The 115343-nt window shown below is 44.2% G+C and carries 61 protein-coding genes and 3 pseudogenes (1 of these 64 running past the window's edge); 46 read left to right on the top strand and 18 right to left on the bottom strand.

The window, feature by feature from the left end:
- From VF06_RS15275 to VF06_RS15285, 3 genes are all read left to right on the top strand, one after another.
- Positions 1-186 (top strand): hypothetical protein (locus VF06_RS15275; RefSeq protein ID WP_099084275.1); only part of this gene is annotated, 186 nt, incomplete at its 5' end.
- Positions 187-306: 120 nt separating this feature from the next.
- Positions 307-615 carry a DUF3181 family protein gene (locus tag VF06_RS15280; RefSeq protein ID WP_099073575.1) on the top strand — a complete coding sequence of 103 codons (309 nt, stop codon included), beginning with the start codon at positions 307-309 and terminating at the stop codon, positions 613-615.
- Between the two features lie 113 nt (positions 616-728).
- A complete protein-coding gene (locus tag VF06_RS15285; protein WP_099073576.1) occupies positions 729-944 on the top strand; it encodes an acetyltransferase in 216 nt (71 codons plus the stop codon).
- Between the two features lie 238 nt (positions 945-1182).
- On the opposite strand, the gene VF06_RS15290 is transcribed toward VF06_RS15285, so the two are convergent.
- Both VF06_RS15290 and VF06_RS15295 read right to left on the bottom strand, forming a co-directional pair.
- Positions 1183-4209, bottom strand: a complete 3027-nt coding sequence (locus VF06_RS15290) for an ABC transporter substrate-binding protein (protein WP_099066688.1) — start codon at positions 4207-4209, stop codon at positions 1183-1185.
- A gap of 22 nt (positions 4210-4231) precedes the next feature.
- The gene (locus VF06_RS15295; protein WP_099066687.1) at positions 4232-7240 is read right to left on the bottom strand and encodes an ABC transporter substrate-binding protein; all 3009 of its coding nucleotides are present in this window, start codon (positions 7238-7240) and stop codon (positions 4232-4234) included.
- Between the two features lie 418 nt (positions 7241-7658).
- Here VF06_RS15295 and VF06_RS15300 point away from each other — a divergent pair, with 418 nt between their 5' ends.
- The 8 genes from VF06_RS15300 (at position 7659) to VF06_RS15335 (ending at position 15486) form a co-directional block, all read left to right on the top strand.
- Positions 7659-8156 carry a hypothetical protein gene (locus tag VF06_RS15300; protein ID WP_099066686.1) on the top strand — a complete coding sequence of 166 codons (498 nt, stop codon included), beginning with the start codon at positions 7659-7661 and terminating at the stop codon, positions 8154-8156.
- Positions 8157-8404: 248 nt separating this feature from the next.
- Positions 8405-8731 (top strand): DUF6464 family protein, encoded by a 327-nt coding sequence (locus VF06_RS15305; RefSeq protein WP_099066685.1) that lies wholly within the window; start codon positions 8405-8407, stop codon positions 8729-8731.
- Between the two features lie 443 nt (positions 8732-9174).
- Positions 9175-10437, top strand: coding sequence for an ABC transporter substrate-binding protein (locus tag VF06_RS15310; RefSeq protein WP_099066684.1), 1263 nt, complete (start codon positions 9175-9177; stop codon positions 10435-10437).
- 7 nt (positions 10438-10444) lie between these two features.
- On the top strand, positions 10445-11395 hold the full coding sequence (locus VF06_RS15315) for a branched-chain amino acid ABC transporter permease (protein ID WP_099066683.1): 951 nt from the start codon (positions 10445-10447) through the stop codon (positions 11393-11395).
- A gap of 14 nt (positions 11396-11409) precedes the next feature.
- The gene (locus VF06_RS15320; protein WP_099066682.1) at positions 11410-12012 is read left to right on the top strand and encodes a Uma2 family endonuclease; all 603 of its coding nucleotides are present in this window, start codon (positions 11410-11412) and stop codon (positions 12010-12012) included.
- Between the two features lie 213 nt (positions 12013-12225).
- The gene (locus tag VF06_RS15325; RefSeq protein WP_099066681.1) at positions 12226-13188 is read left to right on the top strand and encodes a branched-chain amino acid ABC transporter permease; all 963 of its coding nucleotides are present in this window, start codon (positions 12226-12228) and stop codon (positions 13186-13188) included.
- Between the two features lie 4 nt (positions 13189-13192).
- A complete protein-coding gene (locus VF06_RS15330) occupies positions 13193-14719 on the top strand; it encodes a GMC family oxidoreductase (protein ID WP_099066680.1) in 1527 nt (508 codons plus the stop codon).
- Positions 14716-15486 carry an ABC transporter ATP-binding protein gene (locus VF06_RS15335; protein ID WP_099066679.1) on the top strand — a complete coding sequence of 257 codons (771 nt, stop codon included), beginning with the start codon at positions 14716-14718 and terminating at the stop codon, positions 15484-15486. The genes VF06_RS15330 and VF06_RS15335 overlap by 4 nt, the downstream gene beginning before the upstream one ends.
- A 9-nt stretch (positions 15487-15495) precedes the next feature.
- Here the strand turns inward: VF06_RS15335 and VF06_RS15340 are convergent, their stop codons facing one another.
- Positions 15496-16371 carry a DUF4351 domain-containing protein gene (locus tag VF06_RS15340; RefSeq protein ID WP_099066678.1) on the bottom strand — a complete coding sequence of 292 codons (876 nt, stop codon included), beginning with the start codon at positions 16369-16371 and terminating at the stop codon, positions 15496-15498.
- A gap of 282 nt (positions 16372-16653) precedes the next feature.
- On the opposite strand from VF06_RS15340, the gene VF06_RS15345 reads away from it, so the two are divergent.
- The gene (locus VF06_RS15345) at positions 16654-17385 is read left to right on the top strand and encodes an ABC transporter ATP-binding protein (protein WP_099066677.1); all 732 of its coding nucleotides are present in this window, start codon (positions 16654-16656) and stop codon (positions 17383-17385) included.
- 29 nt (positions 17386-17414) lie between these two features.
- Complete coding sequence (locus tag VF06_RS15350) at positions 17415-17978, top strand: Uma2 family endonuclease (protein WP_099066676.1); 564 nt, start codon at positions 17415-17417, stop codon at positions 17976-17978.
- A 147-nt stretch (positions 17979-18125) separates the two neighbouring features.
- On the opposite strand, the gene VF06_RS15355 is transcribed toward VF06_RS15350, so the two are convergent.
- The 3 genes from VF06_RS15355 to dcuC form a co-directional block, all read right to left on the bottom strand.
- Complete coding sequence (locus VF06_RS15355; RefSeq protein ID WP_099066675.1) at positions 18126-19064, bottom strand: DUF1822 family protein; 939 nt, start codon at positions 19062-19064, stop codon at positions 18126-18128.
- Complete coding sequence (locus VF06_RS15360; RefSeq protein WP_099066674.1) at positions 19061-19768, bottom strand: helix-turn-helix domain-containing protein; 708 nt, start codon at positions 19766-19768, stop codon at positions 19061-19063. The genes VF06_RS15355 and VF06_RS15360 overlap by 4 nt, the downstream gene beginning before the upstream one ends.
- Before the next feature lie 149 nt (positions 19769-19917).
- Entirely contained in the window at positions 19918-21198 is a 1281-nt protein-coding gene (gene dcuC / locus VF06_RS15365; protein WP_099066673.1) for a C4-dicarboxylate transporter DcuC, read from the bottom strand.
- A 506-nt stretch (positions 21199-21704) separates the two neighbouring features.
- Here dcuC and VF06_RS15370 point away from each other — a divergent pair.
- The 5 genes from VF06_RS15370 (at position 21705) to VF06_RS40805 (ending at position 25477) form a co-directional block, all read left to right on the top strand.
- Complete coding sequence (locus VF06_RS15370) at positions 21705-22352, top strand: histidine phosphatase family protein (RefSeq protein WP_099066672.1); 648 nt, start codon at positions 21705-21707, stop codon at positions 22350-22352.
- 84 nt (positions 22353-22436) lie between these two features.
- The gene (locus tag VF06_RS15375) at positions 22437-23462 is read left to right on the top strand and encodes a glucokinase (RefSeq protein WP_099066671.1); all 1026 of its coding nucleotides are present in this window, start codon (positions 22437-22439) and stop codon (positions 23460-23462) included.
- A 44-nt stretch (positions 23463-23506) separates the two neighbouring features.
- Positions 23507-24121 carry a hypothetical protein gene (locus VF06_RS15380; RefSeq protein ID WP_099066670.1) on the top strand — a complete coding sequence of 205 codons (615 nt, stop codon included), beginning with the start codon at positions 23507-23509 and terminating at the stop codon, positions 24119-24121.
- 501 nt (positions 24122-24622) lie between these two features.
- Complete coding sequence (locus VF06_RS15385) at positions 24623-25264, top strand: Uma2 family endonuclease (protein WP_099066669.1); 642 nt, start codon at positions 24623-24625, stop codon at positions 25262-25264.
- Positions 25265-25324: 60 nt separating this feature from the next.
- On the top strand, positions 25325-25477 hold the full coding sequence (locus VF06_RS40805) for a hypothetical protein (RefSeq protein ID WP_180267271.1): 153 nt from the start codon (positions 25325-25327) through the stop codon (positions 25475-25477).
- A 322-nt stretch (positions 25478-25799) separates the two neighbouring features.
- On the opposite strand, the gene VF06_RS42660 is transcribed toward VF06_RS40805, so the two are convergent.
- From VF06_RS42660 to VF06_RS15430, 6 genes and pseudogenes are all read right to left on the bottom strand, one after another.
- Positions 25800-29594, bottom strand: coding sequence for a cadherin-like domain-containing protein (locus VF06_RS42660; protein WP_180267272.1), 3795 nt, complete (start codon positions 29592-29594; stop codon positions 25800-25802).
- Between the two features lie 109 nt (positions 29595-29703).
- Complete coding sequence (locus VF06_RS15405) at positions 29704-30552, bottom strand: sulfotransferase family protein (RefSeq protein ID WP_099066667.1); 849 nt, start codon at positions 30550-30552, stop codon at positions 29704-29706.
- Between the two features lie 797 nt (positions 30553-31349).
- Positions 31350-31985, bottom strand: coding sequence for a CAP family protein (locus tag VF06_RS15415; protein ID WP_244918176.1), 636 nt, complete (start codon positions 31983-31985; stop codon positions 31350-31352).
- 615 nt (positions 31986-32600) lie between these two features.
- Positions 32601-32798, bottom strand: a complete 198-nt coding sequence (locus VF06_RS42665) for a hypothetical protein (protein ID WP_244918175.1) — start codon at positions 32796-32798, stop codon at positions 32601-32603.
- Positions 32799-32813: 15 nt separating this feature from the next.
- A pseudogene (locus tag VF06_RS43505) lies at positions 32814-32975 on the bottom strand (calcium-binding protein); the annotation flags it as partial.
- A gap of 58 nt (positions 32976-33033) precedes the next feature.
- On the bottom strand, positions 33034-33417 hold the full coding sequence (locus tag VF06_RS15430) for a hypothetical protein (protein WP_099066663.1): 384 nt from the start codon (positions 33415-33417) through the stop codon (positions 33034-33036).
- Between the two features lie 277 nt (positions 33418-33694).
- On the opposite strand from VF06_RS15430, the gene VF06_RS15435 reads away from it, so the two are divergent.
- Both VF06_RS15435 and VF06_RS15440 read left to right on the top strand, forming a co-directional pair.
- A complete protein-coding gene (locus VF06_RS15435; RefSeq protein ID WP_099066662.1) occupies positions 33695-34078 on the top strand; it encodes a DUF433 domain-containing protein in 384 nt (127 codons plus the stop codon).
- Positions 34071-34427: a DUF5615 family PIN-like protein gene (locus VF06_RS15440; RefSeq protein WP_099066661.1), complete on the top strand. Its 357-nt coding sequence runs from the start codon at positions 34071-34073 to the stop codon at positions 34425-34427. Before VF06_RS15435 ends, VF06_RS15440 begins: the two co-directional genes overlap by 8 nt.
- Positions 34428-34529: 102 nt before the next feature.
- Here the strand turns inward: VF06_RS15440 and VF06_RS15450 are convergent, their stop codons facing one another.
- Both VF06_RS15450 and VF06_RS15455 read right to left on the bottom strand, forming a co-directional pair.
- Positions 34530-34829 carry a helix-turn-helix domain-containing protein gene (locus tag VF06_RS15450; protein ID WP_099066660.1) on the bottom strand — a complete coding sequence of 100 codons (300 nt, stop codon included), beginning with the start codon at positions 34827-34829 and terminating at the stop codon, positions 34530-34532.
- 601 nt (positions 34830-35430) lie between these two features.
- A complete protein-coding gene (locus VF06_RS15455) occupies positions 35431-39330 on the bottom strand; it encodes a beta strand repeat-containing protein (RefSeq protein WP_099066659.1) in 3900 nt (1299 codons plus the stop codon).
- 122 nt (positions 39331-39452) lie between these two features.
- Between VF06_RS15455 and VF06_RS42675 the strand changes: the two genes are divergently transcribed.
- The gene (locus VF06_RS42675) at positions 39453-39578 is read left to right on the top strand and encodes a hypothetical protein (RefSeq protein ID WP_257207473.1); all 126 of its coding nucleotides are present in this window, start codon (positions 39453-39455) and stop codon (positions 39576-39578) included.
- 64 nt (positions 39579-39642) lie between these two features.
- On the opposite strand, the gene VF06_RS15460 is transcribed toward VF06_RS42675, so the two are convergent.
- Both VF06_RS15460 and VF06_RS15465 read right to left on the bottom strand, forming a co-directional pair.
- On the bottom strand, positions 39643-40182 hold the full coding sequence (locus VF06_RS15460) for a hypothetical protein (protein ID WP_099066658.1): 540 nt from the start codon (positions 40180-40182) through the stop codon (positions 39643-39645).
- 268 nt (positions 40183-40450) lie between these two features.
- Positions 40451-40819, bottom strand: coding sequence for a hypothetical protein (locus VF06_RS15465; RefSeq protein ID WP_099066657.1), 369 nt, complete (start codon positions 40817-40819; stop codon positions 40451-40453).
- Positions 40820-41312: 493 nt separating this feature from the next.
- Between VF06_RS15465 and VF06_RS15475 the strand changes: the two genes are divergently transcribed.
- From VF06_RS15475 to VF06_RS40815, 10 genes are all read left to right on the top strand, one after another.
- Complete coding sequence (locus VF06_RS15475; protein ID WP_099066655.1) at positions 41313-42692, top strand: sensor histidine kinase; 1380 nt, start codon at positions 41313-41315, stop codon at positions 42690-42692.
- Positions 42693-43117: 425 nt separating this feature from the next.
- Positions 43118-43765 carry a response regulator gene (locus VF06_RS15480; protein WP_218963791.1) on the top strand — a complete coding sequence of 216 codons (648 nt, stop codon included), beginning with the start codon at positions 43118-43120 and terminating at the stop codon, positions 43763-43765.
- 532 nt (positions 43766-44297) lie between these two features.
- The gene (locus VF06_RS15485) at positions 44298-45767 is read left to right on the top strand and encodes an efflux RND transporter periplasmic adaptor subunit (RefSeq protein ID WP_099066654.1); all 1470 of its coding nucleotides are present in this window, start codon (positions 44298-44300) and stop codon (positions 45765-45767) included.
- Positions 45768-45900: 133 nt separating this feature from the next.
- Positions 45901-47118, top strand: a complete 1218-nt coding sequence (locus tag VF06_RS15490) for an ABC transporter permease (RefSeq protein ID WP_099066653.1) — start codon at positions 45901-45903, stop codon at positions 47116-47118.
- A 317-nt stretch (positions 47119-47435) separates the two neighbouring features.
- Positions 47436-47900: a CYTH domain-containing protein gene (locus VF06_RS15495; protein ID WP_099066652.1), complete on the top strand. Its 465-nt coding sequence runs from the start codon at positions 47436-47438 to the stop codon at positions 47898-47900.
- A 905-nt stretch (positions 47901-48805) separates the two neighbouring features.
- On the top strand, positions 48806-50449 hold the full coding sequence (locus tag VF06_RS15500; protein ID WP_099066651.1) for an FAD-dependent oxidoreductase: 1644 nt from the start codon (positions 48806-48808) through the stop codon (positions 50447-50449).
- Complete coding sequence (locus tag VF06_RS15505) at positions 50446-50841, top strand: 4Fe-4S dicluster domain-containing protein (protein ID WP_099066650.1); 396 nt, start codon at positions 50446-50448, stop codon at positions 50839-50841. Before VF06_RS15500 ends, VF06_RS15505 begins: the two co-directional genes overlap by 4 nt.
- 955 nt (positions 50842-51796) lie before the next feature.
- A complete protein-coding gene (locus VF06_RS15510; protein ID WP_099066649.1) occupies positions 51797-52003 on the top strand; it encodes a hypothetical protein in 207 nt (68 codons plus the stop codon).
- 143 nt (positions 52004-52146) lie between these two features.
- Positions 52147-53214, top strand: coding sequence for an NADPH dehydrogenase NamA (gene namA / locus VF06_RS15515; protein ID WP_099066648.1), 1068 nt, complete (start codon positions 52147-52149; stop codon positions 53212-53214).
- Positions 53214-53369, top strand: a complete 156-nt coding sequence (locus VF06_RS40815) for a hypothetical protein (protein ID WP_180267273.1) — start codon at positions 53214-53216, stop codon at positions 53367-53369. Before namA ends, VF06_RS40815 begins: the two co-directional genes overlap by 1 nt.
- A 221-nt stretch (positions 53370-53590) precedes the next feature.
- Here VF06_RS40815 and VF06_RS40820 read toward each other — a convergent pair whose 3' ends face one another.
- The gene (locus VF06_RS40820) at positions 53591-53785 is read right to left on the bottom strand and encodes a hypothetical protein (protein ID WP_099066647.1); all 195 of its coding nucleotides are present in this window, start codon (positions 53783-53785) and stop codon (positions 53591-53593) included.
- On the opposite strand from VF06_RS40820, the pseudogene VF06_RS42680 reads away from it, so the two are divergent.
- From VF06_RS42680 to VF06_RS43380, 6 genes and pseudogenes are all read left to right on the top strand, one after another.
- A pseudogene (locus VF06_RS42680) lies at positions 53753-53845 on the top strand (Hsp20/alpha crystallin family protein); the annotation flags it as partial. The gene VF06_RS40820 and the pseudogene VF06_RS42680 overlap by 33 nt on opposite strands.
- A 177-nt stretch (positions 53846-54022) precedes the next feature.
- Entirely contained in the window at positions 54023-55105 is a 1083-nt protein-coding gene (gene psbA, locus VF06_RS15530; RefSeq protein WP_099066646.1) for a photosystem II q(b) protein, read from the top strand.
- A gap of 512 nt (positions 55106-55617) precedes the next feature.
- Positions 55618-71604, top strand: coding sequence for an SDR family NAD(P)-dependent oxidoreductase (locus tag VF06_RS15535; protein ID WP_099066645.1), 15987 nt, complete (start codon positions 55618-55620; stop codon positions 71602-71604).
- Between the two features lie 12 nt (positions 71605-71616).
- Positions 71617-72723 (top strand): MupA/Atu3671 family FMN-dependent luciferase-like monooxygenase, encoded by a 1107-nt coding sequence (locus VF06_RS15540; RefSeq protein ID WP_099066644.1) that lies wholly within the window; start codon positions 71617-71619, stop codon positions 72721-72723.
- 21 nt (positions 72724-72744) lie between these two features.
- Positions 72745-97593: a non-ribosomal peptide synthetase gene (locus VF06_RS15545; RefSeq protein ID WP_099066643.1), complete on the top strand. Its 24849-nt coding sequence runs from the start codon at positions 72745-72747 to the stop codon at positions 97591-97593.
- 4 nt (positions 97594-97597) lie between these two features.
- Positions 97598-104194 carry a type I polyketide synthase gene (locus VF06_RS43380; protein WP_099066642.1) on the top strand — a complete coding sequence of 2199 codons (6597 nt, stop codon included), beginning with the start codon at positions 97598-97600 and terminating at the stop codon, positions 104192-104194.
- A 21-nt stretch (positions 104195-104215) separates the two neighbouring features.
- Here the strand turns inward: VF06_RS43380 and VF06_RS15555 are convergent, their stop codons facing one another.
- Complete coding sequence (locus VF06_RS15555; RefSeq protein WP_099066641.1) at positions 104216-105640, bottom strand: MATE family efflux transporter; 1425 nt, start codon at positions 105638-105640, stop codon at positions 104216-104218.
- A 152-nt stretch (positions 105641-105792) separates the two neighbouring features.
- On the opposite strand from VF06_RS15555, the gene VF06_RS15560 reads away from it, so the two are divergent.
- From VF06_RS15560 to asnB, 9 genes and pseudogenes are all read left to right on the top strand, one after another.
- A complete protein-coding gene (locus VF06_RS15560) occupies positions 105793-106638 on the top strand; it encodes an SAM-dependent methyltransferase (RefSeq protein ID WP_218963790.1) in 846 nt (281 codons plus the stop codon).
- Between the two features lie 48 nt (positions 106639-106686).
- Complete coding sequence (locus VF06_RS15565; RefSeq protein ID WP_099066639.1) at positions 106687-106947, top strand: acyl carrier protein; 261 nt, start codon at positions 106687-106689, stop codon at positions 106945-106947.
- Positions 106925-108160, top strand: coding sequence for a beta-ketoacyl synthase N-terminal-like domain-containing protein (locus tag VF06_RS15570; protein WP_099066638.1), 1236 nt, complete (start codon positions 106925-106927; stop codon positions 108158-108160). The genes VF06_RS15565 and VF06_RS15570 overlap by 23 nt, the downstream gene beginning before the upstream one ends.
- A gap of 13 nt (positions 108161-108173) precedes the next feature.
- Positions 108174-109436: a hydroxymethylglutaryl-CoA synthase family protein gene (locus tag VF06_RS15575; RefSeq protein WP_099066637.1), complete on the top strand. Its 1263-nt coding sequence runs from the start codon at positions 108174-108176 to the stop codon at positions 109434-109436.
- Entirely contained in the window at positions 109424-110212 is a 789-nt protein-coding gene (locus VF06_RS15580) for an enoyl-CoA hydratase/isomerase (protein ID WP_099066636.1), read from the top strand. The genes VF06_RS15575 and VF06_RS15580 overlap by 13 nt, the downstream gene beginning before the upstream one ends.
- A 246-nt stretch (positions 110213-110458) precedes the next feature.
- On the top strand, positions 110459-111658 hold the full coding sequence (fabD, locus tag VF06_RS15585) for an ACP S-malonyltransferase (protein WP_099066635.1): 1200 nt from the start codon (positions 110459-110461) through the stop codon (positions 111656-111658).
- Between the two features lie 30 nt (positions 111659-111688).
- A pseudogene (locus tag VF06_RS15590) lies at positions 111689-112804 on the top strand (RNA-guided endonuclease InsQ/TnpB family protein); the annotation flags it as partial.
- A 192-nt stretch (positions 112805-112996) separates the two neighbouring features.
- On the top strand, positions 112997-114382 hold the full coding sequence (locus VF06_RS15595; RefSeq protein WP_099066634.1) for a cytochrome P450: 1386 nt from the start codon (positions 112997-112999) through the stop codon (positions 114380-114382).
- A gap of 696 nt (positions 114383-115078) precedes the next feature.
- Positions 115079-115343, top strand: partial view of an asparagine synthase (glutamine-hydrolyzing) gene (gene asnB, locus VF06_RS15605; RefSeq protein WP_099066632.1) — the 5' portion only. 1679 nt of this gene lie beyond the right edge of the window; only the first 265 of its 1944 coding nucleotides appear in the window; the start codon lies at positions 115079-115081; its stop codon lies beyond the right edge, outside the window.

A 115343-nucleotide genomic window follows, 5' to 3' on the forward strand; every position in this document is an offset into this window, starting at 1 on the left:
CGCTCGCTGCATGTCGCTATCGCTGCTACTATCAATTCTGGATTGTGGTTCTTCCACATCTTGAAAGATACCAGTTGGGAATGGCTGCCCTGGTTGACTGTCAGTTGGTTAGTAATATTGTTGGTGCATCTAATTTATATTAGTGCGATCGCCAACTACACTGAAACTCCACCCAAATCCACCTGAAGATGGACTGCTGATGCTAGGGCGATTGTAACTTGTGGCAGTAGAATCAGCCTCGTTAATTGAGCAATAATGTAAATAAGCCTGAAATTTTGCGCTCTTTCTCAATATTGGGTTATTTTTATGGCTAAGACTAATACCTCAGAATTACTAGAAGCCCTAGCAGCCGAAATTGGTGAAAATGTCTATATAGACGTTGCTAAATGGCATCTTTATTTATCTAATGCCAAACTGCATACAATCGTTGCTGAAAAACTATATCCTTTAATTACTTCTAACTCTGTAAGTGAAGACCAAGTTACACAAGTGTTGGAATCCATTTCAGTAAAAATTGGCGGTGGCAAACGGGAATTGCCTTTAATTGATTTGCTGCCGTTGCAATGCCAGGTGAATTTAGTAGATATTTTGGAAAAATATCAACGCGAAATTTAATAAAAAAGAATTCAGAATTCAGAATTCAGAAATCAGAATAAGTTCTGTGCCTTTGGCGAGTTTGTATTGAGACTTGCGGCAAATTTTCATGCAAATTTATTGAGGTTAGTTGTATGTTGTTACAAATAAAAGATAGTGGTGAGTTGGTAAAGATTCTGGAAATTGAAGAATTACTCGACCCTAACACTGATGTTGTTCATGCACGAGAGCAACAAGGTGAAGAAGAACAGGAACCTGATTCTTTTAAAAAAGAAAATCTCGTTTTTCCTTCTGGTGAAGGTTTACCGCGCTGTTGGTTAGATGCTGATTACCGAACTGCTAATAGTTAGGGACTTCCAGATAAAAAATATTCAATTATTTATTGTGGGGTGGGCATCTTGCCCGCCCAATTTATATGGCGGGCAAGATGCCCACCCCACAAGATTAGATAATTTATTTCTTGAAGTTACCTTATTAATTTAAAACCAGGAGATTGGGTTTTAGCTTGGTTTCTGTGAGATACAAAATCTCATCTTGTTATGTTAAATGAAGTGATAGAATTATTTATATTAAAAAGCTACCCGTCTTTTAAGGTGAACATTTATTCAAGCACGTAAACTTACCTGACTCAACCTTCACTAAGACAGCTTCACTCTGGCGTTCCCCCTTCTGAAACTTCAGTTCGTTTCCTGATGTTAGTTTGGCGTTAAGATCTATCTGTGTTAATTTTTGCAAAATTGTTTCTCTCGAAGGTTGGGGTGATAGAGAGTTAATAAAAGCTTGAGCAGCATCATAACTAGTAGCTGTGCGCCAACTAATATCTCCTCCCCATAGTCGCCTTGCAGCTTGGGAAAAGCTTTTAGCTTGTGGCGCATCCCTAAACCAAGGCACAGCAACAACTAAGCCTTCAACAGCATTTCCACCATCTTGTAAGGTTTTCTGATTATATAAAGTATCACCACCTAACAACTTTAGTCCTAACTTATTATCAGCATTTGCTTTAGCAATATCGAGTGTTGTGGCTGTATATTGTACACTTGGGAACAATACAATCCCCTGTACCTGTTTAGATGCACTATCTTTAAGTTCTTGCTCAATATTCAGTGTTTCATTGTTCAAATCTATCAAACTAATAATTTGACCTTTAAAGTTAGTTCTAAACTCTTCCCTCAAACTGTTGCTATAAAAATTGTCGGAATTATAAACAATTACAACTTTATTTAAACGAGAATCAATAGCATATTTCGCTAATTTTTCACCAAATGCGGCATCAGAAGGTGTTGTTCTGAAGAAATTTTTTCCCTCTAAAGCGTTAGAAGCGCTAGTAGGAGAGATGAAAGGTATATCTGCTTGTTCGTATATATAAGGTATATCTGCTTGTTCGTATATAATATTAAGAGCAGCTTTTGTAGTGTTGCTAGAACCATGTCCAATTACTCCCAACACAGATTTATCATTAGCTAGCCGTTGAGCTATTTGTTGGGCTTGCTTTGAGTCATCACCATCATTAGCAATCAGAATTTCCAGCGAACGACCATCCTGACCACCATTGGCATTAAATTGCTCTTGTGATTGTGCAACTCCACGCAAAATTTCTTGAGATCTATCTCGTCCATTTTCTGCGGGTACTACTACTGCTAAGGTGAATGGATTACCTCTTTGACGAGCTATTGCATTATTGTAGTAAATCCGCACTTCTGGATCGCTGCGATTAGCCGTTATAGCCTGTTGAAATAATTTAATGGCTTGTGAGTAATCACCTTGTTTAAATGCTTCAATACCTTGGTCGCGGTAAGTGTTGGGGATTGAGAAAAAGAGAGTGCGATCGCCACGACTAATATTATTCTGAATATTGTTAGGAATCAATGAATTCTGCTTGTAACCACAACTACCATCAACTTTTTGTTGACCTCCATCACAGGAAGTTGAAAATCGATAAACAACAATACTACCTATGGAAATCCCTAGTAAAATTAAACCCAAGATGACTGGGCGAATCAAAGCTTTTTGATTTTGCAATGATTCAATTGTTACTAACCCTCCTTTTAACTGTTGTTGATAAATTTGGGCTTGTTGTTTCTCTAGTCTTTCTTGTTGTTCAATTTCTGCTTCAATTTCGCGTAGTTTATATTTTGCCGATTCTCTATCAGCTTCAATTTTTAAAACTTTCTGAAATGGAGATTTTGCCTCGATAAACTTTCGTTGTTTTATCAAATTATTGCCATAAGCTTCTAATGCTAGTAAAAAACCTTCTTTATTACGTATATAATCTATTTGGTAAGCTCGCTCGTAGATTTCCAGAGATTTTTTAAAATTGTAAATCTCCAAGTATTTCTCTGCTAAAGCAACTAAAGTACTAAAGTGATTAGGATTGAGTTTTAAAATTTCCTCGTAAGCATCTATAACATTTTGATTTTTACCATCTTGATGCAGTTTGATTGCTTCTTCACTAATTCTATTAATTTCTTCTTCTCGAAATTTTTCTAATCTCCATATTGCTTTTTTTAATGGGTGATTTTCCACTAACCAGCGACGGACTAATTCAATTTTTACTCGGCGCTCTGTCTCATCTAAAAAACCACTTGCTGTTAGCTTTTTAGCAGCTTCTCTCAATTCAATTGTTACAATAACTCCATATTTATTCAGTAATATTAATGGATCTTCTGGAAACGATTTACTTTGCTCTATAGCTATTTTTTGACCTTCCGCTACTGCTGAAAATACTACTTTTTCATCTACAGATAGTCCATACCAAAACCCTACTAATCCGGGTTCTACACTTTCAATTGTTTTGTCTACAATACCTTCGACATCAGAACGAGTAACTTTCCATATCTTGGCAATTTTTGCTTGCAGAAAAAGATTAAAACAGATAGCTTGGGTAAAATAGGGATGCCCTGATGAAAGTTCAAAAATTGCTCTGATTGCATCTTCCTCGTACTCCAGCATACCTTGTGCTGGTTTAGTAATTAGTTGTTTAGTAGTTATTTCATCTAGTAAATCAACTTTTTGATATGGCGGAGTGTTGAATAAATCAACTAGATTTTGTAAATCATGTTGAGTTCGCCCAACTACAGGAATAATGAATAATTTTTCTTGCTGGTCTAGAAGTGATTGCAAATATCTGAAAAAATTATTACCATGATTTAATATGTTATCATCACTACTGATAACATCAAATTCATCCAGTAATATCACTAGATTTCTATCGCCTAATATCTGATAAACTCTTGGTAAAAAATTATTAGAAAATATATCTAGATGATTCTCCAATTCTTCTTGAGAAGGAAGTAAAATAATGTCTGAATTTAACTCTAAAGTTTCTGCGATCGCTTCAGATAATTTATGTAATATCTCACTTAGAGAAGATTGACTGTGACCTTGCAAATCAAAATTAATAAAAACAAATTTATTCTCAGCTAATTTGTGAGGAATTTGCTGAAGTACTGAAGATGTACCAATGCGTCGTTGACCGTGCAATAAAAGAATTCTTGTATTACTATTAAGACAATCTTCAATAAACTTGAATAAATTGTCCCGTCCGAAAAACTTTTCCGGTTCATAGATTGAACGACCGATGATGTAAGGATTTCTGCGAGCAGTAGAGTTATTCATATAAAAAAGCTACCCTGGTGTCTCAAGGTGAACATTGCTGCAAGCATTTAAACTGACCTTGCTCAATCGTTACAAGAATGGCTTTACTTTGGCGTTCTCCGTTCTTAAATTTCAGATCGTCTCCTGATGTTACTAGCTTATCTTCCGATGTTCCTTTGGGGGAAAGATTTAAGTTTTGTAGTCGTTGCAGAATTGTTGCTCTTGAAGGTCGGGAAGACAGAGATTTAATAAAAGCTTGAGTAGCGTCATAACTGGTGGCTGTGCGCCAACTAATATCTCCTAACCATTGTTGTTTTGCAGCTTGGGAAAAATATTTAGCTTGTGGTGCTTCCCTAAACCAAGGCACAGCAAGAGCTAAGCCTTCAACATTTTTACCATCATCTAATGTTTTTTTATTGTATAGGCTGTCACCACCTAACAACTTTAGTCCTAAATTTTTATCAAGATTGATTTTAGCTACCTCAAGTGCTGTGGCTGTATATTTTATGTCTGGGAATAGCATAACCGCTTGCACTTGTTGAGATGAACTTTCTTGAAGTTCTTTTTCTATATCTAGCGTCGGATCTGTAACATCTATCAGGCGAAAAATTTCACCTCTAAAATTATTTTTAAATTCTGCTTTAAGACTATTACTATAAAGGCTTTGAGGATTATAAAAAATAACAACTTTCTTTAAAGAGGAACTTGTAGCATATTTACCTAATTTTTCACCAAATGCAGCATCGGAAGGAGTTGTTCTAAAGAAGTTTTTTCCTTGTAAAGTGTTGGCACTGCTGGTAGGAGAAATAATAGGTATATCTTCTTGTTTGTATATATTCAGAACTGCTTGTGTGGTTTGGCTAGAGCCATGGCCAATTACCCCCAGTAAATAGTCTTTCTGAACTAATTTTTTAGCTATTTTTTTGGCTTGTTCTTCGTCATTAGCGTCATTGGCAATTAAAATTTCTAGCAATCGACCATTCTGACCGCCATTAACATTAAATTGTTCTTGTGATTGTGCAACTCCACGCAATATTTCTTGAGCTTTGGATTGGTCATTTCCAGGTACAACCACTGCTAAAGTTAAGGGACTATACTCTTCTCCCGTTTTAGCCTTGTCGTTAGCTTTGGCATTGTTATAGTAAATTCGTAATTCTGGATCGTTGCGATTGTTGCGATTATCCGTTATGGCATTTTCAAATAATTCAATGGCTTTAGAGTAATTAGCTTCTTTAAATGCTTTTATGGCTTGGTCAGGGCGAGTGTTATTATTAGTAGGAAATAAAATGCGATCGCCACGACTAATATTACTCTGAATATTATCATCTGCTTTTGGTGTAGTCGTTGGAGTTTGTGTTGGTGAAGGATTAGGAACTGAAGGAGATAGATTGACAGCAATATTACCACCTAGAAGGGCAATCAATCCTAGAATTATACCTAATATAACTCGCTGGCGAACAGGATTTTTTGAGTTATTTATATCAGGTTTAGTTAATTTTTCCTCAACTTGTTGTATTTGGAGAACTTCCTGTTTTTCGAGTTCAGTGTTAATTTCTGCAAGTTGTTCTTTTACTGATTCCTTCTCAGGCTCAATTTCTAAAGCTCTATCAAACTGAATTTTTGCCTTAGTTAATTTTCCTTGTTTCTTCAAATTTTTTCCATAGGCTTCTAGTGCTTGTAAAAGATTTTCTTTATTCTCGATACGGTTATAGTGATAAGCTCGTGTGTAGAGTTCCAAGGATTTATCAAAACTTTCAATATCCAAGTACTTTTTAGCTAAAAGAGGTATAGTCTCGAAATGATTTGGATTGAGTGCCAATATTCTTTCATAATGGTCTATCATATCTTGAATATTTTTATCGCGATACAATTCTAATTCTTGTTTTGAAATTCGATCTATTTCTTCTTCTTTAATTTTTTTCAATTCATTTCTTGCTTGATTGAATGGGTGAAATTTGACTAACCAGCGACGGACTAATTCAATTTTGACTCGTGCTTCTTTCTCTGTGTCTTCCAAATAACCTTTTTTAACTAATTGCTTTGCGGCTTCAATTATTTCTTCTGTCTGGATAATTCCATAGCTTTTCAAGAACGTAAATGGATCTTCTGGAGATTTTCCTGGGCTATTAACTATTTTTTTTACCTCTGCTACTGCTGCAAGAAATACTTTTTCATTAATAGATAATCCATCCCATAATCCTTCTAATCCAGATTTAAGACCCTCAATTGTTTCATCTACAATGTTGTCTACATCTTCCCGATTAACTTTATTTTTTGTCCCCGATCTTACTTGAAGAAAAATATGAAAACAGATACCTTGGATGAGATAAGGATGGCATGATGAAAGTTCAAAAATTGCATTTATGGCATCTTCTTCGTACTCGAACATACCCCTTGCTGGATTAGTAATTAGTAGTTTAGCACTTATCTCATAAAGTAAATCAATTTTTTGAGTTGGTGGACTGTCGAACAGCTGACATAGGTTTTGCAAATCATCATCAAACCGCCCTAAAACTGGAATAGCAAATAATTGTTTTTGTTTTATTAAAACTGTTTGTAAATATAGGAAGAAATGATTGCGATCGTTAATATTAATCGCAACATCAAATTCATCCAATAAAAGCACTAGTTTTTTATTACCTAATTCCTGACAAACTATTGGTAAAAAAACATCACAAAATATATCTAAATTATTATTAATTCCTGTAGTCGAATGGAATATACTAATATGTTGACATACATCTAATTGTTCGCATATTGTTTCAGCTAATTTATATATAATCTCGCCCGCAGACGAATTGCTGTAACTTTGCAAATCAAAAGAAATAAAGACAAATTTTTCCTGATTTTCCGGTTTAATTTTATGGGGAAGCAGTTTGAGTAGAGAAGATTTACCAATGCGCCGTTGACCGTGTAATAACTGAATTTGTATATTATTATTGAGATTATCTTCAATAAACGCAAATAAATCTTCGCGTCCGAAAAATTTTTCTGGTTTAATAATTGTCTGACCGATAATGTAAGGATTTCTCCAATGATTTCTATTCGTCACATTCTTTCTCTCCACAGGGTTACCTGATTAACTTGGTGTTTCCTATTTCCACCCCACAAAAAATTTTGACAAAACTATTTTTCTACGACAAAGGGATTGTTTGAGATATTGTGGTTAGATATTTAATTAGAAAATAGTAAAATTTTTTACTTAATTATAGTGTAAAAAAAATAATGACTGTGTGTATAAATTACATCAAATTTGTCTATTTTTCGTAAAATTTATGTAAAAACTATATTTTTTATAAGTATTTTCACGTCCCGTAAAATTTCCTTACACGATCGCCAACGACAAACAAACTAGTACAATCACTGATTTTGTTCTTCATATTAAACCTCATATACAAAAGTTTATAGTACATATGTACTTAATTGCTGTTAAAATGCCTTACAAGTCAGCTAGCCTTGTTTGAGGTAGTATGAAAAACATCCCAGACAGTCCAAAAGTTTCACTGTTGCAACCGACACCTGTGACCACTGCCATAGTGCCACTACAACCACAAGAGGAAAAAATCATCACTGACCAGGAGCGTTTAGTCGCGCAAGTTGAACGCATCAACCGTATGGCAGGGGAGCTAGAAGCAGCGATACTGGAGTTGAAAGCGATCGCTAACACACTCAATACTCAAAAAAGTTACCCACTGGTTAAGCCGAACCAATATAAAAATATTTGTCAGTATTTGGCAGTTAGCGTACCTTGGGTGAGAAAAAAATCAGACCAGTCTTTTATTTTGACAACACGAAGAGTTGATTTATTCCGAGCAGAAAGAGAAGCAGCACTACTAGCACAGCAACTACGCCAGCAAACCAAAAAAAGATTAGCGTCCCAGCGACATAGAAAAAACAAGGATGCAGGTGATACCAATTCAAAATTCAAAATCCACGTATTAGGCAAGTCAGATATTAGAAGGGTTTAGGAACGGTCAACAAATCTTAAAGCGATCGCCATTTAAAGGTAATCCACCTCTGAGGTTGTAAAAGTTATGCTGATTGAAGTGTGGTAGAAGCAAGATATTTTCTTTCATTGCCAAAGACCACAAGACAATTGCTAATTGCTAGCAATTATGTTAGCAATTAGCACATTTGCCCTCAAATTTGCACTTGTATAGAATCAGAGTGCAATGTTAGGGACGCTCGATCGGTGTTTAAAAGGGGTAAAAAGAAGGTGTTAAAGACACTTTTAGTGATTGCCGTTGGTTTTTTACCGTCCCTGTTTTCCCTGTGGGTAATCCGCAAAACACGATCGCGATCGCGTTTACGGATGAGGCAAGCAGCCATGAATTTTCCCAGGATGCGACCAGGGGAAAACTTCACATCGCCGGAAGGCGATCGCTATTATTTAGAAGGGGTGGGCTACCTGATTGGTGACATCAGCTGCAAGTTTAATGCCCGATCTGGCTACATTCGCTGTGCCGTGAATCCTGACGGGCCGTGTAACGGTTGTCGCCACTACGAGCCAAAAGAATTAACTGGTAATGAAAAAAAGGCGTAAACTGTTGAGTGCGGACGGTTGACGGTTAACTGTTAACTGGAAATTACATCTGGTTTTCGGGATGGAATGAGTTTAAGCCCTAGTTGACAATAAACTTCTTAGCATATTCCCAGGTTTTACTAGGGAATGATAAAATCATGGGCTACTACAATAATTTGTATTTACAAACACTTTGAATATTTGTCTTTGTATGCTCAAATAAAAATGAGTCAGAATTCAGTAGGCAGGAGTAAAAAATTACAATTTATCACTAGTCTAGTATGATTTGTGCATTCATTTATTTAATGTTGCTTTAATTTTTGAACTCTTATGACCTCTGTTAGCGTAGCCCATTCTCGCTTCTAGATTCTGACAAAAATGATTTAATATAATTCTTGCAAAAGATTCCAACTTTTTGTTTGAACTTTTGCAAATTTATCTGATAACTGCATGATTATTTAACCATGAAAAAAACTTGTTTTGGAATAACAGCATTATTATCAAGTTGTGCGTTTCTACTAACAGCCTGCGGTGGTGACACCACAACTGTGACCAATTCTCCAAATAATACTCCAAATAGTACTACGAATAACACTGCAACTAACGCCACAGCAACCACGGGTACATTATCAGGTGCAATTCCCATTGGCATTGCCGTTGCTCAAACAAGTAATGTGGCATTATTGGGTCAAGAACAAGTGGCTGGAGTTAAAATTGCCGAGAAGTATTTTAATGCTAAAGGTGGTGTCAACGGCACTCCAATTAAATTAGTATTTCAAGATACTAGCGGTGATGAACCAGGAGCAATTAACGCAATTCAAACTTTAATTAATAAAGATAAAGTGATTGGGATTGTTGGCCCGACTTTATCACAGCAAGCCTTTAGCGCTGACCCCGTTGCCGAACGTGCCAAAGTACCAATTATTGGGCCATCAAATACAGCCAAAAATGTTCCTGAAATTGGTGATTATGTTGCCCGCGTTTCTGCACCAGTTTCCGTGGTTGCTCCCAATTCGGTGAAAGCTGCACTCAAGCAAAATCCCCAAATTAAAAAAGTAGCAGTTTTCTATGCTCAAAATGATGCATTTAGCAAATCAGAAACGGAAATATTTCAACAAGCGGTGAAGGATGGCGGACTAGAATTAGTAACAGTCCAAAAGTTTCAAACTAGCGATACAGATTTTCAAAGCCAAGCTACCAATGCAATTAATCTTAAACCAGATTTGGTGATTATTTCTGGCTTAGCTGCTGATGGTGGTAACTTGGTGCGACAATTGCGAGAACTGGGTTACAAAGGTTTAATTGTTGGTGGTAATGGTTTAAATACATCAAATCTCTTGCCAGTTTGTAAGGCGCTTTGTGATGGCGTATTAATTGCTCAAGCTTATAGTCCAGAACATCCAGGGGAAATAAACGCCGCATTTCGCAAAGCTTACATTGACGAATATAAAAAAGAACCACCCCAATTTAGCGCCCAAGCTTTTGCCGCAGTGCAAGTTTATGTGGAAGCTTTAAAATCTTTAGATAACAAGAGCAAAGTTAATAAATTACAACTACCAGAATTACGGACGCAATTAAATAAAGAAATACTTGCTGGAAAATACAATACACCACTGGGTGAAATTGGTTTTACTCCCGTGGGTGAAGTTGTGCAAAAAGATTTTTATGTAGCCCAAATTAAGATGGAAAAAGATGGCAGTCAAGGTAAATTTACATTTTTGAAATAGTTGCTACATGGATATTAGTCTATTTTTGCAGCAATTATTAAACGGCCTGTCCATTGGCAGTGTCTATGCAATTTTTGCCCTGGGATATACCTTGGTTTATTCTATTTTGGGCATTATTAATTTAGCTCATGGGGCAATTTTTACCTTGGGTGCATATTTTACCTATGCACTCATGGGTGGTAACTTTGGGTTTAATGGCTTATTAGCAAATGCAGCCTTACCGATAAAATTACCATTTGCTATTGCTTTGATTTTAGGAAGTACCTTGGCGGGATTAGTAGGGGTAATAATGGAACGAGTTGCTTTTCAACCTCTGCGCCGTCAAGGTTCCGATCCTTTGCTAACTGTTGTTTCCAGTTTGGGAGTAGCAGTGGTAATTGTGAATTTAATCCAGTATTTAGTAGGCGCAGAAAGTTACACTTACCCAGCAAATACCTATGGGAATTTACCACCTTCTATTAACTTTGGTACTCAAGATAAAGAAATTCCCATTCGCACCGTTCAAATCGTAATTTTTGGTGTATCAGTAGGAATTGTGGCAATTCTCAGCTATTTTATCAATGGTACAAAACATGGTAAAGCAATGCAGGCGATCGCTGAAGATCCAATTACTGCGAGTTTGTTAGGAATAAATAGCGATCGCTTCATCATCTTAACATTCTTTATCAGCAGTTTCCTAGCAGGATTAGCAGGAACTTTAGTCGCTTCTAGTGTTAGTATTGCCGGGCCATATTTTGGTATTGCCTTTGGTTTGAGAGGTTTAGCAGTAATTGTCTTGGGTGGGTTGGGTAGCATTCCCGGCGCAGTTTTAGGAGGATTACTCATTGGATTAGTTGAAGCTTTCGTCCCAGCAGAATATTCCGGTTATAAAGATGCTGTAGCCTACGGAATATTATTTATCATGTTGTTAGTTAGACCCCAAGGTTTGCTAGGTCGTCGGTTTATTCAAAAAGTTTAAATAGACGTAAGGCTATGAAAACATACACCAAACAAAAGTTAACTTTTGATGATTTTTTAGAACAGTGTCCAGAGGAAGGTTTATATGAACTGGTGGATGGGGAAATTGTAGAAGTGCGTGCAACTAGAAATCATGATGATGTCGCTGATTTTACATTATTTGGTTTCAATAATGAAATTAGACGACTCAATCTAAATTATGTAGTTAATAACACAGCAGTTTTGAGAACTCTAACTGCCAATGGCATAGAACAAGGGCGTAAGCCTGATGTCAGCGTCATAGATAAAGATGTATGGCGTTCAAATCGTTCTGCTTATTCTGCACTTGAAGAACCCATCCAGTTAGCCATAGAAGTAACATCAACTAATTGGGAAGATGACTACATTGATAAATTAGATGAATATCAACGTTTAGGCATTAAAGAATATTGGATTGTAGATTATTTAGCAATTGGTTCAAGAGAGTATTTAGGAAATCCCAAAGTTCCCACTGTGTTTGTTTTTCTACTAGATGCAGAGGGTAAATACCAACGCACAGACTTTAGAGGTTCAGAACGAATCGTGTCACAAACTTTTCCTGAACTAACGCTGACAGCAGAGCAAATATTAACAGCTTAAAGAAGAATACAGAATTCAGGAGTCAGAATACAGAATTCAGAATTCAGAATGAATTAGTGGTAAATTCAGAACTGCAAATAATTGTAGACTACAAGAATTTAAATGAATACTTAAACCCTTTTATTTGGTAACTCCTAAATTCTGACTCCTGACTCCTGACTCCTGACTCCTAACTCCTAACTCCTAACTCCTAACTCCACAAAATATTTTACAATGTCTGAATTTTTTTCTACTTATGAATCACCGATAGTCTACATGGTATTGGAGGCTTTATTAGGATTATCGCTTTATTTACCACTCATGGCTGGACAATTATCTTTAGCTAGTCCGGGATTTTATGCTTTAGGTGGATATATTGCAGCCATTTTATCTACAAAGGTTTTTCCATATAGTAATAATTTATTTCCAATTCCATTTCTTTTATTGGAAATGGTAATTGCTGGTTTAGTTTCTGGTATATTGGCTGTATTAGTGGGAATTCCGGCATTGCGATTGCGGGGAATTTATTTAGCGATCGCCACTATCGCCTTTGTAGAAGTATTGCGAGTTGTATCCTTAAATTTAGATATTACAGGCGGGGCTGTAGGAATTTTTGGTATTCCTCAACCATTTCAAAGCCAACTTGAATATTTAAAAATTGCTCTACCATTACTATTAATTAGTATGGTATTATTTTATCGTTTAGAACGCATTCGTACAGGTAGAGCATTCATCGCCATTCGCGAAGATGAATTAGCTGCTAGTGCAATGGGAATTAACCCCACTTACTACAAAGTTTTGGCTTTTACTCTGGGAGCCATTCTCGCGGGTATTGTGGGTGTAATTACCGCTCATTTTCTCAATACCTGGAACGCCCGACAAGGTACTTTTGATGCCAGTATTACCTATTTAACCATTGTATTAATTGGTGGTTCAAGAACTTTTTTAGGTTCGGTGGTAGGTGCGATCGTATTGAAAGTTTTATTAGAAATTATTTTGCGGAGAATAGCTGATATAGGGGGATTGCCTATTTGGTTAGCTCAATTTTTGCGCGATGGTAGATTGATGATTTTTGGTTGCTTAATTGTCTTAGGAACTATCTTTTTTCCTCAAGGATTTGTGACTCCAGATATTTTAAAAAAATCTAAAAAGCAATTACTAAAATTATTTTTTAATACATCAAAACAAACAAATTAATTAGATGAAGACTAAATATAATTATGTTGTAATTGGTGCGGGTTCGGCTGGTTGTGTCGTTGCTAACCGATTGACAGAAGATGCCCAAACTACTGTGTTGTTACTGGAAGCCGGAAATCCGCCGAATTTACCAGAACACGAAATTCCTCTAGGCTGGCCACAACTTTGGGGTACAGACGCGGACTGGGCATATTCTACAGAAGAAGAACCCTATATTTATAATCGTAAAATCTATTGTCCGCGCGGGAAAGTTTTGGGCGGCAGCAGTGCGATCAACGCCATGATTTATATTCGAGGCAATCGGTATGATTACGATCGCTGGGAAAAGTTAGGCAATGTTGGTTGGAGTTATGAAGATGTGTTGCCGTATTTCAAAAAATCTGAAAATCAACAGCGAGGAGCATGTGAATTTCACGGAGTTGATGGATTTTTGAGTGTCACAGACCTCATAGCGAAGAGCATCGTCTCACAAAAATTTGTGGAAGCCTCTGTTGAATTGGGTTATGGACACAATCCAGATTTCAATGGCCCACAACAGCACGGAGCCGGATTTTATCAGTTAACAATTAAAGATGGCAAGCGCCATAGTACAGCAACCGCGTTTCTACAACCGATTTTGCACCGTCCCAACTTAACCGTTACCACTGGTGCATTAGTTACTAGGTTATTGTTTGAGGGAACGCAAACCGTAGGGGTAGAATACATCCATCAGGGAACGATACACCAAGTTTGGGTAGAACAGGAAGTGATTTTAAGCGCTGGCGCTATTGATTCACCAAAGCTGTTGATGCTCTCTGGGATTGGTAAGGCAGAACATCTCAAGACCTTGGACATTCCTGTGGTTGTTGATTTACCTGGTGTGGGTGAAAATCTCCACGATCACCTCTTAGTAGGCGTTGCACACGAAGCAACCCAGGATATTCAACCCGCCCTCACCTCTAATATTGCTGAAGTTGGATCGTTTGTACATAGTGAAGGTCGTTTAGATGCTCCGCCAGATTTACAGTTTTTCTGTGCCCCTGTTTTGTGGACACATCCTGCTTATGCGCGTTCTGTGTCGGGATTTACCGCTACAGCTTGTATAACTAATCCCGAAAGCCGTGGTAGTCTTAGCCTGCGTTCTGGTTCACCCAAAGATCCACCGATAATTCGGATGAACTATTTGCAAAGTGAATCTGATTGTCAAACGCTCCTCACAGGAATCAAAATTTGTCGGCAAATATTCCAATCAAGTGTATTTGACGAATTACGAAAAGAGGAAGCAGCACCTGGTATTGATAATAAAACTGATGAAGGACTTCTAGCTTATATCCGGGAAACCTGCGACAGTGTGTACCATCCAGTGGGCACTTGTAAAATGGGAACTGACCGAGATTCAGTGGTCGATCCGGAACTAAAAGTGTATGGTGTTGCAGGCTTGCGTGTAGTAGATGCATCAATTATGCCAAAAATTACTACGGGAAATACTAATGCACCAACCATCATGATTGGTGAAAAAGCAGCCGATTTGATTAAAGCTGTGGCGCAATGACAAACAACATTATTTTAGAAGCCAAATCACTGACTCGCCGCTTTGGGGGTTTAGTGGCGGTGAATAATGTATCTTTTACAGTCAATCAACATGAAATTTTTGGATTGATTGGCCCTAACGGTGCTGGGAAAACAACACTGTTTAATTTGATTACAGCTTTTATTCCCCTTTCTAGTGGAGAATTACGCTATCAAGGTGCTAATATTTCCCAACTACGCCCGCATCAAATTGCAGGTTTAGGTATTGCTCGGACTTTTCAAAATATTCGCTTATTTGGGGAATTATCAGCCTTAGAAAATATAATAATTGCCCGACATTTGGATAATAAAAGTAATGTATTAACAGGAGTTTTCGGATTACCACAAGCGCGTCGGGAAGAGAAAAAAAGTAGGCAAAAAGCTTTACAATTATTGGAGATGGTGGGCTTGAGCGATCGCGCCGAAGAAAAAGCGAAAAACCTCGCCTATGGTGACCAGCGCCGCTTAGAAATTGCCCGTTCTCTAGCCCTAAAACCGCAAATTTTACTTCTCGATGAACCAGCTGCGGGAATGAACCCCTATGAAAAACAGCAACTAAGTGAGTTTATCCGCAGCCTGCGAGAACAGTTTAGTTTAACAATTGTGCTGATTGAACATCACGTACCATTAGTAATGGGTTTGTGCGATCGCATTGCGGTTTTAGATTTTGGACAATTGATTGCTTTGGGCGAACCAGCTGTAGTTAGAAATGACCCGGCTGTAATTGAAGCTTATTTGGGTAATGAGTAACTGGGAAATTTAAGCAGACAAAGCCGTGATAAATTCTTCTAAAGAATTTACTGCGATCGCACTATCCATTAAACTTTCTAATTTTTCCACACTCTCGCCCTCAAGCCTTGCTTCTAGTTCTTGAGGAATTTCGCCAAAGCGTTGTTGCAATACTCGGATTAACTGCCGTTTTACACCTTGCTGGAGTCCTTGCTGGAGTCCTTGCTGGAGTCCTTGCTGGAGTCCTTCAGTTAAAATTTCTTGATACCAAGGCGATTCTCGCAATATTGCCATATCCCACCTCATGATTTGTTGCACTAAAGGTGTGTCTAACACAAAGCTAGCAAAAAATGCCAGCAATGATTCTAATTGATCTAACTGTGCATCTGCTCGCAATATTTGTAATGCCCGTTGCACTACTGATGCTTCTGCGCCTCCTCGCAGAATGGGCACAAATGGTAACAACGACGGTAAAGGTTGCCCAAAAACTATTTCTGCGTCCACTTCCCACAAATTAATTACGCGATAATCTTGAATAGCACGTAATCCCAAAAATTCCTGCTCGTAACTACTGACAATAGTTAAGCTGGATGGAGGCGGTAAAATGTTGACGAGTACTGGGTAAATTGGCAGTCGATAGCGTTCATGTGCCAAGGCAGCATAGGCTCTCATACGTAATGGCATATGTGCTGTATAACGCAACTGTAGTTCATTTAATACCAGAAAATCTCCGTGAGTAGGACTGTATGCTTTCACCAAAACATCTGTTTCGCGGCTAATCCATTGAAACTCCGAACCAAGAATTTCTTTTGCCACGACTTCAGGACGCTGTGTTACCCACTGCACCCATGCATCGGGAGCTAAATTAATTAATCGCTTACCACCAATATCTGCTACTTTTGCCACAGGACACTCGATATCGTTATCAATAGACTTCTTGCAGAATTTGGGAAAAGGGGAAGGGGAAAGATTTGGTATTTTCCCTTTCCCCTTTAACCTTTTCCCTTTGACCACAAGAGTGCAAAAACCACTTTTGCTAGAGGTCTAATAATTAATGCTACACCACAAAGATAGCAGTATTTCCGCGTTGATTTTTAGAGTGAACTAATTCTACTGTTTTAGGAAACGTATTATTGATGTATGTTAGGTGGTGTGCCAAGATTAAATATTTATAGATATTAACTGCCGATGAACGCTGATACTAGACCAAATTACACTATTTTGGAAATTCAAGAACTTGATGTAAATTATGGCGGTATTCAAGCTCTGAAAAAAATTAATTTAATTATTAAAAAAGGCGAGGTAGTTACTTTAATTGGTGCTAATGGTGCTGGTAAAACTACTACACTCAGGGCTATATCTAAAATAGTGAATCCTCAAAGTGGTGCAATTCTCTATGATGGGCGAAATATTACCCGCCGCCAAGCTCATGAAGTGGTGCAACTTGGTCTTGCTCATTGTCCAGAGGGGCGGAGAGTATTAGCACGGCAAACAGTATTGGATAATTTATTTTTGGGTGCTTATATTCGCTCCAATCAAGCAGAAATTAAAGAAGATATTGGCCGGCAATTTGAGCTATTTCCACGTTTATCACAAAGACGCAATCAACTAGCAGGAACCTTGAGCGGTGGAGAGCAACAAATGTTAGCGATCGCCCGTGCTTTAATGAGTAGACCAAAGCTATTACTTTTAGATGAACCTAGCTTAGGTTTAGCGCCGGCCATTGTCCGGGAAATTTTCTCAATTATTGAAAATCTGCGGGCTACTGGTGTGACTATTTTGTTAGTTGAACAAAACGCTAACCTTGCACTACAAATTGCGGATAGAGGGTATGTTTTAGAAGCTGGTTCTATTACTTTAACAGGTGCAGCATCAGAATTAATTAGTGATGAACGAGTGAAAAAAGCTTATTTAGGATAATTAAATTAAAACCTTTAAGATATAAACACATGGTAAAATCATCAGCTAAAATCCTAACTTTAGAAGAGTTTTTGAAACTACCAGAAACAAAACCAGCGAGTGAATATATCAACGGCCAAATTATTCAAAAACCAATGCCGCAGGGAAAACATAGTATTCTTCAGGGTGAACTAGTGAGTAATATCAATTCTCTAGTCAAGCCTCAGAAAATTGCCCTTGTATTTCCAGAATTGCGCTGTAGCTTTGGTGGGCGTTCAATTGTACCAGATGTCACGGTATTTGCTTGGGAACGAATTCCCTTAGACGAAAGTGGAGATGTGGCAAATGTCTTTAAAACCTATCCAGACTGGACAATTGAAATCCTTTCACCAGATCAAAACCAAACTAAAGTAACAGGAAATATTTTGCACTGTTTAGAGTATGGTAGCAAATTAGGTTGGTTAATCGATCCAGATGAGCGTTGTGTTTTAGTTTATCCACCAAATCAGCGACCGAAACTTTTCCAAGAAGAACAAGAAATATTACCAGTGATTGATTTAGTTAGCGATTTTCAGCTAACTCTAGGGCGATTATTTGGTTGGCTCAAGTTATAAGTAGTTGCATAAAATATATCTGGCTTTGGGAATACTAAAAATAGTAATTTACTGAAGTTAGAGCAGCATAATGAATTTTGTTAATTTAAGAAAGACTGGTAATAGTTGGGAATTTGCCACTGAAGCTGATTTAGAAGATTTTGTCTGTCAAAAAATTACGAAATATTCTGTGACGCTAATGTCTTCACTCACTATTTTCACCTGAAAAGCTTCTCCAATATTTGCAATGAAGGGTTGGAGTTGAATATGAGTAGGACTTTCTAAGTCTATTTTGTGAGGAAAGATGTGTTCGGATTCATCAACGATTGAAAGTTGGAATGAAGGTAATTCTTCGCTGTCAATTGTTTCTAAACGCAAGGAAACACGTTGGCGTTGCTGGTCTTTGGGGGTAATTTCAGCAATCAGTAGAATATGTTGCGAACCTAAGTTAATCGGTGTAACTAGGGTTTTCATAGCAAGACTGCGGGTTGCATAAGATAGCACACGTTCTGAGGAAATATCTTTCACATGTTCCTGAAATATGCCAGTAACATTGATATTTTTGAATTTATTTAATAAACCTATTTCCTGTATTATATCTTCTGTGTGCTGTCGAGCTTTAGCTGCATAAATATATTCAATGAGAATATCTAGCGATCGCAGTTCATTAATCCCTATATTTACGATCTCTTCATCGTTGGCATGATTTACAGGTAAAAAACCCATAAGTTCAACTTCTCTGAGCATATTATTAAACTGTACGCCAACATAACCAAGCAAATTTTCTATCATTTCTAGGGGTAATTCCAAGTGTGTTTGTCCTGGTAAAATTGGACAACATACTAATGCTTGATTCATTTCTGGTAAAACTAAATCAGCGATGTCAGATATAACTTGATTAGATAATTGCCAGCAATCACTTTGCTCTAAATTTGTATGAATCCCCAGGTATTTTAAATAGCGATGCACAGCATAGACACTTAAAGTATTGAGATAAACTTGCTTTCCTTTTTCAGGTGTCAGCTGTTGAGCAGCGAATTTTTTAGCCAACTGATGTGCTTTTCTTGATAAAGGAACCGTAGATTTATGCATTTTTGCATCACTCATAATAAGTAATCCTGCTTCAATCCAGAATTTAAAGCAACTTGTTGCAGATGTGATTGAATTTTTGACCAATTTCTTCTGTAATATGCGTAGAGGGTTTGTTCGGAAACTCCAAAATCTTGAGCGATCGCTCGCTTGGTTTCTGGTTTATCTTTTAAATACAATCGCTGAATAATCACTTGAAAATTACATTCAGGATTGTTTCTCAAATGTGATTTTCGCAAAATAAAATCAGGATCTTCATCGATATATTCTTTCAACTTTTTAGCTATAAACTTGATATTTTGCCGTTGAATTTTCTCAATGTACCCTTCGAGTCCATCTAAGCGTGGAGGTTCAAACCCTGTTTCAGATATTACTTCCTGAAAGCTGATACCCGTACTTTCTTCATTCAGTTGTACATCAAGACTAATACCTTGATTTCGCTTGTTTTTGATATCTTTCACTCTCCAATGTAAATTTCCGTTAACCCAACGTACCAAACTGACAGTTAGCGATGGGGGATGTTCTTCAAAATCTTGAATATTTCTCCCCAGCCACTCCCAAATTTGATCTAAGGCATCAAAATAATCTTGGTGAGAAGATTGATAAAATCCCGGTAACTGTTGTATTTTGACTATGAGCAAAGAAATAGCCTTGGCTCGTTGTGGACTATCTAAAGACAACTCTGAAGCTTGTTTGATTAATTCTCGAAGCTCTTCATCCATAGCGATTTATGCCTTTTGCTAGCCTCATCATGCATATCTCTACAATTTTTCTCAAGCAGATTCATAAAATTTATGCACAATGAAAAATTAAGAATTCTGAATTCTGAATTCACCAGGCTTAGATGCTCAAAGTTGTTCGGCTGACGCGTTTAAATCCAATTGCACAACGCTGCTATGAGTAGAACTCCCAGTCCAGCTAATAGGGGTAGGGCTACGCATTTAACTAAACTTATTGGTGGTTGTTGGGCGATGGTGGAACTCATAATCACAACCGCCGCCACTGGACTCATGGTACGTCCCAACTGCGCCGCCACAGATACCAAAGTTCCGACTTTCACAGGTTCGAGATTGATTTTTGCAGCTATTGGTACGAGAACATTCATCACTGCGATGGCACTAGCACTTCCCGAACCTGTGATTCCTGCCAAAGTAAATGGTAATATCAAACTGGCAAATTTTGCTAAAATCGCCCGATTTGCTAAGGCATTAGTGAGAGTTTCAATTAATCCGTTGGCTTTGATTCCTTCAGTAAAAATTGTCGCCGTAATCACTAAAGAAATGATGTTGGCATAAGCATAACCGGCTCCTTCAAAAAATGCCGTCGGTAGATTATGTAATGCTTTCGGAGTAGTTAACCCAGCAGCAACGATCGCAATTAACATTGCCGCCGCGATGGCTACACTATTATTAGCAAATTCGCTGGGTAATTTCACCACCACAGGCACAAAAAATAACAATATCATCGGTAGCAGTGGTACTAATGCTTTGATGTAATTTATCGCAAAATTAATCTCTGGTTTTTCCTCGGTTTTAGTTCTTTTTTCTGAGGCGATCGAAACCAAAATCCAAAAAACTATCAATCCAATAATACTTGCTAATAAATTAATGGGCAAAACTTCCGCAAGGATGTTAGTTGGTGATTTTCCAGTAAGTTCTGCAAGTTTCACCACTTCCACTGCACCAGGATTAAATAACTCACCTCCCATAGAAGAACCAAGTAATAAAAGTGCGCCGGCAATTGTTGGTGCAATTCCAACCGCTAATAATAAAGGTAATAAAACAGTGCCAACAATTGCAGCTGTACTAGATTGACTGACAATTGCCATGTTGACAATGTATGCAGCAATAATTCCACCGGGAATTAATAGCCATTTGGCATATTGTAAGGGTGCGATTAACACATGTGTGAGGTGGCGATCGCACTCTGTAAGTTTCAGGACATATGCAAATCCCATAGCCGTACAAATTGGTACAACTGTCTTTTCATTCGTCATTTGTTGAGTAATAATGACGAACATTTGAGGCAATTTACCCGCCATCAAAAATAGTGATACCGCACAGATAAATAAACTCAAACGCACATCAAAACGTTTGAACATCAAAACAACCGCCGTCACAATAATTATCAATGTGACTATAGTTGATACCATCTTGCTCTCCCTGGATAACTGAAAAAATAGTCAGATAATTTTGGATTGTAGTGGTCGTTGACTGTTGACTGTTGACTGTTCGCTGTCAACCATCAACAACAGCAACATTTCACAAATGATTTAAAACTGCTATAGCTATGTAACCATACCCTATGGTTTAATTACTCAAACTCAGCAGGGACAATCTCAAATCCAAAATCCACAATTATTTGACCCTCTATAAATTGCTCGGCTAATATCTTCACAGTTATGCATTAAAATCGGGGTATAAAGTTCAAGAAACGTAAAGTACACAAAGTAGGTTTTACTTCTGACTCTTGACTTTTGTTAGCGCAGTGGGGCTTAGCCAATTCTAATTTCTGATTCCTGCCACCGATAACTTTTCCAAATAATTAATATTATTAAATATTATTACATTTTTTGTCATATATTAATATTTGTACCTCTGCTTGCAGATATCTATATTTGTTTAGCGGCGAATAAAATTCGCCAAAATATTTAAACCCATGAGTCAAACAGTTTGGATCGCAAGACACGCCAACCGCCTCGACTTCGTAAACCCTGATTGGTTTCTCACCGCCGAACGGCGCTACGATCCACCTTTGTCTGATGATGGTATGATTCAAGCCCAGCAGTTAGCAAAGCGTTTACAACGAGAAAATATTGCTCATATTTTTGCTTCACCCTTCTTGCGAACCGTGCAAACAGCAAACGCGGTTGCAGAAGTAATGAATTTGTCTATCAAACTCGAAACAGGTTTGAGTGAATGGCTAAATCCTGTTTGGATGACAGAAGAACCCAAAAGACTTACAACTCCAGCTTTAACAGAATTATTTCCCAGAATTGACGTTAGCTATACTCCGCGTATTGCTGCCAATTATCCTGAAACTCAAGTAAAAGTACGCGAACGTTCTGGACAAACAGCCAGATGTTTAGCAAGTGAATTCTTCCCAGACAATATCCTGCTAGTAGCGCATGGTGCATCTGTTTTGGGGGCTGCAATGGGCTTAGTTGGGGAAGTTGCCAAAACGGAAGTAAAAGCTTCTTTATGTTCTTTGGTAAAAGTGGTACGTCAGGAACCAGAATGGTTATTAGAACTTAAGGGAGATACTTCCCACTTAACTCACATAGAAGAAGTGATTCGATTTGCTTAAATCCTGCATCAGGATTTGGTATCGCATCTTTCGCTATGTTGGGTATATCCTCCAAAAAAAAGTATTAATTCGCCAATAAATTCTATGACTTTGCTACTTGCAGGAGATATCGGCGGTACGAAAACTATTTTGCGATTGGTTGAAACATCCGATTCGCAAAGCTTACAAAGCATTTATCAGGAAAGTTACCACAGTGCAGATTTTCCTGATTTGGTACCGATAGTGCAGCAGTTTTTGGCTAAAGCTAATACATCATTACCAGAGAAAGCTTGTTTTGCCATCGCCGGCCCCATTGTCAAAAATACTGCTAAACTGACAAATTTAGTTTGGTTTCTGGATACCGAACGCCTACAACAAGAGTTGGGTATCCCGCGAATTTCTTTAATCAACGACTTCGCCGCCGTCGGCTATGGCATTTCAGGTTTACAACAACAAGACTTGCACGTGTTACAGCCTGGGAAACCTCAACCACAAGCCCCCATTGGCATTATTGGTGCTGGTACTGGCTTAGGGCAAGGATTTTTAATTAAAACGGGAAATTACTATCAAGTTTTTCCCTCAGAAGGCGGACATGCTGATTTTGCCCCCCGTAACGAGATAGAGTTTCAATTGTTGAAATATCTGCTGGGTAAACATGATATCCAGCGCATTTCTGTAGAACGCGTAGTTTCCGGGATGGGAATTGTAGCAATTTATCAATTTTTGCGCGATCGCAAATTTGCCGCTGAATCACCAGAAATCGCCCAAGTCGTTAGAACTTGGGAACAAGAAGCCGGCAAAGAAGAGAAAAGTGTCGATCCTGGTGCCGCCATTGGTACAGCTGCACTCCAAAAACGCGATCGCCTTTCCGAACAAACCCTGCAATTATTCATAGATGCTTACGGTGCAGAAGCCGGGAATCTCGCCCTCAAACTCCTACCTTATGGTGGCTTATACATCGCTGGTGGAATTGCCCCTAAAATCCTGCCGTTAATTCAAAACAGCGATTTCTTATTGAATTTCACCCAAAAGGGTAGGATGCGATCGCTCCTTGAAGAGATACCCGTGTATATTATTCTCAACCCCCAAGTCGGCCTAATAGGTGCTGCTTTATGTGCTGCTAGGTTATAACAGCTAGCATCATCAGTGAGATTAGCATCTCAAAGGCAAAAAATATGACAATTCAACGTCTGTTGCCATTCATCGCCGCCACATTTATCTGTGGCGGATCTGTTTTGGTGGAAGCGCGTCAACCCAAATCACCTGCACCAGTTGTCAAAACCACTCCCAAACCAACTGTTTCTCAACCCGTGCAACCAAAATGGAAATTATTCACTCCTCCGGATGGGCGCTTTACTATTTTGATGCCGGGAAGACCCAACAGAGAAACCCAATACCAAAAAACTTACATGGGGGAAATTAACTTAGAAATATTTGTCGCTCAACCACCAAAACAACAAGTAGCATATATAGTTACTTACAACGATTTTCCTTACAGCTATGGAGAAATGTCTGACCCCCAAGCTGTACTCAACGATGCACGGGATATGGCTCTGAAAACTACCCAAAGTAATTTAATTAGTCAACGAAACATTCGGAGTTCAAATAATCATCCAGGCAAAGAAATTGAGTATATCAATGCTGGAGGAAAAATCACCAAAAGTAGAATGTATGTTGCCGAAGGAAGATTGTATCAAGTAATGGCAATCACGACGAAAAAGCAGCAAAAGACATTAGCTAAAACTATTACAGGATATTTGAATTCCTTTCAGATAGTTTTGAAAAAGTGAAGTCAAGGGTACTAGAGGCTGGTGATTGGTGATTGGGTGGCAAATCAAAAAATTCTGGTGATGGCTTTTACACACCACCAGAATTTAAAAAGTTTTTCACAATATAATAGACTTCTAAGAGAAGTGGGGAAAAGGGTAAGGGGTAAAGGGGAAAGGGCAAATAAAAACCCTTTTCCCGGTTGGTGAGCTTGTCGAACCATTAACCTTTCCCCTTTCCCCCCTCTTGCAAAAGTAACTTTTGCAAGAGGTCAAATATTGAGTGCGATCGCCTCTAGCTAAAAATAGGGACTAGTGACAAGGGTTAACCCTTATCTGTACGGAGTGTGGAATTTTCCCGTAATTGATTAGACTTCTTGCAAAAGTCGGGAAAAGGGTAAGGGGGAAGGGGGAAAGGTTTGGTATTTTCCCTTTCCCCTTTAACCTTTTCCCTTTTCCCACCTCTTGCAAAAAGCACTTTTGCAAGAGGTCTATTATGTTAGAAGCAGGGACTGGGAAAATATTATGAGTGAATTGCAGACGCCATTAGTAACTGACACTTGGATAAAAGCCACTTGGGATGAATATATTGAATTCATAGAAAATCCTGCCTACGAAAAAGCCAAAGGCTACTACCACAATGGACACATGAGGATTGAAATGCCACCAGTAGGAAATGACCACGCCAGCGACCATACAATTATTTTATTTGCTGTTAACTTGTTTGCCACCATCAAAGGCATTGCTCTAAATGGTAAGGATAATTGTACATATCGTAAAACAGGCTTTAATGAAGTTCAACCTGATGTGTCTTACTACATTGGTGAAAATGCTAATATTATTCCCTACGGCACTTCTATTGTTAGCTTAGACATCTATCCACCACCAGATTTAGTAATTGAAGTTGCCAATACTTCCCTTGCTGATGACCTCGGTAACAAACGGTTACTATACGAAGATTTAGGAGTCAAAGAATACTGGATTTTAAATGTCCAAAACGTGGAAATTATGGCTTTTGCCATTGAAAACCAAGGTAGCCGCCGAATTACAGAATCTCAGGTGTTGCCAGGATTAGCTATATCTTTATTAAACGAAGCATTACGGCGAACTCGTCAAACATCTCACAGTCAAGTTGGTGCTTGGTTATTGAGCGAATTTCAACAATAATCTTTTAATGCAATTAAGGTGCAAGTCAATACATCAAAGTTACTCTTTGATGCAATAAAAATGCAAGCCCATGCAACAAAGATGCAAGTCAATGCAACAAAGATGCAAGCCCATGCAACAAAGATGCAAGCCCATGCAACAAAGGTGCAAGCCCATGCAACAAAGGTGCAAGCCCATGCAACAAAGGTGCAAGCCCATGCATCAAAGGTGTAGCAGCAAGCTTAAAATAATTCTTAAAGAGGTCGGAGGTCGGAGGTCGGAGGTCGGAAGTACAGTTTTGTAACGGGGATGCGTGACCCCGCTCCAAAAACTTTTCGCCTTAAAAGGCGAGGTTTTAGACCCAATTTTTTCGATAATTGATAATAGACATCTCCAGAAATTAAATATGCGTTACCCATAACCCTTGTAGAGACGTAGCACTGCTACGTCTCTACATTCATTTTCACGCCCATGTCTAATGGGCTACGCCCCGTTACGAATTAGTAATTATGTTGAAGGCTGGAGGAACAATTGCCCAGCCCATATTAACGAATGGCTACGCTTGAATGATAAAGTCGTTAGCATTCAAACTCGGAGCGCCAGTGAGAGTTGCAAATTGACCACCACTGCCAAAACCAGGCAAAATGCCATTTTGGTTATAGAACAAGCGCCCATTCACAGCATCGTAGACAATCTTGGCACTGCTGATGCCCTCTAAAATTGTCAGTTGGAACAGGTCGAAACCAATACTTTTAAACTCACCTGCATTACTAAAACCATTTCCTGGAGTAGAACTAATTGCACTAAAGGTGGTTTTATCCAGTACAATCTTGTCGCCTTGGGAACGATTGAAGTCAGTAATGGTATCTACACCCACAGCAGAGGTGGCAAAGGCAGCAGAGGTATTGTAAAGGAATCTATCAGCACCAGTTCCACCCGTGAGTACGTCATTGCCAGCACCACCAACTAAAGTATCATTACCCGCGCCACCAATGAGAGTATCATTGCCAGTACCGCCGCGCAGATGGTCGTTGCCACTCTTGCCGTCGATTCTATCGTTACCCCCTTGACCATTAATGACATCGTTGGAGTTGTCAAAACCTGTGATGTTGTTGTTCAAGTTATTGAGGAATGTCACCGTGTTGGTGGTAAAGATGCTAGTGGGATTGGCATTGGCATCAATAACATCAAAGCTATCAGTGGGGCTGGTCTGTCCGTCAAACAGGATATTAGCTAAAGCGGGTCTAGTTCCAGATGCTGGCAAGTTATCCAGGTTTTGTAATTGGAAGTTTTGCAGGATGACTTTGGTATTGCTTGTGTCTTCAAAGGTAACTTCTAAGTTATTGACATTTTGAGTTAGTTGCAGATTTTTCGCAGTCAACCCACTACCGATAAATTGCAGCGTGTCAACATTGGCAATCACCGCTGCTGATGGATTTGACCCAGTGCCCACGCCGCCAAAGTCGGTAATGGTGTCGGTGCCATCCCCTGGACGAAACACAAATTTGTCTTGACCGCCGCCACCTGTCAGGATGTCATTACTAGCTAACCCATCGATAATGTTGTTGCTAGCTGTGCCGACGAGGGTATCTGAATTGGGAGTTCCCGTCAGGTTGAGGGGAGTGACACTCAGCTTAAAGATATCGCTGACCTTGGCATTGCCTGTGTCGGTAGCTGTAACTTTGATGTTAATGTTACCGACATTTGCTGCTGTGGGTGTGCCGCTGAAGGTGCGAGTCGTGGCATTGAAACTTAGCCACGACGGTAAAGGGTTACCGTTGTCAAGGGTGGCTGTGTAAATTAATGTATCGCCTGCATCGACATCAGCAAAGGTGTTGGCGGGAACGGTGAAGTTGAAGACACTATTTTCAATGGTAGTTTTGTCTGGAAGGGCATTTGCGAGAGTTGGCGCATCGTTAACACCGTTGATGGTGACGACAATGTTTCGGCTAGCTGTGCCGTCAACAGATTTAACAGTGAAGGTTTCAGCTTTAGTTTGACCAGCACGAAGATACTGCACCGCACTATTAGCAACGCTGTAGCTGTAGGCTCCGGCTTGAGTAATGCTGAGACTACCCAGATTACCTGTAGCTGATGTCACCGTGGTGTTGAAGATGTTCTGACCTGCATCGACATCGTTGACGGTGAGGGAACCTGTAGCTGTCAGGTTGGGGGTAGTTGCATCTTCTGTAACTGCTGCTGTGGCTGTGCCTGTGATGGTAGCTACGTCATTAACGGGGGTGACAGAGAAACTGCGGGTTTGTCCCGTTAAACTAGCTGTGCCATCAGTGACATTATAGGTGAGGGTGACAGTACCGTTAAAGTTGGCTGTTGGGGTGAAGGTATAAGTGCCATTATTGTTATTGACTAATGTGCCGTTGTTGGCTGTTAAGTTGGCAACACTAAGGGTATCACCTGCATCGACATCGCTGAAACCTGCTAATAAGTCAGATGTATTAATGGTGATGGAGGTATCTTCAGCAGTGTTGCTTAATGTGGCTGTGGGTGAACCTGTGGGTGCATCGTTAACACCGTTGATGGTGACGTTAACTGTAGCTGTGCTGGTGAGGCTACCATCGCTAATAGTATAAGTAAAACTATCGCTGCCAGTAGCTCCCACACTCAAGGACTCAAATTTACCGTTGGGGTTGTAGGCGAATGTGCCATTAGTATTGAGAGTTAATAACGCGCCAGAAGTTAAAGTAATTTGATTGCCTACATCAGCAGCATTACCGTTGACTGCACTAACAGTGAGGGTATCTCCTGTATCAGGGTCACTATCGTTGGTGAGAACATTACCGTTAACAGCAGTATCTTCATTGGTAGTAGCGTTGTCGTCTACAGCACTTGGGGAACTGTTTTGCACTTCATCATTAGCGGCAATGGTAACTGTGGCAGTGCTATTTGCACTGTTGATGGTATAACCTGTACCAGTAGCCAGGTTCAGTTTTAAGGTTTCATCTGCTTCGGTGGCGGTGTCGTCAACAGCACTCAGGTCAATATCAACAAAGCTTTGTCCAGCGGTAAATGTCACTGTCAAAGCACTACCAGAAACCGTAATGTTACCACCACTGAGGGTATAGTCGCTAGTAGAAGCTGTGCTGCTGCCATCAATGGTCAAGTTAACAGTTAAATTACCAGTGGGGTTAACGCGAGTCAAGCGGAAGACACCATTACTGCCGCCTTCATTGGCTATGGGTGTTAGTGCTGTAATGCCAAGACTGTTAATTATGCCGTAAACATTATCATTGTTGGTAGGAGTTCCCCCATCGTTAGCCGCATTATTGCCACTGAAAATAGGTGGTAACGGCTGAGAATTAATGTTAGAGATGGTGTTGGTGTTAGACTGCACGATGAAGATTGCCCCACCCAAGCCTTGACCTGGCCTACCATTTGCTCCACCTGTACCGCCTGTAGCCGTGTTGTTGCTAAAGCTGGTGTCGTTGAGAGTTAAAGAGCCACTACGGACGAAGATACCACCCCCCATGCCAGCACCACCGCCGCCACCGAAAGAGCCGCCTCTGCCAGCACCAAAGCCACCTGCGCCATATTCATTGCTACCACCGCCGCCATAGCCGCCTGTGTTCACATAGCCCCCGGTACTACCGGCGCCACCACCGAAGCCGCCAAAGCCACCACCGCGCAAGCCATAGCCACCGCCACCGCCGAAACCGCCATAGCCACCAAAGGGGCCCTGAGGTCCAGGAGTTCCGACACCAGCACCACCACCACCACCGAAGCCGCCTCTTCCAGCAATTCCGTTACTGGTAGCCGCACCTCCATAGCCACCGTAGTTGCCGTTACCGCCGTAAGCACCATTGTTGTTAGTGCTAGAAGCAAACAGTCCGCCACCGCCGCCACCGCCGGCGTTACCAAACATTCCGCCGCCGCCGCCGCCACCACCACCGTAGCCGCCATTACCGCCTTGCGCTACGTTATTAGTAAAAGCGACATTGGTTAGGGAAACATTACCATCATAGATAAACAAGCCACCGCCCATACCAGCACCGCCACCGCCGCCGGAACCACCATTTCCCCCCTTGGCGCGTCCGTTGGTGATAGTCAAATCAGAAATACCGACGGTTCCCGATAGGATGAATAGGGGGCGCACGTCGCCGTTATCGTTGATGCCGTTGTTATTGACATCGCCGCTAATGCTGTGGTTATTGCCCACAATGGTGATGTTGCTGTTCACTAGCGTCTTTACTACTCCAGTAAAACGCACATCGTTATTAATGGTAATGGTGTCATCCCCTCCAAGTTGGTTCGCTTGGAGAATGGCATAACTGAGGGTGCCTGCGGTATCTCCTAAACCGTTATCAGTGGTTTGGTTAACAATGAAATTTGTCATTTGATTGATTTCCTTTGGTGTTAGGTAAATGAGAAGAAAATGCGTTTCTTTGCTGGGCTTTTAGATCCCCGACTTCTTTAAGAAGTCGGGGATCTGACCTTTGAGATTCTTAGCTTGATGAATTCGCTGCGGGTATCGGCTGGGCGACAATCACATTTGCTCGGCTATTGCTGGGGTTTTGCCAAAAAGACAACCCATCATATTGAGTAAATAAATCCGGTGGTAAGATTGTCGATCGCGGTTTAAACTCAACTTTGGCACGCACTCGATGTAACCCTTTGGTATTCAGCCGCGAATCAAATTCCTCGGCTTCATATTCCACATGGTCAAAATCATGGTCAAAGGGTTCTTCTTCGATGAATTGATAAATCAGTGATAGGGTTTTATCTGGTGCTTGGGTTAATAAGTCATAGTCCACTAAAAGTAAACAAGCACTGTGTTCGCTATAAAACGCTTCCTTGAGAGCGTTATAAGCAAACCCGACTAACCTTCCCCCACCACTCAAAGCTTCCGTGCGGGTGTAAACTGTGGAACGTTCGCCATAATTGTTAAACATCCGCGACACATCAAAGGCGTTTTTTCTAATTAGCCGTTCGATGCTATCCATAATCCAAGCCACATTCCGCACGCAGCAAATCACCTTGGAGTCAGGAAATAACTCGTGAATTAAGGACAATTTGCTACACCACAAGCGGTTAGTGTCGAAGATGACTTCTTTATCGGCTTGGGGCTGGTAGAATGTGGAAAATATCGTTAAGGTTAACGCCCGTTTTTGCTCTGGGGTGATAAAGACAGAATATTCGTTGTCTTCGCTCATTGCTTCTAGCATTCGGTTCACCAAACTCCCGACAGGGCTGGTCATACTGGCATAAAATCGCGGATTTTGTCGCAGTAAGGCTCCGAGTAAGGTGGAACCGGAACGAGGTAAGCCGGAGATAAAGTGGATTTTGGCAGTCATTACGGTTAATTAGCTTTGATTTGTTGCCTTGATATATGAAGCTTTTGCACCTATGCGCTTTGCTTGCACAGGCTAGGCAGTTGTGGCAATTTTGCTGTTAGCAACTGGATTATATGGCGATCGCTCCAATCACCGCATCGGACAAAGATCCAAGTTTTCACTAGGATCTTTGTCCTATATAATTAATATTTATGCTGCTTGATGTAAGTGATAATTAGCACCATTACTTAAAGATTGCACCAAGCGAATTTGTGCAACTTCAATGCCACAAAGGTGTAACCCAATGCAATCAAGGTGCAGATTAATGCAATCAAAGTGCAAATCAATACATCAAAGTTGCAAACCGATGTAACAAAGGTGCAAATCAATACATCAAAGTTGCTCTTGAATACAACAAAGGTGCGGGTCGATGTAACTCAATTGCAAGCTAATGCAACAAAGGTGCAAGAAGGCACAAGGAAAATCTTTCTAAATAGGCGTGAATTCGATGTACAGGATTTTTACCTCACCCCCCCCTTATCAAGGGGGGAAACAGAAAATCTAGTGGTTCATCGCATTAGTTACGAGGGGTAAATAAGTTTGTAGTTAGGACTTTAGTCCTTGATTTTTAAGCACTGAAGTGCTTACTACAAACTCATCAAAATTAATGCGATAGACCATTAGTTCTCTCCCCTTTCTAAGGGGAGGGTTAGGGTGGGGTAATTCGACTTATATGTACACCGTAGCCTTGCCAAAGGCAGGATACCGCATGGCGAGTGGGCTATGTGCCGCAAACATTTTTTGAAACGCTATAAATACTACGGTTTTAGTACATTATCAGCAAACTGTCCTTTCACATTTCCTGCGGGAGAATACTGACAAACTACATAGACGCCATCGTACTTAGTACCGTCAATCGTTGCAGGGCCGGGTGCAGCACCGCAGCCTACTTTGGTACTGCCTTTCCAGACTACTTGAGTAAAGTGCCCGGTTGCGCCAGAAAATACAGGGTTGTTGTAGTCGTAGTCTTTAATTTCACTGTACCACTCGTCAACTGCTGTGCTACCTAAGCTTGCTGAGTCTCCACCCCAGTAGATGTTCTCTCCGACATTGTTGCGATTGGTACTGTGTTCTAAGTCACCTTTAGCTGCTATGGTTTGTGCCCAAGCTTGGGCGCTCTCGTTGAGAGTATTATCGATGGTGACGTTAGGACTTTTATGCTTGGCTCGATGAGTGTTGTGTGCAGATACAGCATCGCTACGCAACTTGGCTAAGTCAATAGATGTCTGTCCTAAAACAAGGCGATTAGCGATTGTTGCTCCAGTGAATGCAATAGCTAAAGTTGTAGCTGTTGTTAAGGTTAGAGTCGAAAAGAATTTATTCATGGTTTTGTCTGTAGTTAAGTTAACTTTCCAAGTCAATGCAACTAAAGTGCAACTTGGGGAAAAAGGCACAAGATTCATCGCTTCATCAGTTGAGCGATCGTTTTTTAGTTAGGTAATTACCTAAATTTGCTGTAGCGAAATGGATTATATAGCGATCGCTTTTGTGAGCGCATCGAACAAAGATCCAAGTTTTGACTAGAATCTTTGTCCTATATAATTAATGCTTATGCTGGTTTGTTTAAGTAACAATTGCTACCGCTACTTAAAGATTGTGCCAAGTTAATTTGTGCAATTTCAATGCCATAAAGTCGCAACCCAATGCGATCGAGGTGCAAATAAATACATCAAAGTTGCAAGCCGATGTAACAAAGGTGCAAGTCAATACATCAAAGTTGCTCTTGAATACAATAAAGGTGCGGGTCGATATAACTCAATTGCAAGCTAATGCAACTAAAGTGCAGGCCGATGCAACAAAGATGCAAGTCGATGCAACTAAGGTGCAGGGGAAGTGGGCAAACATTTGCCCACCCAAATGACTTAAACAGACGTGAGTTCGACAAGCCCTTTTTTGACCTCTCCCCCAACCCCTCTTGGACGCGGAGAGGGGAGACCCTAATTTCTCGTTGCTCCTCCCTTTCCCCGTGGGAGAGGGAGGTTGGGAGGGAGAGGTTTATCGAACTCACGTTAAACAGAGACAAAGTTGCTTTGTGTCAGCGTCGTGGTATTAAAGCCAGTCAGCACTGCTAAAGTTTGATTGCCTAAGCTAATCTGATTACCAGAAAAAGACAACTGAGTAAAACTCAAACCAAACAAACCAATCTTGTCGCCCTCACCTAAACTAAAATCAGTAATCGTTTCCCGACCTGCGGCTTTCTCCAACACAAAAGTATCGCTACCAGTACCGCCAGTTAAGTTATCATCTCCCTTGTCACCGTCGAGGAAATCGTTACCCGCACCGCCAACAAGTAAATCTTGACCGTTACCACCAATTAGACTATCGTTTCCGTCACCGCCATAGAGTTTGTCATCACCATTATCACCTTCAAGACGGTCATTACCGGCATCACCATACTATGAAGCTATGGGATTAAACAATGCAAGGTCTATGATTGCTGGTTTAATACTTCCAATCAAAGTAACTCACCAACTTTTGAGCCGATACGCCACTGTTGACACAAAGCCATTCTATTGTTGTGGTGAACTCTGGATTCGTTTGAACTTGCTTGTTGCCAGTTTTCAAAACAAAGTCATTCGTTTGACATAGGTTGCGTAACTTAGGATAAACGCCTGACTGCCAAGTAGCCGAACTAACAGGGCCACACGTTCCTCTTGACCCCGTAATCCCATAGTTGTAGCCATCAGCTGGCCAGAGTTTAGTGATTTTGCATTCAGGAATTGTTGATATCTTTAAGGTCACGTCTTTTGAGTCAGCCAAAGCAGATGTAGTAAACAGTGGCAATCCAATTGCAACAGAAGTAAGTAGTAGAGTCACTCGATTCATAATGTTAGTATCCCCTTATAAGTAACAATTTTGCTGTGGTGAAGTGAATTATAGAGCAATCATTTTAATCACCGCATCGGACAAAGATCCAAGTTTTGACTAGGATCTTTGTCCTATATAATTAATACTTATGTGAATCACTAGAGGAGCGTAGGCGTAAGCCTTGTTGTTGACATCGCTAAACCTTTGACTATGTTGGTTTCAAGCTAGAATTCCACGGGATGTCGATCTAGATTGAGAATATGATGTTTCTAGAGCCAGCAATTAAAAACTGAAAATGACAGCATATGCCCTAAATTTACCTGACCAGTTGAAGCTTGAAATTGAGCAATTAGCTCAGAGTCAGGGGATTTCGGTTGACCAATTTATTCTGTGGGCTGTAACAGAAAAAGTAAGTACCCTGAAAGCATCTTTTCCACAAATTGCTTATCGTCAGGGAGGCAATGGGCAACTTGTACCAGTCATCAAAGGGACGGCAATTCGAGTGCAGACTGTGGTCATCGCTTCCCAAAAATGGGGTATGAGTCCAACTCAGATTGCTGATGAGTATGAGCTTACTGAAGGACAGGTAAAAGAAGCTTTGAGTTTTTATGTAGTAAATAAGGGGCAGATTGACGCAGCGATCGCTTCTGAGCAATCCTTAGAAATTGCCAATGGTTAAACTCAAACTTCATCTGGATGCAGATACCTCCAGTAAATCGCTGCATTCAGCATTGATGTCTAAAGGGCATGATGTTACTCGTACACCAAATGAGTGGATGCCTTTAGATGCTAGTGATGAAACTCAATTATTACGCGCAACTGCTCAGGGCAGATGTATCTTTACTTTCAACGTGAGAGACTTTATTGTTCTAGCACAACAGTATCCGCAACATGGCGGTATTATCCTTGCTGCTCAGAATAGTTGGTCACTTTCAGATTTGATTGCGGCATTAGATTGCCTATTATCTGAGGCAGAAGCAGCAGATTGGGTTGGTCAAGTAGATTGGCTCAATCGGTGGCGAAAGTAGTTATTTCGTTTCGGCTTTGATCCTCCACAGACCTCAATCGCTCAATTACATTTAGCTGTCCAGCATAAAGATGAGTGAGGGTGTCTGTATCGAGCAAATGCATTAAGCCTCAGACTCCGCATCGACTTCAGAACGTTCTCTGTCCTGGTAAATTTTTGCTCTTAAATCTGCAAGAGTATCATCATCGGCTAAAGCGCCTACTTGTTGAAGCAGAACAGCCCGACTACTTTTTGAACGTAGCCAATCGTCAATTGCCGCTTTTAAAAATCTCCAGTCGTTTTCAATTTTGCGACCTGGAATATTCCCAAGCATTGTTTGATGCACAATTGTTTGAGTTGGTAGTCTTAGGTATGCTGAAACTTCTTCAAGAGTGAGAATATCTGGTAGTATTACTTGCTCCATAACTCACTAATGCCTGACTTTATCTAAATTTATCGTAAAAGTCTGTAGAAGAGAACGGATTTGCGGCATTTTGTTATTAAGCGTTTTTTCATCGCACTTCTTAGCGATCGCCCCGATCGCCGCATCGAACAAAGATTCAAGTTTTGACTAGGATCTTTGTCCTATATAATTCAGGACTTACGCAAAAATAACGTAATTCCGTCATTACGAGCGATAGCGTACTCCTACACAGAAGCAAGCTACGCACAGCGTCTCGTAGAGAAGTAATCCCCCCTGACGCTGGGATTGCTTCCCTACACTGCGTTTCGGTCGCAATGACAATATCGGCGTTGCGTAAGTCTTATAATTAATGTTTATACTGTTTTTTAAGTAACAATTAGTACCGCTACTTAAAGATTGCACAAATTAACTTGGTGCAATTTCAATGCCATAAAGTTGCAACCCAATGCGATCGAGGTGCAAATCAATACATCAAAGTTGCAAGCCAATGCAACAAAGGTGCAGGTCAATGCAACTAAGGTGCAAGCCGATACAACAAAGGTGCAACCCGATGCAACTAAGATGCAGAGGGAGTGGGCAAACACTCACCCACCCAACACTCTTAAACAGAAACAAAGTTGCTTTGTGTCAGCGTCGTGGTATTAAAGCCAGTCAGCACTGCTAAAGTTTGATTGCCTAAGCTAATCTGATTGCCAGAGAAAGACAACTGACTAAAACTCAAACCAGACAAACCAATCTTGTCGCCCTCACCTAAACTAAAATCAGTAATCGTTTCCCGACCTGCGGCTTTCTCCAACACAAAAATATCGCTACCAGTACCGCCAGTTAAGTTATCATCTCCCTTGTCACCGTCGAGGAAATCGTTACCCGCACCACCAACAAGTAAATCTTGACCGTTACCACCAATTAGACTGTCGTTACCGTCACCGCCATAGAGTTTGTCATCACCGTTATCACCTTCGAGACGGTCATTACCAGCATCACCATACAATGTGTCTTGACCGTTACCGCCTAAAAGCTTATCGTTGCCAGTGTTGCCATAGAGTAAATCGTCACCATTGTCACCAACAAGGCAGTCATCGCCAGCATTGCCAGAAATGGTATCTTGAGCGTTAAGTCCATTAATGATGTCGTTACCAGATGTGCCATTGAGGTTATCGTTATTATTAGTGCCGTTGAGGTTGACCCCAACTGCTACCGTTACTGTTGCCACATCTGTGCCACCATTGCCATCGCTGAGGGTATAGTTAAAGCTGCCATTGCCAGTGAAACCTGCGGTGGGAGTAAATACGACATTGCCACTATTGTTGAGACTCACACTACCGTTAACAGCGTTACTCACAGCCGAGATGCTTAAAGTAGAACTGTCTACATCTGTATCGTTAGCTAACAAGGTAGTTGCCAACAGAGTTAATGGCGTATTTTGATTGGCGCTAACCGAGTCATCACCAGCTACAGGGGCATCGTTGACGGGTGTGACTGTGAGGTTAAAGGTAGTATTGGCACTAGCATTGCTGGTATCACTGGCAGTAACTTTGATGCTAATTGTGCCGTTATCTGGGTCGTCGGGTGTGCCGCTGAAGGTGCGGGTATTGGCATTGAAGCTTAACCAAGTGGGTAAGGGGTTGCCGTTAGCGAGGGTGGCGGTGTAAGTTAAGCTATCACCTGCATCGACATCAGCAAAGGTGTTGGCTGGAACGGTAAAACTGAAGAAGCCATCTTCTAAGGTTGTTTGGTTGGCAATGGCGTTGGCAACTGTGGGTGCATCGTTGACACCGTTGATGGTGAGGTTAACTGTGGCTGTGCTGGTGAGGCTACCATCGCTAATAGTATAAGTAAAGCTATCGTTGGCAGTAGCACTAACAGCCAAAGATTCAAATTGACCGTTAGGATTGTAGTTATAACTGCCGTCACTATTGAGAGTTAATAATGCCCCAGAAGCTAAGGTAATTTGATTACCCACATCAGCAGCATTACCGTTGACTGCACTAACAGTGAGAATATCACCTGTATCGGGGTCAGTATCGTTGGTGAGGACATTACCGTTAACAGCATTATCTTCATTTGTGGTTACGCTGTCGTTTGTAGCTGTTGGATTGTTATTTTGTACTTCGTAAGCTCCGATATCGACTGTGCCGCCACTAATGCGGTTAAAACCTGTTCCGCGTTGGTCGGTGGTGACACCAGGGGTAACAAGGGCGTTATTACCGGCGTTGATGGCGGCTGAACCTGCGACTAAGGCGTGGGTTTGGGTAGTACCACCGTTATTGGCGAGGGCAGCGATGACTTGGTTAATATTGGTGATGCCAGCCGAGGCAAAGGTGATGTCGCTACCTGTGCCGATGGTGCCGGATGCACCACTTAGGCTACCTATGAGGTTGTTGGCATTGCCTGTGACTGTACCGAAAATATCGTTACCATTATTACCAGCAATAATGGTGTTTCGAGCAGTAGTAGTTCCAGAAGCGGCAAATAATCCTCCACCATTGCCAGCAGTATTATTAGTAATAGTGCTACTAGTAAGAGTAACTACTCCCGCAACAATTAAACCACCGCCTGTGCTTGCTGTATTTCCAGAGATGGTACTGTTGGTGACAGTGAGTGTACCTTGACTGGCAATGCCGCCACCAAACGTCGTTGACGTATTGCCAGAGATAGTACTGTTGATGACGTTAACAGTGCCGCCCGTGTTGGCAATGCCGGCACCGCCAAAACCAAGGCCTGAACTGTTATTAGAGACAGTACTATCGGTTAAAACCAAACTAGCACCAGAGCTGATAGCAATGCCGCCACCGTTAGCCGAATTGCCATTAGCAATTGTCAGAGCATCAATTATGGCATCTGTACCTGCATTAGAAATGTTGAACACGCGGGAGGCATTGTTGCCACTGACAGTCAGTTGATTTGCCCCAGTTCCCTCAATGGTGACATCATCAGTAATTGTCAGTTGCCCAGATGTCAAGGTAATGGTGTCAGGGGTGGCATCGGTAAACACGCTACCTGCAAAGGTAATTGTATTTGCACCTGCTAGGGCATTGGCATTGAGGATGGCTTGCCGCAAGGAACCTTCACCAGAATCGTTGGTGTTGGTGACGACGGTATCGTTGGCGGCAATGGTGACGGTGGCGGTGTTATTTGTGCCGTCAACGGTGTAACCAGTACCCGTGTCGAGATTGAGTTTGAGGGTTTCGTCGGCTTCGGCTTGAATATCGTCGATCGCTGCTAGGTCAAGGTCAACAAAGCTTTGACCATCGGCAATGGTGACGGTTAAGGTATTGCCGGAAACGCTGACGCTACCACCACTGAGGGTATAGTCGCCAGTTGCAGCTGTGCTGCTGCCATCAATTGTGAGGTTGATGGTTAAAGCCCCTCCGGTGTCGCTACGGCTGACGCGATAAACGCCATTGCTACCGCCTTCGTTGGCTGTGGCTGTTTGGGCGGTGATACTGACATTGGAAGGAGTGGTGTTGAGCAACACTGAGATACTACCGTTACTATTTTGGTTTGCGGTCACCAAATCTGGCTTACCATCGCCGTTGAAATCCCCGACAGCTATACCTCTGTTAAAAGATGTCGTGGCAAAGTTAGTGGCTGCACCAAAGCTGCCATCCCCATTGCCCAACAGTACTGAGAGGTTGCCGGAACTAGTGTTTGTAACCGCCAGGTCAGAGAAGCCATCGCCGTTGAAGTCCCCGACGGCTATGCCTCTGGGTGAAATACCCACCGCAAAGTTCGTGGCTGTGCCAAAGGTGCCATTTCCATTGCCCAACAGCACCGAGATATTGTTAGAACCGTTATTTGTGGTCGCTAGGTCAGAGAAACCATCGCCATTAAAGTCTCCAATTGCCACGTTAGTGGGTCTAGTGCCCGCCGCATAGTTCGTGGCACTGCTAAAGGTGCCATCGCCATTGCCCAAAAGCACTGAGACATTATTGGTCAAGGTGTTTGGGGCTACCAGGTCAGAGATGCCATCGCCGTTGAAATCTCCAATCGCCACATGTTGAGGAAGATTAGTCACCGCATAGTTAGTGGCACTGCCAAAGGTACCATCCCCATTGCCCAATAGCACTGAGAGGTTGTTGTTACTAAAGTTTGAAGTCACCAGATCGGAGAAGCCATCGCCATTGAAATCTCCAATTGCCACATGTTGGGCACCACCACCAGCGCTAATGCTACTAGCTGTACCAAAGGTGCCATTCCCATTGCCCAATAGCAATGAGAGGGTGGGAAAACCACTGTTTGCAGTCACTAGGTCAGAGATGCCATCGCCGTTGAAATCCCCAATGGCCACGGATGATGGTGGTTGTATCGCGTTAAAGTTAGTGGCTGTGCCAAAGGTGCCATCCCCATTGCCCAAAAGCACCGAGACATTAGTGGAAGTGTTACTTGAGGTCACTAGGTCAGAGATGCCATCGCCGTTGAAGTCCCCAACTGTTACGGTAAGGGGATTAGGTGCCACCCCATAGTTAACGGCTGGGTCAAATGAAGCTGGGTTAGTCATAAATCCTCCAAAAGAGTGTGATGTGTTTAATCGGTAGGAGCAAAAGTTTTGCTCTCAGTGAAGTTGGCTAGAAAAACAAGCTCTATAAAGGCTTCACCATTGCCATATTTAGGGAAAATTTCATGAAGCAAGTAGTCGATTATTCAGCAAGGAAAGCGATCGCTGCATCGAATAGTGATACTTGTGTTGGCGAGTTTCGACTACTTCGACTGCGCTCAGTACAAGTTCGCTCAACTCTCGATCTCTGAGTTGGTTGAGCGAAGTCGAAACCAACGGCGGCGGTATATTTATTGCTGTAAATCGCTTTAAAAATCAATTAGGTTTGATTTGTTGCCCAGAGAAATTGAACGTTCCTACAGGCGCGACATTATTTAACAACGGATTAGCATTGAGGTTGAAAAGGCGTAGCGTAATAGTCCCTTGTACTGTCTGCGTTTGGGGATTAAAGGTAGCTTGGTAGTCGGCGCGGCCAATGCTACCGGCTCCTGCACTTCCAGGAAAAGCAAAGGTGATAGACCTAGCACTGACTTTAGTTTTGCCATTACACTTCCAAGCGCCTTGTCCGCTAGTAAAGGGATTGAAGACGTTAGTAACACCGCCTTGATTGGAGTCAGTGACAAAAAAGTTACCATCTGCGGTCAGTGTTATAACTCCACGAGAGGAGACGCTTTTATCTGCGTTGAAGATTGTTGTTAGATAAGCACCAGTGACATTAAGGCGACAAGGTGCTGTATTTGCTAGAGTTGCGGGTACGGTGAAGTCGTTACTCCTAGCAACGTTAGGACTAGCAAGTAAGGTGCTTGCTAAAACTGAACTAAACAATAAAGTATTGCCAAACGATATTTTATTCATTGTCAGGTTAGGTAATTACGTAAATTTTGCTGTGGCAAGACGGATTATATAGCGATCGCCCCAATTGCCGCATCGGACAAAGATCCAAGTTTTGACTAGGATCTTTGTCCTATATAAGTGTTAGTTATATATATTTGTAGTGTTAAAATTTTGCTGACGAATGACAAGTGATAGAGAGTTTTGCAGGGTTCTCATCTATAGAAAAAAGCGATCGCACAAGTCATGTCAAATGCGATCGCTCACTTAAAATGCGTTAATTTTACTTAGCTCATGATGTAACTGACTTTTTGCGGCTAGGACGCTTGTACTCCGATTTTTTCTTCAATCCTACTGCTTGGGCTTGGTCGCTATCCAATCCATATTGTCCGCGCACAACTTCTTTCATTGCTAATACCGCATTGTGAAATTCCCATTCTGCTAATCGTGCAGCATCAGCCGCAGCACGGTATAAAGTTTGTTTTTCGGTTTCGGCTTGTTGCTGGGCTAACATAGCTTGATAAGCTTGCTGTAATTTGGCAGCAGAGGCATCAGCACGGTTAGTTTCATAAGTATTGATGGTTTGTAAACCGTGCCATGAACTTACATCTTCACTAATTAATTGCGGGCGCAAACGGCGTGTTGTATTTTGGGTGGTCATATTACCATACTGTTGTCAGTTATGTATTTAATGTACCCATTGCCACTTTAAAGCTATCAGTAAGATGAAAGATTCATAGCAGTTTTCATTTCTATGAAGTAGAGACGTAGCAATGCTACGTCTCTACAGGGTTTTCGGGTAACTGCTGTAATACAACAAAAGTGTAGATTAGTGCAACTTTGTTGCAAGTCGATGCAACAAAGGTGTAAATCAAAGCATCAAAGTTGCAACTCGATGCAACAAAGGTGCAAATCAAAGCATTAAAGTTGCAACTCAATGCAACAAAGGTGTAAATCAAAGCATCAAAGTTGCAACTCAATGCAACAAAAGTGTAAATCAAAGCATTTAGTATATGTAGGGTGCGTTATGGCATAGCCTAAGCCACCAAAACCTTCAGATGGTGCCGTACCCTCAGCAGTAACGCACTCTACTAGACTATTGAAGTGATATCACTTAATTTGTCGCCAGATATAAATCTTTAAGAGAATAAGTAATGACTTTGATTCTAACTGTTCTAAGTATAGTTGCTGGCATTATCCTATATATTGGTTTTTTACACTTGCTAATTGCCTCTGGGCGATTAAAACCTGCACTAAACTTCTGCTTTGGGTTAACCTGCTTGGTATCTTTTGGTTATCTTTTGGCTCTTATAGCCCAATATAAAGCCATGAATGTAGACGATTACATAAATGCCAGAAAAATGCTAACTTCTTTCGGCTATATTTACGGCATTACTACTGCTTGGCTTGTGTCTCTATATACAAATTTTAATTCAGTGCGTTTAATTGTAGTACTCAATAGCCTGTACTTCATCAGCCTGTTAATCAACCAAATTTCTCCTACAGGGATTCTCTACTCTCATATCAGCAACCTATCAAGTATTTCTTTGCCTTGGGGCGAATCCATTCCTCACCCAGAAGGTACACTCAATCCCCTATTTAGTTTGCAATTATTAGCTTTGAGCGGTAATATTATTTTCCTTTTTTCTGCCTGTTACCTTCAATATCGGCGCGGCGAGAAGCAAGCAGCACTCACTCTCGGAATAAGTTTGGCAATTTTAATAGCCACTGTTCAACACGACCGCCTAGTAGATTTGGGAAAGATCCAATTTGTATACCTGTCTGAGTTTGGATTTATGTCCTTCATCATAATTATGAGTTTACGCTTATCCAAAGATTTAATCCAAGCGGTGAAACTACAAGAACAATTGCAAGAAAGCGAACGGCTACGAAAAATTGCGGTGGAAGTCGAGCGAAATCGCCTCGCCCGCGACTTACACGATTCAGTATCGCAGACATTGTTTACTGTAGCGACCATTGCCGAAGCTTTACCTAGAGTTTGGAAACGCAACCCAGACATAGCCCAACAAGGATTAGAGGAACTCGCCCAACTCACACAAGGGGCATTAGCAGAGATGCGAAATTTACTAATCGAGTTACGTCCCGATGGTTTAGCAGACAAAGCATTAGGTGAATTAATAAAGCAGCTAACCAAGGCAATTTCTGGACGAGCAAGTTTACAGGTAACAACAATTGTAGAAGGCGATTTACCTTTATCTAGTGAGGTAAAGCTTGTTTTCTACCGGATTACTCAAGAAGCACTGAATAATATTATTAAACATGCCCAAGCAACGCAAGTATCAGTTAGCCTTAACTGCGATTCCCAAAAGATAGTCTTGCGTATCAGCGATAATGGCTGTGGTTTTGACCTCACACAGATACCGATATCATCTGGCCATTTGGGAATAGCAATTATGAAAGAACGAGCTGATTCCATTGGCGCTAATTTCCATTTGTCAAGCTATTTAGGAAGGGGGACTGAGATTTCTCTAAGTTGCTCAACCCCTATCTTGAAAATAGGGAATCAAGAATAGAAAATTGATAATTGGGAATCAGGCATTAGACTGGGCACAAATAAACTTAACTAGATACAACCGACATTTTTGCTTTTTTATTGCTCAATAGTAAGGTTTTTAGACACATTTACTTTTCGTAATATAGTTCACTTCAATTCATATAAGTTTGTTTTTCCGCTTTTATTCTCCGTTTCTTATTCCCTATTTCCTTACTTTTACAGAAGAATTGTCCTAACTGGCCCGATCGCAATATAGTTATATTTATTTAACTTGACTTAATTTAGAAAAGACGCATTATGATTCATAATTGTAAATTTTTATATTATTCATTGGTAACAAATAAAAATTAAAGATTAAGAATTTTGTCTAAAAAATTAATGATGGAATAATACAAAATAATATCCATGTATTAAAAAAATACTATTAAAAGCCCGGATTTAAATATGGAAACAAATAAATTGGTCAAACCAATTCGGGTGATAACTGTTGACGATCATCAAATCTTGCGGGGAGGTATTAAATTTCTCTTGCTAGCCTTTGATGACATTGAGTTAGTGGGGGAAGCGGGTAATGGAGATGAAGCAGTACGTCTTTGCGAAAACTTGCAACCAGATGTAGTGCTGATGGATTTGATGATGATCGGGATGAATGGGGCGGAAGTAACAAAAGTTATCCGTAAAAAATACCCAAAAATTCAGGTTTTAATTTTGACCAGTTTTCTAGACAAGGGCTTGATACAGAAAGCAATGCAAGCTGGAGCCATCGGCTACTTGCTCAAGGGTGTCTCGATTGATGAGTTAGCAGATGCCATACGTTCTGCTGCCATTGGTAGATCTATTTTGGCAGCAGAGGTGATTCAGGCTCTGCTGCAACCAACTCAACCATCATCCCCTCCTGTATATGAACTGAGCAGGCGACAGGCAGAGGTGTTAACACTTTTGGCTTTAGGATTGAGTAATGAAGCGATCGCTCAACGAATGAAATTGAGTCCTTCTACCATTAGACATCATGTTAGTCAGGTACTAAATAAATTAGGAGCAACCAACCGCACGGAAGCTGCCACTAGGGCGGTGCGAGTTGGATGTGTTTAACCGCGTTTTGTGGCTTTAGATAAAGAAAAAGAAAATTAATTGTAGAGACGTAGCAGTGCTACGTCTCTACTTTTTGCAGAAATCGGGAAAAGGGGAAGGGGAAAGGGGAAAAGGTTTGGTATTATTTTCCCTTTCCCCTTTAACCTTTTCCCTTTCCCCTTTAACCTTTCCCCTTTCCCCTTTAACCTTTCCCCTTTCCCCTTTAACCTTTCCCCTTTCCCCTTTAACCTTTCCCCTTTCCCCTTTAACCTTTCCCCTTTCCCCTTTAACCTTTTCCCTTTCCCCTTTAACCTTTCCCCTTTAACCTTTCCCCTTTGATATTAGTGGCAAAAGTCATCCATTCAGGTGAAGGCATACACACATACTAATGCCTAGTATGAAGTAAAATTAAGCAACTATGAAGCTTATTATGCGTCTAGTTGTTAGTAGATTTATCAAGATTTCATAGCAAACCTTTAACAACTCCTGATTCTGCACTTGTCCTCTAACTAAAGGCTACTCCCACACGGCAATCATCATAGGCTCTTATTGTATGGCTACGAACATAGAAATTCCAGTTATTGGCAAAGTTAAGTATCCATTACGCTGGCTAATTGGGCTGATGGCGGGGGGCGCTTTGGTTGTGGGTATTGTTGCAAACTTTACTCTGCTAAATCAAGGCACAAACCAAGAAGACATCGATCGCTTAACTGTGCCAGTGTCAGCGCAAAACGTAACGTTACGGATAACGGCTAGCGGGAAAGTCGTTCCAGTTCAAAGTGTAAATATTAGTCCCAAGAATCCTGGCGTGCTGTCGCAATTGTACGTGGAACAAGGCGATCGCGTCCAAAAAGGACAAATTCTCGCCCGTATGGATAGCGCCAGCATTGAGGCACAAAAAAGCCAGTATCTTGCTAACTTAGCCCAAAATCAAGCACAGTTAGCCCAAGCCGTTGCTGGTAATCGTCCTCAAGAAATTGCCCAAGCCAGGGCGCGATTAGCCCAAGCCCAAGCCCAGTTAACCCAAGCTCGTGTGGGTAATCGTCCCCAAGAAATTGCCCAAGCTCAAGCCCAAGTAGATGCAGCTCAAGCAAGAGTGAATTACACCACAGAACAAGTCAAGCGTTATCAATATCTATATAAAGAAGGCGCAGAGAGAAAACAATTACTCGATCAAGCCATCAGCGATGACAAAAGCGCCAAAGCCAATTTAGAAGAAGCGAAAAAACGATTGTCCTTAGTCCAAAGTGGTTCTCGTAGTGAAGAAATCGCCCAACGTCAAGCAGCCGTTAATGAAGCCCGCGCCGCATTGGTACTCTTAGAAGATGGCACTCGTCCTGAAGAAATTGCTCAACGCCAAGCAGCTGTGGCATCAGCAGAAGCTCAATTGAAAGGCGTACAAGTGCAGTTAGAAGATACAATTATTCGCGCTCCCTTTTCGGGAATTGTCACCCAAAAGTACGCTAACGTTGGAGCCTTTGTCACCCCCACAACTTCAGCTTCTACCAGTGCTTCAGCAACTTCCAGTTCCATTGTCGCCGTAGCAAAGGGCTTAGAAATATTAGCTCAAGTTCCCGAAGCCGATATTGGCAGAATCAAACCCGGACAGCAAGTGGAAATTGTCGCCGATGCTTATCCAGAACAAGTTTTTAAAGGACGCGTGCGCTTGATTGCCCCCGAAGCAGTGGTTGAACAAGGTGTGACATCCTTTCAGGTACGCGTTGCTCTCGATACTGGCATAGATAAACTGCGTTCTGGCTTAAATGTGGATCTGACTTTTTTAGGCGATCGCGTGAATAATGCCTTAGTATTACCAACAGTTTCCATCGTCACCGAAAAAGGTAGAACAGGCGTACTCGTACCAGATGAAAACAATAGACCCCAATTCCGCGAAGTCACCATTGGCGCACAAATCAAAGACCAAACGCAGATTTTAGGAGGAGTCAAACAAGGCGATCGCATTTTTGTCAACCCACCCAGGGATTACAAATTTGAAAAAGCCCAAGAACAGGAAAATCAATAATCTCAAATAGGGGGTGGGAAGATGAGGGAGATGAGGGAGACAAGGGGACAAGGAGAATAACTCCTAACTCTTCACTCCTAACTCTTCACTCCTAACTCCTAACTCATCAATCAACTTTTAATCCAAAATTGATATGAATTTTTTAGAAAGCGTGCAAATGGCAGGGAAAACCCTGTTATCAAATAAGTTGCGTAGTGCCCTGACAATGCTGGGTATTGTTATTGGTAATGCTTCAGTAATTGCCATGATTGGGATTGGTGAAGGTGGGCAAAAATTCGTTCAAAAACAACTAGAATCATTAGGGCCAAATGTGTTGTTTGTGATTCCAGGAAATCGAGAGACTCAACGGATTTCCTTTGAAGTGCCGAAAAATTTGGTATTGCAAGATGCTGAGGCCATCGCCTCTCAGGTTCCAACAGTCATAGGAGTTGCACCTGAGTTAAATCGAAGGCAAGTAATTACTTATCGCAATCGAAATACTGACGTTAATATTATTGGCACAACTCCCAGTTTTTTATCGGTGCGGGATTTTGAAACTGATAAGGGTAGATTTTTCAGTGAAGTAGATATCAAGCGCAGCAATCAAGTTGTTGTATTAGGTGCAGATTTAGCAGAAAAATTATTTGGTAATAGTAATCCCACTGGTCAGCAATTGCGAATTGGCAATACTAGCTTTCAAGTAATTGGCACATTAATAGCCAAAGGTTCCAGTGTGGGAGCAGATTATGATGAAGCTGCTTTAATACCGATTACAACCTCTGCAAATCGGCTTGTGGGAAAGAATTCTCCCTATGGAATTGCTTTAGATTACCTCGTGGCTGCTGCTCGTGATGGTGATAGTGTCGATGCAGCAGAGTTTCAAATTACGAATTTGCTACGTCTGCGACACAAAATTAATGGTGAAGATGACTTTACGATTCGCACCCAAAAAGATGCTTTGCAAACTGTAGGTCAAATTACAGGTGCATTGACAATTATGTTAGCAGCGATCGCAGCTATATCGCTGTTTGTCGGCGGTATTGGGATCATGAATATTATGTTGGTTTCCGTCACCGAACGCACCCAAGAAATCGGATTGAGAAAAGCGATCGGGGCAACAGAGCAAGATATTTTGCTACAGTTCATCATTGAAGCGGTAATAGTTTCTGCTGCTGGCGGTTTAGTTGGGACTGCCGTTGGTGTCAGTGGTATTCTTTTAGTGTCAGCTTTAACACCATTAGACGCAGGTATTTCTACGGTGGCGATCGCAACTGCTGTGGGTGTTTCCGGCGGTATTGGTTTATTCTTTGGCGTCGTTCCCGCACGTCGCGCTGCTAAGCTCGACCCCATCGTTGCATTAAGAAGCGCTTAATCTTTTCAATTGCTTTGAAATAAACAAATAAATATTTAGTAGATAAATAATCTTTAAAATAAACTAAGTAGATAGTCATGATTAAATCTAAGATGTCATTGCGAGCGAAGCGAAGCAATCGCAAAGTCTCTGGGATTGCTTCGCTTCGCTCTCTACGAGACGCTACGCGAACGCAATGACAGAACATATTATATTTATTTATGTCCATCTACTTATAGCAAACCCAAATAATTTGTGAAATATTACATGTTATAGTTTTTGACTGTCAACAATCAACAGTCAACAATCAACAAATTCGCTATTGGAAATTCAATCAAATGGCCAAAGAAATAGAGCGCAAATATTTAGTAATTGGAGATGAATGGAGACATTTAGCTAAAGGTAGTGTTTATCGTCAGGGATATATTCCCACACAAGATCGAGTCACTGTGCGTGTACGTATCGTGGGAGAACAAGGTTATTTAACAATCAAAGGCCCTACTGTTCAATACTCAAGATTAGAGTTTGAGTATCCCATTCCTGTTGAAGATGCTCAAGAAATGCTTGAGACATTGTGTCAACGTCCATTTATCGAAAAAATTAGATATCAGATACAGTCAGGTGGTTTGATTTGGGAAATAGATGAATTTGAAGGTGTTAACAAAGGATTAATATTAGCAGAAGTTGAACTCAGCGACGAAAATCAACAAATTGAACTACCAGCCTGGATAGGGAAAGAAGTTTCTGATGATTCCAGATATTACAACAGTAATTTAGTAAAATATCCTTTTTCACAATGGTAATTAGTTGACAGTTGGCTGTTAACTGTCAAAGTCATATAGGACTCCTATTTGATTTTTGAACAAGATTCAGTACACATCTATACCCTTCTTTTCTGTTCCCTGTTCCCTATTCCCTGTTCCCTACCTACGCAGATAATTTCAGGAATCAAATCGGATTACTATAATACCAATTGTCTATAAAATTCCCCTAAATAAAATAAATTGAATACAGGAATTAGTATCTATAGTGTCTGTAGTAGCGTGTCAAGGCTAAAATAGTGCATTAGCTTGACTCTTGTGGGATGGGCGTCTCGCCCGTCCTGGGCGGGCTAGAGAGCATTTATGAAAAATATATATCCCTTTATTATTTCTTACCTTTGCGTCCTACCCTACGGGAAGCCACTGACGCTCCTTCTCTGCGAGACGCTGCGCGAACGTCGCTACCGCTTCGCTAATGTGTCTATGCGTCCTTAGCGGTTCGTTTCCTTATCTACATTTTTCACGAATCAAATAGGCTCTAAAGATGCTCTTTTAATATAAAGTGCTAAATTCTGTTAGCGTAGCTCGTTCTGAATTCTGAGTTCTTCTTTCATATCATTTCTTTGTCAGGCTGCGCTCAATTTTCTTAACTTATATTAATAAAATTTTTAACTGCCTCTTGTTTTTTAGCACAATCTATGCAAATCTCATATATGTATAATACGGTAAATTGATTGATTTACCGTATTTTTAAGCTAAAAATTGAGTAAGTAAACTAATAAACTCAAATTTAATTTCTTGAGAGCATGTCTGGAACTGGAGATTGGGGAGCAGAGGAGCAAAGGGGCACAGGGGAAGTTGTAGTAGGTCTTTCCCCTATGCCTGCCATTTCCTCTACACCCCATTTTCTTTTTCCGGGCCAATCCCTAAAATTGAGGAGATAAATCGTGAGTACAAATTTATCTGAGTCAGGCAGTTCTAGCACTTTTTCCCAACTTAATTTAGAGGCTGATGTTCTAGTTATTGGGGGCGGGCCGTCAGCTACTTGGGCGGCTTGGAATGCTGCTGTCCAAGGGGCAAAAGTCATACTAGTAGATAAAGGCTATTGCGGTACTAGTGGAGCAACAGCACCTTCTGGTACTGGTGTTTGGTATGTACCTCCCGATCCACAACAACGAGAAGAGGCGATGGCTAGCCGGGAAGCTTTAGGAGGTTTTTTGTCAGAACGCTCTTGGATGGAGCGTGTATTGGATCAAACTTATACAAATCTGAATCAACTATCAGACTGGGGCTATCCATTTCCTGTGGACGATCGAGGTCGTCCCCATCGGCGATCGCTCCAGCAAGCTCATGATTATATGCGCCTGATGCGTAAAAAAATCACCAAAGCAGGCGTGAAAATACTCGACCACAGTCCGGCTTTAGAATTACTGGTAGATGCAGCAGGGGCAGTTGCCGGAGCGCGGGGCATTTGTCGCCAAACAGGCGAACGCTGGCAAGTGAAGTCTGGAGCAGTGGTAATTGCTACTGGTGGTTGTGCCTTCCTAAGTAAAGCTTTAGGCTGTAACGTCCTCACTGGAGATGGTTATTTGATGGCGGCGGAAGCTGGTGCCGAAATGTCAGGGATGGAATTTTCCAATGCTTACGCTTTATCACCAGCTTTTTCCTCAGTTACCAAAGGAGCTTATTATCGTTGGGCAACCTTTTACTACGAAGATGGTACAGAAATAGAAGGTGCTGGTTCCCAAAGAGGGCGATCGATTATTGCCCGTACCCTACTCACCCAATCGGTTTATGCGCGTTTGGACAAAGCAACTCCTGAAATTGAAGCTATGTTGCGGACTATCCAACATAACTTCTTATTGCCATTCGATCGCATGGGTATTAATCCCTTCACCCAACTTTTTCCTGTGACTCTGCGTTTGGAGGGAACAGTACGCGGTACGGGTGGAATCCGGATTGTTGATTATACCTGCGCTACCAGCGTACCCGGACTTTATGCTGCTGGTGATGCTGCAACACGAGAATTAATTTGTGGTGGCTTTACCGGCGGTGGAAGCCATAACGCTGCTTGGGCAACCTCTTCAGGATATTGGGCAGGTGAAGCCGCAGCAAACTACGCCCGCGAACTAGGAACCAAAGCCAATCAACGTTCCGTAAGAGGACTGGGAGAAGTTGGCATAGCTTCTCAAAACAGCAGCAATAACAGTTTTGTTCCTTCAGAAGTGACTAAAGCAGTCCAAGCTGAAGTATTCCCCTACGATCGCAACCTCTTCCGCACCGAAAAAGGATTGACAGAATCCCTCAGTCGCTTACATCAGTTGTGGAAAGAAATCCGCAACACCCAAGCAGTACCAGAAAACCAAGCCGTCCAAGCTAGAGAAGCCACTGCAATGCTAGCCACAGCCCGGTGGATGTACGCTAGCGCCCTCGAACGCAAAGAAACTCGCGGAATGCACAAACATCTAGACTATCCACAGCAAGACCCGAACCAATACCACCGCTTACTTAGTGGTGGTCTAGATCGAGTCTGGGTCAAGCCCCAAAAATTACAAACTGCTGTTAAGGAAAAGGAGTTAGTAACGCTGTGATTGAACTAGTTAGTGAATCTCGCTGTATTCAATGTAATATTTGCGTTTCCGCCTGCCCCACCAACGTTTTTGACAAAGTACCAGACGGCCCACCCAGAATTGCTCGTAAAAGCGACTGCCAAACCTGCTTTATGTGTGAGTTGTATTGTCCAGCCGATGCCCTCTTCGTTGCCCCACAGGCAGATGAGTCCGTCTCTGTTGACGAACAAACCCTGATAGAAGCAGGCTTTTTAGGTGGATATCGCGAAACCTTAGGCTGGAAACCCGGTGGTACTCCAGCAGGCTTGAGAGAACAATCTCCCCGGATGTTTATTGGTCGGAGCAATTTACCAACGGATTCTCAAGGCAGAATTCTACCTTGGAGTAGCCAGCCCAATTCCCAATCCAACTAAGGGACTCAAAATATTCCATAGAAGATTGTTCACTGTTAACTGTTAACTGTAGAACGTCAATAGTTAACCTTTCTCCTATGGTCGCCGCTACGCGGAGTGTCCCGGAGGGAAGTGGTACGACTTTGCTCAGGGTCAACGCATTAACTGGAATATTTATTTTTTGGAATTCCCTGAGTACAGTCCATCATCAATAGACTTCTAACAGGAGTGGGGAAAAGGGTAATGGGTAAAGGGGAAAGGGCAAATAAAAACCCTTTTCCCTTTCCCCCCCATGAGCAAAAGTAACTTTTGCAAAAGGTCTAATATGATTTACGCAAGTTTGCTTGTTGAGACTAGGTGTCAGGATTTTGAACACTCACATCATATCCGCCTAATCACTTATCAACAGGAGAGAAAAAATTTTGTTCTCATTAATCAAATCAAGAGTTTTTAATTATAGCATTGATTTTTAATGATTTGAAAATTGATAACTATTGCCGCAATAATAATTATTAGTTTTTAAAGCAATAAAATAGGCTAATTAATAATTGCAATATTCTGAACTTACCAATTTATTAATTTATTAAGGAGATTTTCAAATTTAGTTATTATCAATACTACATTATGAGATTAATTAACTGTAACCTGAATAATCAGGATGAAGGCAAGCAAAGATTTTTTTAACTTTTGATTCAGGCTCAAAAGCTATCCCTTAATGTATTTTGATTGGTTTTATTTTATTTAATCAGACCAAAAAAGCTGGAATCATTGATACTAAACTTCTTCATTGCTTTCATGCTTAATAAATTTCACCTTTAGAAAAAGATTACGCATATTAAATTAACGGGCTAGTGAGATTTTTGCTAGTAAAAATCAGTAAAGCTTATTTAATATTTAAGTCTAACTAAGCAAGCTCATATAGGTTGTCTCAAAAAGGTGAATTTGCAACACACCGAATATTACTGGAGAAAAACCAATGTTCTTTGGACAATTTGAAAGAGAATGTTTATATGGAGAAATTTGGTCAGTTTGGCAAACAACCAAATTACCAGAACATCTACAGATGTTGGCAGATCAAGAGCAGATAAAATACGATATCTGGGAATTGCCAAGCCAAAACCCTGACGCTGAGACTACTCCCACCAGTGGCAATGGCGCTTCTAATACAACAAAGCAAAAGTAAAACTGAGTAAGCACTTAAAATTATCCCTTTGTCTCCCTTATCTTCCTTATCTTCCTTGTCCCCCTTATTTCCCCATCTCCCCCTCCCCCTCACACACTGCAAACCTATTGAGCATCACATAGCAAGAGAAGGAATCAATAACGATGCCACAGCTGTTTGAACCATTCAGGATTCGTGAAGTTACTTTTCGCAATCGCATCGCTGTTTCACCGATGTGTCAATATTCAAGTACAAATGGATATGCCAACGATTGGCATATGATACATTTGGCTTCTCGTGCAGTTGGCGGTGCAGGTATAGTGCTAACAGAAGCAGCAGCTGTAGAACCACGTGGACGCATCAGCCCACAAGATTTGGGCATTTGGTCAGATTCACACATCCAAACTTTAGCTAGGATTGTGGGATTGATTCACAACTTTGGAGCGGTTGCAGGTATCCAACTTGCTCATGCAGGTAGAAAGGCTAGCACCGCCAAACCGAGTAAGGGAGGAAAAGTACTCGATGAATCTCAGGAAGGTTGGCGTCCCTTGGTTTCCAGCAGTGCGATCGCTTTTAGCAAAGATAGCCCTGTGCCTGAAGCCCTAACTATTGAAGGAATTAAAGAAGTTATTGACGCCTTTATCCAAGCTGCTAAACGTTCTCTGCAAGCTGGCTTCAAAGTTGTTGAAATCCACGCAGCCCACGGTTACCTAATACACCAGTTTCTCTCACCCCTTTCTAACCACCGTGAAGATGATTATGGTGGTAGCTTTGAAAACCGTACTCGTTTGTTAATAGAAGTCGTTCAAGGAATCCGAGAGGTTTGGCCTCAAACACATCCACTTTGGGTACGGATTTCTGCCACTGACTGGGTAGACAAGGGTTGGGATATTGAGCAAAGTATCGCTTTAAGTGACAAACTTAAGTCTCTGGGAGTCGATCTCATCGATACTTCATCAGGAGGCATCATACCGGGGATTAACATCCCAGTTAAACCTGGTTATCAAACTCAATTTGCCGAACGCATCCGCCGTGAAGCTAATATCTACACGGGAGCCGTAGGGTTAATTACATCTCCAGAACAAGCTGACGAACTGATTCGTACAGAATCAGCTGATGTAGTCCTGTTGGGACGTGAATTACTCCGCAACCCTTACTGGCCACATCTGGCGGCCAAAAAACTCGGACACGATAAACTTTGGCCTATCCAATACGACCGTGCTTGGCTGTAATGGGGCATTGGGCATTGGGCATTGGGCATTGGGCATTGGGCATTGAAAGCAGACAAGGGAGACAAGGGCGACAAGGTAGCAATCTTAAGACTTACGCAAGGAATATTTTGTCATTGCGACTGGAACATAGTGTAGGGAAGCAATCCCAGCGTTAACGGGGATTACTTCACTATCCTTTGTGATGACGAAATTACGTTATTTTTGCGTAAGTCCTCAATCTTTCTCCCTCATTTTCCCATGCCCAATGCCCAACCTCAATAAATAATCTGGCTGCGTAATACCAATTTAATGTAAAGCTGCACTAAATGAGTAACTCTCTATTCTTTGCGCTCTTGGCGTACTTGGCGGTGGGTGAACGAAATTTTGTGTGGGATTTCTAGCTAAGTATCCAAAAAATTACCCTCCACACTCCCCACACTCCCCACACTTCCCACACTTCCCACACTCCCCACACTCCCCACACTCCCCACACCTTTTTTCGCTCACCCCTTGGCGGTAGCCTCTGTCTTGCCGCTTTGCGTTTACGTTTAATATTCAGTGCATCGCAGATTATAAAGATGGTATCTTGCACCTGACATTACCTAAAACTGAGCAAGAAAAGAACAAAGTTGTCAAAATTAACCTCTCATAAGCTTTGTTAAATTGCTTGCGATCGCCACTTGTTAACTTAAATAAGCAAAACTTATTTTTAATATAAGTTTTACTATCTTTACAAAACTTGATTAAATTACGTAAAGCAATGTAAATTATATCCACAGGCGAAAACAAACCGCCTACTTGATTTGTTCAAAAACGCAATCATAAAACAATGACAGCAACCATTCAACAGCGCCAAAGCGCCAACGTATGGGATCGCTTCGCCAACTGGATAACCAGCACCAACAACCGCTTATACATCGGTTGGTTCGGCGTCCTGATGATCCCCACCTTACTAGCAGCAACAGCTTGCTTCGTAATCGCCTTCATCGCAGCACCACCAGTAGACATCGACGGCATCCGCGAACCAGTAGCAGGTTCCTTACTCTACGGAAACAACATCATCTCCGGAGCAGTAGTACCATCTTCCAACGCCATTGGTTTACACTTCTACCCAATTTGGGAAGCAGCATCATTAGATGAATGGCTTTACAACGGTGGCCCATACCAATTGGTAATTTTCCACTTCCTGATTGGCGTATTCTGCTACTTAGGTCGTGAGTGGGAACTATCTTACCGCTTGGGAATGCGTCCTTGGATCTGCCTAGCGTTCTCCGCACCAGTAGCAGCAGCAACAGCAGTATTCTTGATTTACCCCATCGGACAAGGTTCCTTCTCTGACGGTATGCCCTTGGGAATCTCTGGAACCTTCAACTTCATGATCGTGTTCCAAGCAGAACACAACATCTTGATGCACCCCTTCCACATGTTAGGTGTGGCTGGCGTATTCGGCGGTTCTTTATTCTCTGCAATGCACGGTTCTCTAGTAACCTCTTCCTTAGTACGTGAAACCACCGAAAGCGAATCACAAAACTACGGATACAAATTCGGTCAAGAAGAAGAAACCTACAACATCGTTGCAGCACACGGTTACTTCGGTCGCTTGATTTTCCAATACGCTTCTTTCAACAACAGCCGTTCCTTGCACTTCTTCCTAGCTGCATGGCCTGTAATCGGCATCTGGTTCACCGCCTTGGGTGTAAGCACAATGGCTTTCAACCTCAACGGTTTCAACTTCAACCAGTCCATCATCGACTCTCAAGGTCGCGTCATCAACACCTGGGCTGACATCATCAACCGTGCAAACCTGGGTATGGAAGTAATGCACGAGCGTAACGCTCACAACTTCCCCTTAGACTTGGCATCTGCCGAAGCGGCTCCTGTTGCAATCAGCGCTCCTGCTATCAACGGTTAATCGTTGCCTTAGTCAACTGAACTGAAAATTAAATAGAATCAAAAGCGCTCTCCATCAAGGAGGGCGCTTTTTATACTCAGAAATTACGCACAGGCAACGGAAAATCTAACCACAGAGGACGCAGCAAAAAGTCGGAGCTTCCGGCGTACACCGAAGGGGTTGCCGCAGGCATCTGAACTTTTCAAGACAGAGGACACGGAGAAATAAGAGCAAGAGAGAGTTTTTGCGTAAGTCCTAATACTATTTCTTTGTGAGACTACCCCAAATTTTCTTTCTTTCTTTGTGGCCTTCTCTGACGAGACGCTGCGCGAATGCGCCCTTTGCGGTAGCCTGCGGCAAGCCGCTCCGCGTCTACGTTTCTCATATAGTTTGCTTTTCTTGGTGCCATTCGGTACAAAGTATATGAAATTTAACTATATACAGATATGTGAATTTTTCGTGAGGTAGTTATAAATTTTCATGTTAGTGTACTCGATAATCATAGTATGAAAAGCTAGTACTGATTAGACAGTATGACTCGTAGCCCAGGTAGAAAAATTGAAGAAAAAAGCCACTTTGAACTGTGGCCGATTTTTAAAAATCACATTCTGTCAATTTTTAATGTTCCGAACGTCAAGGAGCAACCCAGAGTAATTGTTGAACTCGGCTGCGGTAATGGTCTACTGCTACAACAGATCTACTTGTGGATTCAAGAACATAGTCTTGGCGGTAATGTCCTGGATGAGCGCGATGTGACACTAATTGGTATTGAGCAATGCCCGGATTTAATTCGGATTGCGACTCGTAACCTTGCAGATATTCCATCTGCTCATGTCATTTCAATGCCTTTGAATTGCCCAGGACAGATATTGCGTGAACTGGAAGGTCGAATAACTGCGAACAAGCAAGATATCTTGTTTATTCAATCTGTTTGCCATCTCAAAGATGAAGAATCTGACTTGACCGACATCAGGGACGTAACTGAATTTAATAAACAGATGTTGAGTGAGTGGAGCAACGTCGTGGGTCGTCACGGACTGATGATTTGCCAATCTCACCCTGTATTGCTGCAATTGACTCAGGATATCAATTATTTAAACCACGACTTCAACAACTTGCCAAAGGAGGCAGTTCCCAAAACTAGTAGTTCGCCAAATGAACTTAGCGGGGGAAAGGGGAAAGGGGAAGGGGGAAAGGTTTTAAATCCCTTACCCTCTTCCCCTTTACCCAGACCTCACCCAGCAAAGTTGAGTTGCCAGACTACTAGTAGTGGTGTAAGTGCTGAATCTTTGTTGATGCTGGCAGCTAATGTTGGGTTGTTCCCGGCTAGCCAACTGACACCAACTGATACATCGGTCGTGCATTTTCAGAAAGCTGACTATCGCATTCGCCACACTCGCACATCAGATTTGCCTGCACTATTGCAATTGGAAAAGGAATGTTGGTCGATTGAGTTGCAAGCTAGATCTACCAACTTGGTCGATCGCCTGAACAATTATCCTGAAGGACAGTTAGTGCTGGAGTTGCCCCAATCCGATAATAACTACAAAGTCGTCGGGGCTATCTACTCGCAGCGCATTGAAAGTACGGATCGAATTCAAAGCATAACCGCAGATCGAGTATCTGAGTTACATTACTCTGACGGTTCTATTGTCCAATTGCTGGCGGTAAACATTCTTCCCGGAGTTCAGGAAAGGAGACTTGGGGATCAATTACTGGAGTTTATGCTTCAGCGGTGCAGCCTAATCGATGGTATCGAGTCTGTGGTGGCGGTCACGTTGTGCAAGGAGTTTCATCGCCACGAGTTTTCCTTTGAAGAGTACATAAGGCAGCGCAATGTCCGTGGTAAGTTAATAGATCCAATTTTGAGGTTTCACGAACTACACGGCGCGGACATTGAGCGGATTGTGGAAAATTATAGACCATTGGATCGAAACAATCAGGGGCATGGGGTACTCGTGCGCTATGCAATTCATCAGCGTAGACGCGACGATGGACGAATTAAGGACGCAATAAAGCGGGATGCTGAATCACAAGCATGGGACACCGAATTGGCTACTGCATTTTTGGAAGCGACGGTTCAGTCCTGTCTAGGTGATGAAAAACGGAGTGCATACAAGTTTGACCGTCCCTTTATGGAGATGGGTTTAAATTCAGTGGATTTGCTGATTCTCAGCGAAAAAATTAGCGATCGCTTCGGGCTGATTTTAGACCCTGGCTTTTTCTTCAGCTACACCACACCAGAAAAGGTGTTGATGTTTCTGAAGAAGCAAACACTCTCGGTAACGCAGAATCACAATGTCGTCTCCTCATTCGTCGCCCCTACAGATACTTTATTGACAACTACTCCCAAATCTGCAAGCTCGTGGCGAACCGAACCAACCGACTCGTCGGATGACGCAGTTGCCATTGTTGGGTTAGCCTGTCGGCTCCCCGGTGGCATTAACAATCCAGAATCGCTGTGGAATCTCCTCAAAAACGGTGGTTCAGTGATTGAGAAACTTCCAGAAGGACGTTGGCAATGGCCCAGGGACATCGACCCAGAAGGCAAGCACCAAGGTATCGATTGGGGTGGTTTTTTATCCCAGATCGATTTGTTTGACGCTGGCTTTTTTCGCATCAGTGCGATCGAAGCTCAAAGCATGGATCCGCAACAGCGAATCCTCATGGAATTAGCTTGGCAAACACTAGAAAACGCTGGCATCACTGCCAACAAAGTTGCTGGCAGCACTACGGGAGTTTTTGTAGGTGCTAGTGGCTCTGATTACTGTCGGGTAATGGAACAGGTAAGTATTCCCATAGAAGCGCACGTTGCAACGGGCACGTCGTTGGCGGCGCTAGCAAATCGCATTTCTTACTTTTTTGACTTGCGAGGCCCAAGCATCGTCATTGATACAGCGTGTTCCAGTTCGCTGATGGCAGTGCATCAAGCTGTTCAATCTATTCGAGCAGGTGAGTGCTTACAAGCACTTGTGGGCGGCATACATATCATGAGCCATCCGGCTAACAGTATTGCATATTACAAGGCTGGGATGTTGGCCCATGATGGCAAGTGCAAGACATTTGACGATCGCGCAGACGGATATGTTCGCAGTGAAGGCGCTGTGATGTTTCTGCTCAAACAATTGCGTCAGGCAAAAGCAGATGGCGATCTAATTTATGCGACCATCAAGGGGTCAGCTGCAAATCATGGTGGACAATCCGCCGGCCTCACCGTACCGAATCCCCAACAACAGGCAGCACTTTTAACCAATGCCTGGAAAGCCTCTGGTGTAGCTCCTAACACCATCAGTTTTATCGAAGCCCACGGAACGGGCACAGCCTTAGGAGATCCCATTGAAATCCAGGGACTTGAAAAAGCTTTTTCAGAATGGAGTGAGACTCCCCAAGTCCCCATATCCTGCGGTCTGGGTTCCCTCAAAACCAACCTGGGGCATTTGGAGGCGGCTGCGGGCATAGCAGGTCTGCTGAAAGTCGTCCTATGCCTGCAACATCAAGAACTGCCAGCAACTAAGCATTTCGGACAGTTGAACCGTCATATCGATCTATCAGGCAGCTCGCTTTATATTGTGGATCGACATCAGAAGTGGAATCGCCCCAACGAATCTATTCCTAGACGAGCTGGTGTAAGTAGTTTCGGCTCTGGAGGTGCAAATGCTCACATTGTGGTGGAAGAATATGACGTAGGGTGCAGCGTTGAAAAGGTGGATGACCGAACTGCTGAACCTTTTCTTTTCGTGCTGTCGGCTCACAATGATGCACAATTAAAAGATTATGTCAAGCAATTTGAGCAGTGGCTCAGTTCACTCTCTGACGAGGAATGCTCCTTGGCAGAACTGACTGGGTTTGTGCAAAGCCACAGGCAGGCATTCGAGGAACGGCTGGCTGTGGTAGCTGCAAGTCGCGTCGATCTGGTTAATAAGTTGCGTCAATTTCCAGATATAGGCGAATCGGGTTTTCAAGGCAACATCAAGCATTCTAGTCGTGAGGTTAAGACTTTAATTCGGGGGACTTTGGGAGAACAGCTGATTCAAGGAGCGATCGCCGCGCGAGATTGGGAACAGTTGGCAACTCTTTGGGTCGCTGGAGTTCCCATAGATTGGTGTTTGCTGGATGGAAATGAATTGCCGACGGCATCCTCTAAACATTGGCGGTTATCTGTGCCCACCTATCCTTTTGCGAAGAATCGGTTTTGGCTTCCAAGCACAACGTCACTACAAGAATCGGCTTTGCTAGATGCCAATCCTTCCGTCAAGCCAGAACAAGGTGATAAAGAGTCTGCTTCAGAGACAAAACTGTTTACGTTGAAGCTGGTTTGGCAACCAGTAGACATTTCCAACTCTGGGAAATCTGACTCGAAGATGCCCGACGGAAAGACGGTAATTATTGGTGGCTCCCCTGAGCAAAAGCAGGTTTTACAAAGGTATTTTCCCCAGTGCGAATTCATGGCCATCGCCACTGATGCAGATATCAACGATATTGTTGAGCAACTCAAGGTGCTGGGGCGGATTGCTCACATTATCTGGGTCGGAGGCAGTAATTCGGCCAGACATAACTTTCCTGAGAATCTTCTAATTGATCGAGCAAGCGAGCTTTTACAGATTTACCGTTTGCTCAAGGCGGCGGTTATTTATGAAAACGAGGGGCTGCAATGGACTGTAATAACGCTACAAAGTCAAGCGGTCTTTTGCGGTGAAGATCCCGATCCTACCCAAGCGAGTATTCATGGATTTATTGGCAGTATAGCCAAAGAATTTCCCCAATGGAAATTTCGGCTGCTAGATATGCCTCCACCCGCAGACACATCATGTAATAAATGGCCAGTGCCAGAAATGTTCGTCGCCTTTGATGCAGATGTGCGATCGCTGGCATGGCGGGAAGGTATATGGTATGGACCAATCCTAGCAAAGCTATTTTTGTCAGAACTTAGTTCGCCAAGTGAAATTGGGGAGGTAAAGGGGAAAGGGGAAAGGGGAAAGGTTTTAAATTTCTTACCTTTTAACTCTTTGCCTTTCCCCAGCCCTCATCCAGCAAAGTTGACTTGCCAGACCACTAATCGATCGGCTTATCGTGCCGGCGGTGTGTACGTAGTCATCGGTGGTGCGGGAGGTTTAGGCGAGGTATGGAGCCGATATCTGAGCGAAAAATATCGAGCGCAGATCGTTTGGATTGGTCGCAGTCCATTGAATGAGACAATTCAGAAAAAACTAGAAGCGATCGCTAACTTGGGGCCAATGCCGAGATATATTTCCGCAGACGCAACAAGTCAGGAGGAACTTCAGCGCACCTATGAACAGATTAAACGCGAGTTCGGCTCGGTGCAGGGTGTCGTTCATGCGGCGGTGGGACTTTTCGATCGCAGTTTCAAGGACACAGACGAAGCTAGACTTCGCACAGTTTTGTCTGCCAAAGTAGACGTGAGTGTGCGCCTAGCTCAGGTTTTTCACACCGAAGATTTAGATTTTGTTTTATTCTTCTCCTCCATTGAGGCGCTATCACAAAGCGGCGGACTGAGTGGTTATGCCGCAGGCTGCGCCTTTAAAGATGCCTTTTCCCAGTGCCTCGCCAACCGTTGGCACTGCCCAGTCAAGGTGATTCATTGGGGACACTGGGCCATCGGCACTGGAGACAGAATCTCCCAGGCATCTAAGACTCGCCTCAAACAACGCGGCATCGGACTTCTAGAGTCTGGAGAGTCGATGCAGGCGTTAGAGTACCTAGTGAGCAACAATCACTTGCATCAGCTGGCTTTAATTAAGAGCGCAAGTGTCGAGGCAATCGATTGGTACGACGGTGGCGAATTTGTTGTTAGCTTCGAGGAAATTGCACCGTCAGTTATCCAGGATATTCGGCATATCGATGTCGCGCCAAACCAATCGATGGAGCAACTACAGGCGGATGGCATCTTTCAATGCAAACAAATGCAGCCGCTTTTAATCCGTTTGCTGCGAACTAGCCTGAATGCACTCAACCTGCATTCCTCTGGTAGCGTACCCGACTTCTACACCAAATGGCTGGCAGCTAGTAAATCGATTCTTGCACAAAACGAAACGGGGGCTGGACTCGAATCCCCGAACATAGTTTGGCAAGCTTGGAAAAAGGCTAGGGACAACTGGCCAGAAGCCGACAGCAAACAACGGGGGTTTTCCTTAGTTGAAACTTGCGTTCGGGCGTTACCAGAAATTCTATCCGGTGAGAAGCGAGCAACGGACAGCCTGTTCCCGAATGGTTCCCTACAGGTTGTCGAAGGTATTTATCGTGACAATTCTGTTGCGGATTATTTTAACGAAGTGTTGGCAAAATCCCTGCGATCGGCCATCGAGGCACGGTTGAAGCACGAACCACATGCAAAGTTGCGGATATTAGAAATTGGTGCGGGAACAGGGGCAACCACAAAAGCCGTGCTGTCTAAATTAGCCGGACTTGAGGATAGCATCAGCGAATACCGCTACACCGATATCTCTAAAGCATTTCTTTTACACGCCCAAGAGAAGTTCATCCCTGACTATCCGTTTGTGGAAATCGGCATCTTTGACGTTGAACAACCGTTGGCAGGACAGGAAATTGCCACGGGTACTTATGACTTTGCCATCGCCACAAACGTGCTGCACGCAACTCGTAACATTCGGCAAACGCTACGGAATGTCAAGGCTTGTCTGCGGACTAATGGTTTGATTTTGCTCAATGAGCTTTGCGAGCAAACGCTGTTTGGTCATCTCACATTCGGGCTATTGGAGGGATGGTGGCGACATGAAGACCCAGAATTGCGAATTGACGGCACGCCGTTGTTGTCAGTGGACTCTTGGAAGCGAGTGCTGCAAACAGAAGGGTTTCAATCTCCCTGGTTCCCGGTGGCGATGGCGCGATCGCTCGGACAACAGGTCATCGTCGCCGAGAGTGATGGACTGGTGCGACAGAATTGCACGTCAGTTGGTAATGCAACTTTCACTGTTAAAAGTGGTTCTCGCGTCAGCAGTATAGGCGCTATCGATGAATCAGATGATACCAGCTTCCGGCAAAAAGCCACCCGGTTTTTCCAGCAAGTGATAGCCAAAATACTCCGCATGAACCCAGAGCACATCGAAGCTGATGAGCCGTTCCAGAGTTATGGAATTGATTCCATCTTAGTTGTGCAGATTACAGGGGCGCTACAAGAAAAATTTGCAGGAATTCATAGCACGTTACTTTTTGAAGTGCAGACTCTCGGCGAACTAGTCAACTACTTCCTTGAGTACCGCCGCTCGGACTTGATGGCGCAGCTCAGTAGTAATCGAGAATCCGCCGCTACACTAGCTGCAAATACAGTAAGTGAATTTCAGGATGCCGAACCAGTAAATGCGATCGTTGCTACTCATACTTCCCAATTAGTTGCTAAGCAAAGAAGCAATAGAACAGATGCCATTGCCATCATTGGCATGAGCGGTCGCTATCCGATGGCTAACGATCTGTCCACCTTTTGGGAGCGACTGAAAGCCGGAACCGACTGTATTTCTGAAATTCCGCGCGATCGCTGGTGTTGGGAAGATTATTTTCATCCTCATGTCGAAGAGGCAATCGAGCTTGGCAAGAGCTATTGCAAGTGGGGCAGCTTTCTGGATGATGCCAAGGAATTCGACGCCCAATTCTTCGGTATTTCCCCGCATGAAGTGGTAAATATAGACCCCCAAGAGCGAATTTTTCTTCAGGCGGCGTGGGAAGCATTGGAGGACGCTGGTCACACGAGGCAGATGCTAGAATCCCAATATCAACAGCAAGTCGGCGTATTTGTTGGCGTTACTAGAACTGGATTCGATCTCTACGGCCCCGAACTTTGGAGACAAGGTAAGATTGGACACCCCCACACATCTTTTAGTTCCATCGCCAATCGCTTGTCATATTTTCTGAATCTTCGCGGGCCTAGTATGCCTATCGATACCATGTGTTCTTCGTCACTCACAGCAGTGCATGAAGCTTGCCAACACCTGCTGAATGGTTCAGTGCAACTTGCATTTGCTGGCGGTGTCAATCTTTATCTGCATCCATCCAGCTACAACATTCTGTGTGCTAGCAAAATGCTGTCTAAAGATGGTCGTTGCAAGAGTTTTGGCAACCACGGCAATGGTTTTGTTCCCGGCGAAGGTGTGGGGGTGGTATTACTGAAGCCCTTGTCTCAAGCAATGGCCGATGGCGACAACATCTATGCCGTAATTCGTGGCACTCATGTCAATCATGGAGGTAAAACCAACGGCTATACAGTGCCCAATCCCAAAGCACAGGCAGAACTAGTGTTTCAGGCGCTAGAAAAGTCTGGGGTTGATGCCAGAGAGGTGAGCTACATAGAAGCGCATGGAACGGGAACTGAACTTGGCGATCCCATTGAAATTGCCGGTCTGACTAAGGCGTTTCAACAACATACTCAAGACACAAGTTTTTGCGCCATAGGCTCAGTGAAATCCAACGTTGGTCATCTGGAGGCGGCCTCTGGAATCGCGGGTTTGACCAAAGCGATCTTGCAACTCAGGCACAAGCAACTCGTTCCCAGTCTGCACGCTGACGAACTTAATCCAAATATCGACTTTCCTCAGACACCGTTCTATGTGCAGCGTCATCTTCAGCATTGGCCGCAACCGATGGTGGAAGTAAACGGAAAAACGAAAACTGTCCCTCGCATCGCTGGCGTATCGTCCTTTGGGGCTGGCGGCGTCAACGCCCATGTTGTTGTGGAGGAATATGACCAGGAGCCAACGAGTGAGTCCGAAATTGATGACGCACCAGTATTAATACTGCTATCGGCGAGAAATAACGTGCGTTTAGCTGCATACGCCAAGAAACTGCATCAGTTTCTAGAAGCAAGGGCGGTAAATCTCCAGAACCTAGCTTATACCTTGCAAGTGGGGCGTGAGGCACTACAGTCGCGGATTGCCATAATCGTATACTCGCAATCCGATGCGATCGCCAAACTTGATGCTTTTATTCAAGGTAAATCCGATATTGATGACTGCTATGTAGGACTAGCAGGTAAAGATAAAGCGACAGTCGTCAATTGGAATTCTGACCCCGATTTGCTCAAACAAATAACAGCTTGGACTGAACAGGGCTGTTACCCTCGTCTAGGGGAACTCTGGGTCAAAGGCGTAAATATTGATTGGTCGAGGCTTCGTCGCACATCGACCATTTCCCCCCGGCGAATTTCGCTGCCAACCTATGCTTTTGAGAGAAAACGGTATTGGTTGGAACTAGAAGGCAACAGTTCTAGCCAGATTACCCCTACATTAAATACGCAAGGGGCAAGCGGCGAACAAAGTAGCAAAGCCATTCATTTGAACGCTCGACAGCAGACAGTAGATTCACCTAAAACTAGGAAGTTAATTACTTTGGTGGACGCTGACAAGGTTCAGCGCGACAAAGTTAATCGCCGGAATCGACAACCGATTCCCCTGAGGGATCCAGCCGAACTGATATCGCAGACTAAAGTAACGTCCTGTTTTCTCAGTGTTTCCCCCCAAGGTGAGGGAATAGTCGAAATCAGGATCGCTGCCGCCCATCGCCCCTTAGATGGTTCCAGGCTCAGTACTGAGCTAAGGGATAAGATGCCCGACGAAGTGCGTGTTTTATTGCTAGTTGACGATGGCGGCTTGTTTTCTGACAGCACAACTCACGACGATGTGCCCGTGATGCGGGCGTTAATTGGTTTTCTCCTGGAGTTAGAATTACCTGTAATTGCCTTACTTAAAAGTGATATTCGCGGATTGGGTTGGAACTTAGCTAGCCTCTGTGATTTCCTCATTTTCCGTGAAAGCGGTCAGTTTGGTCACCGAGGTTTGAGCAATGGCGATCGCTCGATAGTTGAGGAGCGATTTGGCAAATCATTCGCGTCTCGATTTTTTGCTGTGCCACATCTGTGTAGCGGACAAGCATTGGTAGAAATGGGTCTGGACTGCCTGGTTGCTGCCGATTATCGACTCGACGATCTTGCCCGCCATCTTGCCGATCGAATTTCTCACTCACCGCAACGATCGCTGATTGAATTAAAAAAACAGCTATCACGTAGCGTTAAAAGCCTGGTGCGTCATGTCTATTTCCCATCTCCAGCCAATAGTATCGAGTTGAGCAGCGTGTCGGTAGTTCCATTCTTTACCCACCAGGATCTAAAAGGAATGGAGGAGGAAAATAACCAATGGCTTGACAGTCCCACCTTAGTGGCTACGTACTGCGATGTAGTCCACGTCCATAGATTTGGCAACGGTGTTGTGCAGGTTACACTTGCCGATACAGCCAATAAAAATATGTTTTCCCATGCCTTTAGCGAAGGATTAACTCAAGCGTTCAAGCATATTGCAAGTGTGCCCACTTATAAAGTCGTCGTACTTATTGGTTACAACCAATACTTCGCCTGTGGTGGAACAAAAAGCGGCTTGCAAGATATATATAACGGCAGGGCGCGATTTACCGACAACGATATTCACAGCCTACCCCTGCGATGTCATTTACCTGCGATCGCCGCCATGCAGGGTCACGCCATTGGGGGCGGTTGGTCATTAGGGATGTTCTGCGACGTAAACATCTTCAGCGAAGAAAGCATCTATCAAACTCCTTATATGCAATACGGCTTTACCCCTGGAGCCGGATCGACGCTGATTTTTCCCGCACGCTTGGGGCCAAACTTAAGTCGTGAAATTCTGTTCGGAGGACGAGAATACAAGGGAGCCGAGTTAAAAAGACGAGGTATCTCAATGCCTGTGCTTCCTCGTAGCCAAGTTCTTGGTTATGCCCTGAAGCTGGCTCATCATCTCGCCAAGTTTTCTAAAAACGAGCTGGTTCAGCGAAAAAACCAGGCAACAGCAAGGCTAAGGGATTTGTTAGACACGGTTCACACGCAAGAGTTGGCAATGCACGAGAAGACATTTGTTGGTCAATCCCAGGTGTTGAAAAACATTCACGAACGCTTCGATGGGGGCATTCAACTAGGGACTGGGGATTGGGAAGATAAATCTGTGGATTCAGACGCGAACCAACTTGTTATTCAGACACTCAAAGAAACCATCGCGGCGGAATTGTTTTTAGAAGCCGAGGAAATTGACGAAGATGCAAAGTTTGTCGATCTGGGGCTAGATTCCATCTCTGCGGTCATGTGGATCAAACGCATCAACGCTAAGTTCGATCTCTCTCTCCCCGCCACGAAGGTTTACAGCTATCCAACTTTGCGAGAATTCGCCAACTACGTGCAGCAGTGTAGCAACGTCCTCAATGGTTTCAAGGAACAGACAGCCACTCCTGAAACCATGATAATTGGCGATGGCGTTGAGAATTGTCCGCCTGCTCCGATGCCGTTAAACACAGAGTTACCCTCATCGCCATCGATTCTGAATGTCCTCACCGAATCTCTGGCGGAAGAACTATTCATGGAAGCAACCGACATCGACGAAGAAGCGAAGTTTGTTGACATGGGGATGGATTCCATTACTGCGGTGACGTGGATGAGGAAGATAAATCAGTTATTTGGATGTTCGTTGCCAGCAACGGATGTTTACAAATATCCCACACTCAGCGACTTTGCCCGCAACATTGAGCAAACCGTTGCCAAAATGCAGCCCAACAATGCTGCGGTGGCACTTCCCCCCCAAACAGTGTCCACTCACCAAAAAAGTGCTGAGTTAGAAATCAGAAAAAATACATCGTTGCTTCAATCCCCTAGTTTTAACGATGGGGTACAACTGGACACTCAGCACGGACTAAACACCCCGACATTACTCAGCACTGAAATACCAAAGCAGTCTTTGTCTACCCCTGACAGAAATTCTTATAAGAGTAACGCCATCGCCGTTATCGGCATGGCAGGCCGATTTCCCCAAGCAAAAAATTTAGCAGAGTTCTGGGACAACATCGCCAACGGCAGGAACTGTGTCTCGGAAATAGCAAGCGATCGCTGGAATCTTGCTGATTTCTATGACCCGGATAAGAATGCGGCAAACAAGACATACTGCAAGTGGATGGGTGCGCTGGAGGATATCGATCGCTTCGATCCCCTCTTTTTCCATATTTCCCCACGGGAAGCGGAATTCATGGATCCCCAGCAAAGGCTATTTCTCCAAACTAGCTGGCAATGCATTGAAGATGCGGGATATAACCCCACATCCTTTGCACGCAGCAAGTGTGGTGTATTTGTCGGCTGCGAAACGGGAGACTATGGAAAGATTGTGCAGCGATATGAGTTGAACGCTCTCGGATTGCTAGGCTCTTCTGCGGCACTACTCCCCGCAAGGATATCTTATTTCCTCAATCTCCAGGGCCCTTGTATGGCCATTGATACAGCCTGCTCTGCATCCCTAGTTGCCATAGCTAACGCCTGTGACAGTCTGCTACTGGGTCACTCCGATGCAGCCTTGGCTGGAGGAGTTTACGTAATCTCCGGGCCAGAAATGCACGTTATGATGAGCAAGGCTGGTATTTTGTCACCCGATGGCAGATGTTTCACCTTCGATCGCCGTGCTAACGGCTTTGTACCAGGGGAAGGTGTGGGTGTTGTATTACTCAAACGCCTTGCCGATGCCGAAAAAGACGGTGATGACATCTACGGCGTAATTCGAGGCTGGGGGGTGAATCAAGACGGCAAGACCAATGGAATTACAGCCCCTAACGGACAGTCACAGCAACGATTACACAAAGAAGTCTACGAACGGTTTCAGATTCAGCCAGCAGACATTCAATTGGTTGAGGCACACGGTACAGGAACGCGACTTGGCGATCCAATTGAGGTAGAAGCTTTATGCGAAACCTTTCGCGAGTTCACCAATAAAGAAAAGTTTTGTGCCATCGGGTCGCTCAAAAGCAACATCGGTCATCTCGCCACCGCCGCAGGGGTGGCTGGGCTAATTAAAGTGTTGCTTGCCATTAGGAATAAAAAACTCCCGCCGACAATCAACTATGAATCCTTAAACGAACACATCAATCTCGATCGCTCCCCGTTTTACATCAATACCGAATGTAGAGACTGGATTGTGGATGCAGAACCTCGGCGTGCTGCCATCAACTGTTTTGGCTTTAGCGGGACGAACGCACACATGGTGATTGAGGAATATGTTAATCAAAGCGATGGACATCCAGCCATCACAGATGTTGCACCCGCTCAACAGTATCCGATCGTTCTTTCCGCTAGGAACGAACAGCGCCTATGGGAATATGCACAACAACTGCTAAAACACCTGGAATCACAAACGCAACCACAGCCAACGGCCTTGGGATATCGGCTATGTGACCTGGCGTACACATTACAAGTGGGGCGCGAACCGATGGATGCCCGTGTAGGATTTGTTGCTGACACCTTGACTGAAGTCAGACAAAAGTTGCGCCGTTTTCTTGACCGCAGTCAGTCTACTATCCTGAGGAGTTTGGATGGTATCTATTGTGGCTTAGTTGGATCGGATTCCTCGTATTTGAGGAAATTTACTGCTGATGCTGACATTGTGACGACGACTAATTCTTGGTTGTCTCAAGGAAAATACTCCCAAGTAATGGAACTATGGGTGCGGGGTGCTACCATTGACTGGACGCAGATTTATACCACTGGTGTAACAGCCCCGCAGCGGATTCACCTACCAACCTATCCATTTGCCAGAGAACGTTACTGGATTGGCCAAGACATGGGAGAGATGGCGGATTTATCGCTCAAAAAATCAGAATTTGCCCATGCTCTCAACTCAGCCAGTCAACTGGAGTGGACTTTTGAAGCACTTCCAGAAAACATTCCGTGGAGCGATCGCTTTGCTCATTATCAAGACCAAAAAATCCTCATCGTCTACGCCAGCGACGAGGACAAGGAAGGAATCTGTAGTCTTGTGAGAAAAATTGAGGCTTCCGTTGGGCTGGAGCGATCGCTAAACTTGCAATGTCTTAGCTTCCACGCACTCGCCACTATTTCCATTGGGCAATCATTTGATGTTGTCCTTGCCTTGGAATCTAAAGATGATACCACAGGCAATTATTTTGAAATCCTTGGGGAATGGTTAAAATACCAGCAAGGATTGTTTGATACATATTATCTAACTGCCAATACCAAAGGTTTGGCAGATAAACAAAATGACACGGCGACGGTTGGCATTTCAACATTGCTCTCTAACAATTGTCGAATCATTAGTGTGCAGCAGGGTACATCCTGTACAGAGAAGTATCAGCTTCTCCTGCGGGAATGGTTGAGCCGCAACCCATTGGATGAACAGCCAAAAGAGTTGGAACGGGTACGCTACGATGGAGGCGAACGATTCATTTTGAGTCGCCCTAAATACCAGCCTGTAGAGTCTGGGGAGAAATCAAAGCGCTTCTATTCGATCCAGAAAAAGTGGAAACAAAGCGCTGTTACACCGACAAAAACTTTGTCTTTTCAAGGCGAAATGCTGATTTTGGTAAACGAAGAAACCGCCGATTTAGGGCGACGTTTATTCAGTCAACAACAGGCTGTGATTGTCTACTGTGCAAATGATCGCAGTGACCGAAATCGTCAAATATCAGCACAGATACTTGATTTTCGCGGTTCCTCCTGCGGATTGGAAAGTGCAAAGACGATCCTTTCCCAACTCGAACGGATTCGCATCGTTGTAGATCTCAGCGCTCTTTACCAAAGTTCTCAGGATGGCGATGGCGATGCACTGGGAAAAATTGCGTTTTATCAACAGCTGATAGCTGTCAGTTCCGATTTGGATATACTATATGTCACAAAGGGATTGCAGCATTTTTGCTCAGATACAATTAGTCTTGCCGGAGCAAAACTCGCCGGACTCATCAAGGTACTGAGTGCCGAACACGCATACGTCACATCTCGACATATCGATATTGATGCAGCAATGCTCCGTAATCCAGGTTTGCTCGAACAGGCACTGACTCAGGAGCTTACCGCTAACCTGGAAGAAACAGAAATTTGCTATCGCCAGCAACAACGGTTTGTCCCATACCTGGAAGCTGAACTTGCACAATCAAGGACGGATTTATCGATTCGTAGCGACGGAGTTTATGTTATCAGTGGCGGAACGGGAGGAATCGGGCTGGAAATAGCTGATTATCTCGTAGCCAAAGGTGCGAGGAAACTCGTCTTGATGGGACTGAATGCCTTACCACCCAAAACAAAATGGAGGAACGAAGGCGAAGAATATTCCGAACACTTAAAGGTGAAACTTGGCAAGCTAGCCTCGCTACATCGCCAGGTTGAGCATTTGAGTATATATACGGAATCGTTAACCGAACCTCAGCAGTTAGCAAGCTTCTTTGCTGATATTCGCCATCGGGTTGGTTCCATCAGTGGTGTAATTCACAGTGCTGGCATCACTTCTGACTTCAAAAAGCCCGCTTTTGTAACCAAAGATTTGGCTGGCATAGCTGCCGTCCTCGAACCCAAAGTCGCAGGACTCGAAGCACTTGCCAGGGTTTTTGCAAACGACACCCTCGACTTTTTCGTGGCCTTCTCTTCATTGACGGGATTAATCCCTCGGTTTGCCAAGGGAAGTTGCGATTACGCCTTGGCAAATGCTTATGTTGACTGGTTCATGGCTTATCAAAACATTCAAATGCATAAACAAGGCTATAAGTCAATCACCTGGGTGGACTGGCACGAAACTGGAATGGCAGCACGGGCCCCATCATGTATCTTTAACGCCATGCAGAACAATCTTGATAAAATTGGCTTGTTTACCCATTCCAACCAAGTTGGTAAGGAATTATTTGAACTGGCGCTTCAGCAGCAGAAAGCAGCCTGGGTTCTGAATACTGAGCTAGACCCAACAAAGTTTGGTGAAGCTGCTCCCACGCTGGTTTTTGCACGCGATCGCTCTGCCAGCAATTCTCAGACTGAGGTTTCAAGCATCCAGCACCACATCGAGCAGTGGGAAGCTCTGGTTCACAAGCAAGGATTCATTGCCCCAGAATGCGTCACAAATATCATCAGTTTGTCAGAAATCAAAAAGCTCGAACCGCAACTAATTCAACGCATTTACCATTTGTTGTTTCCCCAAACTACTGCCAAAGCTTTGGACAACCACAGCCATAAAGCGATCGCTTTCAATGCCGATGACTCCCAACCAAAGCAGCCGGAAGTACCCACCATCGACGTAATTCGAGAGGTTGCCACGCAGGTTTTAAAACTCCAGGGAATCGATGACAACAAAAAGTTTCAAGATTATGGGCTAGATTCCATTTCGGCAACTCAACTGGCAATTCACCTAGAAAAACGTCTTCAAAAAGAAGTACCACCCCAGTGGCTCCTTGACTTCCCTACAGTCAAGCTTTTGACCGACTGCTTGCAACGGCAGCCAGTACCACTGGCACTACAAGGTGGAGTGATTGCCAAGGCCATCGAGAAGGCAGTGATGGAAGTACTTAAAATAACTAGCATTGATTACAACCAGAGCTTTCAGAACTACGGATTAGATTCCATTTCGGCAACCCAATTGGCAATTAAGCTTGAGAAGCAGTTGGAGCGGGAGATTATGCCCCAGTGGTTGATTGATTATCCCACGATTACATTGCTGACTAGTCACTTAAGTAACCAGGCATAAGTCGTAAAAAGCATGACTACTTCCATCGAAGAACTGCTCGGTCTACAGCCCCCCACGGCAAACCGTAAAAAGGAAACTAACAACCAAATTTCCTTCAGCTTGCTGTTTTTCTCCGACGTGAGGAAGGATGTGACGGACAAGCAGAAATATGAATTCGTGCGCGACATCACGGTGTTTGGCGATCGCGCCGGGTTTACGGCAATCTACATACCTGAGCGACACTTCTACGAGTTTGGCTCTATTTTCGCCAATTCCGCGGTGATGGCATCCTATTTAATTCCGCAAACCACCAGGATTCGGTTTAGAACAGCCGGGATTTCCCTACCTCTGCACCATCCGGCTGAAATCGTCGAGTGGTGGGCGATGAATGATATATTATCTGGTGGACGAGTGGATCTTGGTTTTGGGTCGGGATGGAATAAGCCGGATTTTATTTATGCGCCTGAAAAATATGCTGAACGACGGAAGATTTGTAGTGAGTGGATTCCTCTGGTGCAAAAGCTTTGGCGTGGCGAAACAGTCGCTTTTCCCGGCCCGGACGGTGAACTAATACCGATTGTGGTTTATCCACGTCCCCTGCAAAAAAAACTGAACGTCTGGCTGCTTGTCACAAAGAATGATGACGGGTTTTTCTGGGCAGGTCGTCAAGGCTATAACATTTTCACCATGCTCTACGGAAATAACTTTGAAGCCATGCGAGACAAGATCGCATTATATCGTCAGGGACGCAAGGAAGGGGGTCACGATCCCAAAGAAGGCATAGTGACTCTCATGCTACATACGTTGGTTCACGAAAGCCGTGACTTGGTGCATCAGGTTGTTGAATTACCCTTTAAGGCGTATATCAAAAGTTCTCTAGACGCCCACGTACAAGCACTGGATGATAATGAAGGTGTCTCAGCGAAAGAGAAGGCCAAAATACTCGATTACGCATATCAACGGTATGTTAAAACAGCAGCTATTTTCGGCACCGTGGACGACGGCAGGAAAGTCATTGATGAAGCCATGGCCATCGGTGTTAACGATATTGCCTGCTTGGTTGATTTTGGGGTGGATTACTCCTTGGTAAAGGAATCGCTCTTCTATTTAGAACAATTGATTTCGCCTTATTTGCCATAAACATATTAATAAATATTAATTATGGATACGGAATACCAGCTCAAATGTATTGAAGAGGCATTTTATCGGGACTCAAGACAGTCGCTCCCTTCCAAACAACCACAATTGATTGAGCCGATCGCAATTGTGGGACTGTCCGGCTACTTGCCTGGTTGTATGTCCGTCCGTGAATTTTGGCAAGCTTTAGACACCGATTGTTCCTTAATTCAGGAAATCCCAAAAGAACGCTTTGATTGGCGCAAGTATTACGATCCGACGGGTAAAAATCCTGGAAAGACCCAGTGTAAATGGGGCGGCTTTATTCCAGATGTTGCCGGCTTTGACGCGCATTTCTTTAAGATTCTTCCCTTCGATGCAAAGCAAATAGACCCAAGGCAACGGTTACTGCTGATGTCGGTGTATCAAACTTTATGTGATGCCGGATACGCCCCCGCAACGCTGAAGAAATCCCGCACCGGAGTCTATGTTGCTCATCAAGACGATGATTATCTCCAGATATTGAATGAACGCGGCATCGATCCTGGTGAAGGGTACGGACAGGCATCGCTGCTAGCCAATCGAATCGCCTACTTTTTTGATTTTCGCGGCCCCAGCGAGATCGTGGATGCACAGTGCGCTGGTGCGGCAGTGGCTCTACATCGAGCTGTATCGGCACTGCGATCCGGTGAAATCAGTTATGCTATTGTCAGTGCCGCCAACTTGCTCTTACGACCGCAGCCTTTCTTGGCACTGTCGCGCACCAAGCAATTGAGCCGCAGCAATTTTGTGAAGTCGTTTCAAGAAAACGCAGACGGACATTTACGGGCTGAAGGTGTTGTGAGTGTGATGTTGAAGCCCCTCACACAAGCCGAAGCAGACCGCGATTTTATTTATGCGCTGATATCGAATACGGCGGTTAACTTTAATGGTCAAGGGGGTACTTCGAGTGCTTCTCCGAACATAGACAGTCATGTAGAGTTGATCGAGCGATGCTATGGCGAAGCTGGTATTGACCCGCGTGATGTCAGCTACATCGAAGCTCAGGGCATGGGGAATCGTCTTTCGGACTTGGCGGAGTGGGAAGCCTTTAATCGGGCGTTGCGATCGCTAGCCAAAGCTAGAGGGGTGACTTTGGATCTCCACTTTTGTCGAATTAGTACGCTCAAGCCTTTAATTGGGCACATGGAATCGACATCTGCTTTGGGGGCGCTGCTGAAGATCCTTCGTAGTTTGGAAACCGAGCGGATTCACAAGATTCTTGGTTTTTCTGGGGCGGATATGGCACTGGACACAGACAATCAGCCCTGTGTTTTGGCCAGCGAAACATTGCCTTGGAACAAAACGCACAAGCCGCGCCTTGCCGGACTGCATTCTTTTGGGATGAGCGGCAACAATGCTCATATTTTAATTCAGGAGTATCGTCCGTGGGAGAAAGAACATTCCCCGACTCAATCTTTGCCTCTTATTCAAGAGTTTCTCATCGTACTTTCTGCGAAAAGCGAGAAATCATTAACAGCCCTCGCCAGGGAACTCGACCAGTTTCTTGCCACTGCCTTAGTCCCTGATTTAAAGGACATTGCCCACACATTGTACAATGGGCGCGAACACATGGACTATCGAATGGCGATGGTCGTTTGCGATCGCCAACAATTGAGGGCTGGACTGCAATCCTATATCGAAGCGGTCAATGGCGTTGCGACGAAAACAGAAAATCCCAATGTCTTTATTGGCACAGTGAGTTCTGCTCAAAAGCAAGATACTTCAAGTTTTGCCGGAATGCAAGGGATGGCGGCAGCGTGGGTACAAGGCAGTGCAATTTCATGGCCGGAACATCCCACCGCCCGCCGAGTGCCACTTCCTGGTTATCCTTTTGAGACACAGCGCTATTGGCTCGATGAACAGATGCAGCATTCTCTATCTCTGGCGGCAATGCCTAAGACGGGGTTGGAGGAGTTTGCCATCGATGTGGGGCAATCCAGTGAAGACAACCTGCGTCGATATCTCACCTGTATTCTAGTGGAGTTCCTTGAACTACCACCAGATGAAATCGACGAGAATAAACATCTGCAAGATTATGGCATCGATTCTCTTGTGGGAATGCGGGTGATTCGTAGTCTGTCAGAAACTTTCGACATCGAAGTTTTAGGTAGAGATTTGCTCCAGCATCCGACAATCCGATCGCTAGCAAAACACCTGAGTCAAAGAATCGATTTGGAGGCGAACCGCCCGAACTTTAATCCCCAGGTGAGTGAACCTGAAAACCGAGAGGTTGAAAATTTTCCGCTTTCGGAAGGACAAAAAGGATTATGGGCGTTACAGAAGTCCTTTCCGCTGATGACTGCCTACAATATTCCGTTGTGTCTTAAGATTCGCAACACTATCGACACTTCGATATTGTCAAAGGCTCTGAAGTCATTACTCAAACAGCATCCTGTTCTCGGCTATCACCTGTTTGAAAAACACGGCATTCTCACACAAGGGCTAACTCCGGCGACTGAGATCGGCATCAATACTGAAGATGTTTCAGTCCTTGATGAGCAAAGCATCCTATCTAAACTCAGAGAAAAGTCAAAACAGCCCTTCAATCTGGAACAAGGCCCCTTAATCCGGGTGGATCTGCTGCAAAAATCTTCAACGCAAACCTATCTTCTGATTTGCGTACATCATATTGTGTTTGACGGTGGCTCGTTCCTGCCATTGGTTGATTCACTTTTTGATGCTTATCGCCGCTTACTGCACGGAGAATCGCCCCTTGCTGTGCCGATATCCACAACCTATCAGGATTTCGTTCTCTGGGAGCGGCGGATGCTAGAGTCTGGCGCTTGGGAAAAACATCGATCCTATTGGCGGGAGACACTTTCCGGCAACCTACCTGTACTTGAACTACCCACCGATCGCTCGCGCTCAAAAGCACAACTGTTTTCCGGCGCAGTTATTTCGACATCGATTGAGTCGTCGCTGGCGGCTCAAATCCGCAGTTTTAGCAAAGCGCAACGAGTCAACCCTTCTACCATATTTTTGGCTCTATATAAAATCCTGTTACATAGATATACAAACTTGGATGACATCATCGTTGGGATGCCAAGCATGGGACGACCGCAAGAACGATTCCGTTCGGTGGTTGGTTATTTTATAAATATGGTGGCCATCCGCAGCAAAAACTTCAGTCAGCAGACATTCGCAACTTTTCTGGAAAATCTCAAGTACACCATGTCCGATGGTCTTGACCACGCCAGGGTTCCTTTTACAACTGTTGTCCGAGATATCGGCATTCTCCCCAATGCCATGGCCGCCCCCGTATTTCAAGTGGCCTTTGAGTATCAAAACGGTCTTGCACCTAGCGATTTGCAACACTTATGCAGTTCCTATGGCGACCTTTTCGATTTAGAAATTAACTTCGATATCCACCAGGAAGGTGAATACGAGCTGGTATTGGAGGTATTTGAAGCCGCAAATGGTTATCGAGTCGCTTTTAAATATAATCCGAGCTTATATGACGCCACAACGATTCAACAGATGCTCGGTCATTATTTGCAGCTGACCCAAGCGGCAATTTCCAATCCGAATGCCTTGGTACACAAGTACGAAATGATGGACGACGCACAACGACGGTTGATTCAGTGGGATTTGAATGCAACTTCCGTAGAATATCCCAGCAATTGCATTCACCAACTGTTTCAAGCTCAAGTCAAGAGAACTCCCAATGCTGTGGCGGTGGTTTGTGGTGAGCGGACTCTATCTTATGAAGAATTGAATCGCAAAAGTACAGCTTTAGCTAAATACTTACAGCAACAAGGAGTCCAGCCAGAAACCTTGGTTGCGGTTTGCGTCGAGCGATCGCTTGATATGATGGTGGCCTTGCTGGGGATTATGAAGGCTGGCGGTGCTTATGTGCCTTTAGACCCGCAATTTCCCCAGGAACGTTTGACTTATATGTTACGTGACTGCGGTGCGTCATTCCTCGTTACCCAGTCGTGGCTAAACAATCGAATCGGTTTCATCGATGCACAGTACATCAACCTGGATAAGCAATGGAAAGAAATCGAACAGACTGCGGAATCGATGGAGCCTCTAAAATGTTTGGCAGGTCTGGGAAATCTCGCCTATGTAATTTATACATCGGGAAGCACTGGTAAACCAAAGGGAGTCGCCATCGAACATCGGGCGCTGACCAACTTTCTCTACGCGATGGCAGACCAAATCGGCAAACAGTTCGTGGCTGATTTTCTGGCAGTTACAACCTACAGTTTTGACATCGCCGCGCTGGAACTGTTTTTCCCCCTCATTCAGGGTGGGCGTTGCCTGTTGTGCGATGGCCATCAACTCAAAGACGTTGAGGTGATTAAGGCACAAATCCGGCGATGGAAACCGACTATTATGCAAGCTACACCATCCTTTTGGACTATGTTGCTCCAGTCAGGATGGAAAAATGACGAGAACTTAAAAATTCTCTGTGGTGGCGAGATGTTAAACGATTCCCTGCGATCGATGTTTGCCTCCATCGGCTGCGAAGTATGGAATCTTTACGGCCCCACTGAAACCACAATCTGGTCGATGCTTGCGAAGATCCAACCAGGTGATTCAGTCACCATTGGCAAACCGCTTGCCAATACCCGTGTCTATATCCTGGATGCCCACGACCAACTGGCTTTGATGGGTGTCCCCGGCGAACTTTGCATCGCTGGCGCGGGTTTGGCGCGGGGGTATTGGAACCAGGCCGAACTTACCGCCCAAAAATTTATCGATCATCCCCTAGAGGCGAATCACGGCAGCAAGTTGTATCGCACGGGCGATTTGTGCCGTTGGCTACCCAACGGCAACCTCCAGCATTTGGGTCGGTTGGATCTTCAAGTGAAGATTCGTGGATTCCGCATCGAACTCGAAGAAGTCGAACGCGAACTGAGTCGCCATCCCGCAGTAGGGGAATGTGCTGTTATCGCAAAGGAACGCCAGGGAGTCCAGAGTCTCATCGGCTATTACGTTCCCAGGCAAAGCGACGAAAACAACTTGCCACAAAACTTCGATTTCATCACCCATCTCAAGCAGTGTCTCCCCGATTACGCGATTCCCACAGCATTCATCTCACTGGATCGCATACCTCTAACTGCCAACGGCAAGGTCGATCGAAAATCCCTCGCCAACCGAGAGGTGGCGATCCAACGGCAGACAGAGAAAGTAACTGCCAAGACTGAAACTGAGGCGATTCTGGCAGATATTTGGAAGAATGTGCTAAATGTCAGCGATATTAGCATTAACGACGGATTCTTTGCTGCTGGCGGCGATTCGGTTTTGTCTGTGATTCTGGCGGATCGGATAGCGCGAAGATTTAATCGAGAGTTTTCGGTGACATCCTTGTTCAAGTATTCAACAATTCGAGATATTGCCGCTTATTTAGGAGACAAACAGGCTGAAAATCTGGGAGAAACTCCGTTACAAAATACCATGTCTGCGTTTGATGAAGACGGGCAAGACCGAGTAGCCCTAGCCTTGGGCAACGCCAAAAACGAAGCACTGCAAGATAGTCTGGCCATCATTGGCATCTCTTGTCACTTTCCCGACGCCCCAAATCATTATCAGTTCTGGCAAAACATCTGTGCCGGCAAGGAAAGCGGGAAATTCTTCTCTGAGGAAGAACTACGCCAAGCTGGTGTTTCAGAAGACTCGATCCGCAATCCCTATTTTGTGCGAGTCCAGCGAACAATTGAAGGTAAAGGCAATTTCGATCCCGAATTCTTCAACATCTCGCCACGCAACGCCCTATTCATGGATCCACAATTCCGTTTGCTGCTGATGCACGCTTGGCGGGCGGTGGAAGATGCGGGATATGTGTCAAGCGACATCCCTCGTACTGGCGTGTTTATCTCCGCCAGCAACAGTGGTTACAACACCTTGGTTGACAAAGCTGGAATTATCGAAGCCACGGACGAATACACCGCCTGGATGTTGAGTCAGAGTGGCACGATTCCCACCACGATTTCTTATCAGTTAGGCTTGATTGGGCCGAGCGTATTTGTGCATACGAACTGTTCTTCATCGTTGGCAGCCCTTAGTGCCGCTTATCAAAGCCTCAGCCTGGGTCAGTGCGATTACGCGTTAGTGGGCGCATCAACGTTGTTGCCTAAGTCCGAGATGGGATATCTGCATCGTCCGGGTTTGAATTTATCCCGTGATGGTCACTGCCGAACCTTCGATGCGGCGGCTGATGGATTGGTTCCAGGTGAAGGGGTAGCGGTGTTATTAGTGAAAAAAGCTCCTTTAGCCATTGCCGACGGCGATCGCATTTATGCCCTGATCCGAGGTATCGGTATCAATAACGATGGCAGAGACAAAGCTGGTTTCTTCGCCCCCAGTGTACGCGGTCAGTCCCAGGCGATTAGTATGGCACTGACTTCTACAGGTATTGGGGCAGAGACCATTGGCTATGTCGAAGCCCACGGCACTGGCACCAAGCTAGGCGATCCCGTGGAGATTCAGGCGCTGTGCGACAGCTATCAACAACATACCAACCAAAAACAGTATTGCGCCATTGGTTCGGTAAAGCCGAATATTGGGCACTTGGATACAGGGGCAGGGCTGGCAGGATGTATTAAAGTGGCGATGAGCTTATACCATAAAAAGATTCCGCCGTCAATCAATTTTAGCCAACCAAATCCCGCCATAGATTTTGAGCGATCGCCCTTTTTTGTCGTGGATCGTCTGCGTGAATGGGAGGCAGCACCCTGGCCCCGTCGCGCGGCTTTGAGCGCCTTCGGCATTGGTGGAACCAATACCCACGCGATTCTGGAAGAATATTTGCCAAGTCCCAAGTTATTGCCAGAGAAACTCAATACTCCGGTTCTGATTGTGCTGTCAGCCAGGAAAGACGATCGTCTTAAAGAATACGTCGAATCACTGGTTAATTATTTAGAACAGGGCATTGGCAAACCCAACGATTCCAGCGAAACCGAGTGGTTAATAAATCTTGCCTACACCTTGCAATGCGGTCGCCAGCCGATGGAGAGCCGTGTCGCCTTCATTGTCAGTAGCGTTGAAGAATCGATCGCTAAACTTTGCAGATTTGCTAATCACTGGCAGACTTTTGAGGGTTGCTATTTCGGTTCGCCATCTAGGGAGAATCAGATTCTCAAACTGTTTGCAGATGACGAGGACATGCAAGGATTATTGGCGCAGTGGCTAGTAAAACGGAATTTAGCCAAGTTAGCGCAGGTATGGATTCAGGGGGTGCAGGTGGATTGGAGTCGATTATACAGCGATCGCTTGCCGTCGAGAATTAGCGCCCCCACATACCCTTTTGCACCAGAATACTATTGGCCGTCCCCTAATTTTTCCTCGGTCAGCTTTTCGACACTTACACCAAGCCAGGCGATCGATGCGTTGCAGCACAAAAATGTTTCGGTATCGGCGCAACATTACAGCTACGAGTTCACCGGGGATGAATTTTTTCTAGCAGATCACCAAATCCGGCACAATGGTTCTGGGAGAAAAGTATTGCCTGCTGTGGTGTATCTAGAAATAATTCACCGCGCTTTCTGGCAAAGTATCAGCCATTCGCTGCCAAAGCTAGAGTATCCAGTCAATGACAGTAAACCAGTAATTGTACTGAGCGATGTTGCTTGGGTGCAACCTTTCTTTGTTGACGAATCGCCAACAGCCCTAGAATTAAAATTCTTCGACGGGACGCTGAACCAAACGCGCTTCGAGATGGGCAGCACCTTCAAAGGCAAAACTTTGCTTCATTGCCACGGTGACGTAGCAGTGCGTTTTCATACCGCTCCCACTCTCAACTTAGTGGAACTACAGCAACAAATACAAGACCGGCAACTTTCATCATTAGAATGTTATGAGATTTTTCGCACATTAGGCCTGGATTATGGGCCTGCCCACCACGCCATTGATACTTTGTTCCTGTCCGCAGGCAAAGCTTCAGAACCACAGGTATTAGCCAAGTTGGTGATTCCTGATGCCGTCGCTCAAGAGCAGTCTCGATATGTCTTGCACCCCAGTTTGTTGGATGCTGGGTTGCAGTCCTGCGTTGGCTTATTGCTACAGACCAATTCCCCAGAATCGCTGCGGTTGGCGTTGCCATCGTCCTTGGAACAGATAGAAGTATACGATTCCTGTGCTGCCCTGATGTGGGCTTGGGTTCGTTTTGCGCCCCAAACCAAAAAACACAGCCCCATTCAACCCATAGACATCGATTTGTGTACTGATGACGGTAAGGTTGCAGTGCGGATGAAGGGCTTTGTCGCCCGCGAAATTCCCCAGCAGGACTTTGATGGAGCAGTCACTCAACTTCAACCAAAGCCTTTGAAAAGTCACGACATGCCGCCCGGATTGGGTTCAGTTACCTTGAAACCAGTTTGGCAACCTGTGGCGATCGCACCTCAAGAGGAGCAATCAAAAGACAGCCTCACAGTAGTTTTCGGTGCAAACCAAACCTGGAAAGACCAGATTGCCGAACTCCATCGCGCCGCCGTGCTGGTTGACTCGGCAAAACCGCAATCCGTTGAAGAATTCTCCAAACAACTCGAATTGCTCGGATCGATACAGCGCTTACTTTGGCTGGCTCCAGCACCGATTAAATATGCCTTAGATGACGATCGCCTAGTCGATGACCAGGAGTTTGGCGCTTTTGATTTGTTTCGCTTGCTGAAATCGCTTTTTGAGAGCGGTTACGGGAAAAAATCCTTAGCGTTAACTGTTGTGACGAGCCAGAGTGTCGCGGTTCGCCCATTTGAAACCGCAAATCCAACTACAGCAAGCATTCACGGTTTAGTTGCAACCCTCAAGAGTGAATATCCACATTGGCGAGTTCGGTTACTGGATATTGACGGGGACGAGTTGCCATCTCTAGGTGAGTTATTTGCTGACAATGACACCGCAAATTTTCCGTTACTTGCGAGGCGAGACAAACAATGGTTTACCCGCAAGCTGATCCCGATCGCCTTTGAAAGCAACGATTTTCCTGCTTACAAGCAAAAGGGAGTATACGTGGCGATCGGTGGTGCTGGCGGTGTTGGCGAAGTCTGGAGCCGACACATCATTGAGAATTATCAAGCGCAAGTAATCTGGATCGGTCGGCGAGAACTCGACGACCGAATCCGCGAAAAACAGGCTAAACTAGCTGCATTCGGTTCCAAACCACTGTATATTCAAGCGGACGCCAGAAACAAAGCCTCTTTAGCAAAAGCCCTCGACGAAATTCGCCAAACCTACAGTTCTATAAATGGCGTGGTACACAGTGCGATCGAGCTTCAAGACCAAAGTCTGGCGCAGATGTCCATTGCCCGTTTTCAAACTGCACTGCTGGCCAAAGCTGAAACCAGCGTTCGCTTAGTTCAGGTTTTCCAGCACGAACCGTTGGACTTCGTTCTCTTCTTCTCTTCCCTAATCTCTTTCGGTGAGTCCCCAGGACAAGCCAACTATGCCGCCGGGTGTACCTTCCTGGATGCCTACGCCGAACAACTTGGCAAAGAATGGGCTGTGTCGGTGAAAGTCATGAATTGGGGATATTGGGGCAACACTGGTGTTGTAGCTGACGCTACCTATCGAGAACGAATGCGGCAAAACGGCATTGGCTCCATTGAATCACAGCAGGCAATGGCGGCTCTAAATCGTCTGCTGCAAGGACAAATCGATCGATTGGCATTCATCAACCTGCTCAAACCTCAAGCCCTTGAGTTTGTCATTGAAGATGAAGTACTTTCCGTAGTGGGTTCCGCCCGCAGTCAGGCTCATCCTGTGGTTGAGAACGTTACGCCGGAAATCCGGTATTCTCAACAATTGCAATTAATTCGCACCCATCGCACAGATGCCCGTGACGCACTGCTGCAAAACTTGTTGCTTGCCAATTTGAGCGAGATGGGAGTTCTCAATTCTTCTCAGGGGCGGCTTGCTGTGAGCTACTATCAAAAGTGGCTTGACGAAAGCATCCGTCTGCTTCAACAGCATGGCTTGTTAATTCCTCAGCAAAATGTCAGCAGCCTCGAAGAACTTTGGACAACTTGGCAAAAAGCGCGGCTGGACTGGGAAGGAAGCGCCAGCATGACAGCAGAAATCGATCTTGTGGAGAGATGTTTGCGCTCATTGCCAGATATCCTGAGCGGCAGAAAACTTCCCCAAGACGTGATTTTTCCGGAATCTTCGCTACGCCTAGTCGAGCCGCTATACCGAGGCAATCCGATTGCAGATTTTTTCAACGAGGTGATTGCCGATGCAGTTGTCGATGCTATCAACAGTTTGGACAAAGGCAACGGGTCGATCCGCATCCTGGAAGTTGGTGCGGGAACAGGTGGAACCACCGTTGGTTTACTGCAAAAACTTCAGCCTTATAGCGATCGCATCCTTGAATACTGCTATACCGATATTTCCCAGGCATTCCTCATCCATGCCCAGGAACATTACGCCATCGATTACCCATTTCTTCAGGTCGATCGCTTTAATGTCGAGCAGCCTCTTGCCATTCAGTCAATTCAGCCTGGAAGTTATGACATTGTAGTAGCAACGAATGTCCTCCACGCAACTAAAAATATCCGTCAGACTGTACGTAACGTCAAGGCCGCCATGCGTGCAGGCGGACAAATCTTTATCAACGAGATCGCTGGAAATTCTCTATTTTCTCATTTGACTTTTGGCTTGCTGGAGGGTTGGTGGCGTTTTGAAGATGCTGAAATACGTATCCCAGGTGGCCCAGCCCTGAATTCTCATACCTGGAAACAAATTTTGCAAGAAGAAGGTTTCGATACCGTCAAGTTTCCGGTGGAGTTTGCCCATAATTTAGGCCATCAGATTGTAGTTGCTACCAGTAATGGTGTCATTCGTCAACCTTTGTTGAGCAAGACCCATATCGAGCCGGAGTCTCTCCCCCAGAGGCAGCCTGATGATTCATCAAATGTGCAAATAAATAGTGTTGTGTCATTGCAGGAGCGGACTACAGAATTTGTTCGCCAGACCTTATCACAAGCAACACGGACTCCAGCAAACAAAATTCGTCTCGATACGCCCTTTGAGCAATACGGTGTGGATTCAATTGTACAGGTGGGGCTGATCCAAAAACTAGAACAAGTGACTGGATCTCTGCCCAATACCATCTTGTTTGAATACAGCACCACCCGCGAACTAGTTGACTATTTATTAGCCCATCGCCAGGAGTTTTTAACCGCCTCTTTCCCGACTCGAATTGACGAAACTCAGCCAGCAAGCAGCAAAGATGCGCCATCCCCTAGAGTCTCTCCCCAACCTGCCCAAAACCCCATCGCTTTGGATACCGCCAACGCCACGCCAAACCCAAGTAGGTTTGTGCAGGACGACATCGCCATCATTGGCATTGCTGGCCGTTATCCAGGTGCTAAAAATTTAAATGAACTATGGGAAGTTCTCAAAACAGGACGAAGTTGCATTGTCGAGGCGGACAGGTTTCGGCGGTGGAATTTATCAGAGGATCGGCATTTTGGGACTTTGGGGCGATCGCACTTTGGCGGCTTCCTCGACGATGTTTACTGTTTCGATCGTCAACTATTCGGTATTTCCGAACAAAGGGCGATGGCCATGCCCCCAGAGGTGCGTTTGTTCCTAGAAATTACCTGGGAAACCTTTGAAACTGCGGGCTATTCACGGGCAGCCCTAAAACAGTTCCAGCTGAGGGAGAAAAAAGGCATCGGCGTTTTTGTCGGCTCAATGTACAGTCAGTATGCCTGGACTAATCCTTCTAGAAAGGAAGCCGTCCTCAGTTCCAACGGTACGGAATGGCAAATTGCCAATCAGGTGTCACATTTTTTTGATTTCACCGGGCCCAGCCTGGTGCTGAATACCGCTTGCTCCAGTTCCATGACCGCAATCCATTTAGCTTGTGAAAGCTTGCGACAGGGCAGTTGTTCCATGGCCTTGGCTGGCGGTGTCAATTTGACTTTGGAACCTTCAAAATTTCTATCCCTGGAGCGATCCAACTTCCTTGGTTCTGGACAACACAGCAGAAGTCTTGGCGACGGCGATGGTATGATTCCCAGCGAAGGTGTAGGAGCGTTGCTGCTGAAACCGCTCAGTTTGGCAATTGCAGACAACGACCGCATCGCAGGCATCATCAAAAGCAGCTTTGTGAATCACAGTGGCGGACGACAGGCATTTACAGCTCCCGACCCAGCCCAACAAACTCAACTGGTGCTGGATTCTATCGCCCGTAGTGGGTGCGACATTGAGACAATTACCTATGTCGAATCGGCGGCGAATGGCTCTAGTCTCGGCGATCCAATTGAAATCATTGCGCTGAAGAATGCCTTTGCAAAGCTAACTAACAAGACAGGTTTCTGTGCCATCGGTTCGGTTAAATCTAACTTGGGCCACTTGGAAGCTGCATCGGGCATTTCGCAAATCGCCAAGGTACTATTGCAGTTCCAGCACAAAACCCTCGTTCCCACCATCAACGCAACGCCTAGAAATCCTCGGATCAAACTCGAAAATTCACCGTTTTACCTACAGGAACAATTGTCACCTTGGGTTCCTCAGTCAAATTCCCACAATAGCGACCTACCGCGCCGTAGCTTGATTAATTCTTTTGGCGCAGGGGGTTCTTACGCCAACCTAATCGTGGAGGAATATCAAGAAAAATCGTCAAATACCACATCTAGACCCGATACGAGGGAAACTTTACTTGTATTTGCTGCCGCCACCTACAAAGGACTACAGAGTTACTTGACACGGCTTCATGCTTATTTGCGAGAACATCCCGCGATTTCAGTAGCGGATCTCGCTGCGGCTCTACAGTTGCGAGATTGCAACCTGGAGTATCGTTTAGCCGCCATCGCATCCTCAACAAACCAAGCCCTCAATGTAGTGGAGCAGTTAACACGTCACAATGTGGATGTTAGCAATTCGGGTATCTACACATCTTTTGGCGGCGCAGACTTGCCGATACCAAAAGATGCCCAATTGCAATCCGCTATTGACGATGGCGACCTTTTCAGGTTAGCGCGTTACTGGGCTGCTGGTGCAGACATTGATTTTGGTCGGCTGAATCCCGTCGATCGCAAATCCTGTGTGGTGTTACCTGCATATGCATTTGAGCATGACAAGGAGTTTTCCTACATCATCCATGATTCCCAGGACGATACCCAAGCAACGGCTGAGTCATTGGTATCGCAGACATCAGGGGTAATGACAGCAACATATCTTTACGACGAACCATTTCTCCAAGACCACACATTATTGGGCGATCGGGTTCTGTTAGGAGTTACTCATGCCAGTCTAGCGATAACAGACTTTTTCCAACGGTTTCCGCACCAACGTGCTATTTGTTTGAAACGCCTCACCTTTGTTCAGCCGATAATTGTTGACCGAGGGGAAGCAGTGACCGTTGAAATCCATACCTCAGAAATCCCAACAGGATTGAGTTTTGACGCTAGATACCGCACCACCTCGAAACAATTGACGCAAACTGCGGCCACAGGACATTTGCAGCCGGATCTGTACAAAGAGGAATACTTGGACGTGGAACGTCTGCTGGAGTCTTGCACTCCAATTAGCAATGTGGAATCCATCTACCACACTGTTCCCGCCATTCGCTTGGGGTCTAGTTTCAGGACGATTGAAAAATTATTCCGCACCAGTGATGGTATAATTGCCAGAGTTTGTTTGACCGAACAGAGCCGTCAAGAGTCCCATACTTATGCTTTACATCCTCTGGCGATCGACAGCGCTTTCTTGGCCGCAGCACCCCTGCTTGCAGATGCCATTGGTAACGATTGTAACTACTTGCCGTTTGGTATTAAAGAAATCTATTGTGTCAAAGTTGATAACTGGCGATCGCTCGATCCTTGCTGGGTACATACTCGGTTAGTTAAGAATTCTGGCGAACTGATTCTGTTTGATGCAGATATTATTTCTGATAACTCATTAGTGGTTGCCCGCTTGCGGGGTTGTTCGTTAAAGCTTCTCCATGACCAAAAAGAGCCTCAACAAACTTCACCGGAATCACCAAAAGTTGATTCAATTGACCCATCGATTCTTGAGACAAATCTGGCTGCCGATGTGCTGCGTTATCTCATCGACAAAATCAACATCACGGCGCAGATATCAATCGACGAAACGCAAGTAAATACCAATTTAATGCAGCTAGGTTTGGGATCGACCGAATTAGTGGCGATGGCAGCTAGTATCGAACAGGATACTGGACTAGAAATAAATGCCACATTGTTTTTTGAGTATCCCAGCCTGATGGAAGTGACGAATTTTTTCGTAGACTCCCATTCTGCTGCCTTTGTACAACTACTTGGTAAAAGGAGAACGCAGCACGTCACCACTCCAGAAAAGTCAGATAGATCGAGCCACGAAAAGCTGTCAGCAAACCTGCACGGCGATATTGCAGTCATTGGTATGCACAGCACCTATGCCGAATGCGAGGATCTCGATCGATTTTGGCAACTGATCCGTGACGGCAGAGATGTAATCCGGGAAGTGCCTCGCCATCGCTGGGATTATCGTCCCTGGTTTGACCCTAATCCTGGTTCTGAAGACAAAACCTACTGCAAATGGGGCAGCTTCATCAAAGATGCAGACAAATTCGATGCCGCCTTTTTCAATATTTCCCCGCGAGAAGCAATATGGATGGATCCGCAGAACCGCTTGCTAATGCAAAGTATGTATGCAGCAGCAGAAGACGCCGGGGTGGTTAATCAATTGCGCGGCAGTAACACGGGTGTCTTTGCCGGCATCTGTTTTGATGATTACGCAGAGAAAATTGTCGAGTTGGGTTTGCCCCTTGATATTTACACCGGGACGGGACGAAGCGGCATCACCGCCAACCGGATTTCCTTCTGGTTCGATTTTAAGGGGCCGAGTATGGTGATTAATACAGCCTGCTCTTCGTCTTTGGTGGCGCTGCATTACGCCTGTCAAGCGCTGCGAAACAAAGAATGTGAAATGGCGTTTGTAGGTGGTGCTAACCTGCTACTCTCCTCGCTACACTACCGCTATTTTTCCAAACTGGGAGCCTTATCTCCAACTGGGCATTGTCATACATTTGATGCTGCCGCCGACGGTTATGTGCCAGCCGAATGCATCGCTAGTATACTGCTCAAACCCCTGGAACAGGCAGAAAAAGATGGCGATCGCATCCACGCAGTCATCAAGGGATCTGCCTTTGCACACGGAGGCTACACGCCTTCTCTGTCTGCGCCCAGCGTGGCGGGTGAGGAAAATGTAATTGTTAAAGCCTGGGAAGATGCCGGCATCGATCCCGAAACGCTAACTTATATAGAAGCTCACGGTACTGGAACCAAGCTCGGCGATCCCATCGAAACCAACAGTCTCAAGAACGCATTTGCTCGGTATACTAGTAAAACCGGATTTTGCGCCATCGGCTCGGTGAAAGCAAATATCGGTCACGCGGAGGGTGCTGCTGGCATCACCGGGCTAATTAAGGTAATACTACAGATCAAACATCGTCAGATCCCCCCTCTCGCCAATCTCCAGCAGCTCAACCCTTACTTGAAGTTGGCAGGCTCACCGCTTTACATCAATCGCGAACTGACTGATTGGGAGAGCGTAGGCCTTAGACGGGCGGGTGTCAGTTCCTTTGGTTTTTCTGGTGCTTTTGCACACGCTGTTGTTGAGGAATACCGTAGTTGTACTGATAATACATGTGAATTTTCTGGCCCCTTCCCAATCGTCATTTCTGCCAAGAACAACGAGTGCCTCAAAAGTCAAGTCGCCAAATTGCTGGCATTCTTAGAAGAAAATTGGTCTAAAAATCTCCAAGACGAAGAAAACTTCCTGGCAAACCTGTCCTACACGCTGCAAGTTGGACGAGAAGCGATGCAAACACGTCTCGGCTTTGTGGTTGAGTCGATCGCTGAACTGAGAAATAAGCTGCAAATGGCTGGGAAGGATTCGGATACCAAATCGGGATTGTTCTACGGAGACAGCAAATCTGGCAAGGAATATCTGGCTAGTCTTTTGGCAAACAAAGATGTGTCTGAAGCGATGGCAGGTTGGATAAGTAACTGTGAATATGCCGCTTTAGTTGATGGTTGGACTAAAGGCATGACCGTTGATTGGAGCAAACTTTACACCAAGGGATTTCCCCAGCGAATAAGTCTGCCTACTTATGCTTTTGCCCGCGAAAGTTATTGGATTTGCTCGCTTGATGGCGATGAGGAGGAGCTGAAGCCAGCGCAGTCAGATTTAGGAAAGCTGTACGCCTTGGTGCAGTGCTGGGATGCAATACCTTTACTGAAAGCGAACCAGCCTTTTAGCGATCGCACACAGCAAACGCTGATTATTGGTGTAGATACAGAACTCAAAGACGATCTAAGAACTTGCTTCAATCACGCATCTTATTTTGGCAACATGGCAAAAGAGCGGATTGAATCTCTCAAAAACAGGTTGACAGATTCGCCTTGGCAGCACATTATCATTGTCGTTCCCGAAGATAATTGCTCGTTGCTAGATGATGGTGCAGTGTTGTCTGCACAAGAGAACGGCATACTTGCAGTCTTTCGCATCGTCAAATCCCTGCTTTGGGCTGGCTACGCTACCAAAAATCTGGCTCTGACTTTGATGACAACGCAGATTGCCGCTATTAATCAAGATGAGTCGTCAAACCCGGTGCATTCCGCCGTGCATGGTTTTGCAGGTGTCCTTGCCAAAGAATTCCCTTCTTGGAACGTCCGCGTTTTGGATCTGCAAAAAGGGCGATCGCTTGCATCTGTGGATCTAGAACATTTTCCCGACGATAGCGCAGGCAAGATTTTTGCTTGGCGAGACGGGGAATGGTATCGACACACTCCGATCCCAATGCGGAACGTCCCCACCCCTCAAGTTGATGAGTTTCATTCCGCTTATAAACACCGTGGTGTCTACGTTATTATCGGCGGGGCGGGTGGCATAGGCAGTGCTTGGTCGCGCTTCGTTATGGAAAATTACGATGCCAAAGTCATTTGGATTGGTCGTCGGCAAATTGACGATGAAATTCGTCAAAAAATTGACACGTTAAAACAAATTGGTCAGACCCCGGAATATTTACAGGCTGACGCATCCAATCGAGAATCACTCACTCAAGCGTACAAGTCCATCAAGTCTCGCTACTCCCAGATACATGGTGTCATTCATTCGGCTGTTGGGCAATTCGACCAAAGCCTCAGTGAAATGGACGAGAACCGATTTTGCTCAATTTTGTCATCCAAGATCGATGTTAGTGTGAATATGGCAAGCGTGTTTAAACACGAGCCATTAGATTTCATGCTGTTTTTTTCCTCTATTGTTTCTTTGACTAGGGGTGGGGGCATGAGTGGTTATGCCGCCGGCTGCGCGTTCAAGGACTGTTTCGCCATCGAGTTGAACCGTTGCCTGCCATTCCCTGTAAAGGTGATAAATTGGGGTTACTGGAACGTAGGCACTGGTAACACCATCCCTGACGCCACAAAAATCCGCATGAAACAGTGCGGCATTGAGCCGATCGCATCGCAACAGGGTTTAGAAGCGCTAGAAGCCTTTCTGGTGAACCCTCTGCATCAAATTGCTCTTTTGAAAACTACTCGTTTAGACAGACTTGATTTGGTCAAGGACGACGAGTGGCTTGATATTTATCCCTCAGTCAATGCGTCTTTTATTGAATCGGCACTCAAGCAAATTCCCCGGCATTCCGATGGCGTTGCAGCCATAGCAAAGCAATATCTAGAACCGATTGCAGCCATAGAAAGTTTGCTGGTGAAATTGCTGCATGGTACGCTAACAAGCCTTGACTTGCTGCATCCACATGCCACTCTGTCACCCGCTCTGCCAGAATTCTATCAACTTTGGTTGCAAGAAAGTCGTCGGCTGGCCATCGCCCTCATCCCCGATGGTGTCCAAGGGAATCTCGCTGATATCTGGGACGAATGGAATCGCCAGAAAATTGATTGGGACAGTATGCCTCACATCCAGTCAATCGTCACACTGGTGGATGTTTGTATGCGCGAACTTCCAGCGATTCTCAAGGCACAAAAGCGAGCAACAGATATCATGTTTCCCAATGGTTCCATGTCACTGGTAGAAGGAATCTATGAAAAAAATGCCATCGCCACGTATTTCAACGAACTGCTTGCCCAAACTGTAGTTAACTACCTACAGGAACGCTGCCTGGTGGATGGGTTGACACCTATACGAATTCTGGAAATTGGCGCTGGTACAGGAGCAACAACAACAACTGTATTACACCATCTCGAACCTTTTGGCAATCTGATTGGCGAATATCTTTATACAGACATTTCCCCAGCATTTCTGGTGCGTGCAGAAAAACACTTCGCACCCAAGTATCCGTTTTTGCGGACACAATTGTTTGACGTTGACCAGCCTCTATCAAAGCAGGGCATTGCAATCGGCTCTTTTGATTTAGTTATTGCCACCAACTGTATCCACGCAACAGCCAATATTCGTCGGTCTCTACGTAACGCTAAAGCTGCCTTGCGCGGAGGAGGCGTGATTTTCCTGAATGAAATTACCCAAACTTCATTAATCTCTCACCTCACTTTTGGTTTATTAGCAGGATGGTGGTTAGCTGAAGATTCAGAGTTACGAGTACCTGGATCGCCGTTTTTGCTAGCAGAAGACTGGAAACGAGTCCTTCAGCAAGAGGGTTTCCAAGCGATCGCTTACCCAGCACCTTTGGCAAATTCGTTGGGACAACAGGTGATTGTCGCTGTGAGTGACGGTGTTGTTCGCCAGCCAGAATCGATTTTTTCCGTACCTGACGCAAAACAGCAACCACTTAACAAGGAAGGTGCTGCATCTGCCAATACGGTTCTGGGAAAGGGGAAAGGGGAAAGGGGAAAGATTTTAAATACATCCTTTACCCATTACCCTTTAACCTTTTCCCAGACCACAAGGAAAGTTCATAGTGCCGATCCGAACCGTATTGCTGCATCTGCACTGAAGGAATTGAAGGAACAGGGGACGACTTACTTTAAACAACTGATCGGTGAGGTTTTGATGATGGATGGAAACCGAATCGATTCATCAGAACCCCTCGCCGTTTATGGTGTTGATTCCATCATCATCGCCCAGTTGACCAATGCCCTCAACAAACACTTTGAAAATGTGAAAGCGGGATTACTTTTTGAAGCATCAACCATTGATGCCTTAGTGAACCATTTCGCCGAAACTCAACAAACAAACTTTGCGAAGCTGTTAAAATTGCAAGACCATCCTGAGCCGAAAGCAGCCATCCCAGAAAGCATTGCAAATCAGCAGCAGCCGTCTACAAATTTTGCAGCCAAGACCATCGCCTTACATCAGTCGCGCGATTCAATCACAGATGCCATCGCCGTAATTGGGATGAGTGGTAGATTTCCCCAGGCTAAGACCCTAACAGAATTTTGGGAAAACCTGCAATCGGGAAGAGATTGCATCACTGACTTGCCAGAAAACCGATGGAACATGGATGGCTTCTTTGAAGCCGATCCAAAAATGGCACGGGAACAAGGAAAAAGTTACTGCAAATGGGGCGCTTTTCTAGAAGACTTTGACACTTTTGACCCGCTATTTTTTAATATATCGCCACGAGAAGCGGCTCAAATGGATCCCCAGGCTAGGATATTTTTGCAGGAATGCTGGCGTGCATTTGAAGATGCGGGATATTCTCCCTCAGGACTCGACGATGCGGTGCGCGAACGCACAGGGGTCTATGGAGCCGTCACCAAGGTGGGATTTAATACTTCTTTTGCCGCTATGGTCAATCGCGTCTCCCATGCGATGGATCTCCAAGGGGCAAGTATAGCTGTTGATACCATGTGTTCCTCAGCCCTCGTAGCGTTGCACCAAGCCTGTGAAGCACTGCGCCACGGCGACTTACAAATGGCGATCGTGGGCGCGGTCAATCTGTATCTCGATCCAAGGAATTATAAGTATCTGTGCGAAGTCGGCTTGCTGGCTGAATCCAAAATGCCAAAAGTCTTCGGCGCAGGGGGAACTGGCTTTGTACCCGGAGAAGGTGTAGGAGCTGTTGTCCTCAAGCGTCTTGAGGATGCACATCAAGACAACGATTCCATTGTGGCGGTTATTCGCAGCAGTGCCGTTAATCATAGCGGTCGAGCCAACGCTTACGGTGCGCCAAACCCACTTCGTCAAGCTGAGGTTATCAGTCAGGCGCTCAATGCTGGTGGCATCGATCCCAGGTCAGTGGGTTACATCGAATCAGCAGCAATGGGATTGGAGATGGCAGACTCCCTGGAGTTGAATGCACTAAAAAAAGTGTTTGGCGATCGCAGTGAAGATCGTTGGCAATGTTATCGACTCGGATCGCTCAAATCGAGCATCGGACATGGCGAGTCCGTTTCGGGAATGGCGCAGTTTATGAAGGTCGTGCTACAGCTAAAACACAGAAAACTTTGTCCGACAAAAGTGGTTACACCGCTTAATCCAGATATCGATTTTGCCTCACTTCCGTTTCAGTTGCAGACAGAACTTGAGCCTTGGTCGCCGTTGACCATTGATGGCATCTGTTTGCCTAGACGAGGGGGCATTACTGCGCTCGGCTCTGGCGGTGTCAATGCTCATTTGATTGTTGAAGAATATCAGCGACAGCCAAGTGAAGAGACTCTAAAACTTCCCCAGGATTCGCCCCAAATCATCATTTTATCTGCCAAAAACGACCATCGCCGCCAAGCTCAAATATCTCAATTGATCGAGTTTCTCCATGGCCATCAAGACGTTTCCTTGGCGGATCTTGCCTTCACGCTCCAAGTAGGGCGCGAAGCAATGGCATCGAGGGTGGCACTGGTTGTCAACAGCATTGACGAGTTGAGGACTGGGCTGTCTCATCTTCTGCTGCATAATCAAGGGAATTTGTCAAGTAATATTCCTGTTTATGTCGGAAATATTAGCGAAAGCGACAACTCATGGCAAACGCTACTGGCTGGTGGTGCCGACGCAATGGTATTACAGCTATTCCTCGAACAACGGAACTACCAAAAACTGGCCCAGTTCTGGGTTCAGGGTGGCAAGATTCCTTGGATGTCGCTTTGGGAACACAAACAGGTTCAGAGAATTTCTTTGCCCACTTATCCATTTGAGAAACGGTGTTTCTGGGAAGCTGCCAGCAGTGCTAATTCAAATATACCTCTTGCAAAAAACACTTTTGCAAGAGTTGGGGAAAGGGAAAAGGTTAATGGTTCGACAAGCTCACCAACCGGGGAAGGGGACAATACAAAACCTTTACCCTTTCCCCCTTCCCCTTTTCCCGACTTATGCAAAAAGTCTCATGAACCGAAGTTTAACGGGGCGATCGCACAGGGCAATTCCAACCCAAACGACGCAAGTTGCAGCGTGCAGAAAATTGTCACCGCAATTGTAGCTAAATCCATTGGCCTGAGCGAAAGTGAAATTACACCGCACCTATCGCTGTGGCAACTAGGCGTTGATTCGATTCGCAGTATGGAAATCGCACGGCGGATACAAAAACGTCTCCACGTGGAGATCGGGCATCGCGAACTAGCAGACTATGGAACCGTGGAGGCTCTGTGCCGATTAATTGAGCAAAAGCAAGCAGCCATCGCTGTGAATGTTACAAATGAAATAGAGTCAGTTTCCGAGCCAGAAACAACCAGCAAGGTGGGTGCATTGACTTTCCCTCTGTCTGAAGGACAACGCGGATTGTGGCTGTTGCACCAGTTGGTTCCGGACATGACGGCTTACAATGTGCCTGTAACGCTACAATTCGATGGACTCGTTAATGTTAATGCCATCAAACAAGCAGCATCCTTCCTGCTAGAGCGTCACCCGATGCTGCGATCGCAATTCCACACCGACGACAAAGGAAATCCCATCCAAACCATTCGTCCGCACACGGAGTTTTTCTTCGAGGATGGCGATCGCAATTTTGTAACGGATGCAGTGTTACAAGAGCGGTTAAGAGCCGCAGCTCATGGAGTTTTTCATCTCGAAACCGATCCACTTGTTCGCCTTCATCTGTTTCACCAGTCCCAGAATCGCCACCAGTTGCTAATTGTGATTCATCATCTGGTGGTTGACGGATCGTCTTTGCCGATTCTGCTGCACGACTTCCTACACGCCTATGCTGCGTTCTCAAAAAAAAGCCAACCGGCAATTGCTTCGCCAGAAAGCGCCGACTATGCAGATTTCGTTGCTTGGGAACAAGCATTTATCTGTAGCGAACGAGGCAAAGCCAGCCTATCCTATTGGCAGAAGCAACTGAGCGGGACTCTGCCACTGCTGGCGTTGCCATTTGACCGGGAGCGCCCCCCCAACCAAACCTATGCAGGTACGACAATCTCCACCAAGTTGGAGTCCAATACAACCCACCAGCTTCGGTGTTTGGCCAAGAATCAAAATGTCAGCTTGTTCGTGTTACTGCTCGGCATCTATCAGGCGTTGCTGGCTCGATATACGCTGCAAAACGACATTATTGTTGGCGTTGCAAGTGCCGGCAGACCTGAAGAGCGATTTGCCAACACCGTGGGCTACTTTATTAATATGGTTCCCATTAGAACGCAAATTAACGTCAAGGAGCCATTTGCTCAGTTGTTGCAGCGCCTCAAAATCACGGTAGCCGATGGACTGGATCGTGGGTACTTTCCGTTTCCCAAACAGGTTTCCGAACTTTGTATCTCTCGCGATCTAGCGCATTCTCCGGTATTCCAAACCTCCTTTGCAATGCAAAGTTTCTGGAGACCAGAAATAGAACAAACATTGCAAAATCAGTTGGAAGGGGTTTCGGTAGTAGCAGGGCCTAGTCCAGCAGGGGAAATCGAACTCCGCCTAGAGATCGTTGAACAATGCAACGAAATCTTGGTGAATATGGCGTATAATACTGACCTTTTTGAGCAAGCTACTATCATCCGGCTGGCAGAACATTTTGGCAACCTGGTAAAAGCAGTCTGCCAAAACCCCAATCAACCGATTCATAGCTTGGAGTTACTGAGTAACGAAGAACAAACAAAGCTGCTGAATAAATGCAGCATTGGCGATCGCGTCCCCAAAAAAGCTGATAACCTACACAAATGCGTCCACCACCTATTTGAGATCCAAGCACAGAAAACACCCGAAGCAGTGGCAGTTATTCACAATCAGCGATCGCTCACATATGCGGAATTACATCGGCAATCTGCTGGATTAGCTAACCGTCTGCGAGACATGGGTGTTCTACCTGGCACGATTGTGGGTATATTCACTGAACGCTCTATTTCTCAGGTAGTGGCGATTCTCGCAGTTCTGAAGGCCGGGGCTGCCTACTTACCGCTCGATCCGGCTTATCCGCAGCAACGTCTGACTTTTGTCATCGAAGATGCAGAGCCAATGGTTATCTTGACTGAGGAAAAGCTGGGCGATGGACTGATAAATCTGTTGGGGTCGGAGAAACAAAAACTGCCGATTTTGTACGTAGAGCAAAGCGAAGTACCACAAGAAATTCCGCCCTCTCCCCTACTACCTGCAAACTCCCTGGTTTATGTCATTTATACATCGGGTTCTACCGGACAACCAAAAGGGGTAGCTATGGGACATGGAGCCGTGATGAATTTGATCCAGTGGCAAATTTCTCAAGCCGGAGAATGTCAAACACCCCGAACCCTGCAATTCGCATCGCTGAATTTTGATGTCTCATTTCAGGAGATATTCTCCACTCTGGGCGGCGGAGGTAGCCTGGTACTGATTGACGAAAACCTGCGTACCAACCCGGCTGAATTAGCTAAGTTAATCGAAGATCGGCAGATTCAGCGTTTGTATCTTCCCTATGTTGCTCTCAGCAGTCTTGCCGAACAACTCCGAATTTCCAAACGTTCTTTACATACCTTGCGCGAAGTGATTATCGCTGGCGAAGCTCTCAGAATCACCCCAGCAATTTCCCAGATGTTTCAAAATGCGCCGCAATGCATTTTACAAAATCAATACGGGCCATCGGAAAGTCATGTTGTCACATCATTCACTCTGGAGCAGGATGTCAACTCTTGGTCAGTCTTGCCTCCCATTGGATGTCCTATTCCTGGTGTCGCCATTTACATCTTGGACGAACACTATAATCTCATGCCCATCGGCATCGCTGGCGAAATTTTTATCGGTGGTGAATGTCTAGCCCAAGGCTATCTCAATAACCCGGAACTTACTGAGCGCAAATTTGTCACCAATCCATTTGTTAGTTTGCCAGAAGGCTCTGTTCGAGAACGAATTTACGCCACGGGCGATGTCGGTCGTTACTTACCCGATGGCAATATTGAATATCTCGGTCGCCGCGACAATCAAGTTAAAATTCGTGGCTTCCGCATCGAACCTGGGGAAATCGAAGCTGTATTAGAGACACACCCAGAAGTTCGTTCAACTGTGGTGATTGCAGAAGCAGACAATCCCAATTTTAAACGTCTAATCGCCTACATTGTCCCCCAAGTTCACCCCCCCAGTACTAGCGAGTTACGGAGCTTCCTCAAACAGAAATTACCAGATTATATGGTGCCTTCTGCTTTTGTGTTCCTCAAAGCACTACCCGTAAACCCCAATGGAAAAGTAGACCGTCGCGCCCTTCCCAAACCAGAGCCAACTTTTTTAGATGAAGCTAATTATGTAATGCCAAAAACAGAGGTGGAAAAAATCATCGCTGAAGTTTGGCAAAAGGCACTGCAAGTAGAAAAAGTGGGAATTTGCGATAATTTTTTTGAACTGGGGGGTCATTCGTTACTTCTAGTGCAAATTAATCAACAATTGCAAACAGCATTGAATTCGGAATTGTCAATACTTGATATGTTTAAGTACCCAACTATCCAGACTTTAAGTCAATACTTAAGCGGGAAGTCGCCTCAACAAGATACATCCGAAAAAAATAATCCCCGCAACCAAATTCACAGTGATATGAAAGCTTTAAAAAACCGACAATTAGAACTCAGGCGACAGCACCGTTCTCGTAATCAAGAGTGAAAATATGGCAATGGATAACGTCAACAACAATGAAGAGTCTAACAATTATGAAATAGCCGTTATTGCAATGACAGGTCGGTTTCCAGGAGCCAAAGATATCGATGAATTTTGGCAGAATCTATCTCTTGGGGTAGAATCTATTACTTGGTTTACAGACGATGAATTGTTAAAGGCTGGCGTCGATCCACATTGGCTGAGTAACCCAAACTATGTAAAAGCTAATGCTGTTCTCTCAGACTTCGAGTTATTTGATGCGAATTTCTTTGGTTATAGTGCTAGAGAAGCTGAGATCATCGATCCCCAACAGCGCCTATTCTTAGAATCGGCATGGACAGCTTTAGAACAGGCTGGTTACAATTCCCAAACTTACAAGGGTTTGATTGGTGTTTATGCGGGTCTGGGTCTGAATAGTTATTTGCTCAACAATCTAACTCCAAACCGCGAACTTTTAGAGACCATCGATCCTTTGCAATTACTAATCTCCAGCGACAAAGATTTTTTGCCGATGCGGGTGGCTTATAAACTCAATTTGACAGGGCCGGCGGTGAATGTGCAAACGGCCTGTTCTACTTCTTTAGCTGCTGTTCACTTTGCTTGCCAAAGTTTGCTCAATGGGGAATGTGACATGGCTTTGGCTGGGGGAGTTTCTCTCAGCTTTCTGGAAAACACTGGTTATTTGTATCAAGAGGGCATGATTCTATCCCCCGATGGACACTGCCGTGCTTTTGATGCCAATGCACAGGGAACTATTGGCGGTAGCGGTGTCGGAATTGTTGTTTTAAAAAGGTTAAATGAAGCTCTAGCTGATGGAGATTGCATCCAGGCAATTATTAAAGGCTCGGCTATCAATAATGATGGTGCTTTAAAAGTGGGTTACACTGCTCCCAGCATCAATGGTCAAGCGTCAGTAATTGCTGAGGCTCAAGCTGTGGCTGGAGTAGATGCCGAGACAATTTCCTATATCGAAGCCCACGGAACTGGCACGCCTTTAGGAGATCCGATTGAAATCGCCGCTTTAACCCAAGCTTTTGCTCAAAGTACCGATAAAAAAGGCTTTTGTGCCATTGGTTCGGTGAAAACAAATATTGGACATTTGAATGCAGCAGCAGGTGTCACAGGTTTGATTAAAAGTGTAATGGCGCTACAACACAAATTGCTGCCTCCTAGTTTGAACTTCTCGACACCCAATCCCAAAATTGATTTTGCTAATAGTCCTTTCTACGTCAATACAACCCTCAGTGAATGGAAAACCAATAACATTCCTCGCAGGGCTGGGGTTAGTTCTTTTGGTATGGGGGGTACTAATGCTCACGTAATTCTTGAGGAAGCCCCAGTTATTAAGAGGAGAGGGGGAGAGGGGGAGAGGGGGAGAAAATATCAACTGTTGGTACTTTCAGCTAAAACTCAGACTGCACTCGATCGCGCAACATCTAATCTAGTAGCGCATTTAAAACAACACCCCGAAGTTAATTTAGCTGATGTCGCTTATACTCTCGGCATTGGTCGCTGGGTTTTTAAGCACCGCAGGATGGTAGTTTGTCAGAACTTAGGAGAAACTGTCAAAGTTTTAAGTAGTTTGGAACCACAACAAGTTTTTAGCAACTGCACTGAAGTTGTAGATCGGTCTGTTGTCTTCATGTTTCCCGGACAGGGTTCCCAGTATGTGAATATGACGCGGGAAATTTACCAAACCGAGGCAATATTTCGAGAACAAGTTGATTTATGCTCAGAAATTCTCTTGCCTCAATTAGGACTCGATGTGCGTCATCTAATCTATCCTGATGAGGAAAATAGCGATCGCGCATCCAAGCAACTTCAACAAACAGCGATCGCCCAACCTGCTATTTTTGTGATTGAATACGCCTTAACTAAATTATGGCAGTCTTATGGGGTAAATCCTGTGGCTGCCATCGGTCACAGTATTGGCGAATATGTAGCCGCTTGTATCGCCGGGGTTTTTTCCTTAGAAGCTGCCTTATCTCTGGTAGCAGCACGGGGACAGATGATGCAGCAACTTCCCAATGGGGCAATGCTCGCCATTCCCCTCCCCGAAGACAGAGTAAAGTCTCTGTTAGGACAAGAACTCTCCTTAGCAGCAATTAACCAACCGTTCCAGTGCGTAGTTTCCGGTTCCACCACAGCAATAGATGTCCTAGAAAATCAACTGGCTACACAAGGAATTGAATGCCGCCGTCTGCATACGAACCATGCCTTCCACTCCCAGATGATGGAACCAATCTTGGAGGCATTTGCACATCGGGTCAAACAAGTTACCTTAAATCCTCCAAACATTCCTTATATATCCAACGTTACTGGTACTTGGATTACTGCTACACAAGCCACAAATCCTAACTATTACGCTCAACATCTGCGTTCCACAGTGTTATTTGCCCAAGGTGTAGAGAAGTTGTTGGCAACACCTGAGCAAATCCTGTTAGAGGTGGGGCCAGGACGGACGCTAACTACATTAGCTAAAAGGCATCCAGACAAGGCAGCTGCACAAACAATGTTAACTTCAGTCCGTCATCCCCAAGAGGAACAATCAGATATAGCTTTTTTATTCACCACACTGGGGCAACTCTGGCTTGCTGGGGCAAAGGTGGATTGGTTTGGATTCTACAAGCAACAGCAGCATTATCGCCTTCCCTTACCTACTTATCCCTTTGAACGCCAACGTTACTGGATTGAACCGCCAAGAAAAAATATACTTGAGTCTCAAGGAACACCAATTAAAAAGCCAGATATTGCTGATTGGTTTTATGTCCCATCCTGGAAAAGGTCGCCGCTTGTTGTTGGTCAACTAGAGGAATTACAGGGTAGCGTTTTGCTGTTTATCAATGAGTGCAACTTGGGTTTTCAACTGGCAAAACAACTGCAAAACGAATCTCAAAAAGTGATTTTTGTCAAGATAGGAGAGTCATTTACAAAAGAAAATCAAGACTCATATACCCTCAATCCCCGGCAACCGAAGGACTACGAAACTTTGTTGGCAGAACTGGGAGATATCCCTAAAACCATCGTTCATTTATGGAGTCTAGCCGAAAAAAGTCATGCTGTATCAGAATTGGAGCAAATTGACCGAGCTTTAGATTTAGGATTTTACAGTTTGCTATTTCTTGCTCAGGCATTTGGTAAACAAAATGTTAGCGATCGCTTCCAATTGATAGTTATATCAAATAATATGCAGGAGGTAACCGCAGAAGAAAAACTACGTCCCGAACAAGCCACTTTAATCGGCCCGGTCAGAACTATTCCTAAAGAATACCCTTATTTAAGTTGTCGTAGTGTTGACGTAGTGATTCCGCAATCAGAAACCTGGCAAGAGAAGCAACTGATTAGACAACTGCAAGCAGAATTAAAGGTTAAATCCGACCAACAAATTATTGCTTACCGTAAACAACATCGCTGGGTACAAACTTTCGAGTCAGTTAGATTAGAAAACTTAAATAAAGGAATACAAAGGTTAAAGGAAGGCGGAGTCTATCTAATTACAGGCGGGCTTGGAGGTATAGGACTGGCACTGGCAGAGTATTTGGCGCTAACAGTTAAGGTTAAATTGATCCTCACAGGGCGTTCTGATTTTCCGGCTCAAACTCACTGGGAACAATGGCTAGCTACTCATGAGGCTGAAGATGATACAAGTTGCAAGATCCGAAAATTGCAAGCAATAGAGAAGCTTGGTACTAAGGTTTTGATTGTCAATGCAGATGTTACCAACCTGGAACAAATGCAAAACGCCATAGCTCAAGCATTAGAGGAATTTGGTGAAATTAATGGTGTAATCCACTCAGCAGGTGTTCCTGGGGGAGGCGTGATTCAGCTAAAAACACCAGAAATAGCACAAAAAGTTCTTGTTCCTAAAATCAGGGGAACCCTGGTACTTGACGCTCTGTTCAAGGATGTTCAGCTAGATTTCTTTATTCTTTGTTCATCACTCAGTTCAATTCTAAATGACTTTGGACAGGTAGACTATTGTGCCGCCAATGCCTTTCTTGATGCCTTCACTCATCATAAAACCTCAGAAAATAAAACATTCACAGTCAGTATTAACTGGGATGGCTGGCAAGAAGTCGGGATGGCGGCAGCGGCAGCAAAACAACGAATCGGAACCTTGGATTTTCCCTTAACACCCGATGGAATCTCTCAAAGGGAAAAAAACTTTTCCGCTTCCCAAAGCCAGAATTTTTGTTTGGAAATATCCTCTCCTGGTATTTTAGAAACCTTAAGATTTCAAACGGCCAAACGCCAGAAACCAGGTGCAGGTGAGGTAGAAATAGAGATATGTGCTGCTGGACTCAACTACAAAGAAGTGCTTTTAGCGCTGGGGATGCTTCCAGTTCAATCTAATACTCCTTTAAAGTTCGGTTTGGAATGTGCAGGAAAGATTGTGGCGCTGGGAGAAGGTGTCGAGGGTTATCACATAGGAGATGAAGTCATTGCTTTTTCTTCTTCCTGCTTTAGCGCATTTACAACAACTTCCGCCTGTTATGTCGCCCCCAAACCAAATCATCTGAGTTTAGAAGAGGCAGCAACAATTCCCCTTTCCTTTATGACAGCTTACTATGCGCTGAATCAATTGGGTAGACTTGGCAAAGGGGAAAGTGTTCTTATCCATGCCGCCGCCGGTGGTGTGGGTATGGCTGCCATCCAAATTGCCCAAATGATGGGCGCAGAAATCTTTGTCACAGCTGGCACTCCAGAAAAACGGGCGTTTCTTTCTTCTCTGGGAATTAAATATGTGATGGATTCAAGGTCTTTGGCTTTTGCCGATGAAGTGATGCAATACACTAACGGCAAGGGTATTGATGTGGTTTTGAATTCTTTAGGAGGGGAATTCATACCCAAAAGCTTATCAATCTTAGCACCTTACGGACGCTTTTTGGAACTTGGCAAACAAAATATCGATGAGAATAGCCAAGTGAGTTTGCGGCTTTCTGAGAAAAGCTTATCCTTCTTTACCATAGATTTGCAGCCGAATATCCCTAACTTTAGTTCCATATTCCTGGAAATGGTGCAACACTTCAAAAATGGGAATTTTAGTCCCCTTCCTCATCAAGTATTCCCAATTTCCGGAGTGGCGATCGCTTTTGAGTATATGGCACAAGGAAAGCACATCGGCAAGCTTGTTGTATCGTTACAGGATAAAGAGGCGCTAAACAAAGTCCGCTCACATCGTCTTGACCCAAATATTAGTCAACCTGCTGATTTTGCTCTGTACGAACAAGCGATCGCAACTACAAATATACTGCACAAAGACCATAAGTTAGGGTTATTACCCGCAGAGGGCGTAGATGTTTTTCGTCGTATTTTGTGTAATACACTGCCCCAAGTTATTGTATCAACACGAGATTTACATTCTCGGATTGAGCAAAACCAAGTCTCTACACTACTTAGTTTTTTAGAAGAATCATCGAAGGAAAATCTACCCAAACAGGTACACCAACGACCACCAATAACTCAGGCTTATGTTGTTCCGAGAAACAACCTTGAGCAGATTGTTGCTGGTATTTGGGAGGATATTCTTGGGTTTGAGCAGGTGGGAATCCACGATGATTTCTTTATGTTAGGAGGAGATTCTCTTCTAGCAGTGAGGGTCATGGCTCAAATAAAGAACATATTTCAGGTAGAGTTGCCCTCCGCTACCCTGTTCCAAAACCCCACCATTGCCCAACTATCCCAACTGCTCAAAGCCAGTAATCATCCTACAATTAATACACATCTCCAGAAATTAGGTTTTCACCAACACAAGACAAAGGTTTCACATTCCTTTTCGGAGATGTCTAATGCGATTAATTCAGTATTAATACCTATTCAGCTTAAAGGAGAACAACTTCCTCTATTCTGTGTCCATCCGGTAGGTGGGAACGTATTGTGCTATGCAGCACTCTGCCAACAGTTAGGGCAGGAACATCCTATCTATGGACTGCAATCATTAGGCTTGATAGAACAGCAGGTGACTTTGCCCACCATTGAGGCAATGGCCAGTCACTACCTTGAGGAAATCTTGACGGTGCAACCTCAGGGCCCTTATCACCTGATAGGCTGGTCTATGGGAGGTATAATTTCCTACGAGATAGCACAACAGCTTATTCATCGAGAAAAGACAGTTGCATTATTAGTTCTGATTGATAGCCATATCCCCACTGCTGAAGACATACCGAGTCAGGATCGACTCCTTGTAGAGTTCATAAAACATTTAGCTGGGCAGTCGAGACAAAGCCTACACTCAGTTCTAGAGTCACTAGAAGGAAAACTAGTTTCTTTAGAGCAAGTATTCAAACTTACCCAACATCATCAACTTTTCCCATCTGAGTTGTCTTTGGAGCAATTACAGTGCTTATGGCGTGTTTTTCAAGTAAATATGCTGGCCTTAACCCAGTATCACCCGCAGCCATATAACGGGGCAGTTTTATCACTTTTAGCAAGTGAGTCAGTGGCAAAAGCCTCCCATACAAGCAGTAATGGCAAAGACAGAGTTACATGGGACACTCTAATTAAAGGTGAACTGAGTGTACACATCATTAATGGAGATCATTTTACTCTGATGCAAGAGCCAAACCAAGTCGCCCAAGTTGCATACTACCTTGGCTGTTATCTCTAGGATACTTTGCCTCAAAGAAAACTAAGTAGACAAAGTTGAGACTGGGGTTTGACTAGAGACTCCAGTTAAATCTCCCTCAAATTTTTTCGCTCTCAGATAAAACCGCCCTACTAAAATTAAGCTGGAAATTGCTGGAGCCAAAATTAAACCGTACCATAAACCAGTTCCTCCCCATCCTAAAATTATTCCCATTAGATAACCTCCACCCAGCCCAACACCCCAGAAAGACGATGTGTTAATTATCATAGGTACGCGGGTATCTTGTAATCCTAACAAAGCCCCAACCGTAACTCCTTTAATACTGGAAAAAACTTGGTAGACTGCAACTAATTTTAGGAAATTTATTGCCTGAGTAATTGCTACAGCATTATCGGGATTATTAATGTCCAAATAAAGGGTGGCAATGGATTGGGAAAACAGTTCAAAACCTGTTGCTACAACGAAGGCAAACAAGGCGCTTAAACTAAGATTAACAAAGGTTGCCCTCATTACTCCCTTGGGGTTTTTCTCTCCCATCATTTGCCCTACTCTGGCCGTAACCGCGTAAGAAATTGCCATTGAAATTGCTGAAAAGATACTGGATGCCTGGAGAGCAATTTCATGGGCTGCTAAACTGGAGGTTCCTAACTTTCCCATGAGCATTGCTGTGATGGTGAACAGCCCCATTTCAATTGCTAATTGAATTCCCGTCGGCCATCCAATCTGAAAAATTTTACCAAATATCTCTCCATCGAACTCATTTAAATAGCGAAAAAGCTTGTAGTCTCTACTGTTAGGATGAAAATAAATCAGCAGAACTGAGGCTAAAAAACTCACCCAATAAACGAGCATAGTTCCCCAGCTTATTCCAGCTAAACCAAGAGCAGGGAAACCTAAATAGCCGAACATCAGTACATAATTGACGGGTATATTCAGTAATAAAGAGACAACTATAATCACCATGCCAAATTGGGGAAAATTGATTGCAGCGGCAATTTGTTTTAAATATAGAAAACCCAGCATCGCAGGTAATCCCCAAACCAATACATGTAAATAGCTTTTTGTCAATAAAATATTGTTTTCTTCTTGACCTAGTAAGGGCAGTATAGAATCACAGTTCCATAACAGAAGCATTGCGGGTAAAGATAAGGCAACTGCCAGCCACAGTCCTTGACAATTAATACGGCTAACTCTATCTAGATTGTTTGCTCCAAAAGCCTCGGCGGCAAGTGCCCCTGCTGCTCTGAGAATACCAATGCAAATAGATGCTAGAGTCAGAAAAATAACTACACCCAAAGCACCCGCCGCTAAATTTTGAGTGCCAAGTAAACCCATCATTACTGAATTGATTACAGGTATGGTAAATTCAGCTAATTGAGCAACTGCTAAGGGTACAGCCAATCCTAGACTAACTCGTGCTTCAGTGAGAAAATCTGACTTAAATTCTGTTGAAGTTATTTGCTCCATAAACTTGATATTAATTAATAACGGGAATAATCATAAGTGTAAACATTCGCAACGTTTTAAATGCTTTTACTTACCTGCTTATAACCTATAATGCTTTTAACAAAATTAGGTTCATAAAATCTAAATCTTGTTTATAGGTTATGGGGGATTCAGTGAGTAAGTCTGATATTGAGAAAAACGGGGCAACTATAAGCAGTCCGATACCAGAAAAGGTAGCACAAATGTATGATGCGCCCGGAGGTCAAGGAGGGCATCTCATCTTTGACGGGCAATTTCATTGGGGCTACTGGGACGAAAAGAATTCTGATGCCAGTCTTGGTGAAGCAGCCGATCGCCTGACTCAGATTATGATCGATAAATCGGAGATATCTCAGGGACAACGCTTCTGCGATTTGGGATGTGGTGTTGGTGTCCCAGCTATGCGGATTGCCAAAGCGAAAGAATGTTTCGTTGATGGAATTACAATCAGCAAGTACCAATACGACAGAGCGAAGCAGCTAGCCGAGGAAGCTGGTATGTCCGATAAAGTCCGCTTCATCCACGGCAATGCCTTGGAAATGCCCTGTGAGGACGCCACCTATGACGGAGGCTGGTTTTTTGAAACTATTTTTCATATGGGACACCGCGAAGCCCTACGAGAAGCTTATCGAATCTTGAAGCCAGGAGCCACATTACTGATCGCTGACTTGCCAACACGGCCAAACATTACCGAAGAATTTAAAACCTTTGCCAAAGAAAAAATTCATTCGGTGTTTATTCCCAAGGAAGATTATCCAGGACTGTTGGATGAAGCTGGCTTTGACCCGATCGAAATTGATGACGTAACCGAATTTGTCATTCCTCCTTTGGTTCCAAAGGTTAAAGTCGCCTTTAAACAGTATGAAACTGAAATTTTGGAATACGTTGAAAGTCAAGCCATCGGCCGCTGGGTCGCAATGTTTGAGGATATGTGTGAAAATCTTGGGTATATGCTGGTAAAGGCAAAAAAAAGAGCCTAAATACTGGTTCAATAAAATGCAATTGGCCTAGAATCATTGAGAATCGAGATGACAACCGAGATTACAAGGGATAGTATCTTTAACATCATTGTCCAACACACTCGTGAAGTTATTCCAGAACTGGAAGGTCATTTGATTGTTGAGACGGATCGACTTGCTGACTTAGGAGCCAACTCGATGGATCGAGCCGATATTGTCATGATGACGCTAGAATCGCTGTCGCTACAAATCCCTCTAATTGAGCTGGCAAAAATTAAGAATATAGGCGAGTTTACCGATCTGCTGTATGAGAAACATCAGTTTAGCTAAAATACTGATTACAGGAGTTGGAGTCACCACTGCGATCGCGCAAGGAAAAGTTAATTTTTTAGAGGCGATACTTGCAGGGAAGTCTGCTTTTGCTGAACTCAATCGACCAGGGCGAAAGATAGTTGATGGCAATCTGCGTTTATTGGGTTGCGAAATTGACAACCTCATCATTCCTGATAGAATTGCCGAAAGAGATTTACGGACAGCCTCATGGTCGGCTCAAGTGGGAGTTGCTACCCTGGATGAAGCGTGGCGGGATGCCCGACTCGATGATGTCGATCCTTGCCGCATCGGTCTAATTGTTGGTGGCTCGAATTTCCAGCAGCGTGAATTGGTGCTGATTCAGGAAAAATATGCAGATCGGACTCATTTTCTCAGACCGAGTTATGGCACGACATTTCTTGACAGTGATATTTGTGGACTGTGTACCCAATATTTTCCTGTGAAAGGATTCGCCCATACCGTAGGGGGCGCGTCCGCTAGCGGTCAGCTGGCAGTCATTGAGGCGAGCGAAGCTGTTGCAAGTGGTAGAGTTGATGTCTGCATCGCTATGGGAGCTTTAATGGATCTGTCCCATTGGGAGTGTCGAGGATTGCGAGCTATGGGGGCTATGGGGTCAAACCGTTATGCTAATGAGCCATCATTAGCCAGTCGCCCTTTCGATCTTCATCGTGACGGATTTATTTTTGGCGAATCTTGTGGTGTGGTAGTAATTGAAAAAGAGGATACAGCAACTCGTTCTGGCGTTTCGCCCTATGCCAAAGTTTTGGGGTGGGCGACCAGAATGGACGGAAACCGCAACCCCAATCCATCCCAGTCAGGTGAGGTGTCTGTCATTTGGGAATCGTTGGCTCGTTCTGGATTGTCACCGCCAGCGATCGACTATATCAATCCCCACGGTAGCGGTTCCATCGTTGGTGATGATACTGAAATTTCAGCCATTCGCGAGGCGGGTCTATCCCATGCATATATCAATACAACCAAGTCACTCATCGGTCACGGACTGAGCGCCGCAGGAGCTGTTGAGGTGGTGACAACAGTTCTACAAATGCGTGCTGGAATGCTTCATCCATCGCTAAACTTAGAAAGTCCAATCGACTCAACTTTTAACTGGGTTCGGGAAAAATCTGTTCAACATCACATCGAATATGCGATCGCCCTGAGTATGGGATTTGGCGGACTCAATACGGCATTATGTCTCGGACGATATTAAGCGAGGAACAATCATGATATCAGTTGGAATCGAAAGCATGAATGCTTTTGGCGGTAGTGTCGTCCTTGATGTGATGGATCTGGCTCGTCATCGACAGCTAGATATGCGGCGGTTTGAAAATTTATTAATGAAGGAAAAAGCAGTTGCCCTCCCGTTTGAAGATCCCATCACTTTTGGGGTCAACGCTGCCAAACCTTTAATCGACTCTCTCTCAGAAGAGGAAAAAGGACAAATAGAATTGCTCATTACCTGCTCAGAATCAGGGATTGATTTCGGTAAATCCATTAGCGTCTACATTCATCAATACCTGGGTTTGAATCGATGCTGTCGCTTATTTGAGTTGAAACAAGCCTGCTATGCGGCAACTGCCGGACTACAAATGGCCCTTAATTTCATCCTCTCGCAAACATCACCGGGTGCTAAGGCGTTGGTTGTAGCCACCGATATTTCCCGATTCGTTGTCACCGCCGGAGGTGAAGCACTCACCGATGACTGGTCTTATTTTGAGCCAAGTTCGGGTGCAGGGGCCGTAGCCATCCTGGTTAGTGACGACCCAAAGGTGTTTCAAGTCGATGTAGGCGCAAACGGCTATTACGGCTATGAAGTCATGGATACCTGCCGTCCCGTGCCAGACAGTGAATCGGGAGATGTCGATTTGTCTATGATGTCCTATCTCGACTGTTGCGAGAAGGCGTTTATTGAGTATCAAAAGCGAGTTTCAGGCGTAGACTATCAAAACACCTTTGGTTACTTAACATTCCACACGCCTTTTGGTGGCATGGTCAAAGGGGCACACCGGATGATGATGCGTAAGTTCACTCAGGTAAAGTCAAAGGATATTGAACTTGACTTTAAGGGGCGAGTTGCACTAGGACTCCGCTATTGCCAACGGGTGGGCAATATTATGGGCGGAACGGTGATGTTATCTTTGTCCAGCACCATAGACAATGGTGATTTTACGACACCAAAGCGAGTGGGTTGCTTTTCCTACGGTTCGGGCTGTTGCTCCGAGTTCTACAGTGGCGTGGTGACAGCAAATGGACAACAGTGGCAGCGTCAGTTTAATATTGGGGCGATGCTAGACCGACGCTATCGGATTTCCATTGAGGAATACGAAGACCTTTTCCAGGGCAATCGCAGTGTCAGGTTCGGAACGAGAAATGTAACTTTAGACCCCACGATGCTTGCGGGTATGCGATCGGCCTGGAAAGATAAACCATTGTTGACCTTACGCGAAATTCGAGAATTCCATCGTGAGTATGAATGGGTGAGCTAACGTATCAAACTATCAACGTCCGGTTTCAGGGGCCAATTTGTCGCATTCAGCTGTGTCAGTCAGATTCCGAGAATGCGATTACCAACCAGCTCGTCACCGAACTTACAGATGTCCTTGCCATTTGTGAAAATAGAACTAGAGAGAATTCACAAGCAGTTTGTGTCGTTGTCATTGAGGGACTGCCGGATGTTTTCTGTACTGGTGCAGACTTTCGCCAGATCGCTGAACAAAATGATACTGCGGGGAGGGTCGATGCTGAACGCTTGTACCATTTATGGATGCAGCTGGCGATCGCTTCATTTGTCACAATTGCCCATGTGCGAGGTAGGGTGCGTGCTGGTGGAGTGGGATTTGTTGCCGCCTGCGACATCGTACTAGCGGATGAATCAGCAACTTTCGCGCTTTCAGAACTCATGTTCGGTGTGTTTCCCGCCTGTGTATTACCATTTCTAATTCGCAAAGTGGGCGTGCAAAAATCTCATTACATGACGTTGACTACCATGCCGATTTCAGTCCAGGATGCATCCGCCAGTGGTTTGGTGGATGCTTATTCTCAAGACAGCGAATCTCTGTTACGTAAACATCTGATTCGTCTCAGCCGACTGTCGAATTCAGCCGTATCTGAGTATAAAAAATATATGCACCAGCTAAACGATATCCTGATGCGATCGCGATCGTTGGCAGTTTCCACAAACGAGCAGTTGTTCTCCTCTCAAGAGAATCTCGACAAAATTCGGAGATACGTTAACGAAGGAAAATTTCCTTGGGAGCCATAGTATTATCCGATATCTGCAAAAACGACTTTTATTTATTAGGAATACACTATTTTAGTATTCTGTCAATAGACCTCTTGGCATTTGTCCGGGAAAAGGCGAAAAAAACTCAAAATCCTTTCCCTTTACCCTTTACCCTTTACCCTTTCCCCTTTCCCCTTTACCCTTTCCCCTTTCCCCTTTCCCCTCTCTTGCAAAAATATCTTTTTGCAATAAGTCCAATGTATAATTCTACCAATTTAATTGACAATGATTACTTATCTTTTCCCTGGGCAGGGTTCACAAACAAAAGGAATGGGAAAACAACTGTTCGCAATATTTCCAGAGGAAACGGAAATTGCCAGTGACATTCTTGGGTATTCAATAGTTACATTGTGTACAGAAGATCCAAACAACCATCTCGATCGAACACAATTCACTCAACCGGCGCTTTTTGTCGTTAATGCGCTGTCCTACAAACTGCGTCTAGCCGAATCTGGAAAGTTACCTAATTTTTTAGCTGGTCACAGTCTGGGTGAATACAACGCACTCCACAGTTCAGGAGCCTTTTCCTTTGAAGATGGTATTCGCCTAGTTGCAAAGCGCGGGGAACTCATGAGCCGTACACTCAATGGTGCGATGGGAGCTGTAATTGGCCCTGCGGCAGCCGACATTCGGACAATGTTAGACTTTCATGGACTGTCAGCAGTTTACATTGCAAACTACAATTCCCCACACCAAACCATTGTATCGGGTCTGAAAGCAGATATCGAGAAATCCAAGCAAGTCCTAGTAGATGAGGGAGCGATTTTCATTCCTCTCAACACAAGTGGGGCGTTTCACTCTCCCTATATGGTTTCTGCAAGAGAAGAGTTTGCGCGGTATCTGGAAAACTTTTCTTTTTCAAAACTGACGATTCCTGTGGTCTGCAACGTCAATGCACGACCCTATCGACAAGAAGAGATTGCATCCCAGTTAGCAGATCACATTACATCTCCTGTGCGCTGGTCTGAAAGCATCGGTTATCTGCTGTCCCAAAATGAAATGGAGTTTGAGGAACTAGGTGTCGGTAGAATTTTAACCAAGTTAATGCCAAGTATCAGACGAGAATATCAAGGGCAGCCAGACAATACTGCAAAAAATCCTCATATTCAAGATAATAATCAAGTCGATTCTTCCTTAGCAAGTCAGTTCTCTATAAAAGGCGATCGCACCGATGAACGTTCCAGCCAATTTAATACCCAGTTTACTGTAGATAAAGAGAAACTAGCAGCCCAGGCGCGAAAAAAAGTCGATCGCTGGAATCGCTTGTACCCAGTTGGTACAAAAGTACGCATTCCTGGATATGACATGGAATTGACGACCTGCACTCCGGCTGTGATTCTCTTTAGACATCGAGCAGCCGTTTATATGGAAGATTACAACGGCTATTTTGCTTTAGACGAAATATCATCACCCGCCGAGCGGTGATAGTGGCTTAAAAAGAAGACTGCTCACACTAAAGACAAAAAAAATTTTGGGGCGATGTATGTATCCTCAGCACAACAGACTTGTAATAATGTTGCGGAAGCTTTTAAGTCATTCCAAGAACTAACAAAACTTTGGAAACGCGGAGAGATTCAAGATAAGCCATCACTACCTAGATATCGCAAAACTGGATTATTTACAGTCACTTATCCTAAACGTTGGCTAAAGTTGACGGAAGAAGGTATTAGGATTCCATTAGGCAACCAGGTTAAAGCTTGGTTTGGCATTGATGCAATCTACTTGCCAATGCCATCTAACTTAAAGTGGGAGGATATCAAGGAACTCAGGATATTGCCCAGAAATAGATGTTTTTACGCTGAATTTGTTTACCCTGTTGAAGATGTCAAATCTCAATTAGATACAAGCAGGGTACTAGGGATTGATCGTGGAATCGATAACTGGCTAACTTGCGTTAGTAATGTAGGTACAAGTTTTATCATTGACGGAAGACATCTTAAATCTCTTAATCAATGGTATAACAAGCTAGTATCCAAACTTAAAGAGAACAAAGGGCAAGGTTTTTGGTCTAAACAACTAGCTGCAATTACAGAAAAGCGTAATCGCCGGATGAAAGATGCTGTTAATAAAGCAGCAAGAATTGTAATTAACTACTGTCTATCAAATAGCATTGGTCGAATTGTTTTTGGATGGAACGAAAGACAAAAACATAGTGCAAATATGGGACGTAAGGTTAATCAGAAATTTGTCCAAATTCCCACAGCCAAACTTAAAGAACGTATTTCTCAACTCGGTCAACAATATGGAATTGATTTTGTAGAAACTGAAGAAGCGAATACTTCTGCTGCATCGTTTGTAGATGGTGACAGTCTCCCAAAACATGGCGAAAAACCCTCATGGTGGAAGTCATCAGGCAAGCGAATAAAACGCGGATTATTTCGTACTGCAAATAATTGGTATATAAATGCTGATTGCAACGGTGCTGCAAACTGCATTGCAAAAGTAGCGGCAACATTGGGAATTAATCTCAGTGGAGTTAGTAGAGGCGCTTTGACAACGCCATTAAGAGTTCGTTTGTGGACTCTTAAGAATCCCCCGACTTTTTGTTTAAATGAGCGCAGCGAAATTTAAACAGTCGGGGGAGTGTTAAGGCTATTGTTTGACTCAAGGAGATCGTGTAGAATCACGCAGTGTCTCGAAGCCATCCACCCATCATTTCATCAAATCACCGCGCTGAACAATGATAGAGTCAGATTTATTCTTCTGGGTCTAAATATAGCACGCAGTTACTTTCACATAGGTCAATCTTGGGGAGTGAACTAAATGAAACATAATCTGTCAGATAGCCTTGAAAATCCTTCCTCTTTGAAATCAGGAGATCCGATGCAACTTCCACCTGTACTCAAAGGGGGGTGGCCGATTATTGGGCATCTTCCAGAATTTATGCAGGACAAAGGTGCTCTGTTTTACAAGGGCTATCAGGAGTTAGGTAATGTATTTACTGTTAAAATACCCCAACCGATAGTGGTGGTCACTGGTAGCGAATACCATCAATGGTTTTACAACGAAACTGACAAAAGCTTAAATATCGCCAAGGGCTATGAAATCCTGAAATATGCCATAGGTGAAATATTCCTTACCGCCTCAAAGGAGCAGTACAAAAAGCATCGCATTTTTCTACCGATCATCTTCGGCAGAGAACGTAGCTTGGGCTACTTAAATGCCATGAACTACGAAGTTGATGTCTGGCTCGATGGTTTAGGGGAGTCGGGCGAGATGGATATTATGGAGGAGATGCGCCTAGTAACGCGGTCTATTGCTGGGCACGCCTTTGCTGGAGCAAATTTCCGAGATGAATTAGGTTCGGAATTTTGGGAAGCATATTCAGATATTGCCAAGTCCGTGAGCATCATCTTACCACCTAACTGGCCACTGCCTAGATATAAACGTCGCGATCGCGGTAGGGCAAAGATCCGAAGTATTCTAGGTCGCCTTTGCCAACAACGTCGTCAAGCTCCTGATGCCTACGACGATGTAATATCTTTGTTACTCAATACTCCTTTGGACGATGGCACTTACCTCGACGATCAAAAGGCGGCAGACCTATGGCTGGGTCTGATATTTGCCGGAAATGATACCACCGCACGGCAAGCCGCCTGGTGTGTTCTCCTCACCCTCCAACACCCAAACATTTTGGCACGCTTACAAACTGAAGTTGAGGTTCTAAATGACAACATTGATGCTATGAGCTTTAGAAGCTTGCCACTAACCTTCCAAGTAATTGATGAGACTGTAAGGCTGAAACCTTCCGCAGATATGCTGCTGCGGGTTACTGAACAGGACGTTGAAGTCGGGGATTATCAAATTCCCGCAGGTTGGCGTGTGGTTATAGCCGCCGGAAGTTCCCATTATCTAGAAAGCAAATTTAGTAATCCACCTCTTTTTGACCCCGATCGCTTTAGCAAAGAACGGAGCGAAGCTAAAGACCAGTATGCTATTATGGGGTTCGGCGGAGGTGGGCGTAAATGTCCAGGGATGAACTTTGCCAAAAATGAGATGGCCATCATCCTCGCAAAGTTGCTACGCAACTATGATTTAACTCTACTCACACCAAACCCAAAGACAATCAGCGTACTCGGCGGTGCGCCTCGTCCATCACCCACGCGCATCAGTTATCAACGAAAAAGATCGCCAGTACATCCGATGTAATTAAACTGAGAAAATTAAATTCAGTATATCGGTGCTAGTCGTTCGGAACCCCATAAAAAGGAGTCAGAATTCAGGAGTCAGAATTCAGGAGTCAGAATTCAGGAGTCAGAATTCAGGAGTCAGAATTCAGGAGTCAGAATTCAGGAGTCAGAATTCAGGAGTCAGAATTCAGGAGTTAGAATTCAGGAGTCAGAATTCAGGAGTTAGAATTCAGGAGTCAGAATTCAGGAGTCAGAATTCAGGAGTCAGAATTCAGGAGTTAGAATTCAGAATTCAGAATACTCTAGCCATGAAGGGATAGAGTTTTAAATGAGTGAAAAAAATTTCATACTAGTTTCGCGCTACTTGCGGGCGTTATATCATGTCCGCATAATTAGCGATGATTTCCACAGCCATTGCACCCCACACGCCAGATGCTCCACTTGGGGAGACCCCAAGACCGCACTGGCTCCCCTTAATTCCCTCCCCGCAGGCTCTGAGGGCAGACAAAGCGTAGCTTTGGCTCTTTGGGGTTTTTCGGATTTAATAAGTAATCAAACTGACATGATATTAGCGCAGCGGGATGTTCGCGGTAGCGTCTCGTAAAAAAGTACGGTTTTTATACCAATATTCATTACCCAGTCATACTGAATTCATACTGAATTCTGACTCCTGAGTTCTGAATTCTGTTCAATAAATTAAGCTAAATTGAGACTGATGTGTGGAATTGTTGCATTTTTATCAAAACAGGAACCAATTTCCCAAGAGGCATTGAAACGGGCAACCCAAAGCTTACACCATCGGGGGCCAGACGGACAAAATTATTGGATTTCTCCCAATCAACGAGTTGGATTAGGTCATGCCCGACTCAGCATTATTGACCTAACAACCGGGGAACAGCCCATTGCTAACGAAGAAGAGAACCTGCACATTGTTGTTAATGGGGAATTTTACGACTTTGAACAGATACAAGCTGACTTGA

This window comes from Nostoc linckia z4, from assembly GCF_002608075.1.
Lineage (GTDB): Bacteria > Cyanobacteriota > Cyanobacteriia > Cyanobacteriales > Nostocaceae > Nostoc > Nostoc linckia.

What these genes read in the sequence shown, in the direction of transcription:
- VF06_RS15280 (WP_099073575.1), top strand. Translation starts at nt 307, where the DNA reads ATGGCTAAGACTAATACCTCAGAATTACTAGAAGCCCTAGCAGCCGAA.
- VF06_RS15285 (WP_099073576.1), top strand. Translation starts at nt 729, where the DNA reads ATGTTGTTACAAATAAAAGATAGTGGTGAGTTGGTAAAGATTCTGGAA.
- VF06_RS15290 (WP_099066688.1), bottom strand. Translation starts at nt 4,209, where the DNA reads ATGAATAACTCTACTGCTCGCAGAAATCCTTACATCATCGGTCGTTCA.
- VF06_RS15300 (WP_099066686.1), top strand. Translation starts at nt 7,659, where the DNA reads ATGAAAAACATCCCAGACAGTCCAAAAGTTTCACTGTTGCAACCGACA.
- VF06_RS15310 (WP_099066684.1), top strand. Translation starts at nt 9,175, where the DNA reads ATGAAAAAAACTTGTTTTGGAATAACAGCATTATTATCAAGTTGTGCG.
- VF06_RS15315 (WP_099066683.1), top strand. Translation starts at nt 10,445, where the DNA reads ATGGATATTAGTCTATTTTTGCAGCAATTATTAAACGGCCTGTCCATT.
- VF06_RS15320 (WP_099066682.1), top strand. Translation starts at nt 11,410, where the DNA reads ATGAAAACATACACCAAACAAAAGTTAACTTTTGATGATTTTTTAGAA.
- VF06_RS15325 (WP_099066681.1), top strand. Translation starts at nt 12,226, where the DNA reads ATGTCTGAATTTTTTTCTACTTATGAATCACCGATAGTCTACATGGTA.
- VF06_RS15330 (WP_099066680.1), top strand. Translation starts at nt 13,193, where the DNA reads ATGAAGACTAAATATAATTATGTTGTAATTGGTGCGGGTTCGGCTGGT.
- VF06_RS15335 (WP_099066679.1), top strand. Translation starts at nt 14,716, where the DNA reads ATGACAAACAACATTATTTTAGAAGCCAAATCACTGACTCGCCGCTTT.
- VF06_RS15345 (WP_099066677.1), top strand. Translation starts at nt 16,654, where the DNA reads ATGAACGCTGATACTAGACCAAATTACACTATTTTGGAAATTCAAGAA.
- VF06_RS15350 (WP_099066676.1), top strand. Translation starts at nt 17,415, where the DNA reads ATGGTAAAATCATCAGCTAAAATCCTAACTTTAGAAGAGTTTTTGAAA.
- VF06_RS15355 (WP_099066675.1), bottom strand. Translation starts at nt 19,064, where the DNA reads ATGAGTGATGCAAAAATGCATAAATCTACGGTTCCTTTATCAAGAAAA.
- VF06_RS15360 (WP_099066674.1), bottom strand. Translation starts at nt 19,768, where the DNA reads ATGGATGAAGAGCTTCGAGAATTAATCAAACAAGCTTCAGAGTTGTCT.
- dcuC (WP_099066673.1), bottom strand. Translation starts at nt 21,198, where the DNA reads ATGGTATCAACTATAGTCACATTGATAATTATTGTGACGGCGGTTGTT.
- VF06_RS15370 (WP_099066672.1), top strand. Translation starts at nt 21,705, where the DNA reads ATGAGTCAAACAGTTTGGATCGCAAGACACGCCAACCGCCTCGACTTC.
- VF06_RS15375 (WP_099066671.1), top strand. Translation starts at nt 22,437, where the DNA reads ATGACTTTGCTACTTGCAGGAGATATCGGCGGTACGAAAACTATTTTG.
- VF06_RS15380 (WP_099066670.1), top strand. Translation starts at nt 23,507, where the DNA reads ATGACAATTCAACGTCTGTTGCCATTCATCGCCGCCACATTTATCTGT.
- VF06_RS15385 (WP_099066669.1), top strand. Translation starts at nt 24,623, where the DNA reads ATGAGTGAATTGCAGACGCCATTAGTAACTGACACTTGGATAAAAGCC.
- VF06_RS40805 (WP_180267271.1), top strand. Translation starts at nt 25,325, where the DNA reads ATGCAAGCCCATGCAACAAAGATGCAAGTCAATGCAACAAAGATGCAA.
- VF06_RS42660 (WP_180267272.1), bottom strand. Translation starts at nt 29,594, where the DNA reads ATGACAAATTTCATTGTTAACCAAACCACTGATAACGGTTTAGGAGAT.
- VF06_RS15405 (WP_099066667.1), bottom strand. Translation starts at nt 30,552, where the DNA reads ATGACTGCCAAAATCCACTTTATCTCCGGCTTACCTCGTTCCGGTTCC.
- VF06_RS15430 (WP_099066663.1), bottom strand. Translation starts at nt 33,417, where the DNA reads ATGAATCGAGTGACTCTACTACTTACTTCTGTTGCAATTGGATTGCCA.
- VF06_RS15435 (WP_099066662.1), top strand. Translation starts at nt 33,695, where the DNA reads ATGACAGCATATGCCCTAAATTTACCTGACCAGTTGAAGCTTGAAATT.
- VF06_RS15440 (WP_099066661.1), top strand. Translation starts at nt 34,071, where the DNA reads ATGGTTAAACTCAAACTTCATCTGGATGCAGATACCTCCAGTAAATCG.
- VF06_RS15450 (WP_099066660.1), bottom strand. Translation starts at nt 34,829, where the DNA reads ATGGAGCAAGTAATACTACCAGATATTCTCACTCTTGAAGAAGTTTCA.
- VF06_RS15455 (WP_099066659.1), bottom strand. Translation starts at nt 39,330, where the DNA reads ATGACTAACCCAGCTTCATTTGACCCAGCCGTTAACTATGGGGTGGCA.
- VF06_RS42675 (WP_257207473.1), top strand. Translation starts at nt 39,453, where the DNA reads ATGAAGCAAGTAGTCGATTATTCAGCAAGGAAAGCGATCGCTGCATCG.
- VF06_RS15460 (WP_099066658.1), bottom strand. Translation starts at nt 40,182, where the DNA reads ATGAATAAAATATCGTTTGGCAATACTTTATTGTTTAGTTCAGTTTTA.
- VF06_RS15465 (WP_099066657.1), bottom strand. Translation starts at nt 40,819, where the DNA reads ATGACCACCCAAAATACAACACGCCGTTTGCGCCCGCAATTAATTAGT.
- VF06_RS15475 (WP_099066655.1), top strand. Translation starts at nt 41,313, where the DNA reads ATGACTTTGATTCTAACTGTTCTAAGTATAGTTGCTGGCATTATCCTA.
- VF06_RS15480 (WP_218963791.1), top strand. Translation starts at nt 43,118, where the DNA reads ATGGAAACAAATAAATTGGTCAAACCAATTCGGGTGATAACTGTTGAC.
- VF06_RS15485 (WP_099066654.1), top strand. Translation starts at nt 44,298, where the DNA reads ATGGCTACGAACATAGAAATTCCAGTTATTGGCAAAGTTAAGTATCCA.
- VF06_RS15490 (WP_099066653.1), top strand. Translation starts at nt 45,901, where the DNA reads ATGAATTTTTTAGAAAGCGTGCAAATGGCAGGGAAAACCCTGTTATCA.
- VF06_RS15495 (WP_099066652.1), top strand. Translation starts at nt 47,436, where the DNA reads ATGGCCAAAGAAATAGAGCGCAAATATTTAGTAATTGGAGATGAATGG.
- VF06_RS15510 (WP_099066649.1), top strand. Translation starts at nt 51,797, where the DNA reads ATGTTCTTTGGACAATTTGAAAGAGAATGTTTATATGGAGAAATTTGG.
- namA (WP_099066648.1), top strand. Translation starts at nt 52,147, where the DNA reads ATGCCACAGCTGTTTGAACCATTCAGGATTCGTGAAGTTACTTTTCGC.
- VF06_RS40815 (WP_180267273.1), top strand. Translation starts at nt 53,214, where the DNA reads ATGGGGCATTGGGCATTGGGCATTGGGCATTGGGCATTGGGCATTGAA.
- psbA (WP_099066646.1), top strand. Translation starts at nt 54,023, where the DNA reads ATGACAGCAACCATTCAACAGCGCCAAAGCGCCAACGTATGGGATCGC.
- VF06_RS15535 (WP_099066645.1), top strand. Translation starts at nt 55,618, where the DNA reads ATGACTCGTAGCCCAGGTAGAAAAATTGAAGAAAAAAGCCACTTTGAA.
- VF06_RS15540 (WP_099066644.1), top strand. Translation starts at nt 71,617, where the DNA reads ATGACTACTTCCATCGAAGAACTGCTCGGTCTACAGCCCCCCACGGCA.
- VF06_RS15545 (WP_099066643.1), top strand. Translation starts at nt 72,745, where the DNA reads ATGGATACGGAATACCAGCTCAAATGTATTGAAGAGGCATTTTATCGG.
- VF06_RS43380 (WP_099066642.1), top strand. Translation starts at nt 97,598, where the DNA reads ATGGCAATGGATAACGTCAACAACAATGAAGAGTCTAACAATTATGAA.
- VF06_RS15555 (WP_099066641.1), bottom strand. Translation starts at nt 105,640, where the DNA reads ATGGAGCAAATAACTTCAACAGAATTTAAGTCAGATTTTCTCACTGAA.
- VF06_RS15565 (WP_099066639.1), top strand. Translation starts at nt 106,687, where the DNA reads ATGACAACCGAGATTACAAGGGATAGTATCTTTAACATCATTGTCCAA.
- VF06_RS15570 (WP_099066638.1), top strand. Translation starts at nt 106,925, where the DNA reads ATGAGAAACATCAGTTTAGCTAAAATACTGATTACAGGAGTTGGAGTC.
- VF06_RS15575 (WP_099066637.1), top strand. Translation starts at nt 108,174, where the DNA reads ATGATATCAGTTGGAATCGAAAGCATGAATGCTTTTGGCGGTAGTGTC.
- VF06_RS15580 (WP_099066636.1), top strand. Translation starts at nt 109,424, where the DNA reads ATGGGTGAGCTAACGTATCAAACTATCAACGTCCGGTTTCAGGGGCCA.
- fabD (WP_099066635.1), top strand. Translation starts at nt 110,459, where the DNA reads ATGATTACTTATCTTTTCCCTGGGCAGGGTTCACAAACAAAAGGAATG.
- VF06_RS15595 (WP_099066634.1), top strand. Translation starts at nt 112,997, where the DNA reads ATGAAACATAATCTGTCAGATAGCCTTGAAAATCCTTCCTCTTTGAAA.